Origin of the sequence: Paraburkholderia kirstenboschensis (assembly GCF_904848585.1) — a bacterium.
GTDB lineage: Bacteria > Pseudomonadota > Gammaproteobacteria > Burkholderiales > Burkholderiaceae > Paraburkholderia > Paraburkholderia kirstenboschensis.
This window is the reverse complement of the sequence record NZ_CAJHCR010000004.1, coordinates 513,465-606,131: the sequence shown is the minus strand read 5'-3', so window position 1 is coordinate 606,131 and position 92,667 is coordinate 513,465. Positions and strand designations below refer to the sequence as shown.

General features: G+C 60.6%; 78 protein-coding genes and 2 tRNA genes (1 of these 80 cut by a window edge). 42 read left to right on the top strand and 38 right to left on the bottom strand.

The annotated features are described in order from the left end of the window. Positions 1–1,192: 1,192 nt before the first annotated feature. The 3 genes from JMY24_RS15415 to JMY24_RS15405 all read left to right on the top strand — a co-directional run bounded on the left by JMY24_RS15415 (position 1,193) and on the right by JMY24_RS15405 (position 5,985). Complete coding sequence (locus JMY24_RS15415) at positions 1,193–2,521, top strand: hypothetical protein (RefSeq protein WP_128593994.1); 1,329 nt, start codon at positions 1,193–1,195, stop codon at positions 2,519–2,521. Between the two features lie 138 nt (positions 2,522–2,659). Beyond that, positions 2,660–5,206: an AAA family ATPase gene (locus JMY24_RS15410; protein WP_128593995.1), complete on the top strand. Its 2,547-nt coding sequence runs from the start codon at positions 2,660–2,662 to the stop codon at positions 5,204–5,206. Next, entirely contained in the window at positions 5,203–5,985 is a 783-nt protein-coding gene (locus JMY24_RS15405; RefSeq protein ID WP_128593996.1) for an HNH endonuclease, read from the top strand. The genes JMY24_RS15410 and JMY24_RS15405 overlap by 4 nt, the downstream gene beginning before the upstream one ends. Positions 5,986–6,228: 243 nt before the next feature. Here the strand turns inward: JMY24_RS15405 and JMY24_RS15400 are convergent, their stop codons facing one another. Then, the gene (locus tag JMY24_RS15400; RefSeq protein ID WP_201702345.1) at positions 6,229–6,672 is read right to left on the bottom strand and encodes a hypothetical protein; all 444 of its coding nucleotides are present in this window, start codon (positions 6,670–6,672) and stop codon (positions 6,229–6,231) included. A gap of 98 nt (positions 6,673–6,770) precedes the next feature. Between JMY24_RS15400 and JMY24_RS15395 the strand changes: the two genes are divergently transcribed. Further along, entirely contained in the window at positions 6,771–7,166 is a 396-nt protein-coding gene (locus JMY24_RS15395; RefSeq protein ID WP_128593997.1) for a helix-turn-helix domain-containing protein, read from the top strand. Here the strand turns inward: JMY24_RS15395 and JMY24_RS15390 are convergent. Then, positions 7,136–7,390: a hypothetical protein gene (locus tag JMY24_RS15390; protein WP_128593998.1), complete on the bottom strand. Its 255-nt coding sequence runs from the start codon at positions 7,388–7,390 to the stop codon at positions 7,136–7,138. The genes JMY24_RS15395 and JMY24_RS15390 overlap by 31 nt on opposite strands. Positions 7,391–8,049: 659 nt before the next feature. On the opposite strand from JMY24_RS15390, the gene JMY24_RS15385 reads away from it, so the two are divergent. Further along, the gene (locus JMY24_RS15385) at positions 8,050–10,794 is read left to right on the top strand and encodes an McrB family protein (protein ID WP_128593999.1); all 2,745 of its coding nucleotides are present in this window, start codon (positions 8,050–8,052) and stop codon (positions 10,792–10,794) included. 3 nt (positions 10,795–10,797) lie between these two features. Beyond that, positions 10,798–13,086 carry a DUF2357 domain-containing protein gene (locus JMY24_RS15380; protein ID WP_236597409.1) on the top strand — a complete coding sequence of 763 codons (2,289 nt, stop codon included), beginning with the start codon at positions 10,798–10,800 and terminating at the stop codon, positions 13,084–13,086. Between the two features lie 183 nt (positions 13,087–13,269). On the opposite strand, the gene JMY24_RS15375 is transcribed toward JMY24_RS15380, so the two are convergent. Beyond that, positions 13,270–13,431 (bottom strand): SymE family type I addiction module toxin, encoded by a 162-nt coding sequence (locus JMY24_RS15375; protein ID WP_128594034.1) that lies wholly within the window; start codon positions 13,429–13,431, stop codon positions 13,270–13,272. Positions 13,432–13,888: 457 nt separating this feature from the next. Between JMY24_RS15375 and JMY24_RS15370 the strand changes: the two genes are divergently transcribed. Further along, positions 13,889–14,530: a contractile injection system protein, VgrG/Pvc8 family gene (locus tag JMY24_RS15370; protein WP_236597408.1), complete on the top strand. Its 642-nt coding sequence runs from the start codon at positions 13,889–13,891 to the stop codon at positions 14,528–14,530. 176 nt (positions 14,531–14,706) lie between these two features. On the opposite strand, the gene JMY24_RS15365 is transcribed toward JMY24_RS15370, so the two are convergent. Genes JMY24_RS15365 through JMY24_RS15320 form a run of 10 tightly spaced genes read right to left on the bottom strand, consistent with a single transcriptional unit; the run spans position 14,707 to position 24,995 of the window. Continuing rightward, on the bottom strand, positions 14,707–15,426 hold the full coding sequence (locus JMY24_RS15365; protein WP_128594000.1) for an immunity 52 family protein: 720 nt from the start codon (positions 15,424–15,426) through the stop codon (positions 14,707–14,709). 36 nt (positions 15,427–15,462) lie between these two features. Further along, on the bottom strand, positions 15,463–16,179 hold the full coding sequence (locus JMY24_RS15360; protein WP_128594001.1) for an Imm52 family immunity protein: 717 nt from the start codon (positions 16,177–16,179) through the stop codon (positions 15,463–15,465). An 18-nt stretch (positions 16,180–16,197) separates the two neighbouring features. Further along, positions 16,198–16,785, bottom strand: a complete 588-nt coding sequence (locus tag JMY24_RS15355) for a restriction endonuclease fold toxin 5 domain-containing protein (RefSeq protein ID WP_128594002.1) — start codon at positions 16,783–16,785, stop codon at positions 16,198–16,200. Further along, positions 16,785–17,135: a hypothetical protein gene (locus tag JMY24_RS15350; protein WP_128594003.1), complete on the bottom strand. Its 351-nt coding sequence runs from the start codon at positions 17,133–17,135 to the stop codon at positions 16,785–16,787. Before JMY24_RS15350 ends, JMY24_RS15355 begins: the two co-directional genes overlap by 1 nt. After that, positions 17,128–17,628, bottom strand: a complete 501-nt coding sequence (locus JMY24_RS15345; RefSeq protein ID WP_164853364.1) for a DUF4123 domain-containing protein — start codon at positions 17,626–17,628, stop codon at positions 17,128–17,130. Before JMY24_RS15345 ends, JMY24_RS15350 begins: the two co-directional genes overlap by 8 nt. Next, the gene (locus tag JMY24_RS15340; RefSeq protein WP_128594004.1) at positions 17,625–18,014 is read right to left on the bottom strand and encodes a PAAR domain-containing protein; all 390 of its coding nucleotides are present in this window, start codon (positions 18,012–18,014) and stop codon (positions 17,625–17,627) included. Before JMY24_RS15340 ends, JMY24_RS15345 begins: the two co-directional genes overlap by 4 nt. 42 nt (positions 18,015–18,056) lie before the next feature. Then, positions 18,057–18,989: a DUF3592 domain-containing protein gene (locus JMY24_RS15335; protein ID WP_201702343.1), complete on the bottom strand. Its 933-nt coding sequence runs from the start codon at positions 18,987–18,989 to the stop codon at positions 18,057–18,059. Positions 18,990–19,039: 50 nt separating this feature from the next. After that, positions 19,040–20,119, bottom strand: a complete 1,080-nt coding sequence (locus JMY24_RS15330) for a formylglycine-generating enzyme family protein (protein WP_134138942.1) — start codon at positions 20,117–20,119, stop codon at positions 19,040–19,042. A 44-nt stretch (positions 20,120–20,163) separates the two neighbouring features. Beyond that, positions 20,164–22,254 (bottom strand): hypothetical protein, encoded by a 2,091-nt coding sequence (locus JMY24_RS15325; RefSeq protein ID WP_121306912.1) that lies wholly within the window; start codon positions 22,252–22,254, stop codon positions 20,164–20,166. A gap of 32 nt (positions 22,255–22,286) precedes the next feature. Then, positions 22,287–24,995, bottom strand: a complete 2,709-nt coding sequence (locus JMY24_RS15320) for a type VI secretion system Vgr family protein (protein ID WP_128594008.1) — start codon at positions 24,993–24,995, stop codon at positions 22,287–22,289. A gap of 1,327 nt (positions 24,996–26,322) precedes the next feature. On the opposite strand from JMY24_RS15320, the gene JMY24_RS15315 reads away from it, so the two are divergent. Beyond that, positions 26,323–26,589: an HNH endonuclease signature motif containing protein gene (locus JMY24_RS15315; RefSeq protein WP_164853366.1), complete on the top strand. Its 267-nt coding sequence runs from the start codon at positions 26,323–26,325 to the stop codon at positions 26,587–26,589. Between the two features lie 173 nt (positions 26,590–26,762). Here the strand turns inward: JMY24_RS15315 and JMY24_RS15310 are convergent, their stop codons facing one another. Together JMY24_RS15310 and JMY24_RS15305 are read right to left on the bottom strand one after the other, a co-directional pair. Next, positions 26,763–27,785 carry a reverse transcriptase family protein gene (locus JMY24_RS15310; protein ID WP_328809202.1) on the bottom strand — a complete coding sequence of 341 codons (1,023 nt, stop codon included), beginning with the start codon at positions 27,783–27,785 and terminating at the stop codon, positions 26,763–26,765. 966 nt (positions 27,786–28,751) lie between these two features. Further along, positions 28,752–29,618, bottom strand: a complete 867-nt coding sequence (locus JMY24_RS15305; RefSeq protein ID WP_128594010.1) for an AraC family transcriptional regulator — start codon at positions 29,616–29,618, stop codon at positions 28,752–28,754. A 266-nt stretch (positions 29,619–29,884) separates the two neighbouring features. Here JMY24_RS15305 and eat point away from each other — a divergent pair, with 266 nt between their 5' ends. From eat to eutC, 3 genes are read left to right on the top strand one after another with little or no spacing between them, the layout of a single operon-like run. Then, the gene (eat, locus tag JMY24_RS15300; protein ID WP_128594011.1) at positions 29,885–31,288 is read left to right on the top strand and encodes an ethanolamine permease; all 1,404 of its coding nucleotides are present in this window, start codon (positions 29,885–29,887) and stop codon (positions 31,286–31,288) included. 43 nt (positions 31,289–31,331) lie between these two features. After that, positions 31,332–32,726: an ethanolamine ammonia-lyase subunit EutB gene (locus JMY24_RS15295; RefSeq protein ID WP_128594012.1), complete on the top strand. Its 1,395-nt coding sequence runs from the start codon at positions 31,332–31,334 to the stop codon at positions 32,724–32,726. Then, positions 32,723–33,538 (top strand): ethanolamine ammonia-lyase subunit EutC, encoded by an 816-nt coding sequence (gene eutC, locus JMY24_RS15290; RefSeq protein WP_128594013.1) that lies wholly within the window; start codon positions 32,723–32,725, stop codon positions 33,536–33,538. Before JMY24_RS15295 ends, eutC begins: the two co-directional genes overlap by 4 nt. Position 33,539: 1 nt before the next feature. Here the strand turns inward: eutC and JMY24_RS15285 are convergent, their stop codons facing one another. Together JMY24_RS15285 and adh are read right to left on the bottom strand one after the other, a co-directional pair. Beyond that, positions 33,540–33,935, bottom strand: a complete 396-nt coding sequence (locus JMY24_RS15285; RefSeq protein WP_128594014.1) for a DUF779 domain-containing protein — start codon at positions 33,933–33,935, stop codon at positions 33,540–33,542. Between the two features lie 71 nt (positions 33,936–34,006). Beyond that, positions 34,007–35,527, bottom strand: a complete 1,521-nt coding sequence (adh, locus tag JMY24_RS15280; protein ID WP_201702339.1) for an aldehyde dehydrogenase — start codon at positions 35,525–35,527, stop codon at positions 34,007–34,009. Between the two features lie 344 nt (positions 35,528–35,871). Here adh and JMY24_RS15275 point away from each other — a divergent pair, with 344 nt between their 5' ends. Beyond that, positions 35,872–36,933 (top strand): helix-turn-helix domain-containing protein, encoded by a 1,062-nt coding sequence (locus JMY24_RS15275; protein ID WP_128594015.1) that lies wholly within the window; start codon positions 35,872–35,874, stop codon positions 36,931–36,933. Between the two features lie 29 nt (positions 36,934–36,962). On the opposite strand, the gene JMY24_RS15270 is transcribed toward JMY24_RS15275, so the two are convergent. Continuing rightward, positions 36,963–39,143: a heavy metal translocating P-type ATPase gene (locus JMY24_RS15270; protein ID WP_459564425.1), complete on the bottom strand. Its 2,181-nt coding sequence runs from the start codon at positions 39,141–39,143 to the stop codon at positions 36,963–36,965. Between the two features lie 24 nt (positions 39,144–39,167). Between JMY24_RS15270 and JMY24_RS38370 the strand changes: the two genes are divergently transcribed. The 7 genes from JMY24_RS38370 to JMY24_RS15240 all read left to right on the top strand — a co-directional run bounded on the left by JMY24_RS38370 (position 39,168) and on the right by JMY24_RS15240 (position 44,943). After that, positions 39,168–39,317, top strand: coding sequence for a hypothetical protein (locus JMY24_RS38370; protein WP_236597407.1), 150 nt, complete (start codon positions 39,168–39,170; stop codon positions 39,315–39,317). A 49-nt stretch (positions 39,318–39,366) separates the two neighbouring features. Then, a complete protein-coding gene (gene cadR / locus JMY24_RS15265) occupies positions 39,367–39,798 on the top strand; it encodes a Cd(II)/Pb(II)-responsive transcriptional regulator (RefSeq protein ID WP_128594017.1) in 432 nt (143 codons plus the stop codon). A gap of 44 nt (positions 39,799–39,842) precedes the next feature. Further along, positions 39,843–40,043: a hypothetical protein gene (locus tag JMY24_RS15260; RefSeq protein WP_128584204.1), complete on the top strand. Its 201-nt coding sequence runs from the start codon at positions 39,843–39,845 to the stop codon at positions 40,041–40,043. A gap of 35 nt (positions 40,044–40,078) precedes the next feature. Continuing rightward, the gene (dbpA, locus tag JMY24_RS15255; RefSeq protein ID WP_201702337.1) at positions 40,079–41,482 is read left to right on the top strand and encodes an ATP-dependent RNA helicase DbpA; all 1,404 of its coding nucleotides are present in this window, start codon (positions 40,079–40,081) and stop codon (positions 41,480–41,482) included. Positions 41,483–41,880: 398 nt separating this feature from the next. Further along, entirely contained in the window at positions 41,881–43,035 is a 1,155-nt protein-coding gene (locus JMY24_RS15250; protein WP_128594019.1) for a pyridoxal phosphate-dependent aminotransferase, read from the top strand. Positions 43,036–43,154: 119 nt separating this feature from the next. Then, complete coding sequence (locus tag JMY24_RS15245) at positions 43,155–43,949, top strand: ABC transporter substrate-binding protein (protein ID WP_128594020.1); 795 nt, start codon at positions 43,155–43,157, stop codon at positions 43,947–43,949. 148 nt (positions 43,950–44,097) lie between these two features. Beyond that, positions 44,098–44,943 (top strand): AraC family transcriptional regulator, encoded by an 846-nt coding sequence (locus JMY24_RS15240; RefSeq protein ID WP_128594021.1) that lies wholly within the window; start codon positions 44,098–44,100, stop codon positions 44,941–44,943. Between the two features lie 20 nt (positions 44,944–44,963). Here the strand turns inward: JMY24_RS15240 and JMY24_RS15235 are convergent, their stop codons facing one another. The 6 genes from JMY24_RS15235 to JMY24_RS15210 all read right to left on the bottom strand — a co-directional run bounded on the left by JMY24_RS15235 (position 44,964) and on the right by JMY24_RS15210 (position 51,205). After that, a complete protein-coding gene (locus JMY24_RS15235) occupies positions 44,964–45,551 on the bottom strand; it encodes a LysE family translocator (protein ID WP_128594022.1) in 588 nt (195 codons plus the stop codon). A 128-nt stretch (positions 45,552–45,679) separates the two neighbouring features. After that, positions 45,680–46,750: an MBL fold metallo-hydrolase gene (locus JMY24_RS15230; protein ID WP_201702358.1), complete on the bottom strand. Its 1,071-nt coding sequence runs from the start codon at positions 46,748–46,750 to the stop codon at positions 45,680–45,682. A gap of 75 nt (positions 46,751–46,825) precedes the next feature. After that, positions 46,826–47,479, bottom strand: coding sequence for a peroxiredoxin (locus tag JMY24_RS15225; protein ID WP_128594023.1), 654 nt, complete (start codon positions 47,477–47,479; stop codon positions 46,826–46,828). A 287-nt stretch (positions 47,480–47,766) separates the two neighbouring features. Continuing rightward, a complete protein-coding gene (locus tag JMY24_RS15220) occupies positions 47,767–48,453 on the bottom strand; it encodes a Fe2+-dependent dioxygenase (protein ID WP_128594024.1) in 687 nt (228 codons plus the stop codon). A gap of 100 nt (positions 48,454–48,553) precedes the next feature. Then, the gene (locus tag JMY24_RS15215; protein WP_128594025.1) at positions 48,554–50,767 is read right to left on the bottom strand and encodes a TonB-dependent receptor; all 2,214 of its coding nucleotides are present in this window, start codon (positions 50,765–50,767) and stop codon (positions 48,554–48,556) included. Between the two features lie 362 nt (positions 50,768–51,129). Beyond that, positions 51,130–51,205 (bottom strand) — tRNA-Lys (locus JMY24_RS15210). Positions 51,206–51,405: 200 nt separating this feature from the next. Here JMY24_RS15210 and JMY24_RS15205 point away from each other — a divergent pair. Continuing rightward, on the top strand, positions 51,406–51,810 hold the full coding sequence (locus JMY24_RS15205; RefSeq protein ID WP_128584210.1) for a PaaI family thioesterase: 405 nt from the start codon (positions 51,406–51,408) through the stop codon (positions 51,808–51,810). Between the two features lie 33 nt (positions 51,811–51,843). Continuing rightward, complete coding sequence (locus tag JMY24_RS15200; protein WP_128594026.1) at positions 51,844–52,707, top strand: patatin-like phospholipase family protein; 864 nt, start codon at positions 51,844–51,846, stop codon at positions 52,705–52,707. Here JMY24_RS15200 and JMY24_RS15195 read toward each other — a convergent pair. Then, complete coding sequence (locus tag JMY24_RS15195) at positions 52,704–53,717, bottom strand: D-2-hydroxyacid dehydrogenase family protein (protein WP_128594027.1); 1,014 nt, start codon at positions 53,715–53,717, stop codon at positions 52,704–52,706. The two genes, JMY24_RS15200 and JMY24_RS15195, sit on opposite strands and share 4 nt — an antisense overlap. Before the next feature lie 373 nt (positions 53,718–54,090). Here JMY24_RS15195 and JMY24_RS15190 point away from each other — a divergent pair, with 373 nt between their 5' ends. Further along, the gene (locus JMY24_RS15190; protein WP_128594028.1) at positions 54,091–55,959 is read left to right on the top strand and encodes a phosphoenolpyruvate carboxykinase (GTP); all 1,869 of its coding nucleotides are present in this window, start codon (positions 54,091–54,093) and stop codon (positions 55,957–55,959) included. Between the two features lie 355 nt (positions 55,960–56,314). After that, a complete protein-coding gene (locus JMY24_RS15185; protein ID WP_088176081.1) occupies positions 56,315–57,418 on the top strand; it encodes a LysR family transcriptional regulator in 1,104 nt (367 codons plus the stop codon). A gap of 156 nt (positions 57,419–57,574) precedes the next feature. Here the strand turns inward: JMY24_RS15185 and JMY24_RS15180 are convergent, their stop codons facing one another. The 3 genes from JMY24_RS15180 to dprA form a co-directional block, all read right to left on the bottom strand. Then, on the bottom strand, positions 57,575–60,244 hold the full coding sequence (locus JMY24_RS15180) for a DNA topoisomerase III (RefSeq protein WP_128594029.1): 2,670 nt from the start codon (positions 60,242–60,244) through the stop codon (positions 57,575–57,577). A 249-nt stretch (positions 60,245–60,493) separates the two neighbouring features. Continuing rightward, positions 60,494–60,871: a thioredoxin family protein gene (locus JMY24_RS15175; protein ID WP_128584214.1), complete on the bottom strand. Its 378-nt coding sequence runs from the start codon at positions 60,869–60,871 to the stop codon at positions 60,494–60,496. Positions 60,872–60,938: 67 nt separating this feature from the next. Further along, positions 60,939–62,201: a DNA-processing protein DprA gene (dprA, locus tag JMY24_RS15170; RefSeq protein WP_128594036.1), complete on the bottom strand. Its 1,263-nt coding sequence runs from the start codon at positions 62,199–62,201 to the stop codon at positions 60,939–60,941. A 242-nt stretch (positions 62,202–62,443) separates the two neighbouring features. On the opposite strand from dprA, the gene def reads away from it, so the two are divergent. From def to JMY24_RS15100, 14 genes are all read left to right on the top strand, one after another. Beyond that, on the top strand, positions 62,444–62,947 hold the full coding sequence (gene def / locus JMY24_RS15165; RefSeq protein ID WP_128594037.1) for a peptide deformylase: 504 nt from the start codon (positions 62,444–62,446) through the stop codon (positions 62,945–62,947). Between the two features lie 37 nt (positions 62,948–62,984). Next, complete coding sequence (gene fmt / locus JMY24_RS15160) at positions 62,985–63,971, top strand: methionyl-tRNA formyltransferase (RefSeq protein ID WP_201702335.1); 987 nt, start codon at positions 62,985–62,987, stop codon at positions 63,969–63,971. Between the two features lie 113 nt (positions 63,972–64,084). Next, positions 64,085–64,726 (top strand): LysE family translocator, encoded by a 642-nt coding sequence (locus tag JMY24_RS15155; RefSeq protein WP_128594030.1) that lies wholly within the window; start codon positions 64,085–64,087, stop codon positions 64,724–64,726. Positions 64,727–64,830: 104 nt separating this feature from the next. Beyond that, positions 64,831–65,688, top strand: a complete 858-nt coding sequence (htpX, locus tag JMY24_RS15150) for a zinc metalloprotease HtpX (protein WP_128594031.1) — start codon at positions 64,831–64,833, stop codon at positions 65,686–65,688. Positions 65,689–65,856: 168 nt separating this feature from the next. Next, positions 65,857–67,296, top strand: coding sequence for a 16S rRNA (cytosine(967)-C(5))-methyltransferase RsmB (rsmB, locus tag JMY24_RS15145; RefSeq protein WP_128594032.1), 1,440 nt, complete (start codon positions 65,857–65,859; stop codon positions 67,294–67,296). Next, positions 67,293–67,892, top strand: a complete 600-nt coding sequence (locus tag JMY24_RS15140; RefSeq protein ID WP_020067272.1) for a DUF4390 domain-containing protein — start codon at positions 67,293–67,295, stop codon at positions 67,890–67,892. The genes rsmB and JMY24_RS15140 overlap by 4 nt, the downstream gene beginning before the upstream one ends. Beyond that, the gene (locus JMY24_RS15135) at positions 67,882–70,296 is read left to right on the top strand and encodes a sensor histidine kinase (RefSeq protein ID WP_128584219.1); all 2,415 of its coding nucleotides are present in this window, start codon (positions 67,882–67,884) and stop codon (positions 70,294–70,296) included. Before JMY24_RS15140 ends, JMY24_RS15135 begins: the two co-directional genes overlap by 11 nt. After that, the gene (gene esaR / locus JMY24_RS15130) at positions 70,297–70,989 is read left to right on the top strand and encodes a response regulator transcription factor EsaR (protein WP_128584220.1); all 693 of its coding nucleotides are present in this window, start codon (positions 70,297–70,299) and stop codon (positions 70,987–70,989) included. 95 nt (positions 70,990–71,084) lie between these two features. After that, positions 71,085–71,160: transfer RNA gene (locus JMY24_RS15125), tRNA-Phe, on the top strand. A gap of 379 nt (positions 71,161–71,539) precedes the next feature. Further along, positions 71,540–72,271, top strand: coding sequence for a 7-cyano-7-deazaguanine synthase QueC (gene queC / locus JMY24_RS15120; protein ID WP_128594039.1), 732 nt, complete (start codon positions 71,540–71,542; stop codon positions 72,269–72,271). 72 nt (positions 72,272–72,343) lie between these two features. Then, positions 72,344–72,976, top strand: coding sequence for a 7-carboxy-7-deazaguanine synthase (queE, locus tag JMY24_RS15115; protein WP_128594040.1), 633 nt, complete (start codon positions 72,344–72,346; stop codon positions 72,974–72,976). 9 nt (positions 72,977–72,985) lie between these two features. Next, the gene (gene queD / locus JMY24_RS15110) at positions 72,986–73,429 is read left to right on the top strand and encodes a 6-carboxytetrahydropterin synthase QueD (protein ID WP_128584225.1); all 444 of its coding nucleotides are present in this window, start codon (positions 72,986–72,988) and stop codon (positions 73,427–73,429) included. Positions 73,430–73,656: 227 nt separating this feature from the next. After that, positions 73,657–74,439 carry an HpcH/HpaI aldolase family protein gene (locus JMY24_RS15105; protein WP_128594041.1) on the top strand — a complete coding sequence of 261 codons (783 nt, stop codon included), beginning with the start codon at positions 73,657–73,659 and terminating at the stop codon, positions 74,437–74,439. Next, positions 74,436–75,137 (top strand): tetratricopeptide repeat protein, encoded by a 702-nt coding sequence (locus JMY24_RS15100; protein WP_128594042.1) that lies wholly within the window; start codon positions 74,436–74,438, stop codon positions 75,135–75,137. The genes JMY24_RS15105 and JMY24_RS15100 overlap by 4 nt, the downstream gene beginning before the upstream one ends. A 159-nt stretch (positions 75,138–75,296) precedes the next feature. On the opposite strand, the gene rodA is transcribed toward JMY24_RS15100, so the two are convergent. From rodA to JMY24_RS15075, 5 genes are all read right to left on the bottom strand, one after another. Beyond that, positions 75,297–76,445, bottom strand: coding sequence for a rod shape-determining protein RodA (gene rodA, locus JMY24_RS15095; RefSeq protein ID WP_128584223.1), 1,149 nt, complete (start codon positions 76,443–76,445; stop codon positions 75,297–75,299). A 10-nt stretch (positions 76,446–76,455) separates the two neighbouring features. Continuing rightward, on the bottom strand, positions 76,456–78,864 hold the full coding sequence (gene mrdA, locus JMY24_RS15090; protein WP_201702333.1) for a penicillin-binding protein 2: 2,409 nt from the start codon (positions 78,862–78,864) through the stop codon (positions 76,456–76,458). A gap of 141 nt (positions 78,865–79,005) precedes the next feature. Further along, on the bottom strand, positions 79,006–79,518 hold the full coding sequence (mreD, locus tag JMY24_RS15085) for a rod shape-determining protein MreD (RefSeq protein WP_020067261.1): 513 nt from the start codon (positions 79,516–79,518) through the stop codon (positions 79,006–79,008). After that, positions 79,515–80,633: a rod shape-determining protein MreC gene (mreC, locus tag JMY24_RS15080; RefSeq protein ID WP_201702331.1), complete on the bottom strand. Its 1,119-nt coding sequence runs from the start codon at positions 80,631–80,633 to the stop codon at positions 79,515–79,517. The genes mreD and mreC overlap by 4 nt, the downstream gene beginning before the upstream one ends. A gap of 152 nt (positions 80,634–80,785) precedes the next feature. Further along, positions 80,786–81,829, bottom strand: a complete 1,044-nt coding sequence (locus JMY24_RS15075; protein WP_004189550.1) for a rod shape-determining protein — start codon at positions 81,827–81,829, stop codon at positions 80,786–80,788. A gap of 376 nt (positions 81,830–82,205) precedes the next feature. Here JMY24_RS15075 and gatC point away from each other — a divergent pair, with 376 nt between their 5' ends. From gatC to JMY24_RS15050, 5 genes are all read left to right on the top strand, one after another. Next, the gene (gene gatC, locus JMY24_RS15070; protein ID WP_128592152.1) at positions 82,206–82,505 is read left to right on the top strand and encodes an Asp-tRNA(Asn)/Glu-tRNA(Gln) amidotransferase subunit GatC; all 300 of its coding nucleotides are present in this window, start codon (positions 82,206–82,208) and stop codon (positions 82,503–82,505) included. Positions 82,506–82,684: 179 nt separating this feature from the next. Then, positions 82,685–84,172, top strand: a complete 1,488-nt coding sequence (gene gatA / locus JMY24_RS15065; RefSeq protein WP_201702329.1) for an Asp-tRNA(Asn)/Glu-tRNA(Gln) amidotransferase subunit GatA — start codon at positions 82,685–82,687, stop codon at positions 84,170–84,172. Positions 84,173–84,177: 5 nt separating this feature from the next. Then, positions 84,178–85,653 carry an Asp-tRNA(Asn)/Glu-tRNA(Gln) amidotransferase subunit GatB gene (gatB, locus tag JMY24_RS15060; protein ID WP_201702327.1) on the top strand — a complete coding sequence of 492 codons (1,476 nt, stop codon included), beginning with the start codon at positions 84,178–84,180 and terminating at the stop codon, positions 85,651–85,653. 185 nt (positions 85,654–85,838) lie between these two features. Beyond that, positions 85,839–86,675 (top strand): PPK2 family polyphosphate kinase, encoded by an 837-nt coding sequence (locus JMY24_RS15055; protein ID WP_128594046.1) that lies wholly within the window; start codon positions 85,839–85,841, stop codon positions 86,673–86,675. Positions 86,676–86,731: 56 nt separating this feature from the next. After that, a complete protein-coding gene (locus JMY24_RS15050; RefSeq protein WP_128594047.1) occupies positions 86,732–87,511 on the top strand; it encodes an exodeoxyribonuclease III in 780 nt (259 codons plus the stop codon). 88 nt (positions 87,512–87,599) lie between these two features. Here the strand turns inward: JMY24_RS15050 and JMY24_RS38365 are convergent, their stop codons facing one another. The 5 genes from JMY24_RS38365 to slmA all read right to left on the bottom strand — a co-directional run. Next, positions 87,600–88,892 (bottom strand): M48 family metallopeptidase, encoded by a 1,293-nt coding sequence (locus JMY24_RS38365; protein ID WP_236597406.1) that lies wholly within the window; start codon positions 88,890–88,892, stop codon positions 87,600–87,602. After that, positions 88,889–90,283 (bottom strand): AmpG family muropeptide MFS transporter, encoded by a 1,395-nt coding sequence (locus JMY24_RS15040; RefSeq protein WP_201702325.1) that lies wholly within the window; start codon positions 90,281–90,283, stop codon positions 88,889–88,891. The genes JMY24_RS38365 and JMY24_RS15040 overlap by 4 nt, the downstream gene beginning before the upstream one ends. A 14-nt stretch (positions 90,284–90,297) precedes the next feature. After that, the gene (gene metW / locus JMY24_RS15035; protein WP_020067251.1) at positions 90,298–90,906 is read right to left on the bottom strand and encodes a methionine biosynthesis protein MetW; all 609 of its coding nucleotides are present in this window, start codon (positions 90,904–90,906) and stop codon (positions 90,298–90,300) included. Further along, the gene (gene metX / locus JMY24_RS15030; protein ID WP_201702324.1) at positions 90,903–92,048 is read right to left on the bottom strand and encodes a homoserine O-succinyltransferase MetX; all 1,146 of its coding nucleotides are present in this window, start codon (positions 92,046–92,048) and stop codon (positions 90,903–90,905) included. Before metX ends, metW begins: the two co-directional genes overlap by 4 nt. Positions 92,049–92,384: 336 nt before the next feature. Further along, on the bottom strand, positions 92,385–92,667 hold the 3' portion of the coding sequence (gene slmA, locus JMY24_RS15025; protein WP_128594050.1) for a nucleoid occlusion factor SlmA. It continues 398 nt past the right edge of the window; the window shows 283 of its 681 coding nt (coding positions 399–681); its start codon lies beyond the right edge, outside the window; its stop codon occupies positions 92,385–92,387.

The window sequence follows — 92,667 nt, the reverse complement described above, 5'->3', positions numbered from 1 at the left end:
GTTATCACTCCGTTCTCCTGCTTGGCGTCCAAGCAGGCAGTTGAACATGTGGGTCAATTTTCGATGCAAATTTCTAGCGGAAGTGGGTCAGTTCTATGCGCGTATCAACAGTTCACATCAACGACGACCGCGACCGGTCGAATACCTGTCCAGCACGCAGGCTCCAGCCGAACTCCGGAAGCTTGCGCCAAACGATAGCCCGGCCCGACGAGGTACCGCTCGCCTCGATGAGAGACTCCAGCCGCTCTCTCGATTCAGCGACCGCTCCTCGACGTCCATCAACAAGGCCGAATCTGTACTCGTCGTTCGCGGCCGCGTTACCGCGCGCATCCGAAGCTGTCAGATACCTCCATCTTCTTTGGGCGGCTTCACGACCGTATGGCAAGCAGCTTGATGAAGTTGCGCTTCGCTCGATATGCCGCCCAAATCTCCTCCAGTTTACTGGCGAACTCTGGACGTTCAGCCAGCCGCGCCCGCAACATGCCCAAAGCCCGCACGAGTTCGAACGCCTCGTCCTATTTCGCAGCTACCGGCAGTAGCCGGTGATACAGGGCGATGGCGTCGAGTGGATGAGCTTGCCACGGACGCCATAGCTGCGAGGCGACCAGGCCGCCGGCAAACGTTTCCTATGCGACGTCGTTTTCCTTGCCAGTGAGAAACATCCTGACCAGCGCCGTTTGCACGCCGCGTTGCCGGACGGTGCGCTTCCATTTTGCGGTCGCTTCCTCGTCACTGACCGGCGCCCAGAGATGTTTGGGTGAACGCGCTCCCGGGTTTCGGCATTTCTGCTGGTGACAACAGCGACCTCCATCAAAGCCGGAAATGCTTCTGCCGTCAGGCACGTCTCAAAACTGCTCTCATCTCACAGCGCGACTTCTCGCGATGTTAAAGGCGACCACGCAAGGGCTCGGCTATCGTATGGACGCCTCAATCGAATCGCACATCGCTGTACGGTATGCCTATCGATTCATTTCGCGTAATTTCTCGCAATTCAACAAAATATCGACTGAACTCTCCACCTCGACAAAAGCGCAACGGCGATGTTATTGAGCGAAAAGTTTGAAAGAAACCTTAAGTATCGTCACTTTTCCTCCGTTATACGACGTTGTGCCGTCGGCCGCACAGAGTCCATCTGCGACCCTGTTTTGAATTGCCCCACTATTTGACGAGAAGGGCGCTCGATAGGAACCGTATGACAACAGGTAAGGGTGGTTTTCTCATTTACTTTGAACCCGAGCGTTCGGTGCTATTCGAGGAAAGGGTGAGAAAGAACAGCCACTTCTCAGTAGAGCTATCGCAACTCGACAACTCGGCGAAGACACGAGAGCTATTTCTTGTTTGCTTTGATGGTAAGGGCGAGAGCATCTCGGCAGCCGCAATGGTTTCTCACAAGCGCGGGCAAAGAAATACGGGCGCGCGCAACTACAGATTCTCCGACTTCGTGCTCTTTTCGCCAATCGACGTCGAGCAAATGCGCAATGGCTTGTCCTCTGAGGCCAAGGAAGCGCTCATCATAAGCAACGGGGGCGTTGCGAGACGAATATTTCCCGACGTTTGGGGCGAGGTGCGGCGAGCGCTGGCTAGCCTGCGACCGGCGCAAGCGAAAAGCCTTGAGGCACTGTGGAGCAAGGTTTGTCAGCCGGAGCAAGTAGAAACCGAGCTACAGCTGCAAAACCTTGCATTCGAGCGCGATGCGATAGGCCTGGCATTCGATTGCGCAGGCAGTGGACGAATTCGACGGGAGTTGTTGCGGAAAGCCGCGCCTGTCGACCCCGCAGCCCCGGAAGACTCGTTCATTAGGTACATCAAGGAAGCTGCACCAGTCCAGGAGCGGGAGCTCATCGAGCATGACAAAGCGGTATTTGAGCGTATGGAACTACCTGACTTCCGGGTAACCGGGGAGCTTTCTGTCGGAGATGGTTCTCGAAGGCTATATGTCCGCACTTTGGACAAAGGACCGCTCGAACCTTCAATCGGCGTCGACCTTCTTATATACCTGCGCGAACTGGCCTCGCTCGTAATGGTCCAGTACAAGTGCTGCGACAAGAAACGCTCTCACTGGACGTATCGACCCGACAGCAAGTTTGACGAGCAAATGGAGAGCATGCGTCGGGTCGAGGCTGCGTTTGAAGAACTACGCCTGACGAAACTTCAACAGAAGCATTCTCTTTCGGAGCAGTTACGTTACAGCAGACTGTGTACAGCACCGTTCTACGTAAAGTTCTGCAAGCGAACCGTGTTAGAAAGACAAGACGGAGAACTGTGTGATGGCCGTCTGCTGCGTCGAGCCGATTTGGAAAAACTCCTGCTAACGGAGCACGGCCGTGGACCGCGAGACGGACGAATGGTCAACTATGCGGAAATCCCTCGCTATCTCTCGAACAGCGATTTCACGGGCCTTGTTAGCGGAGGCTGGATTGGTACGAGTCATCTTGATGACCGTGACCTTACCGCTGCAATCCGTGAACTGACCGAAAATTCATCGCGCGTTGTTCTCGCCGAGGTTCAGAAGAGACGATGACTCGCCGAGAAGTAAGCGAGGACAAATCATTCAGTGATTCTTCGCAACGGTGGCGGGTACGCTCACTCGCGCGTGGTGCTCATAACTAGTTGAGCGCGGCGCATTTGCGCAAAGACTACAGTCTCAATCAAGAAAAAAATGAAAGCACAGATTAGCGAAAGTAACGTGGTGGCATCGAGACTCTGGAAGTATCTTCTCGCTCAAGCGCCAAATACGCAAGCCTCAATCGAATTGTCCTACAAGCACGCGTTGTTCATCATGTATCTATACGCGATGAGAAACACTCGTGCGTTTAACGAAGCCATCACGCGACAAATATGGACTCGCGACACGCCAGGAGGGTCCCATGTAAAGTCGGATGAGTCTCTTAGAACGCACGACGTCTACTCCTGGCTAGTAAACGAACTCCCAGATTCCTACCCTGAACGTCTCGAACGTGCGTATCTCGCCACGCTCGACTGGTTGCGCAGACAAACGCGGCTCGGACCCAGATTTGAGCCATCCGCCAGAATCTGGTTAGCGAACCAAGCGCGAGTTTTGCGGGATTGGTTGGAGAATGTCAACGAACGACAGCTGCTCTACGCTTTCGACCAAGGCATTGCAAAGCTCGTACCCACCGATATTGATGTCGCGAGAGAAAGCTTCTCGGCCGAGCTAGCTGCTAGCTGTCTCCCTGAGAATACTCGGAATATATGCGACCTTCACGGAGCGACCGGCCACCTTGCTTTGGAAGTCTTTGAAAGCGTCGGCGCCTTTGGTAGTTGTCTGTTAGGGAAAGAAGTGTCCATTCCCGAGGCTGTCGATATGCGATTGAAGATGCTAGGTATTGACATTTCATACGTTAACACGACCATACCCGACGAATGGGGAACGGTGTCATGGCCGCTCAATGTCGATATGTTGCTCGTGAATCCTACGCCGCGCGGAGCGAGGCAGAGAGCCACGACTGACCCTTACGTTCACGAAGATAAGCTTGCGGCAGTCAACTGGGCGCACAGGCTCTGTCGGGGAACGCGCTTCCGATTCGCATTAGTGATTGTGCCGCAGATTGATGGAGTATCTCCGAAATGGAGCAGAGAAGTCAGAGAGGAACTGATTGAGACTGGTCGTGTCGCTGCAGTCGTTGATTTTCCGCGCGAAGCCTCTGATACGCGAAACTCCAAATTCTCGGCGTGGCTTTTGAAGGGAGACGAGGCCGTACCCGGGAATACGCGCCAGGATATTCTGTTCATCGATGCGCGAGCGCTTTCGCTCCTGACTCCAAATAAGCAGATGAAAGCGTCCGCCCGTTTCATTGGCACGATGCTCGCGGACCTCATTGGGGGACACGACGCATCATCCCGGGCTCTACTGCGCCTTGAGGGAGAGAACCCATTTCTCGCCGGAATTTTCTCGCGGGAATTCACGCCGGGCATGTTTGATTCCCCCGGGTTGTCTCGGCACGTCTCAGTCAAAGAAGTCAAAGAGAATGGCTATGTCTTGACCGCATCGACCTATGTTAGACCTGCTGTTGAAGGCACTTGGGTTCACGGCCTTGACAGGCGCGCATTGGATAGGTTGTTGCGCGGAGCCAATTCGTTTGGCAAACGAATGTACGTCATTGGAAACAATGGAGAAGGCAAGAGCATCCTGCTTCGCGATGTGGCGAAAATGTCTGTCGACAATAAGAGGCTCACTATCGCCGTAGCGGCAGGCTCGTCTGACAGATTTCCAAGAGAAGTACGAGGTGAGAACGCAACATTCTATAAATATCGTGGTGCGAAAACTAGCGCGCGAGGTGTCAACTCTATTCAGACAGCCGTAGACGCCGCCAGACTGATGCTGACCATTCATTCCGACTCAGAGAAGCTGAGTGTCTTCGAAGATATTGTTAGTCTCATTGGATTTTCGGCCGAGCAGTTCCTTATTCCTAAGAACGTGCAGCAAAACACGAACGTTAGCGATAGTGCCATCGGTGGCATTGCACGATTGGCGTCGCAATCGCACGACGACAGTCTCATTATTGACAATCTTCGTCAACATCCCGAGGAGCAGAGAAAATACAAACTTGGTCTGCGCCGTCAACATAACGGGGATGGAATCGTTCCTTTCGATGAACTCAGCTCGGGGGAGCAGCAGATAGTTATGCTCGTTGCCAAAATGGTGAAGGAGGCTGAAGTGGGCTGTCTGTTTCTGGTCGATGAGCCGGAAATCAGTTTACACGTAAGCTGGCAACGCGCGCTTCCTAAGCTTTTCCAACTAATTGCGCAGAGATTTAACGTTGATATTCTGGTCGCTACTCATTCACCGGTCGTTGTCGCGAGTGCTGACAATGAAGGGGACCACTGCTTCACTATCAAGAATCGTGCACTTAAAACGTTGGAGCGCATGAATCGGCGCTCGGTTGAAACCGCTCTTTTTGAGGGATTTCGCACTCATACCCCGAACAATCGCGAGGTGCACGAGAGATGCGCTTCGTTGGTTGCGGATTTCATCGACAAGGCAAATCAGCACACCGTCAATGACAACCCAGAAGAGGATGTCTTGCAACAACTTGAAGAGATGAAGCAAATAATTTCGGAACAGGGTAGGTTCGACCAAGAGGAAAGCGTTGCGTTTGATATGCGGCTCATCGAGAGAGCGCAAGCGGCAATTCAGGAGATTGTCAGGAACGCCTCATCAACTACCGCGGGCGACGCAGAATGAGCACAACTATGCGGTCAGTAAAACAGCTTGACGAGGAAGAGGCCGCTTTTCTTGCTCGCCCGCACAAGTACCAATATCTACAGGATGACGCACGAAAGATTTGGGCTGAGGCGCAAAAGGCCTCAGGAGCAAATCGCGAGGACCGGTGGGCACAGCTTGCACAGCAGACGGTTTTGAAGCCGGACCCCAATCCAAAAGGCGAGACGCGCCCGATTGGAGCGGAGATAATTGCGGCACTTCGACGACACCTTGCGAATCTCCAAGGGACGAGGTGCTGCTATTGTCGTCGGTGGCTTCAGAATATTGCCCATGCGCGGCCGGTAGAGCACATCCTGTCGCGGGACGATTACCCCCAGTTTTCGTTGCACTACCGGAATCTCGCGTTGGCATGCAGAGATTGCAATCAGCAGAAGACGAATAAAAACTGGACGACATTGGACAAGACGGCGGCGGCGTACCCCCTTCCAGCGGAAGCGGGAGACTACTTCCATCCGCGTCTTCCCGTTTTCGACGGCCACATTCGCTACGTCCGTGTGGAAACGAACGATGCAGCTATCGCCATATATCAAGGTCTGACAGCGCAAGGGCGTCAATTGTGTCGGGACCATTTGAAGAAAATATCGCAGGTGGACGCATTGTTCAAAAACAATCGACAGCTTTCTGGGGCAATCGAACGTTTGCAAGCGGCCGGCGATAACCCGGAAGAGGCGGAAATGGTAAAACTAAACGAGTTCGTTGGCGCACTTCATGAGGCAATCTACCGTATTGCGGGAGGCTGAGTGGTGAGGGGTACTCCACTGCGCGCCCGGCAGACAAACTGGCGACGACCGGTGCATTCGCGTTTTTTAATGACATGCTCCACCCCGCAAATCAGACACGGAAACGCGGCAGGCACCAGACGCAAGTGAGCGTCGTAGGCGAGCTTCGCGGCTTCACATCAGAAGGTCGCGTTCGAAAGCGAACGGTGACAAGGCAAAGGTAGCAGGCCCAACACCAATGCGTATCAGGTCATCTCTTTGCAATCAGGTTGGCGGCGCTGTCGGTCCAGACAGCACAGCGATGTGAACGGTCCACGCGTCCATTTTTCCAACGCCGGCATCATCCGCGTGGGACAGCAGGTAGAAGCCAGAGTCCAGCGGCCGGGGAAGCCTGATGACGTTCATCTTTGCAATTGGCCGGGAGTCCCGCCGCGCATTGCGCGACCGCTGCATACTGCGGTTGCGTTCGCGATACGCGGGATGCGCGGCTCGATATTCGCGCCAGTAGCTCGAGTGGTCCGCGCGCCATTTCGCCTGTGCGCGCGCCTGGTTGTCGCGATAGTCGCTGTCGTTACAGAGCCTGTTGCTCTGCCAGTCGCGTCGACGGGCCCGCTGGCACGCCTTCGCGGAGCAATATTGCTGACGGGGAACGTGCCGCAGCGGCACGAACGCGTTGCCACAGGCAAGACAAAGACGGGTCGATTTCATGGGCCCCTCCAGTTCGGATTGCAACGGGCGCAGCTGGGGCGTTTCGGTGTCTTCGCAAAGGGGCTACACTCAATTTCTACCCCCGCCCGGGAGCCAATATGTCGACAGACGGGAAAAGTTCGCCATCAATTGCCGACGCGGTGCTGCTCGCGCGCGTACGTATGGACGAGATGTTCACGCGTGTTGGGGCCAGTCTGCCTTCCGACGTTCGGCGCGAGCTCTCCGCCGGCGTGGAGGCAATACTCGTTGACGTTCTGAGCCGGCATCCCGCATGGCGGCATGATACCGACGACTTCCTGTCCATCGCCGAGGCGGCGACCCTGCTATTCGTGTCCCGCCCGCACGTCTCGAAGCTGCTGGAGCAAGGGAAACTGGAGTTCCATGATAAAAAGGGGGGCGACCGATTCGTCACGAAGGCATCGGTGCTGGAGTATTGGGCGACCCGCGAGGCTGCAATAGAGGCCTATAACGCATCGACGTCCGGCGAAGAATGACCTGGCCAGCGCGCGCTACGAATCACTTTGAGCCAGACACCGACACCGGAATCATCACATGCATGGTTCTCGCGATAGCCGCTGTCGTTACAGAGCCGGTTGTTCTGCGAGTCGCGTCGAAGGGTGCGCTGGCACGCCTTCGAGGAGCAATATCGCCGAGGGGGAACATGCAGCAGCGCCACGAACGCGTTGCCGCAGGCAAGACAAAGGCGGGTCGATTTCATGGGGCCCCTCCACGTCGGGTCGAGACGGGCGCGAGCGGCCGTCTTGACCCACCAGCGAAATCGCTGGCCTGAGGAGGGAGAGTGAAGGGTCGTCGGCGCACATCCAGCAGATTCCCATCACCCGCGAAAATCGCTAAAATCTCCTTACTTTAAGCGCAGTTTTTCGAAAACCGCGCGCGTGCGCGACCGCCGTCCGCTGACGGGAGAGCTCATTTCGGGGCCTTCAACCACACCGCATTTGACGTGGCCTTGGTCGGAATTTCTCGGCTTATGGGTGCGTTTTTCTTAGGTTATGCATCCGCCCCGGCTGGGAAGCCTTATCTGGCAAGGGCCAGTTTCTCGGGATATGCGACCATCTACAACCGCTGCTTAGATAAATGCATGACGTAAGAATAGAGGACCCGTAAGTTGAGAGACTTACGGGTCTTTTTTATGGTTCGGACTGTCCGCGCCCCGCGGCATCTCAGGGGCACGGCACAGATATCTCTGTTGCAGATTTTTACCGATCCATTTTCCTCCGCACCGGGGATTACGCACTAGAGCTGCCACCGAGTTTCATTCCGCCGATATCATATTTAAAGTATTCTCCCGCTTGCCGTCGCGACTGTGGCAATTGTCGCCCGTCTGTGTCGGCGCGTCTAATAATCTGAGAGCATGATATGAGCAGATACTGCGGGGACGACGACTCGAAATGGATCCTAGAGGCGGCCGCGCATTGGCGTGATGCCGCACTGCTGGGCGGCGGTTCCGTCCTCACGAGCAAGCAGCTTTGGACGTCGTCGGCACTGGAACTACTCGACGAGTACTTTGTAAGAAGGCCGGACCTTGGCGACGGTAAATACCTGGAAAAGCTGAAACAGCAGCTCTCCCCCGTTGAAGGCCCCGCGAAGCAACTGGTCGCGGAGATGATGTGGCTGCTGTACCTTTGCCCGAGCAGCCTGACCGCAGCCCACAAGCGCAAGACTATCGAAGCGATCTGGGACTGGTCGGGTGAGCCATCGCCCACCGATTCGCGCTGGCTGGATGATGACGTGCTCGCTGGTATCGGTAGTGCAGGCCCGGGCTTTAATCAGAATCAGTGGCGAGAACTCGTTTTCCTGATCAACTTTCTCCGCCGCTTTCGTGCGCTAAGCGCAGACGACCAAGTTGCGTTAACGGAAGACGGCTGGAAGTTCGATGAATGGCTGCGCCAGATTCAGGATTGGGAAGCGAGGCAGTTTCGTCACATGCTCCTCTTCCTACTATTTCCAGACGACTTCGAGCGCATCTTCGGGAAGAACGACCGCAAGACCATCGTTCGACACTACTCGAAGCGCGAGCGGCGCGAAGTCAATCGAATGGATGCGGTCCAACTCGATCGAGAACTGCATACCATCCGAAAACGCCTTGAGGTGGAGCGCGGAACGACGCAATTGGATTACTACGTACCTCCGTTAAAAGGTGAATGGCGTAGTGAAACGTTCGCCGCTGCAACGGAGGGCGTAACGGATGAGCACATCCTGCAAGCATTGAGTGAGATTGATCAAGAAGGCGTGTCGGAGGATGCAGAGTCTACTGGCTACGATCTCTTCTTCGAAGGCAAGCGCTATCCGCCCAAGTTAGTTGTGTCGCTGGCAGTCAAATACGCCACGGGTGAGCCACTAGATCGCGCTACATTTTCCGGAGGCGAAACGTCCTCAGCTTTTCGTCTATTGCGGCGTTTGGGTTTTGAGGTCGGTGCGAAAGATGACCCTGTCGGCGGTATTCCCGAACTGCTAGATCGTTTCCTGAAGCAAGCCAACAATGGAACGGAGCTTCAAACCCAAGGCTACCTCAAAGAGTATCGCGGCCTCAGGGTTCGCCTAAGCTTTGGCAAGGGCGGCATTGCTCGGACCCCGTGGATTGCCTTTCTCGGCGGAGAACAGTCAGTCACCGACGGCATCTATCCCTCGCTCTTGTTCTTCAGAGAGCAGCAACAACTCGTATTGTGTTATGGGGTAAGCGACGAGGAGACACCACGTCTGACTTGGGGCGAGCTTGGGGGAGTAGAGACCGTAAGAGACTGGTTCAAGGGGAGATTTGGGCGCACGCCGGAACGTTATGGATCATCCTTCGTCCGGGCCGCCTACGACGTCACGCAGCCTCTTCCCATGGCGGAGCTGCAACAAGATTTGGACGATGCTATCGACATCTACAATCGAGCGCTCAGCGCCGATGACGAGAATCCACAGTTAGAAACGGATGAGCCGCAACCGGTCCACACGCCTCTTCCTCTCCGAGCCGATCTTCGCGAAGCGGTCGAATCATTCGGCGCTGCTCTGCGCGCTAGTGGCGTGCAATTCGGAGTTCAGCATGATGAACTTGTTTCAGCCTTCGTCGCCAGTCTGGTTGCTAAGCCGCTAGTCATCCTTACGGGTTTGTCCGGCTCTGGTAAAACACAAATTGCTATACGTTTCGGCGAATGGCTGGGAAAGGATCGGCTACACGTCGCGGCCGTACGTCCAGACTGGACAGGCGCAGAGGTACTGTTCGGCTACGAAGATGCGCTCAAGCGGGAGCTCGACGGGCGACCTGCGTGGGCGGTTCCTGCTCCGCTGGAATTTATCTTGAAGGCCATCGCTGACCCACAGCATCCCTATTTGCTGTTGCTCGACGAAATGAACTTGGCGCACGTTGAGCGCTATTTCGCAGACGTACTGTCGGGCATGGAGTCCGGTCAACCATGCCTCCCGAACCTGCATAAGGGCGCAGATGGCTGTTGGCGACTGCGTGTTGGCGCGGAGCCGAGAGTCGCCTTCCCAAGAAACCTATGGATTGTTGGTACGGTCAACGTCGACGAGACGACATATATGTTTTCGCCGAAAGTACTTGATCGTGCTAACACTTTCGAGTTTCGCGTGAATTCGAACGATCTGTCGATTGAAGTCGCTAAGCCTCTGCCGTGTGAACCCGGAGATCAGGAACTGGTAAGAGGGCTTCTGAGCATCGCTAGAGACGATGGCTGGCATCGAGAGCACCCAAACGCGGCGGCCGACGAGCTCTCCGTCCGTCTGCGACAGCTGCATGAACTGCTGAGCCGATACAACCTCGAGTTTGGGCACCGATTGTTCTATGAAGCAATGCGATTTGCCTCACTCTCGGAAGAGGCAGGAATTGGAGGGCTGGGAGCGATCATGGACCGAATTGTCATCCAAAAGATATTGCCGAGATTGCATGGTTCGCGCCGACGTTTGGAGCTGCCTCTGCTGGCGCTTGCGCAGTTGGCCAGAGACCTACCCAACGCAGTCGCGAGCGACGACTTGCTGCCAACGGCAATGGTGGAGGAGGCACCGGAGCTGGGTGCAGCTCTCCCTGCTGCCTACGCCAAGACGATTCGAATGCTTCGAAGCTTGCGTGCCAATCAGTTCGCCAGCTTTACGGAATAATTCGTGCGTGCCGTTTCAGAAGCTTCCGTTCCTCTTCACGGCCCGGCCGGGGAGGTCGTCGCACGGCTGCGCATCGCGGTGTTGCCGCGGAAGGGGTCGTCTTCCGGCGCGACGCTTTGGTCTCCCGATAGTACAGCCGCATCGATTGACTTATCGAGCAGTGTCGAGCTGTTGGAAGGCATGGAGTATCGATATGCTTGGGAAGATATTCAACAAGACATCGACAGTCTGATTGCCGATCCCGAAGAGATCTTCCAAGCAGATACCTTCGAGGGAAAGACCGGACGTCTACGTCCTAGATTGTCAACAGGCACCATACGCGTCGTCCTACGCGCTGGCATCCGCACCTTGGGCGAGTTGGAGCTCGAGGTTCGATCCCGCAAGCTCTCGTACCCATCCGAATACCGCTGGATGCTGCGCGACATCGCGGAACAGATGACGGAGTTAGTGATGGAGCGGTTCGCGGTTAGCGAAGCACGCTTTGACCTCGACGACACACGCGATGCAGTTACCCTCTATCAGCGTTTCACCTTCCTGCGTGCTTTGTTTGAAAGCGAAAGGTTCCAAGGCGCGTTTCGCGAGATCATCCGCCGCCCACACACCGCGTGGAAAAGCTCGCACGAAATAGTGCGACCGGGCGCGGGGGTGCGGGCGGACTCGCACGTACTCCGGCAGTTTGCGAGGAGTGGATCGCGATCGGCTTGGCCGGGAGGGCCAATCGCATCCGTCCCGTCTCGCCTAGCGCGTACGCGGACCGAGGCAACTCGCGATACCGCGCCCAACCGCTTCGTTAAGTTTGCCTTGGAGTACTGGCGCCAGATGCTGGGGGATATCGATCGAGGACTTGCTGAGGCGCGGGCCACGCCCGCTACGACACGGGGGCGCAGAGAAATTGCAGCGGTGACGTCGCAGTTGGAAGAGTTACTTCATCAAGAACTGTTTGCTGAAGTTGGCTGGCTCTCACGATTTCCTGCCGACGACCAAGTCCTTCAAAAACGTGAAGGCTATCGAGACATTTTCAGAGCCTATGTAGAGACTGAGTTTGCGGCCCGTCTCTCCTGGCAGTCGTCACCTGAGGACTATGGCGCGGGGCAGCGCGATGTTGCAACGCTCTATGAGTATTGGGCATTCATTCAGCTTTCGCAGTTGGTGGCCTCGCTGGTTGGACAAACGTTTGATATGAGCCCACTGGTGCAGTCGCGGTCGAGTAGTCTTACAGTCGGCATCCGTACCGGAGTGGAGACCGTTCTATCCGGGGTCGTAGAACGCTTTGATCGGCGTATGAAGGTAGAGCTCTGCTTTAATCGGACTTATCGACGCAGCACGGCAAATAATTCCTCATGGACCAAGCCAATGCGTCCGGACTACTCATTGCTGGTCAGTCCAGGCGAGGGAGAGCCAGCAACCTTCGAACCAATCGCTGTTCATTTCGATGCCAAGTACCGAGTTGAATTCGTCAAAGAAGTTTTCGGTTTGGATGACGAGGAGGAGGGAGCAGGGACCTTGCAGGCGCCCGCAGGTGTGGAGCGCGGCCGTGCCTTGCGGGCAGACTTGCTCAAGATGCATGCCTACCGTGATGCGATCCGTCGGACGGCGGGCGCTTACGTGCTCTATCCCGGTGGTGACGCTGAAGAGGTTGGTCTCCGGTATCCGGAATACCACGAACTTTTACCCGGGTTAGGGGCCTTCGTGTTGCGGCCAACTGACACCGGAAACGCGTGCGGTGTGCCGGCGCTAAGGCAATTCATCAGCGAAGTGCTGGATCACGTGGCAACCCGCCTCACTATGCATGAGCGCGGCCGGCACTGGCTGGAGGATGCTTATGGTCAGCAAAAGCAAGACCGGCTAACTCGAGTGCTCGCACCACCGCTGCCAGATACAGGCGTGCTCTTGGGATTCGTGAAGAGCCGTGAGCACTGGAGTTGGATTAGGGCACGTAAGGCATATAACGTGAGAGCCGAGGGAAGGCGCGGCGGTGTTCATGCCGGTGCGGCACTTCTGCAGAGCCAACTGTTGCTCCTCTACTGTCCATCGACGGACGAGATCGAGCTCGCCCGTATTGTTTCTGATGCGGAAAGGGTTTCGACAACCAGCATGGCTGCAGCGGGCTATCCGAATCCGAATGGGGATTACTGGTGCGTGCAGTTACAGTGGCTGCAGCAAGCGCAGTGGATCGTTGGCCTCTCGTCTTCCTCAATTGACATGTATGTCCGTGGGCTAGGGCTGGTCTATGGCGAACCAGCTTGCGCCATATGGAGCAAGGTTCGCTCACTCACTCGCGCCGCGGAGTAGTGCGTTATCAGGATGGTAAGGACCATTTTGCCGCCATCGGGAAAATGGTCCTGCATAGCTGTAAGTTGCACGAGAGCTCAGCGCGCGGTGAGAGCTGTCAATTAGTGGCGAACGACAACGCAAATTCAAACCTAGAAATCGCGATTGCGCTGTGAGCGCGGTCGAATCTCAAGTTCTGTTATTTCAAGCGGGCGTGATAGTCAGCCTGCCTTGCTCTACTTCTACCCGAATCCTCCCGCTAATCTCAAACCCTGCCGCCTCCAGCCACCGCCCAGAAAGTCGAATCCAAGGCGCCGGCGGCAAATCGGGAAAGAATTCGATATGAGCCGGCGCATACGTTTTCATCGGCCGCGGGCGTCTTTGTGACGAAATGGTCAAGATGCGTTGGGTAACAGGCGCAACTGCTTTATGATTGGCGTCAGCCTTGATCAACTCCTATTAACGTAGGGTTGTTTTTGGTCAGCGGGTCGTTTGGGTGGCAGCCCATGCGTCCCGCGCTTCATCTCCTTCCTCGTTCTCCTTTGCTTGGTTCCGCGCTTTCGCGTCCTCTTCTACGCTACAAACGAGCCAATCAATCATGCTATATAAGCACAACGTATTTTGATTTTTTCTGACCATGTCGTTAGGTATCCGATGTATTTTCTCCCATTGTCAGAAGTTGTGCAACAACGTCGAAGCGGCACCTAAAGAGACCACCGAGCGCCCCTCCGACCTGCTCCACGCCTTCGCCTCCCCGTCCCTGACGCAAAACAACCGCGCCTTCCGCCTGCACTGGGGCTCGGCCCGGTCGAGCCTCGAGTAGGTGCTGATCGCGCATCGCATCGGCATCAGGGAGGGCCTGTGCTCAGGCATCGTGGGTCACGTGACGTGTCTGTCGACGCGCGCGGACTTGCCGCTCAATGCGTTCATCGGCTTGCCGCTGTCGGTGCAAATGGTCACCCATCGTGGCGCCTTGCACCCGATCTGCGCGATCGTCACCGACGCGCGCGCGGGCCAGTCGGGCGGGTCGCTGGCGACCTACCAGTTGACCCTGCGCGATGCGTTATCGGTGCTGGAGGGGCGGACCAATACGCGCATCTGCCGCACGCTGAGTGTGCCCGATGTGATCGAGAAGCTGCTGGGCGAATGGCAGAAAAAGAGTCCGGCGCTCGCGCGCGCGTTCGATTTCGACCTGTCGTCGCTGGATCGCGCGAACTTTCCGGTGCGCGAGACGCCGTTGCAGTTTCACGAGTCGGACTGGGATTTCATCCGGCGACTGTGCCGTCGCGTGTGGCTGCGTGGTTCACGGCGGCGGGCAAGCGGGGCGCGGTCCCATCGGCCGACGACGCCGGTGAATCGCCGGTGCACACGCGGGTGCTCGGACCGCCCGATGAAACTGCCACAGTCGTCGGCCGGTAACGCGTGGCGCTGCATGGGCAGCATACCGGGTGGGGCTGCACATTAATAGGCAGTATGTCTGCCCAGCCATCGATCGAAAGATGAGTGCGTTGCAAAGCCATTGCAAATCGCCACAGTGATTCATACTCGGTTTCATTGGCATGCAGCTCTACCAACGACAGGCAGGACGTCATTACGAAGCTCGGGCTGCCATCGATGCCGTCGGTCAACTAAACTTTGACCTTAGAGTTCAGTGAATAAAGGCAGCAAATCCTGATCGACCAATCGCTCTTCAATAGCATTGGCGACCTTTACATGTTCCCGATTTGAAGCAGAGAAAGGCTCATCGACAACGCTGACGATGAGGGTGCCTATCCGCTGCTTACCATCCGAGACCGGAATCAGGTCGCGAGCCTCTGGCACTTGTTGCGCGGTGAGAACTCTCGGCAAATAAAGCATCCAACCGGCGCCGGGCCGTTTTTCGAAGACCTGCTGCCGCGAAAAATACTTGAATGGCCCGACCTGAACGCTCGACGCGGACCAGATGCGCGCCGCTTCCGAAACAACGTCCGTCACCAGTGTTGCGTGCTGAAATCCGACAATGCCTTTCATCTGGAAGGTCACCGAGCACACACTATCAATGCCTTGGGAGTCAGAAAAAGCAACGCCACCGTCTCCCTCTAAGCCATTCCATACCCCGAGCGACCAGACGCTAGTGCCGTTGGATAGAGCGGAACTCTTCGCCATGGTAATCGCCGCGCTGGTCGGTCCCTTGGCATCGAAAGCAGCGTTTAACCGAGACGCTTTTTCGGAATCCGCAGCTGGATACCATTTGTCGACGGGTAAGCCGGCTCGCGTCAGGACGTTCGCAAACTGCCAAAGTCGGTTGTATTCCGACTCGATGGTCGGCAATTGCGGGTCAGCTACGCGATAGGTGACATCAATGTTCAAATGAAAGCCCATTCGACAGAGGCTTCCCAAGTCCGCAAATGGTCTCGCTTAAAGTTCCGTATACAGCGGAAGCAGATCCTGATCGACAAGTCTCTTTTCGATAGCGTTCGCGACGGCCACGTGTTCCTTGTTCGTCGCAGAGAACGGCTCATCAATCACACTGACAATGATGGTGCCCCTCTGCCGCTTGCCGTCCATCACAGGAATAAGATCACGCGCCTCCGGAATTTGCGCGGCGGTGAGGACGCGCGGCAAATAGAGCATCCATCCAGCGCCCGGGCGCTTTTCAAAAACTCTGTATTCCGATGAATATCGGAACGATCCGACTTCAACACTCAGCGCCGGCCAGATATGGGTCGCTTCAGTCACGATATCTGCCACGACATCACATTTTGCAAGAGACATGACACCTTTAGTCTGCAGGCTTAAGACGCACAAACCATTCACAGAGAGTTGGTCCGTGAAAGCCGCGCCCCCATTGCCCTCGATCCCGTTCCACGCGCCAAACGAGCGTACGTGCGGATACGCCTGCCTTTCGGCCTTTGCCATCGCTATGGCAGCTGTCGTCGGTCCGGTGGAATCGAAAGCCCGGTTGAGAAGTGACGCTTTCACGTTGTCCGCTGGCGGAAACCAGCCATCGATCGGAAAACCCGCGACTTGCAATGCGCTCGCAAATTGCCACAACCGGTGATACTCGGATTCGATCGTCGGCAATTCGGGCGCAGACAGACGGGAAGTCAATTCGAGGTTCAGACTGTAATTCATGATGTCGTCAATTCCAGTTCACAGAAGCGGGCGCAGCTCAGTTCGAATAAGTGGAGCGGCGAGCGTGAAAGCTCGCGTGAAATACCGGTAACTCAATCGCTGCATGAAATACCAGTGAAGCTGGGCGGGTGGATTGCCAACCACGATATCGTTCTGGGTAGACGCCTGGTCGACTATTTTTCGGACCCCGGATACTCTGAAAAAGAATTTCGGCTCCCCTGTCTCTGGATCAAAAAACTGATCATAATTCGCCTTGGCCTCTTCCAACTGACACAACGAAGCACGGAACCCATCGAAGTCGAGCCCGCTGAAATTCCACTCGGTATTCGGCGCGAAGCCCGTCACCTGCGCCTGATACGTGCGCGAGGTATCTGACATATTCCAGTTCCGCGTCACGAGGTTACCCGCGTCCGGTGGACACTTCTTGCACGCTTCGTCCGTCTTCGGCATGGTTCGCGCGACAGGTTGGGTCTTGCTCTTGTCTTGCGCCTGATCGCCGGGTAGCGACAGGATTCCCGCCACCGCGGTCCCGCCTAGCAAAGCGGGGAATGCTTCGGCGAGCAGCGCGCCCGCTCCTTCGACGAGCGGAATTGCCAACACAGCCATCAACGCTTCTCCCTATCCAGATCAATCAACTTCCGCCGGGTCACCGCCAGCAGATCCTCGAACCGCTCCTCGACCGGTCGTCCCGGCTTCGCGAGCCAGGCCGCGATCCCCGGCTTGCGATAAAACTCCGGAACGTCCGCCTCGATATAAAGGAACTCCACCAACTCTTTGTCCTGCCGAAACCCCATGCGCTTCGCGTCTCCATACGCCCGCACCAGGCGGTCGAGCAAGGTCGGATCGTTGGCATAGCGCGGGGCGTCGCGCACGATATCGTCACGAATCGTCGCGACAAAATTGCGTTCGTCGCTTGCGCACAAGGCGGCCCATTGGTCTGCGGTCAGTTCAAGCATGGTGAGAGACGTGAAAGCGTTTGCCTTCCGCAAGGCCGTGCCACTCGTCCACATCGCCGAAATAAGCGCGACGTCTTTCGGTGTCGAGCGCATTGAAGAGCGGCACGAAAACACGCGGATCCCAAAACCGGAGCAACGCAATCTTGCCATTGGGCAGTTTGCTGTTGAGCTTGCGTTGAAGTGTCCGCACGAGCGACTCGATATCCTGCGTGCTGAATAACCACATCACACCAGGCCGCGCTGTTTCCAGTTCATCGAGTGAAGCCACCACGTCGGCATCGGGTTGCGCGATGTCCACAAGCCATGGTCCAGCGGATGCCAATGGCTCATCTTCTGTGCCGGCGAAAAGCGTGTGCACAGTGCCCCAGCGGCGCCGCAAGCCGTGGCCGAAATGCTGTTCGTACTGAAGGCCATCGACCAGCGCATACGCACGCAGCCCCGGCGTATCCGCGCGCAAACGCTCCAGCCGTTCAGCGAGAGTCGCCGGGATCATGAGCGCACGACAGTGGAAGCGCCCGTTTCTGCGGCATGAGCGAGGCACTCGCGACACAACGTCGGCGCGACTGTGGACTCCGCCGCCGCGGCCGTCGTGCCCTCCATCGACGCAGGCACATTGCCGGTGGTCTCGGATTGCGCGGCGATCAACACCGCACCGCACGAGGTCTTGTCGCCATGAAAAGCGAGCGGCACGCCTTCCACGGTCATCGCCGGATTCTGCGATGTCACGATCGGAAACGTACCGTCGCATTTTGGGCAGTGGACGAGATCGCCGAGTCGGGCGGCGCGCCGACCGCTGTCGCCGACGGCGATGGTCGCCGAAGCGGAAACGATCTTGCCGCCGTGCGACGTGCTATCGCCTTCACATGCGATCGAAGTCATAAGTCGCCTGCCATCAATTTCGAATGTCGAATCACGTTCAAACTAGGTCCGTTTGCTGTGGCGCCCACCGCTGAAGTCGACGGTGCTGATGAAGAACACACCCACGGCGAAGAACGGTAAGCCGATCGCAAAGAGAATGGCCGGCAGTCCCCAGTGTTCCCAGAAACTATCGATCATCGCGCGGTCGGGCGTGTTCGCGTCGTAGAGAACATTAACCTCGTCACCACTTTCGAGATCGTTATGCGATGACGACGACCCCTGCGCAAAAGAGACCTCTTTCCCTGTCTCCGTCTTGAACACGACGATCGCCGAATACATATGCGCGCGCGGCTGATAAGGCCGTTGGGCCTCCTGTACTTCGACAACTCGCCCGGTCGTACGCTTATAACTCCCAATGATCTGCCGCTCGCGCATCGCGGAAGCGGCAGCCCCCAGCAGAAACCCAGCTCCGATCACAATCGGGATCAGGCAGACCAACAGATTCTGCCGACCGCGTTTGCGTCTCGCCTGCGAGTACGACAAAGGCGTGGCCTGTTTAACTTTCCCGCGCTCGATCACGAACATCACCGCGCCAATCGCCGAAAACACAACACTGAGCAACATCACCACGCCGATCGGAAACCAGCGCTGCCCAAAGTCGTCGATGATCGCCGAGTGTGCGGGGTCCGTCGGGTCGTAGAACACGCGCAGGGTTTGGCCGATGTCGTAAGCCGGCCGCGTCGACGACGTCTGGCCGGTGATCTGCTCCCGATCACCATGTGCGGTCGTGAAGACGATCACCGGCTGATACGAACGCCAGCTTCGGCCGCCTTGGTCGTAACTCACCACGGTCCCTTCGGCGACCGCCATGCGATGGGTGGTCATCAGCGAAGACACTAGCCAGAACAGCGAAAAAAGTAGGGCGCCGAGACTGAGCGTCAGGATGACGAGCGTGCTTCGACTATACGGCGACTGGACGACGGTTGAGTTCATCATTAGCGGGCGGTCGGAGCGTGCAGGCGTATCTCATTGTTGTCGGGGATCAGTCATTGCATAACCGGCTCGCTCCGGTTAAGTACGCAGCGAAAGCCCACGTCGGATTTCGCGCTGTCAGGCGCCACGCCGACCCGGTCGATCACGAGATGAATTCGACTATCGGTTGCATAACGAACGCTGCGGAGGGTACCCGTCGTGGGACCGTGCGGATTGCGCGATGGACTGTGACTGTAATAGTTCGCATCGAACCAGTCATAGGTCCACTCCTTGCCGTAGCCGAACACGTCCGACATGCCTAGTTTGTTGTCGCCGTAAGTCCCCACGGGTCGGCTGAATTCCGGCGCCGGGCTAGTTCCTTTGCCCTTCGCCGTGATCAGCTCGTCCATCTGGGTCACGTCATATTTGCCGTCAACGACCGGCACTTCCGTGCTCGGAATCACCCACTTCTCGCCACGTGAGCGCGCCGCGTATTCCCATTGCGCTTCCGTGGGGAGATCCAGCGGCAAGCCGGCGACATCGCCCGCCCATTTGCAGAAGTCGCGCGACTGCTGCCACGTCACGAACGCCGCGGGGAAGTCCGGAAAGCGATACTGCAGATCGAAGGCCTCGCGAATTCCAACCGGCGGCAAATGTTTGGCGCGTGTATAGAGATCGAAATCGGCGAACGTCACGCGATGTTTCAGGATCGAGTAACTATCGAGATCCACGTCGTGTGCTGGTCCGGCACCGTCATTGGCGGAGTAGGGGAGTTTTTCGGGAGAAGACTGAGGGCCGAAGTCGCCCATCACGAACTCCCCCCCCTTCACATAGAGGAGTTCCTTGCGAAGGCGGTCCTTCAAGGCGGCCAGTTCGTCGGCGTTGGGTGGCGGCAAGGTTTTGAAATAGTCCTGCAGGATGCGCACCGTGTCGTCGTACGGTTTTCCATGAGCCCAGCTCAACACGGCATTGATATGTTCCCATACGCTTTTGGGCGGCGATGGCGTCGTGATTTCGCGAATCAGGCGGGTCCTGTCGGCCGGCGCATTCGCGTCGATCTTGTCTGCAAGAGCGGCGCGTGACAGAAGTAGCACGGCCACGGCCGCCACTACTTTCAATGGCTTCACCGACACGCGGTAAGACAGATGACTCATGAAACGCAACTCCTCTTGTTCGTTATTTGAACTGCCACTGACTGTCAAGCTATCTGGGTATCAGTGCCCGCGGTGCGAGTCGGATCGAGCCATGCGACATTCGTTCCTTCCTGCATGGCATACCTGGGCGTGTCGTTGAATGCAAAGCGAAAGCCGGGGGCGGGTGCGTCGCGAGGCTGGCTCTCGAGCATCGCCAACTGATCCATGCCGATGAATCGACCGATCTCGGCACGCGCAAACTGCGCATCGCCCTGTTGACTGAAGTCAGGCGAGGTCGATTGATAAACATTCTTGACTTCGTTCTTCACCTGCGCGGCCGCGATGATACGGCTGATCGCCGACGCGGCTTCGAGGCGAAGATCTTCGAATTCATCGCCGATCGCCTTTAGTGCGTAAACCAGATAGCCCTTCACTTCCGCGAGACTGTTGAGCAACGCATCGTTCGCGTTGTGAATGGCCTCGATAAACTGCCTCGGCTTGGTTCGGACGAATTCCTGCAAGGCCGACATGAGTTCGCGCTCCTGCTGGCCGACGTAGTTGCCGATTTCACGGCCGGTGACGATGGCCAGCGTGCACATGGCACAGAACGTCTTGAACGCGGTGTCGGCAAAGTACTTGAGATTCCGGTCCCCGGCGTAAGCAATCTGCGTCTTGGCCCACCACACGAATTCGCCCATATAGACGACATCGACCACCGCTTCGATATCGCCTTTCAAGCCGACGCCGGCGCATAGTCCCGCTTTCATCAGGATGCGGAACTTGCCGTCGTATGTGATATGGAACGCGGCCTGCGCGCCCGCGCCGGCTTGTGCGCTGGCGCCGGGCTTGATGGACGCGAAGGCGGTCCATTTATCCCTTTTCTCCTCGGGGCGCCGCCACTGAAACGCGCCTTCGATCGATGCTTCGGCCTCGACGCCTACAAACGCCTTGAGGTCTCCCCCGGCGTCTGTTTTATCCTCGACCTTCGTGACGTCGACCTTGGCGGTCTTCATTTGCGCCAGGTCTCGCTTGGCACGCGTGCCTCGCACTTGCTGGGTCTTGCCGTCACGACCCAGCTTGAATTCAATGCCGCCCTCAGCAAGCAGACTGGCGCCGCACGAAGCGCCGGCCTTCAGCGTGGCGGCGAGACGAAAGAAGCCCAGATCGGTATCCGGCGTGTGGGCCCACGAGTATGCGCCGGAAGCCTCTTGCGTCGGCGCGGGAATCCAGAGTTGCAGGCCCGCTTTCGATGGCAGGAAGAACTTGGCCTGAAGATTGCCGTCGGCGAGGACCGCGCCAATTTCGCCTTTTCCTTTGGCAGACACGGCAATTTCGCCGCGCAGGTGCAATGCGTCGTCGAACGATTTGACTGTGCTCTCGACCTTCGCGCTCGCACCGGCTCCCGCGAAAAGCCGCAACATTTGCGCACCACCGGAAAACTCGCTCATCGCGTCGGGATCGTCCGGCGACTTGAAATTGGCGTTCTTATTGAACGCAGCCGTCATTTGCAATGTCCAGTCGCATCCTAACGGATCCGTCTTCCACTCGTGATACTTGGTCTTCTTCAACGCCGAGTTGAGCTTGTCATTCATCTTGTCGTGGTCGAGTTCGTACTTTCCGGTCGACGGGTCTTTCTTCAGAAATGACTTGAGCTGCGGCTTATCCGAATCCAGCTTGTAGCGGCGGAAATGATTCGCGACCTTCGACGAACGAACATAAGTCAAGCGTTGACCAACATAGGCTTCAGTGCCGGATTTGAATTTCTTGAGCGGCATGAGCTCCCATACGCCATCCTTATTGAATGCCGGCGTATCGGTCAATTCCTTGTGGACGGCCTGGGTTGCGGCTTCTTCCTTCTGTATCGCGGCCTTGAGGCTCGCTTCGAGTTGCGGCCGGAGGGCGACGTTGCCTTGCTGATCGAGCCAGTTGGCATGGGCCGCGCCAAGTTGCTGACGGGCTTCGATGAGGTCCTCGGACAATTTGCTCATCAACGCGATTTCGTTCGCGACGGGCTCGATCGATTCGACCGGACATTCGAAAAGCTCGGCCGTCTCGGGATAGAAGAAGTAAAGCGGTACCTGTTGCGCTTTGGCATCCGCAACGCTTCCCGTTTGGTCGTTGGTGCAACTCTGCCCCGCGACTTTCTGTTCGCTCATGGTCTCAACTCGCCCGTTATGTGGTTGTGTTCCTAGACCCAGTCGTCCTCATGGAACATCTTCAACTCCTGTTCCTTAGTACCGGTGAAGACCCGCACGGTTTTGCCCTCGGCGTCGGTAATGCCGCGGGCCAGCACCTGACCATCGCCGCTTTCAATGCGGTAAGGCGCGAGCGGCATCACGTTGCCGGTGGTCTCGTCCTTCAGGATGAATTGCTGGTCGTTGACCACACTCTTGGGCAATGCCGCGGGTTGCCCGTCGTAGCGCGTCGGGCCGGTGAACGAATGTTCGGAGCCTTTGATATCCACCTGGCCCGGCGCGTGAACCTGAATGTTTCCGCCGCTGATGCGGATATAGGCACCGCCCGACGTGAGCAGAATTTCTTTTTCCGCACTCAACTGGATGGCATCGGTGGAGGATGAAATCTTGATGCCTTTGCTCGCAAGCACGTCAATGCCGCCTGTCTGCGCCTGAATCTCGAGCTTGCCGCGCGCGGCGATCAGTTTCATGCCGAGCTTGTATGCGAACAGGCTGATCTTATCGACCGCATTTGCGACGAGGCTCTTGCCGATCGCAACATTGATATCGGTGTTCGCGGATATCGTCGCGTTCTCGCCCGCATGGATATGGACGCTCTCCGGCGTGGTGATTCCTACGCCTTTGGGTGAAGCGAGCAACAGCACGGGATCGCTGAAGCCGTTGGCTTGCCCAGTGCCGCCTGACGTCTCCTGTCCTTGCGCGGAGGAAGCCGGCAAGGCAGGCGAAGCGCTTCCGCCGTAGCTCGACTGGGTGGCATTTGTGAAGGTCTTCAGCGAGTCGATCGCTTGCATCTCGGCTGCACCGTGTTGTTGCGCAGTGTCCGCCGTTGCGCTCAACAACTGCTGACCTGCGGTCAACTGACCGCGCGCTTCGGTGGCGTCGAGTTGTTCACCGCTCGCGGCCGGACGGCCAAACGTGCTGATATAGAGACCTTTCTGCGAGCGGATCGCGCCGTATGCGTCGGTGGCAAGTTCGAAGCCGGTGCCGCGGAATGCGCCACGCGTGTTGTCGGTTTGCGAGACCAGATAGCCGAGATTTAACTGTGCTGCAGTTTGCGTGCTGTAAAGCTGCACGCGATTCTGGCCGGTGGAATCGTCGAGCACTAGCTGGTTATACCCCGAGCCTTTATGTTCCTTCGACTTATAGCCGGACAACTGGCCTTGGGTGTGCCACTGCGGCGAGCTTGCGGAGTTATAGACGCGGCCTGTGATGAGCGGCCGGTCAGGATCGCCGTCAATATACGTGATGATGACTTCCTGACCGATGCGCGGCACGAACACGCCGCCCCAGTTGCTGCCGGCATTCGGGTATGACACGCGCACCCAGCAGGATGCCTTTTCGTCGCCGCTATTGATCCGGTCCCAGTGCATGCGGATCTTCACGCGATTCAACGAGTCCGTAAAGACTTCTTCGCCCGGGGGACCGACAACCGTTGCGGTCTGCGTCGGCATGACGGGTTTGTGATGCTCCAACGGACTGCGAAAGGGAATGCTGCGCCGCTGAGCCTCAATGGTCGCCATGAAGAACCCCGTGCTGCCGTCGCCGCTCGGAATCAGCGCGGACGGCTGCGCAGGGCCGAAATTGGCGCGCGTAGTTTTGACCTTGGTCTGGAGACTATGCGGGAAATCGGCACCGCTGCGTGATACCGGCAGATTGTTCTCGATCACCCACTCCACTGCGAGCACGGCGAATTGCCGCTCCTGCTCGTTGCCGCCTGAATGATCCGGATGATCGACGAGTTCAAACCACTGCCCTGCATCGAGCCGCCGCACTGCGCCTACGCCATAGAAACGCTTTGCGCGCGACTCCCACTCTTCCATGCGGATCTTCGAAAGCGCGTCGCCACGGTCCTGCTCGCGATAAGTGTACGCACCGGAATATTCATAGACTTCCGCCTGCGAAGGCAATGAACCTTGATTGCCGACCGTCGGGATATTGGTGCCTTTTGCATATTGCGGCGATTTATAGTCGAATGTACTCGTGACAAGCGAGGTGCTTTGCAGCGTTCGGGTGCCGGACCATTGAACGAGCGCGTCGGTTTCGCTGTTTGTGCCCGCCCGATAGAACGCCACGCTTTGCGGTGAAGCAGGTTTGAACGAATCCAGATTGTCCGTCACCACCAACTTGTGCGACTGTCCGTCTTTGGCCTGTTCAAAATAGCTGTACCAGCCTTCAGCTTCCATCAAACGATTGACGAAATTCCAGTCGTCTTCGTACTGAACGCAGAATGACCGCGGCTGAAGCGGCTTATTCAGCGCAAAGCGAAAAGCGCCTTGGGCTTGAGGATGCTGATTGAATACGTTGGTAATAATTTCATCAACCGTCACGTCCTGCCAGATGCGCGCATCACGCCTGAAGCGCAGAAAATGCAACCAGCATGCAAATGCGATTTGATAGCTGGTCAGCCCGCCATCCGAGCCGAGCCGGCGAGCGGTGTGAACGAAGCCGTGCACTGGCCGATACGATTTGTCGGTTTGCTGGATCCATAGCGTAACGGGCTGCGCGATAAGCCGTTTGAGCTCGATGTTTTCGTCTGTAGACGCGACGTCGACGGTAAATGCGTAATCGCGACCTATGCGACTCGTTCCCACTGCCCGCTGGACGAGCAACGCATTTGCACCGATAGGTGTATCCAGTTTAAGCAAACGCTCATTCTGGAAGATTCCCGAACGAATTTGTTCGATCAGGTCAGCTGCGCCCATTTTTAGCACCCCGTCTTGTCACGTACTGTTTCCCGCCGCAGATTCTAAGTCTGATGATAGAGGATAGTAAACATTCTTTATTCGTTTCTGGTAAAGGCGGCGGCGACGAGAAATACGTCCCGATCAAATTGTTAAATTCCACAAATCGGAAATATTTTCCTTGACATCTGCGCGTTACGGTAATCGGCCCCAATGGGAAAAATGGGACTCGCGACAATGAGTTGCCTTAAAAACGAATCCCTTGCCGAGCGGAGAAACACAAGCCAGGGAGCAGAAGATAACCGCTCGACTTATAAGTGCTTACGGGTGGCACTTGCGATGCGACTTATGGAGTTGTGCTGGCTGGCAGTTGCGAACGCGATAGCCTACCGTGTGCGAATATGTACCGTCTCGCGTTCGCGCGCAGGAAAACAACGTCATCCGACCAACAAACATCATCGACATGTAGCCTGTCGCTCACCGATAAACCAGGGCGGATGGTTCCGAAAGTCATACATTGACACCGATGCGGGTTCGGAAAAACCGCCATTAAAGTTCCCACTAATGATTCGGTCGACAGGTTGACCCGTCACGGTGGAATCAGCGTGGTAAGCGTTGCGGGAGCCATAGCATTGATCACAATGCAAGCCGTTCAACGCAACTCAACGCAACGTTAAACGTGACGCCGTCTGTTTGCACCCGCCCACATTGAACATCGATAGCGCGCCGGCGAGAATTTGAACAACTGCGCGACCTGCTCCGGACGTCTGCGCCCAAGAATGCACAGCAGCGCATGCCCCAAGAACTAGAAAGATAGATTGAACAAACGAATTCCTCAATGGTCATGATGCCAATCGCATGCAATCCGACGTCCCCGCAATTTTGCGAGCCGGCGGGATCGCTAGTAGAGTGCTCGACTAGACGTGGAGACATTCAAAGTACGATGACCAACCCTAATGCGACGTTGATGATAAGGTATGTTGTTAGAGTTGGCGCTGGATGAATTCGCAGCGTTAGCGAACTGAAAATTGTTGCGAATGGGGAATCTTTGCCTCTCGACGGAGCCAAGCCATTCCATGCTGCCCGGATCAGGACGGTGTCCCTGCCCATCCGAGATATCGAAATAATGTTGTTTCAAGTATGACAGCCATTCATCCCTGCCGGGACTCGATTCGGTAGTTTCGCAATATTCGTATTAATGGCCAGCCATGCAGCTACGATAAACGCAAACGTAAAAGGTCTTCTTCATTGAAAATCGGTCTCTACAAGGATATTAACAGACCACCTGACATCGAGGAAGGTAATACCGAGACAGCCGACGAGGAAGACGCCGACAGCGACGAACGCCTTGCTCGGTTTCTACTTGTGGAAACACGTCCCGAACAGCCTGCGTTCCGAAAGGCAATGTTTGCTGCTTACGGTTGGTCAATGTGCCATCTCTGGTTGCGACATTCCGGAGGCGCTTGAAGCGGCGCACCTTCGTGGTCGCAAATGGCGCGAAGGCCATAACGCGGCTGAGGACGGTATCTTGCTTCGCCGCGACCTGCACATGTTATACGACCGAGAGCTTCTTGATTTTGGTGAAGGGGTGGCCCTTTTCAGCGACCGCAGCTAATTTTCCCGCTCTGGCTTACGTCGGAAGCAGACGCATCTTGTTCATAGGCGTCAGTCCGCGTTGGAGCTTGATAATTTTCCGCAACAAGTGATGTGGCGAACGGTGTATTGCCCAGATAAACCAGCATCCATTACCCGCACCACCGTCTCGCCCATCTAACCCCACGCACCGCCTCAGCCTGATCGTCCCCACACGATCCGCCCAAAAATCCTCCTCAACTTCGCCCCTCTCGCCGCATTCACCATCTCGACATGCGCTAGCCGCCCAGCCAGGTGCGAGCGGAAATCTGGATGCCCATCCCGGTTCTGCGACTCCACGCCCAACTTCGCACAATTTGTAAGAACCGCCTTTAAAGCATCGAACTCCGAGCGCGCAACATTCACATGCTGATTCACGACCACACTAGCAAGCTGCTGCCGTGCGCCGCGTTGCATCACGCGCGTCTTCCTCAAATTGACCGCGAACCCTTCCTCGATAGCAATCGCCGCCACCCGAATCGAGAGACGCGTCGCCATTCGCGCCAAATCGTCACCACCGGAAAACGCGAGATCGTCCGCATATCGCGTGTAACTTGCTCCCACAGACCGCGCCAAGCCGGCAAGCCGCATGTCCATCCGATAAGCGCATAAGTTCGCGAGCGCAGGCGAAGTCGGCGCCCCTTGCGGCAGATGCCGATTCCGATACCGTTGGCGCTCCTGCCAGTCGGTTTTTTCGCGCAGATCCGGCGCGAGTAAACGGCCACTCGGCACCCGATTGGTACACAGGCCCGTCAAAGACCGCGCAACGCCCTTCGGAAAACCCAAACTCCGCCAGACTGAGTAAACTCGCCCGGCATGTATGGATGCAAAAAAATCCGTGAGATCGAAGCGAATCACAACCGCTTTCCCCACATGAGGAGCGGCAAAGCTCACCGTGCTCCGACCGCGTCGAAAACCGTGCACCGCGTCGTGAGGAGGAATCTTGTCCAGCAGGCCGCGCAGCACTTTACGCTGCAAGCCCCGCAAACGCGACTTGGGAATCTCGATGATCCGGCATCGACCGTCACGCTTATCGGCCACCATGTACGAGTAGTGATGTAGTGGCGTGGCCGCCTGCTGCGCCGGGACGCGCCAGTGGTCGGCAAACCAGTCGAGCTCATCGGGTTCGACTTCCAGCCACGCAGCCAGCTCGGCAAGCGTCGCCAGTTGCGGCAACACCGCGTCTTGTAACCATGGCGGCGCGGGTCGCTGTGAAGGCGGGCGAATCAGAGTGCGAACGACGCGAGGCGGCGTCTCGCTTCTCCATGCGGAGACAAAGCCCGTCGTCTCCGCAACGACCTTTGATATCGCCGACGGATCGACGCTATCCCAACGCGCGGCAAAACGTTGCGCAACCCTGGACGCCAGACCTTTCATCCAGTCCGCTGGCTCCCCCAGCGCACACGTCATCCGCTCCACAATCGCAGCGGGTTCGGGCGGTCCCGCCAGCATGGCATTGGCTATCGCATTAGTGACGGTTTGCAGCGTGGATAACGACATGGGGCAAGAGAGCGGGGCGACCAGTCAACGCGTCTTGTGCTGCGTGAGCTGCATTGCGCAACGCGCAAATCAGGCTCATGCGACGAACTGCGGAGGTCATTCATATCCACGGGGTAACCCCGTAGTGCCCGGAACGTAAGCTGCCCGCACCTGAGCAAGCTTGACCAGCCGTCCCGCGACGGAAAGATATGCGATGCCGCCAAACCTTGTCAATGCCTTGGTACTCCGAAACAATCTTGCAACACACCGCCGCTTCCGAAATGCGGGAATTACCGCATGAGTCCGACAACGACTCCGCTGCTTCCGTAGTCACCGAGTGGCGTGCAAGTTATCCACACCCGCCTTTGGACAACTCGTGTAAAAGCATCCTCACACCTTGTGAGCGAAACCTTGATAAATACCGCAGGCAGCGAGACCTGCCAAAACTTCTCCCTGGCTCCCAGGCGCTGTTCACGTTTACCGCGCAGGGTTATGGACTCGGCAAGCCCTTGATCCATAAACGAGGTTCGAGGTTATCCACAGCCAGGTGCACTGCTTGTTAACTATTACTACGTATACATATACAAGGACTATAAAAACCAGAGAGGCATCCGCCAAGCCCGCTGCGCAAACATGCACGCAGGTAACGAAGGTCACGGAAGGCGATCAAACCAGCGGCAAACAGATCTCCGTAAGCAACTCGGTAGGCGCGGTCTCCTTGGGACTATTCAAATACTCCTCGAACACGGGCGCATCGGCGGCTTCACGCCCTGACTGCACAAGCCACGTCCCGTATAGCCACTCATAAGCCGCACGCATATCGCTGTACGGGCCTTTGTGCCGCAACACTGCATATTCGCCGCCGCGCACCTGCGCGACCGACACAGGCGGACTCGCCGTCACCGCCATCCGAACCGGACGAGGCAACAGCACCCCGGCCTTCGAACGCAGCTCGTCCTGCTCCACGACGCCCGGATCGTCGTAGTAAATGCCGATCATGCGCATATCCGCCGCGAGCAGATTGTGTCTGGCCAGCCAGCCGAACAGCGCATCGAACGCTTTGCCGATTTGCATATACGGCCCGACATGATCGACCGACAAAATCTCCATCGGCTCGACTTGACGGATCACCACTTCATGCATCGTCATTTGCGTGTCTCCTGAGAGCGCCGGCCGAAACCGGCTATGCGTGCCTTCGTTGCGATATTGCGCGGGCGGCACGCCGAATGTCGCGCGAAACGTGCGGGAAAAGGATTGCAGGCTGCTATATCCGGAGCGCGAAGCGATTTCTGTGATCGGCATCGTTCCATTCGCCAGATAGCCGGCCGCGCGATGCAGGCGTAAGCGTCGAACGGTCGTAGCCACCGTTTCGCCATACATCGCCTGATAAATCCGGTGCCAGTGATACGGCGACAAGCACGCGATTTCCGCAAGTCGATCGATGTCCAACGGCTCGTCGAGATGATCGTAGATATGGTCGAGCACGCGGCCAAGCCGTGTTTCGTAGCGGGCGCGATTAGCTGATTCGTTCATGTTATTGCCGGCGTACAGGTCGTCAATGGGGTGCAAGCAGAGGAATTGAAACGAAAGTACCACGCACTCGTTTACCAAATCCTGCGAATCTGAAGCGCATTTTCACGCTCAACGAGTTAAGCGCCCGTTGACATACGCCGCGCAAAACTTTGCCGAATTTCGATAACACCTCGAATAATGGCTCACTACCATCGGCGAAAGCCTGCCCGCCCACGCACCGCAAAGCCTTGCGGCATCGAGCAAGCGGCAAACTCACGGAGCGCCCGATGAAATCAGAATCCAACGGTCAGCACGTCGGTAAAGTCACGCATCACGAGTTGAAGCAGACGCTCGGCACGTGGCAGCTATGGGGGATCGCGGTTGGACTCGTGATCTCCGGCGAATATTTTGGCTGGAGCTATGGATGGGCGAGCGCGGGTACGCTCGGCTTCGTCATCACGGCGATTTTTATTGCCGCGATGTACACGACCTTCATCTTCAGCTTCACCGAACTCACCACGTCGATTCCACACGCGGGCGGCCCGTTCGCTTATGCGCGTCACGCGTTCGGTCCGACTGGCGGCTATCTGGCCGGCGCGGCGACGCTCGTCGAATTCGTGTTCGCGCCACCGGCCATTGCGCTCGCAATCGGCGCTTATCTGCACGTGCAGTTTCCAGGCCTCGAGCCGAAACACGCGGCGATGGGCGCGTATCTCGTCTTCATGGCGTTGAATATCGTTGGCGTGCAGATCGCGGCGGCGTTCGAGTTGTGCGTGACGTTGCTCGCGATTTTCGAACTGCTTGTCTTCATGGGCGTCGTATCGCCCGGCTTCCAGTGGTCTAACTTCACGAAAGGCGGCTGGGCCGGCGCGGATACCTTCAGCATGGGCTCGTTCAACGGCATGTTCGCGGCCATCCCGTTCGCGATCTGGTTCTTCCTCGCAATCGAAGGCGTTGCAATGGCCGCGGAAGAAGCGAAAAACCCGAAGCGCTCAATCCCGATTGCCTACGTCGCCGGCATCCTGACGCTCGTGGTGCTGGCCATCGGTGTGATGGTGTTCGCAGGCGCGGCCGGCGACTGGACCAAGCTATCGAACATCAACGATCCGTTGCCTCAAGCGATGAAGTTCATCGTCGGCGAAAATAGCGGCTGGATGCATATGCTCGTGTGGCTCGGCCTGTTCGGTCTGGTCGCGTCGTTTCACGGCATCATCCTCGGCTATTCGCGGCAGATTTTCGCGCTGGCACGCGCGGGGTATCTGCCGGAGTGGCTTTCCAAAGTGCATCCGCGCTTCAAGACGCCGCATCGCGCGATTCTGGCTGGCGGTGTGATCGGCATCGCAGCGATCTACAGTGACGAGCTGATCCAGTTCGGCGGCCAGACACTCACGGCGAACATCGTGACGATGTCCGTGTTTGGCGCTATCGTGATGTATATCATCAGTATGTTGTCGCTATTCAAGCTGCGCCGCACGGAGCCGAACATGGAGCGTCCGTTCCGCGCGCCGCTGTTTCCGCTGTTCCCCGCGTTCGCGCTGGTGGCCGCGGTGATCTGTCTGGCGACCATGGTGTACTTCAACTTTCTGGTGGCAGTGGTGTTCGCAATCTTCCTCGCGCTAGGCTACGTCTATTTTCTGTTGACGCGCCATCAACGCGAGGCCGCGCCGGCGGACGCGTTGCTCGAAGAATGACGGACGAAGCCGCTGCCCGTGTAGCGGCGCTGGAGTCGTAAAAATGAGCTATACGGAGACAATCGGCAGCCGTACCTATCGCTTTGCCGATCTGAAGACACTCATGGCGAAGGCGAGCCCGCAACGCTCGGGCGATCAACTCGCAGGCGTCGCGGCGGCGAGCGAAGAGGAGCGCGTGGCCGCAAAGATGGCCCTCGCCCAGGTGCCGCTACGCACGTTCCTCAACGAAGCGCTGATTCCGTATGAAAGCGACGAAGTGACGCGTCTCGTCATCGACGATCATTCGCCGCAATCGTTCGCCGAGATTTCGCATCTGACGGTCGGCGACTTTCGCAACTGGCTCTTGAGCACCACGACGAATGCCGATGCGCTCACGCGCATCGCCGCCGGCCTCACGCCCGAAATGGTCGCGGCTGTATCAAAGCTCATGCGCAATCAGGATCTGATCGCAGCGGCGCGCAAGCGTCCGGTGATCACGCGCTTTCGCAACACGGTCGGTTTGCCGGGGCACATGTCGGTGCGTTTGCAACCTAATCATCCAACGGATGACGTCAAGGGCATCGCGGCCTCGATGCTCGACGGCCTCATGTACGGCTGTGGTGACGCGATGATCGGCATCAATCCGGCCAGCGACAATCTTGCCGCGATCACCAGACTGCTGCTGATGGTCGATGAATTCCGGCAGCGCTATCAGGTGCCGACACAATCGTGCGTGCTGACGCACGTCACCAACACGATCGCCGCAATCGAAAAAGGGGCGCCGGTGGACCTTGTGTTTCAGTCGATTGCAGGCACGGAGAAAGCGAACGCTGGTTTCGGAATCTCTCTCTCGCTGCTGCAGGAAGCGTATGAAGCTGGGCTATCGCTCAAGCGCGGCACGGTGGGCAACAACCTGATGTACTTTGAAACGGGGCAGGGCAGCGCGTTGTCGGCGGATGCGCATTTCGGCGTCGATCAACAGACTTGCGAAGTGCGCGCCTATGCGGTCGCGCGTAAGTTCAATCCGTTTCTCGTGAATACCGTGGTGGGTTTTATCGGCCCCGAGTATCTGTACGACGGCAAGCAGATCACGCGCGCGGGTCTCGAAGATCACTTCTGCGGCAAGCTGCTGGGCGTCCCGATGGGTTGCGACATCTGCTACACGAATCATGCGGAAGCCGACCAGGACGACATGGACAACCTGCTCACGTTGCTAGGCGTGGCGGGCATCAACTTCATCATGGGCATTCCGGGCGCAGACGATGTGATGCTCAACTATCAGAGCACGTCTTTCCACGATGCGCTCTATGTGCGCGATGTTCTCGGCTTGCGCCGCGCACCGGAGTTCGAAGAATGGCTCGAGTCGATGCAGATCGCCGACGCGCGCGGCGCATTGCTGAGCGCGTCGACACAGCAACCGCTGCTGGAAGGCGTGCGCGACTGGATGGGTATCGAATGAGCGACTTTGTCGACAAGAACCCGTGGAACGCGCTGCGCCAGTTCACCAACGCGCGCATTGCATTGGGCCGAGCGGGCAACAGCCTGCCGACTGCGCCGTTACTCGCGTTCAATCTTTCGCATGCGCAAGCGCGCGACGCCGTGCATCATCCGCTCGATACCGACGCATTGCACGAGCAACTGCGTGCGCAGAACTTCAGAACACTGGATGTGCACAGCGCCGCGCCCGATCGCGAACACTACTTGCGGCGTCCCGACCTTGGACGACGCTTATCCGAAGAGAGTCGCGCAGCGCTCGCGCAATTACCCGACGAATCGCCCGATGTAGCGTTCGTGATCGGCGACGGTTTGTCGGCCTTTGCCGCGTCGAAGCAAGCCATTCCGTTGCTGCACGCAGTCACTCCGCTGCTCGTGGATTGGACGATCGGTCCAGTCGTCGTCGCGCGGCAGGCACGCGTTGCACTCGGCGACGAGATCGGCGAATTGCTGAATGCGAAGATCGTCGTGATGCTGATCGGCGAGCGGCCGGGTCTCAGCTCGCCCGATAGTCTCGGCATCTATATTACCTACGCGCCGAAAGTGGGCTGCAGCGACGCACAACGCAATTGCATTTCAAACGTGCGTCCTGAAGGACTCGACTATCCGTTAGCGGCGCACAAACTGCATTATCTGCTTACCCATGCACGGCGCCTCGGTCTCACCGGCGTGGGCCTGAAAGACGATAGCGACACATCGCTGCCTGGCACGCCGGCAGCGCCTGCCATCAGCGCAGAGCCAAATGCAAGCGCAAAGCCGAACTCAAATCCAGGCTAACTCACGCATCGGCCCGCTGGACCGGATGCGCTTTGAGCCATGCATTCTCGTCGTCGTCGAACAAACGGGAACGCGTTAGAAAACGCAGACCACTAGGCCGTTCCAGCGAAAACATGCCGCCGTTGCCCGGCACCACGTCGATAACCAACTGCGTGTGCTGCCAGTACTCGAACTGCGAATCGCTCATGTAAAACGGCACGCCTGCCAGGGTGCCGAGCTTCACGTCGGACGAGCCGACCATGAATTCGCTCCGGGGAAACAGCATTGGTGCGCTGCCGTCGCAGCATCCGCCGGATTGATGAAACAGCACCTCGCCATGTTCCGCGCGCAACGTGTCGATCAACTCCGTAGCGGCAGGAGTCGCAATCACGCGCGCTACTTCTTTTATGTCGGCCATTGTGCCCTCGCTGAAACACAGCGAGCCGCACAATGCGGCCCGCTCTGCAATTAACGCTACGCCGCTAACGCTTAGAAGAAGCCGAGCGGTTTCTCGCTATAGCTGACGAGAAGGTTCTTGGTTTGCTGGTAGTGGTCGAGCATCATCTTGTGATTTTCCCGGCCGATGCCCGACTGCTTGTAGCCGCCAAACGCTGCATGCGCCGGATACGCGTGATAGCAATTGGTCCACACGCGGCCCGCCTGGATCTGCCGGCCGAAGCGATAAGCGCGCGTGCCGTCGCGAGTCCACACGCCGGCGCCCAAACCGTAGAGCGTATCGTTGGCGATCTCGAGCGCTTCGTCTTCGGTCTTGAACGTGGTCACTGACACAACCGGCCCAAAGATCTCTTCCTGGAAGATGCGCATTTTGTTGTGGCCGCGAAACACGGTCGGCTTTACGTAATAGCCTTTGCTCAACTCACCGCTCAACGTGTTGCGCTCGCCGCCAATCAGACACTCGGCGCCCTCCTGCTTGCCAAGGTCGACATACGACAGGATCTTCTCCAACTGTTCCTGCGAAGCCTGCGCACCGATCATCGTCCTCGTGTCGAGCGGGTGACCTTGCGTGATGGCCGCGACGCGCTTCAATGCTCGCTCCATGAAACGGTCGTAGATCTTTTCGTCGATTAGCACACGCGACGGGCACGTACATACTTCGCCCTGATTCAGCGCAAACATCCCGAAGCCTTCGAGTGCCTTGTCGAAGTAGCTGTCGTCCTGATTCATCACGTCGGCGAAAAAGATGTTGGGACTCTTGCCGCCGAGTTCGAGCGTGACAGGAATGATGTTCTGACTCGCGTATTGCATGATGAGGCGGCCGGTCGTGGTCTCACCGGTAAACGCGATTTTCGCGATGCGCTTGCTCGATGCCAGCGGCTTGCCCGCTTCAAGCCCGAAGCCGTTCACCACATTCAGCACGCCGGCAGGCAGCAGATCCTGAATCAGCTCCACGAGTACGAGAATCGACGCAGGCGTTTGCTCCGCCGGCTTAAGCACGACACAGTTGCCGGCCGCGAGCGCGGGCGCAAGCTTCCACACGGCCATCAGGATCGGGAAATTCCACGGGATGATCTGGCCCACCACGCCGAGCGGTTCGTGGAAGTGATATGCAACGGTGTCGTCGTCGATCTCGGAGATCGAGCCTTCCTGAGCGCGCACTGCGCCGGCGAAATAGCGGAAATGGTCGATGGCAAGCGGAATATCGGCGGCCATCGTTTCGCGCAGCGGCTTGCCGTTGTCGATCGTTTCAGCAACTGCGAGACGCTGCAGGTTCGCTTCCATCCGGTCGGCTATGCGGTTCAAAATGTTCGCGCGATCGGTCGTCGAGGTTTTGCCCCACGCTGCTTTAGCACGGTGCGCCGCGTCGAGCGCGAGTTCGACATCCGCTTCACGCGAACGTGGGATCGAGGTGAACGGCTCGCCTGTGATCGGCGATACGTTGTCGAAGTACTCGCCCCCCGCGGGCTTTACCCATTCGCCGCCGATAAAGTTCGCATATTGCTTCTTGAAGGGGAATTCGGTCGTCAGAAACTGCATCTCCGCGTGATTCATCTGTGTGCTCCTCACATGTCTGAATGGGCAATAGCCGGCGCGATGTTACGCTCGGTTGCAATCCGTTGAAGCCGGCCGCGTCACCGTAGAGCCAGATCTATGCCAATGCACCTGGCTGGTGAGTCATGCACGCACGGCAGGCACCGGCGCACCGGGGCGCGTGTTTTTACTTCGAATCGAAGGCGGCGTGGCGCGTCGTTTCGGATCAATGCGGTTGTTGCTGTTCACGAATTGAACAGCGGCGCGGCGCGTGCGGAGGCAATCAGTGCGGTAAGCAGGCGCGCGCGATCGGCATGGGACTTGCCTTGTTTTTTCTCTTCGATACTCCATCGCGCGGATTCGCCATGACGATCGGAACCCTCAACAGCAACGCGGCGAGCGCTGTGTGCACAAGCTCCACGCTCGCGCCGCAGCCAAGCTTCTGCGTGCAGACGCATGTCGCTCACGACGCAGACGAACAGGCGCGCAATCTTCACGGCTGGCACCAGACCTACGATCAGTTGACGGCGGGAAGCTTTGTCGGCGGCTTGACGGAGTTGTGCCTCGATTACATGCAGGTGTTTGTCGAAACGACGAGCCACACCTTGAGGCAAACGTGCGAAGTGCAGAAGGACGCGTACTGGTTCGGCATTCCGACGTGCCGCGCGGGCTCGGGCCGCATCGACGCGCAAGTCATCGGTGGCGACGCGCTCGCCTTTCGTCCGGGTGGCATCGAGTTCGAACTGCTGACGTCGGCGGGCTACGAGATTTTCGGCGTGGTCGTGAAAGGAGAGGTGTTGCGTCGCTACGCAGCGGAAGTGGAGCGCGCGAGTCTTATGGAGCCATTGCCGGACACCGAGGTCGTGACGGTCGGCATGGCCCGCAAGGAGCGTGTGTGTGCTTTGCTGCGTGAACTTCTAGAGCACGGCGCGGCGAGCGCTGCGCCGTTGTCGTCGACCGCGCGCGAGAACTTGCAGGCGTCGGTGCTGGCGTCGCTGTTCGACGCTGGCGCATTGCCCGCTTCTTCTGAACCGATGGCAATGCCGGCGCGCGCGCGCCGTCAGTCGATCGTCTCTGAAGCGCGCGATTATGTGCTCGCCAATCGCGATCGCGCGGTCGGTGTGCCGGAGCTTTGCGAACGTCTGCATGTGAGCCGGCGCACGCTGCAATACTGCTTTCAGGATGTGCTCGGCATGGCGCCGGCAACGTATGTGCGGGCGATCCGCCTGAACGGCGCGCGCCGCGATCTGTGCAACGCATCGCGCGACTCCCGCTCGGTGCAGGACGTGGCGGCCGCTTGGGGCTTCTGGCATATGAGCCAGTTTGCAACCGATTACCGTAAGCTCTTCGGCATGCGGCCCTCGGATACCTTGAAGGCCACGATTGGCGTCAAATCCGTCACGAGCAGCCGCTTATCTGCGCACTAGTTGCCTCATTGCGTGACGCGTTGCGCTTTCTATTTGCGCAGCAAGCGCAAGCCGTTGGCCACTACCAGCAAGCTCGCGCCAACATCGGCGAAGACAGCCATCCACATGGTGCCGAGACCCATCACGGTCAACACCAGGAACACGCTCTTGATGCCGAGCGCGAGCGCGATGTTTTGCACCAGCACGGCATGCGTCGCTTTCGAGAGGCGGATGAAGAGCGGGATCTTGCGCAAGTCGTCGTCCATCAACGCGACGTCGGCAGTTTCAATGGCCGTGCCGGTTCCCATCGCGCCCATCGCGAAGCCGATGTCGGCGCGTGCAAGCGCGGGCGCGTCGTTGATGCCGTCGCCCACCATGCCTATCTTCGCGCCCTCGGCCGACCACTGCGCGATGGCGTCCAGCTTGTCTTGCGGCAACTGATTGCCGCGCGCTTCGTCGATACCCACTTGCTGTGCGATTGCGGCAGCCGTATGCGGATTGTCGCCGGTGAGCATGGCCGTGGCGACGCCCACGCGGTGCAATTCGGCGATAGCGGTGGAACTCGTCTCCTTCACCGTATCCGCGACGGCGAACAGCGCGAGGACGCGCCGGGCGTCGCTTAACACGACCACTGTCTTGCCTTGCCGTTCGAGTGCGTCGAGCCGCGCTTCGAGTGACGGCGAGCATCGCCCGAGTTCTTCAGCGAGCCGATGATTGCCCAGCCAGTACGTCAAGCCGTTTATCTCGCCGCGCACGCCGCGTCCCGCGAGCGCTTCGAACGAATCGACAGTGACGTTGCCCACACCGTCGTTCTTTGCTGCCGCCGCAATTGCCATTGACACAGGATGATCCGAGCGCGCCGCAAGACTCGCGGCAAGCGTCCGGCACCGCGCGGTGTGGGCGTCGGCATGGGCATCGGCATCGGCATCGGCATCGCCGAGCATCGCAAAATCGGTTTGCACCGGTTTGCCGTGCGTGATCGTGCCGGTTTTATCGAACGCCAGGCGGCTCAGCTTGCGGCCTTGTTCCAGGAAAGCGCCGCCCTTGATGAGAATGCCCTTGCGCGCGGCTGCGGCAAGACCGCTGACGATAGTCACCGGCGTCGAAATCACGAGCGCGCACGGACACGCGATCACCAGCATCACCAGCGCCTTGTAGATCCACGCTTGCCACATCCCGCCGAAGAAGAGCGGCGGCACGAGTGCCACCGCGAGCGCAACGGCGAACACGAGCGGCGTGTAGAAGCGCGCGAACTGGTCGACGAAACGTTGTGTGGGCGCTTTGGTGCCTTGCGCTTCCTCGACGGCGTGAATGATGCGCGCAAGCGTCGTGTTGCTGGCCACCGCCGTCACGCGGTAGTCGAACGAGCCGGTCTGGTTGACGGTGCCTGCGAACACGGCATCGCCGACGGCCTTGTCGACCGGCAGACTTTCTCCCGTGATGGGCGCCTGGTCCACGCTCGAACGCCCTGCGACGAGCTCTCCGTCGAGTGCAATCCGCTCGCCCGGCCTCACGCGAACCAGCGCGCCGACCGCGATCGCGTTGAGATCTATAAGCCGCCAGGTGCCGTCGGGCTGCTGCACGCTCGCCTGTTCGGGCGTGAGTTGCATCAGCCCCTGGATTGCACTGCGGGCGCGGTCGAGCGACTTTGCTTCGATCAGTTCGGCGATGGTGAAGAGCACCATCACCATCGCCGCTTCGGGCCATTGACGCAGGATCAACGCACCGGTCACCGCAATGCTCATCAGCGCGTTGATGTTCAGGTTTCCGTGGCGAATGGCGAGCCAGCCCTTGCGGTACGTTGTCAGGCCGCAGGAAGCGATCGCGATGATCGCGAGACCCGCTGCCATCCAGACGGGTGCGCCGAGCCAGCCTGCAGCCTCTGAGGCTCCCGCAGCAACGCCGGCGAAAGCAAGCGGCCACCAAGGCCTCGGCTGACGAGGCGCGACCGGTTGAGTGGGCTGTTCAGCGGCCTGTTGCGAAGACTGTGAATCCGGGCGCGCGATTTCTGGCGTGAAGTCGAGCGAACGAAGCGCGGCGAGAATGGAGTCGAGCGCGTCGGGCGCGTGCGCAACGGTCAGCACGCGCTGCATGAGATTGAATTCGATGCCGCGCACGTCCGGCATGCGGCTGAACTTCTTGCGGATCAGCGCTTCTTCGGTCGGGCAATCCATTTGCATGATGCGGATCGCGGTGCGCACATCACCGCTAATCGCTTTGAACGGCAGCAATTGCGCCTCCAATCGCGCGGGGGCATGAGCCGAGGCGCCGCAACAGTCGCCACCCGCATGGTCATGTGCATGGTTTTCATGCTTGTGGGCGCAGGCGTCGGGCTGTTCGGCACGGTCGGCATTTGCCTCGTGAGCGTGCGGCATGGTGGCTTCCTCGTTCGATTTGTGGTCTAGTAAACACCTTGAAGCCACTACAAGGTCAAGGCCGGTATCGGGAGGGCCCATGAAAATCGGCGAATTGGCGAAAATCGCCCATTGCACGACCGAAACCATCCGTTTCTACGAGAAAGAAGGGCTGTTGCCCGAAGCGGAGCGCACCGAGGCCAATTACCGCAGCTACACCGCGACGCATGTGGAGCGGCTGCGCTTCATTCGCAATTGCCGCGCGCTCGACATGACCCACGACGAAATCCGCGCGCTGCTGCGTCTCACCGACGCGCCGGCTAACGGCTGCGGCGGTATCAATGATCTGATCGACGAGCATATTGCGCACGTCGATACGCGCATCGACGAACTGCAGCAACTCAAGGCGCAACTGCGCACGCTGCGTGAGCAATGCCACGGCGAACAGGCCGTCGAAGACTGCGGCATCGTGCAGGGTCTCAGCGAAATGGACGTGAGCGCGCCGCGTGCGCGGCATACGCATCTCGGTTGATGCGTCCAGTCGAATCAATAATCGGATCCAGTTGGAGAAGCAACGTGTTCACATGTAGAAATCAGTCCTGCGGCGCACAGTGGGAGCAGTCAGACGTCGTCATCAAGAACGAGGGACAGGGTCTGCTATTCCGTTGTCCGATGTGCGGCGCGCGCAATTATGTCGAGCGCTTTGAAGGGGACGACGGCTCGGTGCTGTACGAGCAGATGGAAGGCCGCCCCTTTCCCGGCCCCGTGGCCGAATAGTCTCTCGCCTTCAGCCGACAACGAGTCATCATCTTATGAACAGTCCCACCACCGCCGGCGCTCCGTTTAGTCAGTTGCCGCTGCCGCCCGCCGCGCTGGCGAATCTCACGCAACTCGGCTATGTCGAGATGACGCCGATCCAGGCTGCGAGCTTGCCCATCGCGCTCGCCGGCCACGATCTGATCGCGCAGGCGAAAACCGGCAGCGGCAAGACCGCTGCGTTTTCGCTGGCGCTGCTCGCGCGTCTCGACGTGCGCAACTTCGCCGTGCAGGCCATGGTGCTATGTCCGACGCGCGAACTCGCCGATCAGGTCACGCAGGAGATCCGCCGTCTCGCGCGCGCGGAAGAAAACATCAAGGTTCTGACCTTGTGCGGCGGCACGCCGATGCGTCCGCAAACCGCGAGCCTCGAACACGGCACGCATATCGTCGTCGGCACGCCGGGCCGCATCATGGATCACCTCGAGCGCGGCAGCCTGCCTCTGCAGTCGCTGAACACCCTCGTGCTGGACGAAGCGGACCGCATGCTCGACATGGGTTTCTTCGACGACATCGCGACGGTCGTCAAGCAATGCCCGAAGGAGCGGCAGACGCTGCTTTTCTCGGCCACCTACCCTGAAGGCATCGTCAAGCTCAGTCAGCAATTCCTGCGGAATCCGAAGGAAGTGAAGCTCGCCGAACGGCACGACAATACGAAGATCCGCCAACGCTTCTATGAAGTGACCGAGGACGAACGTCTGCATGCCGTCGGCCTGTTGCTGAACCACTATCGCCCGGTGAGCACGCTGGCTTTTTGCAATACCAAGCAGCAATGCCGAGATCTGCTGGACGTTTTGCGCGCCCAGAGTTTTCATGCGCTCGCGCTGCATGGCGAACTCGATCAACGCGAACGCGATCAGGTGCTCATCCAGTTTGCAAACCGCAGCTGCTCGGTGCTGGTCGCGACCGACGTCGCGGCGCGTGGCCTCGACATCGCGCAACTGGAAGCAGTGATCAACGTCGACGTAACGCCCGATCCGGAAGTGCATGTGCATCGTATCGGCCGCACCGGGCGTGCCGATCAGGAGGGCTGGGCGTTGAGCCTCGCGAGCATGAACGAGATGGGGCGCGTCGGCAGTCTGGAGCAGGCGCAAAAGCGCGAAGTCGAATGGCACAAGCTCTCCGAACTGACGGCGGCCAGCAATGAGCCGCTATTGCCGCCGATGGAAACGCTGCAGATTCTCGGCGGCCGCAAGGAAAAAATCCGTCCCGGCGACGTGCTCGGCGCGCTGACTGGCGAGGCGGGTTTCGCCGGCTCCCAGATCGGCAAGATCAACGTGACCGAGATGTCGACATATGTGGCGATCGAACGCAGCGTTGCGCGAGACGCGGTGCGCAAGCTGAGCGCGGGCAAGGTGAAGGGCAAGAAGGTCAAAGTCCGCTTGATGGACGACGCCTGATCCGGCGGCAAAGTGGCGGGGGCGGCGCGTCGGCATAGGTATGCCGACCGCTCCTGCCGCGACTATTGCTGCGGCGCATCGGCTCGGCCCCGCGTCGCGCGGGCCGCTTACTCCGCGTGCACTGCGCCCGCAGCCGCATCACCTCCGGTCATACCTCGAAGATTTTCATCTTCAGCCATGGGTGCTTCTTTCTCCCGTCGAATTCCGCCTGCGGCCGCTTCCAAGGGCGGGCGCGGTCTTGCGGGTCATGACATAAACGCATGCCGCGCATGACAAAGTTTCGATTGTGACGGTTCTTTGGCTGATGCCTAATCACTCAACCGGCACTCGACCGGAATGTACGGCCGCGCGATCCGCGGCCGCCAATCCGCCGCCGGATGGAGATAGGGAGAAGCCTTATGCAGAGCGCTACGCAAGCCCGCTCAAAATTGCCTGACGTTGGCACGACGATCTTCACAGTGATCGGTCAACTGGCCGCACAACACGATGCGCTGAACCTGTCGCAAGGCGCGCCGAACTTCGCGCCGGACGCGAAGCTGGTCGACGGCGTCGCGCAGGCTATGCGCGCCGGCCACAACCAGTACGCGCCGATGGCCGGCATCGCGGCGCTGCGTGAAGCGCTCGCCGACAAAGTGCAAACCCTCTACGGCGTGCGCTACGACCCGGCGAGCGAAGTGACGGTGATCGCGAGCGCGAGCGAAGGCCTTTATTCGACGATCAGTGCGCTGGTGCACCCAGGCGACGAAGTGATTTACTTCGAGCCTTCGTTCGACAGCTATGGGCCGATCGTTCGGCTGCAAGGCGCGACGCCCGTGCCGATCAAGTTGTCGCTGAGCGATTTTCGTGTGAACTGGGACGAGGTCGCCGCCGCGATCACGCCGAAAACTCGCATGATCATCATCAACACGCCGCACAATCCGACTGCGACCGTATTCAGCGAAGCCGACGTCGCGCGATTGAAAGCAATCACGCGCAACACGGACATTGTGATTCTCGCCGACGAGGTCTACGAACACGTGGTGTTCGACGGCGCGAAACATCAGAGCATGGCGTGCCATAGCGAACTGGCGGAACGCAGCGTCATCGTGTCGTCGTTTGGTAAGTCGTATCACGTCACCGGCTGGCGCGTCGGCTATTGCCTCGCCCCCGCCGAGCTGATGAACGAGATCCGCAAAGTTCATCAGTTCATGGTGTTTTCCGCCGATACACCGATGCAGTATGCGTTCGTCGACGCATTGTCCAATCGCGAAAGTTACCTCGGCCTGTCCGCGTTCTATGAGCAAAAGCGCGATCTGCTCGCGCATGCGCTTTCCGAATCGCGCTTCGAGCTGTTGCCGAGCGAGGGCAGCTTCTTTATGCTCGCGCGTTTCCGAGGATTCTCCGACGAGGGCGATAGCGATTTCGTGTTACGCCTGATTCGGGATGCGCGCGTCGCGACGATTCCGCTGTCCGCGTTTTACAGTGACGGCACCGATTCGGGCCTGATTCGCCTGAGTTTTTCGAAGGACGACGCAACGCTGATCGAAGGCGCGCGCCGTTTATGCGAGATCTGAAATTGACTGCACGTCGGCGCGACGGCGGTGTATTTTGAACGCAGTATGATCGTCGCGCGGTTTCACATCCACACGATGCGTGCTCGCACTACAACGAAACCAAAGAGAAGGGACCTGCTATGAAACTGCTCAAGCCTCTATTGGCGCTGGCCTGCGCATTCGCATCGGTGGCGGCCTCGTCTGCTGCCGTTGCGGCCGATACATCGACGCTGCGTTTCGGGCTCGAAGCGCAGTATCCGCCGTTCGAATCCAAGGGTCCTAACGGCGAATTGCAAGGTCTCGACATCGACGTCGGCAACGCCGTGTGCGTCGCCGCGCATATGACGTGCAAGTGGGTCGAGACGTCGTTCGACGGTTTGATACCGGCGCTGCAAGGCCGCAAATTCGACGCGATCAATTCGGCCATGAACGCAACGGAACAGCGCCGACAGACGATCGACTTCACCACGGTTGTCTATCGCGTGCCGACGCAACTGATCGCAAAGCGCGACAGCGGTCTGCTGCCGACGCCCGAATCGTTGAAAGGCAAACGCGTGGGGGTGTTGCAGGCGTCGATTCAGGAGACGTTCGCGAAGACGCACTGGGAACCGGCTGGCGTCACCGTCGTGCCGTATCAGGATCAGAACCAGGTGTACACGGACCTCGTCGCGGGGCGTCTCGACGCAACGCTCGTGCTCGCGCCGGCGGGACAAACCGGTTTTCTTTCGAAGCCCAATGGCAAGGACTACGCGTTCGTCGGACAGCCGGTGCGTGACGACAAGATTCTGGGCAGCGGTATCGCATACGGCATCCGCAAGGGCGACACGGCGCTGCGCGAGCGGCTGAACGCGGCGATTGCAAAGGTGCAGGCCGACGGCACCGTGAAAACGCTCGCGGCGAAGTACCTGGGCAATATCGACATCTCGGCGAAGTAACGCTTTCGGCTCACGGTTCCTGGCTCGCGGCTAGCGCTTCGAGTCCCGCCTGAGTCCGCTTGTTGACTGAGCGTTTGGCGGCTACGATAAGTGGCCTCGTTGCGGCTGCTGCTTCTGCGAGGTCCACGTAAAAGCCGGAGGCGCGGGAATGAGCGGAACGACAGAGGCGATAACTCACGCGAAGCGCGCCAGCGAGCCGCGTTTCTGGCGTTGCGAGGCATTGCCGTACATCGAGGCGCGTTCCATCGAGGACGGCCGCGAGATCTGCTACGCCAGGCACTCTCATGAAACGTTCTCCATCGGCGCGATCACCGGTGGACGCAGCGTGTACGTGAATCGCCACGAGCGCGAATGGACCGGCGCGGGTGCGGTTGTCCTGATGAATCCCGACGATGTTCACGCGTGCAATCCCGTTGCGGACGAGTGCTGGTCGTATCGCATGCTTCACGTCGACGTTGCATGGCTCACCGGCCTGCAGCACGAACTGGGCTTCAGCGAAAACCACGCGTTTCGTGCGTTCTCGCAAATCATGACGACAGACTCGGCACTGTTCAATGGTCTGAACCGGCTGCATGCGATTCTCGTCGACACAGAGGCGGATCTGCTGCGCAAGCAAAGCGCGGCGATTGCGTTTTTCTGCGAAGTACAGCAGCGCTTAAACCCCGCACCTCTTTCCGACGACGACGCGAGCCGGCAGCTTGCGCGAGCGGCGGAATTCATCGCTGAAAATTGTACGCGTCCGCTGAAACTCGAGGACATCTGCAATGCGGCCGGCTTGTCCGCATCGCATCTGATTCGCGCATTCAAGCAGCGCTACGGCATGACGCCGCACGCGTATCTGATCAATCGCCGGATTCAATACAGCCGCGTGCAGCTGAGGCGCGGCCGTCTGATTGCAGACGTGGCGCTCGATGCGGGCTTCGCCGATCAGGCGCATTTGCAGCGCACCTTCAAGCGGCTCGTCGCGGCGACGCCGGGGCAATATCGCAGTTGAGGCTACGCGTGCCCGGCGCGTTACGTCGTAAGCAGGTAAAGCGCGCTCGCGGCGAGCAACGCGGCGAGGATCCGATTGAATAGCCTGACGCGCTCCGGCGCCTGCAAGTACTGGCGCAAGAACGTTCCGGCATAAGCCCAGCTTGCAATCGACAGATAGCAGATCACGAAATAGATCACGGTGAACTGCCAGACGAGTGCACCGTCGCCGTCGGCTGCGTACACACCCATGCCGGCCAGCGACGCGAGCCATGCTTTCGGATTGAGCCATTGCAGCGCCGCGCCATAGGCGAACGACGGCCCGCGTGAGGGCTTATCGGCGCCGAGCTGGCCGTCGTCGAGCGCGAGTTTGTAGGCCATGTACAGCAGAAACGCGACCCCGGCCCATTTGACGATGCTGATGAGATTGGGGAAATGCACGAGCAGTTCGTGCAGACCCAGGCCGATGAGCAGAAGCAGCAAAGTGAAGCCGACGGTCGCGCCGCTGACGTGACGCAGACTCGCGGCGAATCCGTGCTGTGCGCCGGCGCTCAGCGCGACGACATTGACCGGGCCAGGCGAAATCGACGAAGCCAGCGCGAACGCGGCCATGGAAAGCAAAGCGGACATCGGGTGCCTCGATACGTGAATGCGCGGGATTGACGCGGCTCAACGGTATCGGCGGCGAGGCAAGGTGTATTGAACGAAATTGCTTTCGAGGCGGCGCTCGGCGCCCCGGTTCGCGATCATTCTGCCGTCTACATCCCGGCGTTTTCGACGACGCGGCCTTCCGCGCGCCAACGCAGCATGCCGCCCGCGAGATTCGCAACGTCGTTGAATCCCGCTTGCCGCAGTATCACCGTGGCTTGCGCCGAACGGCCGCCCGCGCGGCACACGGCAACGATCGGGCGCTCTTTCCCGAGCTCAGTCGCACGCGCGGCCAGATCGCCGAGTGAAATAAGCCGCGCTGCGGGAATGCGGCCGAGTGGTCCGTCGAATTCATCCGGCTCGCGCACGTCGACGATCTGCACAGCGCGGAGATTGTCCTCGAGCCATTGCGGGCTGATTTCCCAGATGCCTGCAAAGGTGTACGCGAGTGGCGCCCAATCCGGTTCGGCAGCCTGCGTCGGGTCGCTCGCGGCGACGCCGCACTTGAGGTTCGCCGGCACCGCGATGTCAATCTGCTTCGGATGCGGCAGACGCAGGTTCGTCACGTATCCGACAAAATCGTCTTCGCATAGCTCACCACCCAGGCGCGGATTGAAACGCCTCTCTTCGCCGACACTCGTGACAGTTAAGCCGCGATAGTCGTGGGCCGGGTAAAGCAGACATGTATCCGGCTGACTGAATATCTGGTTCTGGACTGCGCGGAACATCGCGCGCGCGTCGCCGTGCTGGAAATCGGTGCGGCCCGTGCCTCTTATCAGCAGGCAATCGCCGGTGAACATCATGCTGCCGTCGTCGAGCGCGAGGCTGATGCAGCCGTCTGTGTGGCCGGGCGTCGCGCGAACTTCCAGGTGGCGTGAGCCGAACGCGCAGTGCTCGCCGTCGCTCAGATAGCGGTCGGCGCCTTGGGCGCCGCTCGCAGCCGATATCGCAATCTGGCTACCTGTGCGGCGTTTGAGCATCCACGCGCCCGTTACATGATCGGCGTGCACGTGCGTGTCGATCGTATATAGCAGGCGCAGCCCGAGTTCCTCGATGAGCGCGGTATCGCGGCGCACCTGCTCGAAAACCGGATCGATGAGAATCGCCTCCTGCGTTGTGCTGTCGGCGAGAAGATAGGTGTACGTCGACGATTGCTGGTCGAATAGCTGCCGGAAGATCAACACGATTTTGCTCCGTGGCCTGCATCGTCGAAAAAACCGGGCGCATGCAATGCGCCCGGTTCACTGCACCGCAATTTACTGCGGCTGTGTGACGAACCGCAGATAAGGCTTCACGGTCTTGAATCCTTCGGGGTATTTCTTCATCGCGTCATCGTTCGAAACGGATGTCGGAATAATGACATCGTCTCCGGGCTTCCAGTTCACGGGCGTCGCCACCGTATGCTTTGCGTTCAGCTGCAGCGAATCGAGCAGACGCAGTACTTCGTCGAAGTTGCGCCCTGCGCTCATTGGATACACCAGCATTGCCTTGACCTTCTTGTCCGGCCCGATGAGGAACACCGAGCGTACCGTTGCGTTGTCGGCCGCGGTGCGCGTGCCGCCGCTCGCGTTCGGGTGGATCATGTCGTAGAGCTTCGCGACATTCAGGTCCGCATCGCCGATGAGCGGGTAGTTGACCGCGTGGCCCTGCGTCTCTTCGATATCCTTCACCCAGTTCTGGTGATCGCTGACGGGGTCGACACTCAGGCCGATGATCTTCGTATTGCGCTTGTCGAATTCCGGCTTGAGCCCGGCCATATAGCCAAGCTCAGTGGTGCATACAGGCGTGAAATCCTTCGGATGCGAAAACAGAATCACCCAGTGGTCGCCGATCCATTCGTGAAAATGAATCGTGCCTTCGGTGGTTTCGGCAGTGAAATCGGGGGCTTCTTCTCCAAGTCGAATCGACATCGTCATCCTCCATGAGAGTGCGCCGGGCACTGGCGCCGCTTGTCGAAGAGGCGGTCCCCGGGCTGCCTGACTGTTCGATCAGGCGATTGCTTGACTCACGATCAGCCTCCTGCCGGTTGGACTGTATTTGCGCGGGAGGACCATGCGAACGCAGCGAATGCAGAACTTTTCGCTGGATGCTGTGAAGCCGAAAATACCGATGCGCTACGCGTCGCGCTTAAAGCGTAGGACAAAAATGCGCATCGCTCTAGCCAGCTTGCAGGGCAAATCCGCCGTTTCTTACGAATTTACGTATCGCTCCACATGCGCAGCAGGTTGTGATAACAGCCGACGAGCGTGCGGCGCGCGGCATCGTCCGCGTTCGACGCATTCAGACGCTGGATCGCGCCGTCCATGTCGAACAGCATCGCACGCTGTGTATCGTCGCGCACGAGGCTTTGCACCCAGAAGAAACTCGACACGCGCGCACCGCGCGTTACGGGCCGCACCTGGTGCAGACTGGTGCCGGGGTAAACGATTGCATGGCCGGCGGGCAGCTTCACTTCCTGTACGCCGAAAGTATCTTCTATGAGCAGTTCGCCGCCGTCGTATTCGTCGGGAGGCGTGAGGAAGAGCGTGACCGATACGTCCGTGCGCACGCGCGCGCCGCTCCCAGGCACGAGGCGAATGGCGCCGTCCACATGGCTGCCGAAATGCATGCCGCCTTCATAGCGGTTGAACAGCGGCGGATAAACCTTGTTGGGCAGCACCGCGCTGATAAAGAGCGGATGCCGCTCGAGCGCCGCGATGATCCGGTCGCCCATTTCCAGCGCAATCGGCGAGCCTTCCGCGATCTGCTGGTTACGCTTGACTGGCGCGCCCTGATAGCCGGCCGTCGCGCGGCCGTCCACCCATGCGTCCGTCGACGCTTCGAGATGCGCGCGCATTGCGGCGGCGTCGGCGGGGCTGAATACGTCGGGGATCGAGACAATCATGGTCGGACTTTCCTGCGAAACCGCGCGCTTTTCCGCTGCGTGACAGAGCGGCATCAGCAAAGCGCGCGGCGTGCGTGACGTTGGTCGCCGGTTCCGGCGATCAGAAGAACCGGTAGTTTAACGTCGCGAGGAACGTGCGGCCGTTGCCTGGCACCGCGCGTCCGCCGTCCGACGGAATTAGCGCGTCGTAGTAGTTCTTGTCCGTCAAGTTCAGCACGTTGAACTGGACGTCATACTTTTTCGCGTGATACGCGGCCATTGCATCCCACCGCGTGTAGCCGCCGACCTTCACGAAATTGTTGTTCGCGGCATAACGCGACGATGTGTAGATCGGACCGCCGCCGATTTCCCAATGCGGCGTGAACGCATACGTCGTCCACAGCGTAAGCATGTTGCGCGGCGTGTTCGCAGGCGTCTTGCCGGTCGTGCCGTCTAGCGCCTTCAGGATCGTCGCGTCCATGTACGTGTAGCCGCCGAACACTTGCCACTTGTCGGTGATGTGGCCCGCGAGGCCAAGCTGATAGCCACGTACGCGGACGTCACCGTCGAGCGTGTAGCTGCCGTCCGCATTGAGCGTGCGCGCGTTCGTCTTCTCGATGTTGAAGAGCGATTGGGTGACGGACAGGCCGCCGCCCAGCAGATCCCACTTAGCGCCCACCTCATACGACTTGTTGTGCTCGGGCGGCAGGCTCTGCGTGTTGTTCGTGAGTGTGAGCGCTTCGAGCGACGGATTGAACGACGTACCGTACGACACGTAGTAAGACTGCCAGTCGGCTGGCTGCCAGATCACGCCGCCGCGAACGCTCGTGAAGTAGTTCGTCTGGGTGGCGTACGAAGGCAAATTGATCGAGTTATGAATCGACGCTTCGTAGCGGTCCCAGCGAAGGCCGCCCACGATCTTCCAATGTTCGCCGATCGAAACGGTGTCGTTCGCGTAGATGCCGACGCCGTTCGCGCTCGACTCCGCAAGGTTCGTCGCCACGGTTTTCGCATTCGACGGGCGCGTCGTATAAGTCGGATCGACCAGCGGCACGATGGCGATCGTGTTCGACGGCAGGCCCGGCGTGGTGGTGGCGAAACTCTGGTTACTGTACGTCTCGTGGCTCAGATCGACGCCCGCGACGACATCGTGCTTGATGAAGCCGGTGTTGAACTTCGCCTCGACGTCTGTCGAGTTGTAGACCGAGTGGTCGTTGATGTTGCGGTCCTTGCCCTGCAGCTTCACGAACAGTCGCGACGGATCGATAGTCGTGTAGTTGCCGTTGGTCAATGCCGTGGACGTCGGCAGCGGACCGGTGAGCACCGACGCCGCGTTCGTCGCGCGCGCTTCCGTGCTGTAGTGGCTGAACTGGGTCTGGTTGCGCAGCTTGAGGTTGTCGTTGAAGCGATGTTCGATGCGCGCGTTCAGCGTCTGCACGTCCTGGATCGTGCGGTCGTCGGTGAAGCCGTAGAACGTGCCGCGATTCACTGGCGCGGGATGACCGTTGAGCGCCGGAATGCCGTAGTCGGGCTGATCGCGGTTGTGCTGGATCAGCGCGGACAGTGTGATTTCCGTCGGCGTGCCGATGCCGAATTTCACTTCGGGCGCGACGCCGTAGTCCTTGCTCTTCATCACGTCGCGCGACGAGCCCAGGCTTTGGCCGAACGCGTTGATCCGGAATGCGGAGGTCGACGTGATCGGCGTGTTCAGGTCGAGCGTGGTGCGGTAGCGGTCATGCGTGCCGGCCTGCACCGACACATCGGCGCGGGGCTTGAGCGTCGGTTGCTTGCTGACCTGATTGATGACGCCGCCCGTGGAGCCTCGGCCGAAGTAGAGGGACGACGGGCCGTACAGCACGTCGATCGATTCGAGGTTGAACGTGTCGCGATAGTACTGGCCACGATCGCGAAAACTGTCGAGGTAGATGTCGGTGCGCGCCGAGAAGCCGCGCAGGTTGATGTTGTTGCCGATTTGCCCGCCTTCAGCGGCACCGATCGTGATGCCCGGCACGTTGCGCAGCGCGTCGGTGAAGGAACTCGCGGCTTGCGATTGCAGCACCGCCTTCGGCACCACTACCGCGGCTTGCGGAATGTCGCGCAACGCGGTCGGCACTTTTGCGCCGACGCTCGACACGTCAGGCGCGAAATCCGCGGACGGGCTGTTTTGACCCGTCACCTTGACGGTGGGCAATGTGGCGCTTTCCGCGCTCGCGCTCGAAGCGGAAGCGGGTGACGTCGGCTGGGCGCCGGTCGCGGGCGTTGCGGTCGATTGAGCGTAGAGCGGCGTCGCGAACGCGACCAGAACGGCCGCCGCGAGAGGCGTGTTTCGGAACATCGATAACCCTGTCGTTGTCGCTATTTTTCTGATTCGACGGATGCCGACGCCCCCGCGGCACCGACAGGCGGACTGTCTGCCCAAGAGGTTACGGACCCATCGTCTTATTCTCAAATGAGAATCAGTATCATTACACGGATGATAATAGTTCGCAATAATTCGTTACGCATGGGAAATTTTTCTGCGGGCGAATTGGGGTTGCGGCTTTGGGGCGACGGTGGGCGGCGGGGACGTGGGTTGGAAGGCTTGTGCTTTTCCGCGGGCTAGACAGAGTGGCGAGGCGCAACTGCGATTCAATTTGGCGCGCATCGGCAAACGAAAAAGGCCGGTTAGCTTTCGCTAAACCGGCCTTTCAAATTCTTTGGTGGGGCGTGAGTGACTCGAACACTCGACCTACGGATTAAGAGTCCGCTGCTCTACCAACTGAGCTAACGCCCCAACAGAAGCGAAATTATGCAGCATGTTCGAACCATTGCCAAGCCCCCTTTAGCAGATTTCTTAAAAATACGGTGTCGTTCCGGTAGAGCCATCGCTCGCGAAAACCGGCGCCGCCGGGAACGCGCCGCGTTCGACGTCCCGGTATGATGTCGCGGACACTCGCCGCTCATGCGTCGCGCGGCTTTCAACGGGGAATTGCCATGGATGACAAAGAGATCACCGAATTGCTCGACCGCGTCCTCGCGCCCTGGGTCCGAGCGCTGGCGCTGACCCCCGTGAAGGTCGACGCGGACAGCGCGACGCTTCGCCTGCCCTTTTCGGGCGAACTGCGCCATTCAGGTGGCGTCATCTGCGGACAGGTGTTCATGGCGGCGGCCGACACCGCGATGATCGTCGCCATATCGGCCGCGCTCGGCGGCTTCAAGCCGATGACAACAGTGTCGCTCAACATCAGCTTCATGCGTGCTGTGCGCAACGGCGATGTGCTGATCACTGCCCGCGTACTGCGGCTCGGCCGCAATCTCGTGTTCGGCGAAGTCGAGCTGCTGGACGAGTCCGGCAACATGGCGGTTCACGCAACCACTACTTACGCGTTGCTCGCATAAACCGCTCGCCAGACAGCATTAGAGGATATCGAGATGTTCGACCAGGTTGTGTTCGCGGGCGGCGGCAATCGCTGCTGGTGGCAGGCGGGTTTCTGGGACGTCGTGCAACCGGAGTTGCGCATCCGCCCGCGCGTGATCGCCGGCATTTCGGCCGGCGCCGCGACCGCGTGCATGCTTTACACGCGCGATTCACAATGGGTCATGCGCTATTACGAAGAGGCGCTACGTCACAATTCGCGCAACGCCTATTGGGGCAATCTGCTGCGCGGCGAGTCCGTGTTTCCGCACTACCGCATCTATCGTCAGGCGCTGCTCGACATTTACGGTGAGAAGTTTTCGTCACTCGCCGATGCGCCGGAAATCCGCATCGGCGTTTCGCATCTGCCGCGCTGGTTGGGCGCGCGCAGCGCAGTGGCGGCCGGCCTGATCGCTTACAACATCGAAAAATACGTGCGTAAGACGCTGCACCCTACGTTGGGTCAGACGCTCGGTTTTCATCCGGAATTCGTGCGTGCGCAAGATTGCGCGACCGTCGAAGATCTTGCGGACCTGATCCTGCAGTCGTCGAGCACGCCGCCTTTCACGCCGGTCTTGCGGCGCAACGGCCGCCCGGTGCTCGACGGCGGAATGGTCGACAACGTGCCCGTCGGTGCGCTCGACGCCGACGCGCCCGGCAACGTACTCGTGATGGTCACGCGCCTCTATCCGCGGCCGCAGATGTTCGTCGTGCCGCACGGCGTGCAGCAACGGCTTTACGTGCAGCCGTCGCGCAAAGTGCCGATTTCGAGCTGGGACTACACGAGTCCTTCGCAGATGGTGCATGCATACAACCTCGGCCGCGCTGACGGCGAGACGTTCCTCGAACGCATGCCCGATCTGCTGGAAATCGCCGCTTAACGTCGGCGTCCGCCCTGCAATGCTTCGGGATTTGCCACGCTGGCGGTGTCGCCGGCGTCGAAAGCGAGGATGTTCCGGAACGCCGCGCTGAAGTAAAGCTCGTAGCTCTCGCGCTCGACATAGCCGATGTGCGGCGTGCAGATCACGTTCTCCATGCGCAGCAGGCTGTAGCCTTGCAGAATCGGCTCGCTTTCATACACGTCGATCGCGACCATGCCCGGACGGTTGTGCGAGAGCGCATTGACCAGCGCATTTTCGTCGAGCAGTTCGGCGCGGCTCGTGTTCACGAGCAACGCGGTCGGCTTCATCCGCATCAGGTCTTCCTGCTTGACGATGCCGCGCGTGTCGTCATGCAAACGAAGATGCAGCGACAGCACGTCGCTCTGCTCGAACAGCGCTTCGCGGCTCTCGGCCACGCCATACCCATCCTCGCGAGCGGCTTCGCGCGAATGCTCGCGGCCCCAGATGAGTACGTTCATGCCGAACGCCTTGCCATAGCCGGCAACGAGCCGCCCGATCTTGCCGTAGCCCCAGATGCCGAGCGTCTGACCGCGCAACACCTGGCCCAAACCAAAATTCGGCGGCAGTGCTGAGGTCTTCAGCCCCGACTGCTGCCAGGCTCCCTGCTTAAGGTTTGCTACGTATTGCGGAATGCGCCGCTGCGCCGCCATGATGAGAGCCCACGTGAGTTCGGCGGGCGCGATCGGTGAGCCGCTGCCTTCCAGCACGGCGATGCCGCGCTCGGTACAAGCGGCCAGATCGATATGATTGGACACCTTGCCCGTCTGGCTGATCATGCGCAAACGAGGCAGTTTATCGAGGAGTTGCGAGCTGATGCGAGTGCGTTCCCGAATCAGAACAAGCGCGTCGACCTCCGAGAGACGGCTCGCCAGTTGGCCGAGTCCGCGGACGGTGTTGTTGAAAACTTTGACTTCATGGTCGGCCAGCAATTGAAAGCAGTCGAGCTTGCGAACGGCGTCCTGATAATCGTCGAGGATGGCAATCTTCATGGTATGTGTCTTGCGCCGCACCATGGTGGTGCGGAACGGAATGTTATGCTGACTGTCCCATCATGTGACCCAGGTCACATGGCGGTCTGGCTGATTGACTTACCGTAGAAGCTGCCGCAGAGAACGACAGCCTGACGGCAACGCCGATTGACATCGTTTTTAACAGTTTGTTGCGTGTTGAGGCAAGCCGCTTTACAGACGGTTGCAACGCCTGTCCAGCGCGTATCGGCCCAACAGACTGTGTTGAAGCCCGTGATGACCTGCGCAATTGCGCGTCGGTTTGTAGAACTGGCGCAACCAATTAAATGCCTCTCGCATGCAGCATCGCCGGGCTTGTACCGTTTTCCTATTCCCCACAAACGGAGACAAGTCGATGAATCATCCATCATTCGAAGGAAAGCCCACAGTCAAAGCGTCAGTAGAAGCGCCCCCGTGGGTCAAACATCGAAAACTGATCGACTGGGTCCAGCGCGTTGCCGCTATGACCAAGCCGGACAACATCGTCTGGTGCGACGGCTCGCAGGAAGAGTATGACCGGCTGTGTGCACAGATGGTCGAAGCCGGCACGCTCAGAAAGCTCAATCCCGCCAAACGCCCGAACTCGTATCTCGCATGGTCCGATCCGTCCGACGTCGCGCGTGTCGAGGATCGCACGTTCATTTGCGCGCAACGCCCGGAAGACGCAGGCCCGACCAACAACTGGGTTGCGCCGCAAGAAATGCGCGAAACGCTCGACGGGCTGTTCGACGGTGCGATGCGTGGCCGCACGATGTACGTTGTCCCGTTCTCCATGGGCCCGCTCGGTTCGCCGATCGCGCATATCGGCGTCGAACTGAGTGACAGCCCGTATGTAGTCACCAACATGCGCATCATGACGCGCATGGGCCGCAAGGTGTACGACGTGCTCGGCGAAGACGGCGAGTTCGTGCCGTGCGTGCATTCGGTGGGCGCGCCGCTCGAGGCAGGCGCGAAAGACGTGCCCTGGCCGTGCAACCCGACCAAGTACATCGTTCATTTTCCTGAGACGCGCGAAATCTGGAGCTATGGCTCCGGCTACGGCGGCAACGCGTTGCTCGGCAAGAAATGCTTCGCGCTGCGCATTGCATCGACGATGGGCCGCGACGAAGGCTGGCTTGCCGAGCATATGCTGATTCTCGGCGTGACCTCACCCGAGGGACGCAAACATCATGTGGCGGCGGCGTTTCCGTCGGCGTGCGGCAAGACCAACTTCGCGATGCTGATTCCGCCAGAAGGGTTGAACGGCTGGAAGATTTCCACCATCGGCGACGATATCGCGTGGATCAAACCGGGCACGGACGGTCGCCTGTACGCGATCAATCCGGAGGCGGGCTACTTCGGCGTGGCCCCCGGCACGAGTGAAAAGACCAACTTCAACGCAATGGCCACGTTGAAGGAAAACGTGATTTTCACCAACGTGGCGCTCACCGACGAAGGCGACGTCTGGTGGGAAGGCATGACCGACGAACCGCCCGCGCACCTGATCGACTGGCAGGGCAAAGACTGGACACCGACAAGCGCGAAGGAGAGCGGGCGCAAGGCGGCACATCCGAATGCGCGCTTCACGGCGCCGGCGTCGCAATGTCCGTCTATCGACGCGGACTGGGAAAACCCGGCGGGCGTGCCGATCGACGCGTTCATCTTCGGTGGCCGCCGTTCGACGACCGTGCCGCTCGTCACGGAGGCGCGCAACTGGGTCGAGGGCGTCTATATGGCGGCGACCATGGGCTCTGAGACGACCGCCGCGGCCGCCGGCCAGCAGGGCGTCGTGCGGCGCGATCCGTTCGCGATGCTGCCGTTCTGCGGCTACAACATGAGCGAATACTTCGGCCATTGGCTGAAAACCGGGGAGCGCTTGCAGCAGTTGAACGCGAAGCTGCCGAAAATTTTCTGCGTCAACTGGTTCCGCAAGGGCGCCGACGGCAAGTTCGTCTGGCCGGGCTTCGGCGAAAACATGCGTGTGCTCGGCTGGATGGTCGGCCGCATCGAAGGCACCGCGCAGGGCGAAGAGCATGCATTTGGCATGTCGCCGCGGTACGAGGACGTCGACTGGAGCGGTCTGGATTTTAGCCGCGAGCAATTCGAGCAAGTCATTTCCGTCGACGACGCAGCCTGGCGCGCTGAGCTCGCGCTACACGCGGAACTCTTTGACACGTTGCAGCAAGGCTTGCCGCCCGCGCTGACGCAAGCAAAGAGCCAGTTGGAAAGCAAACTGGCCGCCTAGCCATGTGAGTGTTCACTCCGGATGTGAAAGCCGCCTTCGGGCGGCTTTTTGCTTTTCAGCCGCGTTGGGTGCGAGGCGCTTCGCGCGCCAGACCACGCCAAAGCGGCCCATAAGCCGACCCGTGTCTATTCGGGCAACCGCACGTCCCAAGCTGCACCGCAGCACATTGTTTCCGTTCGCGGAACAATCGGTCACCGCGCCCCACATTAGGGCGCACAGTCGCACGAAAATTGACGAAATTTCCGTTTTTGCGGGCAACTTCTGCACGATTGCGCGAGTCGTAGGAGAATCCCTAGTTCGCTTCCACTGGTTATCACCAATTGTCAGGAAGCCGTAACACGGCAGGAGTTGTCATATGGACCATTTGCAGTCGATGCGAGTTTTCGTCAAGGTGGCGGATCTCGGCAGTTTTGCCCGCGCCGCGAGCGCGATGGATATTTCCAACGCAGTTGCCACCCGTCACGTTGCCGACCTAGAGGGGCGTCTAGGCACGCGGCTGCTCAACAGAACAACTCGCAGCTTGTCCCTGACCGAGTCCGGTCAGGTTTATCTCGAGCGAGCGCGTCAGATTCTCGACGAACTCGAAGACGTCGAGCAGATGGTGGTCGCGCGAAATCACGAGCCCGTCGGCACTTTACGAATCGTCGCGCCGGTCGTGTTCGGCTTACACAACCTGGCACCGGTGCTGCAGACGTACGCGGAGCGTTATCCGAAGGTCATTCCCGACGTGACGCTGGTCGACCGTCAGGTCGATCTGGTCGAAGAAGGCTTCGACGTAGGCGTCGTCATTGCCCGGCAAATGCGCAGCGCGAGCATTGTCACGCGGCGTTTGACCACGGGTTGCATGACCGTATGTGCAACGCCCGCGTATCTGGAGAAGCACGGCACGCCCACGCGTCCCGAGCATTTGCTGGAGCATCCGTGCCTGAGCCTGCCGTCGGAATATTGGGGCGATGAGCGCGTATTTACGGGCCCGGAAGGCGAAGTGCGTGTGCGTCCGTCGAACGTGATCGTGGCAAACAATACGGAGATGCTGCGTCAGTTTGCGCTGCTCGGCATGGGCATCGCGATTCTGCCGAGTTATCTGATCGGCCGCGACATGACGCGCGGCAGGCTGGTGCGCTTGCTCGGCGATTACCGTTTGCCGCAAGTCGAGATCAATATCGCGTATCCGAGCCGCCGTCACTTGCCCGCGAAGGTGCGCACGTTCATCGATCACCTGGTCGAGCATTTCAGCCAGACACCGAACAGCCTGCTCGGTGAACAGTGGATCAAAGACGGCGTCGGGCGGCCGGCGTCGCAGGCGTCGTTTGAAGCGGCAGATTCGTCCATGCCACCGGAAGCTTTTGACGGCGCCGAGCCGCTATCGCGACTGCTGGACAGCGAGCTGTCACCGGTGCCGAAGACGTTGGCGAAGACTTCGAACCGTACGCGGCTCTCGGCGTTGACGCCACTGTAAAAGACGTTGTTCCAGAGTGCAGGCCGCGCAGTACAAGCGCGTTCCGCAAGGCGTTAAAAAAGCGCGGTCACCTTAGGTGATCGCGCTTTTTTATCATCAGCTTCAGACCAGGCGGGCAGCGGCGCAAAGGCCGTACACGCCTGCCTCGCCGCTCGATCAGGAGCCCGTCTTACGAGCCGCCGTCTTTTTGGCTGGCGCCTTCTTTGCCGCAGCGGTTTTGGTCGCCGGCGCTTTCTTTGCCGCGGCCTTTTTCGCGGCCGGGGCGGCCTTCACCGCGACCGGCGCTTCGTCTTCGTCCGACTCGAACTCTGCTCCAGCCTTTGCGGCTGACTTTGCCGCGGCGGTCTTCGCCGCCGTCTTGGCCGAGGGCTCTTTCTTCTCGAATTCGAAGCCGATCTTGCCGTCGTTTTGCTTGACGAGGAATGCCTTGAAGTTACGGCCGGTGCGCGACGACTTGAAGTTTGTCAGCAGGTCGGTGCGGCCTTCTTCGAGCAGCTTTGCCATCTGCTCACGCGTGATCTCCTGCTGCAGGATCACCTTGCCGGAGCGGAAGTCGCAAGTCTTCGGGTTCGCGACCGAGTTTTCGCAGACATAGCTCATGCCGTGTTCGAACACGCGGCCCTTGCACTTCGGACATGCGCCTACCGGTTCCTGGTCGGAGAAGTCAGGCGGTTCGCCGTCTTCACCGCCCGCGTCCTGACCGAAGTCGAACTCGAGCTTGTAGTTCTTGATTTCGTCGTCGAGCGAAAGCTTGAGGATCGCCGAGAACGGACGGCCCATCTTGCTGCGAAAACCCGACAGCGGACCGATCGTCTTGTTCTTCAGCAGTTCCTCGACTTCCTCGATCTCGAACTGGCGCCCGCCCGGAATCTTCGAAATTGAGAACTCGCACTTCGAACACGCGAAGCGGCGGTAATTCTCCTTCACCTGGCCGCCGCAGTTCGGACACGGCGTTTGCAACGTCGCGTAATCGCCGGGGATCGTATCCGAATCGTATTCTTTTGCGCGCTTGACGATGGTCTGCGTCATGCGGGCAATTTCCTGCATGAACGCGTCGCGCGGCAGGTTGCCGCGTTCCATTTGCGACAGCTTGTATTCCCACTCGCCGGTGAGCTCCGGCGCGGTCAATTCCTTTACACCGAGCCCGCGCAGCAGCGTCATCAACTGGAATGCCTTCGCGGTCGGAATCAGATCGCGGCCTTCGCGAATCAGATACTTCTCACCGAGCAGACCTTCGATGATGGCGGCGCGCGTGGCCGGCGTACCGAGCCCCTTTGCGGCCATCGCCTCGCGCAACTCGTCGTCTTCCACAAGCTTGCCCGCGCCTTCCATTGCGGACAGCAACGTGGCTTCGTTGTAGCGCGCAGGCGGTTTCGTCACGAGTTGCTGGGCGGCGATCTTGTCGGTCTTGACCTTCTCGTCCTTCTGCACCGGCACGAGGTTGGCATCTTCGCCGCTGATTTCGCGACCGTACACCTGCAACCAGCCCGGCTCGACCAGCACCTTGCCTTCGGTCTTGAAGTGATGACCGACCACTTCGGTGATGCGGGTCGTCACTTTGAATTCCGCTGCCGGGAAGAACACCGACAGGAAGCGCTTCACCACCAGATCGTAGAGCTTCTGTTCCGGCTCCGACAGATTCTTCGGCGCCTGCAGCGTGGGGATGATTGCGAAGTGGTCGCTGATCTTCGAGTTATCGAAGATGCGCTTGTTCGGCTTCACCCAGCCCTTATCGAGCACCTGCTTGGCAAACGGGAGATAGTTGTTGCTCTCCTTGAGCATGCCGAGCGTCTGCTTGACCGTATCCATATAGTCTTCGGGCAGCGCGCGCGCGTCGGTCCGCGGATAGGTCAGCACCTTGTGCTTTTCGTACAGCGCCTGCGCGAGGCCCAACGTGTTCTTGGCCGAGAAGCCGAAGCGGCCATTCGCTTCGCGCTGCAAGCTGGTCAGGTCGAAGAGCGCCGGCGACAGCTGCGTGGACGGCTTCGATTCCTCGCTCACCGTACCGATCTGGCCGCGACATGCGGCGACGATCGTCTCGGCCGCGGGCAGCGCCCACAGACGCGAGTCGCGCTTCTCCGGATCGAACTCGTCGCGCTTGAACTTCGGGTCGAACCAGCGGCCCTCGTAGAAACCGGCGGCACAGACGAACTCCGCTTTCACTTCCCAGTAGTCACGCGGCACGAAGCGGCGAATTTTCTCTTCGCGTTCGACGACGATAGACAGCGTTGGCGTTTGTACTCGTCCAACCGTGGTCAGGAAGAAGCCGCCGCCCTTGCTGTTGAACGCGGTCATCGCACGGGTGCCGTTGATGCCGACGAGCCAGTCCGCTTCCGAGCGGCAGCGTGCGGCGTCGGCGAGCGGCTGCATTTCCTCGTCGCTGCGCAGACGCGCGAAGCCGTCGCGGATTGCGGCCGGCGTCATGGATTGCAGCCACAGACGCTGGACTGGCTGCTTTGCTTTGGCGTGCTGCGCGATGAGGCGGAAAATCAGTTCGCCCTCGCGCCCCGCGTCGCATGCGTTGATGAGGCGGTCGATATCCTTGCGCTTGAGCAGCTTGGTCAGCACCTTGAGGCGCGACTCGCTCTTGGCGATCGGATTCAGATCGAAATGCGGCGGAATGACGGGCAGGTTGGCGAAACTCCACTTGCCGCGTTTGACCTCGTACTCGTCGGGCGCGGCGATTTCCAGCAGGTGACCCACTGCGGAAGAGAGAACGTACTCGTCGCTCTCGTAGTATTCGTCATGCTTGGTAAAACCGCCCAAAGCGCGCGCGATGTCGTTCGCGACGGAAGGCTTTTCGGCGATGATCAGTGCTTTGGACATGACTCGATGTGAGGTTGGTATATCCGGGTTGGTGGCCTTGAGCGCGCCCATCTGGCGCGACCCTCGTTTGCGACCTTGCGACCCATTAACGACCGCTTTATAGCACACGGCGCGAACGCGGCGTGTCGAGTGCCATAAAAGCGCGCGATCCAGATTGCGCGCCTGGCAACCGACCAGGCCGCGCCAAACAAGCTATGCGCCGGCCGCAACGCCCCTGCCGTAACGGCCTGTGCAGGCGGCCGGTCGCGCTTAGGCGGCCGTCAGCGCGGGCCGCAATTTCGGCGCGCCGCTTACGCCGGGCAAAGCGGTCAGATCTAACAACATCCGCTCCACGATCGCTGCCTGCGGCAAAACGGTGCCGAAGAATCGTGTCGTTACCGAGTCTTCGATCAGGATGGTGGGAAAATTCTCGACATCGAGATCGTCGAAGCGATCAGCATGGGTTTCGATGTCGATCCATGCGAAACAGATTTCCGGATGCCGCTCGGCCAGCTTGTCGAACGCCTCCTGATACTCGCGACAGGTCCCGCACCATTGCGCACACAGGCAGGCAACGAACAGCGTGTCGGGTTCGTTGACGCGCTCGGCGATCCGGTCTTGGTCGGTGTCGAGATTCAGCGCGGGCATGGTGGTTCCTCAGGTACTTTGTCGGATGCTTTGGCGCGAATGTAGCATGGCCGATCCCGGAGAGTGGTCAAGCTGGGTCAAAGCAGTTCGCGGCGGCCCGACCGTGGCTCGCACGGGTGTAGCGCCCGCCGGGCAGCGCGCAGACCTCGCCCGCGAGCTCCAGCTGGAGCAGCGTCGTTTGCAGAAGCGCATGATCCATCTCGGTGCGCGTGGCCAATATTTCAAGGGGCGTTGGGGCGTAGCCGAGGGCGGCGAGCAGTCGCTGGGCATCCGGGTTCGAAGAGCCGGTCATGTTCGATGCCCGCACTTGCGCGACTGTCTGGGCCGACTCTTCACCCGGCGCACGAGCCATTGCCGCACGGTCGGCTGCAGCGGAGCAAACCGCCCGCGTCGCCGACTTTTCCCGCCGGGCGCTTGCGGGCACGGGCGCGGCTTTCGCGAAGCCCAATTCCTCCAGCACCTCGTCGGGCGTCTCCACGAGCTTCGCGCCCTGCTTGATCATGCGATGGCATCCGCGCGACAGCGGCGCGTGGATCGAGCCCGGCAACGCGAAGATATCGCGGCCCATCTCGTTCGCGAGGCGCGCCGTGATGAGCGAGCCAGAACGCATGGCCGCCTCCACGATCAACACACCGCTGACGAGCCCGGCAATCAACCGGTTGCGCTGCGGAAAGTTGGCGGCGCGCGCGGGCGTGCCGAGCGGCCATTCCGAAAGAATGGCGCCTTGCACCGCGATTTGCCGTGCCAGAGCGTGGTGCGCGGCCGGATAGACGAGATCGGCGCCGGTGCCGATCACAGCGACTGTGCTGCCGACGCCCTCGAGCCCGCCCCGATGAGCCGCGCCGTCAATGCCCTGCGCGAGCCCCGACACGACAGTGACGCCTGCAGCCGAAAACGTCCGCGCAAACCGTTCGGCGTCATCCATGCCTTGCGGCGTCGCGCTGCGGCTGCCCACCAGCGCGACGGCTCGTGTATGCAGCAGCTCCAGCCGGCCCTTTATATATAGCAGTGGCGGCGGATCCGGCATGGTGAGGAGCGCCGGCGGATAGGCCGGGTCGTCGAGCGTCACCAGATGATTGCCCGGCAGTTCGCGCCATGCGATTACCGCGTCGAGTTGAGCATCGAATTCGGGACCCGTGGGAGCCAGGGCGGCGCGTGCCGCAGCCTCGCCGGCGATCGCGGCGAGCGTTTCATGGTCGTGCTGGAGGATTGCTTCGGGCAGCCCGAAAGCGGTCAGCAGCAGGCGCAGCGCCGCAGGTTTCAGCCCCGTGGCGAGAGAGAGCCGCAGCCACGCGGCGAGTTCGATATGGGTTGCAGGCAAGGTGTGCATTGCGGGGCGATCCTCGTGCAGGGCCAGCGGGCAGGCGGGCGCCATGCTAAAATTTTCATCATCCGAAATAACTGCAGCGCCGCGCCCACCCGCGCGGGCTCGTCGTTTGGCGCATCTGGCGCGTTGAATCGAACCGGTTCGACCCCATCTATCGTGTGCGTATTGCGACGGGCCGACAACCTGGCCAAATGGCCAACGTGAGCCCTCCCACGGTTAGCGGCGCCGAAATCACACTCGAAATCATGGCTTTACTGAACATCCTCAATTACCCGGACAAACGGCTGCACAAGGTCGCTAAGCCGGTCGAACAGGTCAACGACCGCATCCGCCGTCTCGTCGCGGACATGGCCGAGACCATGTATGCCGCGCCCGGCGTTGGCCTTGCGGCCACCCAGGTGGACGTGCACGAGCGCGTGATCGTGATCGACGTGTCGGACGCGCACGATCAACTGCTCGCCTTCATCAATCCGGAAATCGTCTGGTCCAGCAACGAGAGAAAGCTGTCGGAAGAAGGCTGCCTGTCCGTGCCGGGCATTTACGACAACGTCGAGCGCGCCGAGAAAGTGCGCGTGCGGGCACTGAACGAAAAGGGCGAAACCTTCGAAATGGATTGCGAGGGTTTGCTCGCCGTGTGCATCCAGCACGAAATGGATCACCTGATGGGCCGCGTGTTCGTCGAGTATCTGTCGCCGCTGAAGCAGACGCGCATCAAGAGCAAGATGAAGAAGCTCGCCCACGCAATGTAATGCGCGTCCGTTCCGCTCCCTGCTTCCGCCCCTGCTCATGAGCCATTCGTTGCGCGTTGTCTTTGCCGGTACGCCGGAATTTGCGTCGGCCGCGCTGGCCGCGATCCACGGTGCCGGTTTTCCGGTGCCGCTCGTGCTGACGCAACCCGACCGCCCGGCCGGGCGCGGCATGAAACTGCAGGCGAGCCCGGTCAAGCGCTACGCCGAAGAACATGGGCTTGCCGTCGCGCAGCCGCCTTCGCTGCGCCGGGCGGGGAAGTACCCGGCCGAGGCCGAGGCCGCCATCAACCTCCTGCGCGCCACGCCGCACGACGTGATGGTGGTTGCAGCCTACGGCCTGATCCTGCCGCAGGAAGTGCTCGATATCGCGCCGCTCGGCTGCATCAATATTCACGCGTCGCTGTTGCCGCGTTGGCGCGGCGCGGCGCCGATCCATCGTGCAATCGAAGCGGGCGACGCTCAAACCGGCATCACGCTGATGCAAATGGATGCCGGTCTAGACACCGGCGCGATGATCTCCGAGATACGCACGCCCATTTCCGCGAACGACACCACGGCCACCTTGCATGACCGCCTCGCCAAGGAAGGCGCGAAGCTGATAGTGGAGGCGCTCGTGGAACTCGAGCGCAACGGCAAGCTGGCCTCGACGCCGCAACCCGCGGAGGGCGTCACTTACGCCGAAAAGATCGGCAAGCACGAGGCCGCGCTCGACTGGCGCCGCCCGGCTTCGGTGCTCGCCCGCCAGGTGCGCGCGTTCGATCCCTTTCCGGGCAGTGTGGCTACGCTCGAAGACGGCACGTCGATCAAGATCTGGGCGGCGACGCCGGAACTCGCGCAAGGCGGGGATGCGCCCGGCACGATCACCAGCGTTTCGCCAGAAGGAGTCGTCGTAACCTGCGGCGAAGGCGCGCTGCGTCTCACGCAATTGCAGAAACCCGGCGGCAAACGTCTGCCGGTACGCGAATTCCTGGCCGGTTTTGCGCTGGCTACGGGGCAGCGTTTCCAGCTTCCCGAAGCAAAGTAGGACCAGTCGGCGGCGTCTGAACATCGTCCGTTTGGCCGATGCTCAACGGCCCCGCTTGACAGTCGCCGCGCGTTAAAATCCTCCATGCACACGCTCATGTTCCGAGGATTCTCATGTTCGGCATCACTCATTTCGAGTTTTTCGTCGTCGCAGTCTTTTTGCTGAACGTGACGCCCGGGCCGGATACGGCTTATATCGTCGGGCGTAGCGTCGCGCAGGGCCGCGGCGCGGGGCTTATGTCCGCACTCGGAATTTCGGCCGGGTGCTGCGTTCATTCGCTAGCTTGCGCGTTCGGCTTGACCGCGCTGCTCGCCGCGTCGGCCACGGCGTTCACCGTCATCAAGTTTGTCGGCGCGATTTATCTGATCTATCTCGGGGTGCGCCTCATTTTCGCCAAACCTGCCGACGACGAAGCCCGCGGCGAAGCACGCGCGGCCGGTGCGCCAAAGTCGCTGCGCCAACTGTTCCTGCAAGGCTTCTGGACAAACGTACTGAACCCCAAGGTCGTGCTTTTCTTCGTCTCGTTCTTTCCGCAGTTCGTTACCGCCGGCACGGATCACAAGGCGCTCGCTTTTCTCACGCTCGGCGCCGTATTCGTCGTGATGAGCATGCTGTGGAACAGCTTTGTCGCGTGGATCGCCGGCAGCGTGACGCGGCGTTTCTCCGGCAAGCCGTCAGTGAAGAAGTGGCTGGACCGCGGCGTCGGCAGCGCCTTTGTCGGGCTGGGAATCAAGCTCGCTACCGCGTCGAGATGATTGAATTTTCCGCGTGCGCCCATATCTAACATTTAGCTTACAATCAGGCGCCGCGACGATGCGGCATGGAAATGAACCCCGAGTTAGGGCAAGGAGTTGCAGACATGTTCAATTGGGTCAAAACCGCGATGTTGATGGCCGCGATCACGGCCCTTTTCATCGTGATCGGCGGAGTGATAGGCGGCTCGCGCGGCATGACGATCGCGTTCGTCATTGCTCTCGGCATGAATTTCTTTTCGTACTGGTTCTCGGACAAGATGGTGCTGCGCATGTACAACGCGCAGGAAGTGGACGAAACCAGCGCGCCGCAGTTCTACCGCATGGTGCGCGAGCTCTCCACGCGCGCCGGCTTGCCGATGCCGCGCGTGTATCTGATCAACGAAGACGCGCCGAACGCATTCGCCACCGGCCGCAATCCGGAGCATGCAGCCATTGCCGCGACCACGGGCATTCTGCGCGTGCTGTCCGAGCGCGAAATGCGCGGCGTGATGGCGCACGAGCTGGCGCACGTGAAGCACCGCGACATTCTGATTTCGACGATTTCGGCCACCATGGCCGGCGCGATTTCCGCGCTCGCGAACTTTGCTATGTTCTTCGGCGGCCGCGACGAAAACGGGCGTCCCACGAACCCGATCGCCAGCATTGCGGTCGCGCTGCTCGCGCCTATCGCCGGTGCGCTGATCCAGATGGCGATCTCGCGTGCGCGCGAATTCGAAGCGGATCGTGGCGGCGCGCAGATTTCCGGCGACCCGCAAGCGCTCGCTTCGGCGCTCGACAAGATTCATCGTTATGCGAGCGGCATTCCGTTTCCGGCAGCCGAGCAGCATCCGGCCACTGCGCAGATGATGATCATGAATCCGCTGGCGAGCGGCGGCATCGCGAATCTGTTTTCAACGCACCCGTCCACAGAAGAACGCATCGCGCGTTTGATGGAAATGGCCCGAACCGGGCGCTTCGAATAACGCCGATGCACAGTGCATAACCAAAGGCGAGTCTTCTGACTCGCCTTTTTTATTTCGTGACAGCGCACGCTCCCGCTGCCGCCGCCCGTGCGGGGCCCGTTAGCCGCGCCACGCTACAATGTGTGTTCATTGTGTCGCGCGTACCGCGCGGCCTGCCTTTGCCTTCCCATGATCCCAAAGCCTTCTTCGCGTTCTGCTTCTTCGTCGGCGCGTCCGCGCGAATCCCGCTTGTCCGTGTTGCATCTCGCGCCGGAATCGCTCGGCTTTGCGCTCGACTGTGCAGCGCAAGCGGTAGGCGCCGTCCGCCTTGGGGCGGCTTTGCCGGCCGCGCTGCAGTCCGTTTTCGTGTCTGCGCCAGAGGGCAGTGCCGCTGCTGCGCGCGGCGCAGTACAGGACATCGCCTATCGCACGATGCGGCGTCTCGCGACTGCCGAATGGTTGATCGCGAGGCTCGTCAAGAAGGCGCCGCCGCCGCACGTCGGTCATGTGCTTGCCTGCTCGCTCGCGCTCCTGATCGACGACGAAGCCAGCGCAGCCTACACGCCGTTCACGGTAGTCGACCAGGCAGTCAGCGCGATCTCGGCGCGTCGCGAATTCTCATTCGCTAAGGGGCTCGTCAACGCCGTGCTGCGCAGCTTTCTGCGCGAACGCGAGGCGCTGCTCGAAGCGGCGCAGACCGATGAAGTCGCGCGCTGGAACTACCCGGCATGGTGGATCGACGCGGTAAGGCGCGCATGGCCCGACGCATGGCAAGACGTGCTCGCGGCCGGCAACACGCAAGGTCCGTTGACGCTGCGTGTGAACGTCCGACATTCGACGGTCGATGCGTATCTACAGGTTCTCGAGCAGCATCACATCGCCGCGAGCAAAGCTGGCGAGTTCGCGGTGAAGCTCGCTACGCCCATGCCTGTCGATCGCATTCCCGGCTTTAGCGAAGGCGTGGTCTCGGTGCAGGACGCAGGCGCTCAGCTCGCCGCGCAACTGCTCGGCGTGCGTGACGGCATGCGCGTGCTCGACGCGTGCGCGGCGCCCGGCGGCAAGACTGGGCATCTACTGGAACTGGCGAACCTGCAACTGGTTGCGCTCGAAAGCGATGCGACGCGCGCGCGGCGCATCGGCGAAAACTTGCAGCGCCTGAAGCTCCAGGCGGAAGTGCGTATCGGTGACGCGGGCACGCCGTCCCAATGGCACGACGACATCGATCAACCGTTCGACCGCATTCTCGCCGATGTGCCGTGCTCGGCGTCGGGCATCGTGCGGCGTCATCCGGATATTCGCTGGTTGCGCCGCGCGTCCGATATTCCCGCGCTCGTCGACGAACAGCGGCGCATTCTCGGCGCGCTCTGGCCGCTCGTGAAGCCAGGCGGCGAATTGCTCTACGTTACGTGCTCGATCTTTCCCGAAGAAGGCGAGTTGCAGGCGCAGTGGTTTGGAGACAAGCACCAGGATGCGGTACGATTGGACGCGCCGGGGCAACTTTTACCTTCGGTCGCCCGCGCGCCCGCCGACACATCGGCCGGTTCCCATGCCGGAGAATTCGCTGACCTCAGCGCCGGCGCGAACTCAGACCACGACGGATTTTTCTACGCGCGCTTTCAGAAACGGTGACCATCAAACGCTTCTTCCCGCTTCGGCTCGCTGCCGTGCTTTGGGTCGCGCTGGCCGTCTGGCTCGTCGCGCCCGGCGCGGCGTACGCCGACTCGATCGCCGTGCAGCGCGCTTCGCTGCAAGCCGACAATACCGGTTGGAGCCTCGACGCGCGTTTCGACTTCGAGTTGAACAGCAATCTCGAAGACGCCGTGAATAAAGGCATTCCGCTGTACTTCACAACCGACTTCGAGTTGAGCCGACCGCGCTGGTACTGGTTCGACGAGCAGCCGGTGAACGTGTCGCAAAGCCTTCGCCTGTCGTTTCAGCCGCTCACGCGCGAATATCGCGTGTCCAGTGTGTCGTCCGGCGGTTTGCAACTCGGCTTTACAACGCTTAAAGATGCGCTCGCGGTCATCAAGCACGTGACGTCGTGGCATGTGATCGACCGCAACGAAGTGCATGCCGGCGAGACGTACAACGCGTCCGTGCGCATGCAACTCGACATCGCGTTGATGCCCAAGCCGTTCCAGATCGACGCGGTCAACAACCGCGACTGGAACCTCGCTTCCGAATGGAAGCGCTTTACTTTTACGGTGACCGAACGTGCTAAATAAAGTGCGCTCCGCCACCAGTGTCAGCAGCATCGTCGTGCGCGTGCTGGTTTCCACGGTCGCAGTGACCGCCGTGTTGCTGCTCGTGCTGCTCGCCGCGGCAAGCGCGAACACTGAATTCTTCGACCGCTATTACCAGTGGCTCTACGCCGCGAATCTCGTGGTCGCGATGATCTTTCTGCTGGTGGTGGCGACGCTCGTCATCATCATCATTGCGCGCTTGCGAAAGGGTAAGTTCGGCACGCGGCTTCTCGCGAAGCTCGCGTTCTTCATGGCGCTGGTCGGCGTGGTGCCGGGCGGCATCATTTATGTGGTCTCGTATCAGTTCGTGTCGCGCAGTATCGAGTCGTGGTTCGACGTGAATGTCGAAACCGCGCTCACGTCGGGTCTGAACCTCGGGCGCGGCATGCTCGACGCGTCGCTGTCCGATCTGCAAACCAAGGGCCGCCTGATGTCCGAGCAGCTCGCGAGCGCGGACGCCGCCGGCACGACGCTCACGCTGCTGCGTCTGCGTGACCAGTTCGGCGTGCAGGACGCGACGATCCTCGAGCCCACGCGCAGCATGTCCGGCGCAACACCCGACATGCACGTGGTCGCGCAGGCATCGAGCAATTACGCGTCGCTCGTGCCGAACGACCTGCCTACGCCGCTGATGCTCGACCAGGCGCGCGGGCGCGGCTACGCGGCAATAGAGGGCGAAGTCGACGGCGATCCCCGCGCGCACGGCAGCAAGGGCGCGCTGCGGCTGCGTGTCGTGCAGCGCATTCCCGACACGAACGCGGCGCTGTTGCAGCCCACTGAGCGCTTCCTGCAACTCACGCAGCCAGTGTCGCAATCGCTCGCCCGCAATGCCGACGCTGTGCAGCGCGCGTATCGTGAGTATCAGGAGAAAGCGCTCGGACGTACCGGCTTGCGCAAGATGTATATCGGCACGCTGACGCTCGCGCTCTTTCTCGCCACGTTCATCGCGATGATGCTCGCGCTCGCGCTTGGCAACCAGCTCGCGCGGCCGCTGTTTCTGCTCGCGCAGGGCACGAAGGAAATCACCGAGGGTGACTACACGCCGAAGCGTGAGATCAAATCTCGCGACGAACTCGGCTTTCTCACGCAGTCGTTCAATGCAATGACGCGGCAGTTATCCGAGGCACGCGCGGCCGTCGAGAACAATCGCATCGCACTGGAGCATTCGAAGGCGTATCTGGAAAGTATTCTCGCTAACCTCACGGCCGGCGTGTTCGTGTTCGACCGCCAGTTCCGGCTCACTACCGCGAATCGCGGCGCCGAGCGCATCTTCCGTCAGCAGTTCCAGGAGGTGCTGGGCTCGGCGCTCGAACAGATCGGCGTGCTGAGCGAATTCGGCGGCATGGTGCGCAAGGCGTTTGCCGATCGCGAAGCGGCAAGCGGCGACGGTCACGACGACGGCGGCCACTGGCAGCAGCAGTTCTCGGTTCAGGTGGCGGGCGAAAGCGAGCCGCTCACTTTACTCGTGCGCGGTGCGCGCCTTGTGTCGGCGACCGATCGCGACGCTCAGGACATGCAGACGTCGGGCTATGTCGTGGTGTTCGACGACATCTCGGACGTCATTTCCGCGCAGCGTTCGATCGCATGGGGCGAGGTCGCGCGGCGGCTCGCGCATGAGATCAAGAATCCGCTCACGCCGATCCAGCTCTCGGCCGAACGTCTGCAGATGAAGCTCTCCGACAAGCTGTCGCCGTCGGACGCCGATGTGCTCAAGCGCGGCGCGACCACAATCGTGAACCAGGTCGCCGCGATGAAGCAGATGGTCGACAATTTCCGCGACTACGCGCGCACGCCTCCCGCCGTGCTCGCGCACTTGCAGTTGAACGATCTCGTGAGCGAAGTGCTGACGCTGTATGGCATCGAGGAAGGCAAGGGTGCGATTCATGTCGAACTCTCCGAGCTGCCCGCGATTCGTGGCGACGCAACGCAATTGCGCCAGGTGATTCACAACCTGCTGCAGAATGCGCAGGACGCGGTGGCCGAAGTCGAGCACCCGCGTGTGGTGCTCGAGACGAGGACAGTAGAATACGGAGACCCCGACGCGGAAGGCAAGGCACGCGTCGCGGTACGTCTGACAGTGTCGGATAACGGACCGGGTTTCCCAACGCGTATCCTCACCCGTGCATTCGAGCCTTACGTTACGACCAAGGCGAAAGGCACGGGCCTGGGTCTTGCGATGGTCAAGAAGATCGTCGACGAACATGGCGCGCGCATCGACATTCGAAACCGCATGAAAGCGGGCGATGTCGTCGAGGGCGCGCAAATTTCGATTCTCTTCCTTCAACTGGCAGACGACGCCGCGGCTCCCGAAGCGGGACCGCGTCCTGCGCACGGCGGTACGTCGCAGGGAAAGACAAAAGCAACAGTGCAGACAAAGGCAGCGTAAATGGCAACCATCCTGGTGGTAGATGATGAAATGGGCATCCGGGAATTGCTCTCGGAGATCCTGAGCGACGAGGGGCATGTCGTGGAGGCGGCGGAAAACGCGCAACAGGCGCGCGAATTCCGTTTGCGTCAGGCGCCGGACCTGGTGCTGCTCGACATCTGGATGCCCGATACCGACGGCGTGACGCTGCTCAAGGAATGGGCTGCGCAAGGGCAGCTCACGATGCCGGTGATCATGATGTCAGGTCACGCGACGATCGACACCGCAGTTGAAGCGACGAAGATCGGCGCGCTGAATTTTCTTGAGAAGCCGATCGCGCTACAGAAGCTGCTAAAGGCCGTGGAGCAAGGCCTCGCGCGCGGCACTGCGGCAGTTGCGCCGGGCGGCGCGGCGGTGAAATCGGCGTCGCCAATGAATTCTTCAGCTGTGGCTTCGGCGGCTGCATTGCCGATGCTGTCCTCAGCCGACGGCTTGGGCAGCGGCGTGCTCGCTGCGCAAACGGCATCCATTTCGTTCGACATTCCGCTGCGCGATGCGCGCGATGCATTCGAGCGCGCGTACTTCGAGTATCACCTCGCGCGCGAGAACGGCAGCATGACGCGCGTCGCGGAAAAGACCGGCTTGGAGCGCACGCACTTGTATCGCAAGCTCAAACAGCTCGGCGTCGATCTCGGGAAGAACAAAGGCGAGTGAGCACCGCGTTACGCGGGCGGATTTCACCGCCACAGATTTTTTCGGGAAGGGGCTTGCCCAGCGAATGACCCTTTGATATCATTTCGTTCTTCGTTGGCCCGGTAGCTCAGTTGGTAGAGCAGCGGATTGAAAATCCGCGTGTCGATGGTTCGATTCCGTCCCAGGCCACCAGGATTCAGCCCCAGGAAATCGCAAGATTCCTGGGGCTTTTCCTTTTGCGGTGGGCTTTCGCTGTTTGGTGCTCGCCGGTAGTACGTCGGGGCGCGCCGGGCGAGTTTCGGCATCGCGTGATAAAATCGCGCCAGTTCAAGCACTTGCATGCGAGTGCGTCGCCCGTCGAATTCGTTCAAGGGCCCGCGGTCGAGCCGCGATCCGCACCGAACCCCTCGCCCGACGATTAACGGTATGAGCGCCCAGCGACTTTGCAGGCCGAAGGCGCGGCCTATACTGCTTTGGGCCGGCAGCAGTGCCGGCTCGCGTCGCGCCGCGTTGCTTGCATGGCGCACCTCGCGCAGCGCGACGCGGCACTCATCATTCACGGAGTTTCACGGTGATCCGCAAAGACGCTAAACGTAGCGCTCTGGTGCTGTTTTCCGGCGGCCAGGATTCCGCCACGTGCCTCGCATGGGCACTTGAACGTTATGAAACGGTTGAGACGCTCGGCTTCGATTATGGTCAGCGGCACCGCGTCGAACTCGAATGCCGCGAAGGCTTTCGCAATGCAGTAGTGCGTACGTTCCCGGCGTGGGGCGAGCGCCTCGGCGACGATCACATGATCGATCTGTCCGTGCTCGGCGCGATCAGCGAAACGGCCATGACACGCGAGATCGAAATCGAGGCCACGGCCAACGGTTTGCCGAATACGTTCGTGCCGGGCCGCAATCTGATGTTCATGACGATCGCGGCGGCCATCGCTTATCGGCGTGGTTTGCAGGTGTTGGTCGGCGGAATGTGCGAGACGGATTTTTCGGGCTATCCCGATTGTCGCGACGACACCATGAAGGCTTTGCAGGTCGCGCTGAATCTCGGCATGGACTCGCGCTTCCTGCTCGAAACTCCGCTGATGTGGCTCGACAAGGCGGACACGTGGCGCCTCGCGCATGAGCTAGGCGGCGACGCGCTGGTGGAACTGGTGCGCATAGAGACGCATACCTGCTATGTCGGTGAACGCGCGGAATTGCACGCATGGGGCTTCGGCTGTGGCGAATGCCCGGCCTGCCGCTTGCGCAAGCGAGGTTACGAAGCCTATCTCGCCGGTGAAAAGGTAACCGAGCCGGTTTGAGACGGCCCTGCAGCAGCGGGGCTCGGGCAGTTGTTTGTAGGTACACAAGTACAAATCCAGGCAGAGAGCAGCATGACGTACGCGGTCAAGGAAATCTTCTACACGTTGCAAGGCGAGGGCGCGAATGCCGGACGCCCGGCTGTGTTTTGCCGCTTCGCCGGCTGCAATCTGTGGTCGGGCCGCGAGGAAGACCGCGCCGAAGCCGTATGCCGGTTCTGCGACACGGACTTTGTAGGCACGGACGGCGAGAACGGCGGCAAGTACCGCACAGCCGCAGACCTCGTGCAAATGATCGCGTCGCAATGGCCCGAAGGCGAGGGCCAACGCTTTGTCGTGTGCACGGGCGGCGAGCCGATGTTGCAAATCGACCAGCCACTGGTCGACGCGCTGCATGCGGCCGGCTTTGAAATTGCAATTGAAACGAATGGCTCGTTGCCGGTGCTCGAGACCATCGACTGGATTTGTGTGAGCCCGAAGGCCGACGCGCCTCTCGTCGTCACGAAGGGCAACGAACTGAAGGTCGTGATCCCGCAGGACAACCAGCGCCTGTCCGACTATGCGAAGCTCGACTTCGAGTATTTCCTCGTCCAGCCAATGGACGGCCCGTCGCGCGACCTCAACACCAAGCTCGCGATCGACTGGTGCAAACGCCATCCGCAATGGCGCCTGTCGATGCAGACCCACAAGTATCTGAATATTCCCTGATTTGCCGTGCTGACGATTACACGAAAACTCGAATTCGACGCGGGTCACCGCATTCCCGATCACCGCAGCCAGTGCCGTAATCTGCACGGCCATCGCTATGTGATCGAAATCACGCTGCAAGGCGATCTCGTCGACACGGAAGGCGCGCCCGACCGCGGCATGGTGATGGACTTCGCCGACGTGAAGTCGCTCGCCGTCGAACATCTCGTCGACAAATGGGATCACGCGTTCCTCGTCTACGAAGGCGACACGCAAGTGCGTGGCTTCCTCGAAACGATGGCGGGCCACAAGACCGTGGTGCTCGACCGCATTCCGACCGTGGAGAACCTGGCGGCTGTCGCGTTCGACATTCTCGCGAACGTGTATGACGCGCACTATGGCGTGAACCTGCGCCTCTACAAGCTGCGTCTGTACGAGACGCCGAATTGTTGGGCCGACGTGGTTCGCGACTAACCACCACACACGTTACGCGGGCCAACCGCCGCGTTATTGTCACGGTATGATCGCTCCGATAACCACACGGAGCGAGACATGCCGGTCACCGCAATGCGTCGCAGCAGCCAAACGGGCCATCAGCGTTCGAGCCTGGCTCGTTGCCGGGCTCGCCTCACGAGCACGCGTCCAACCACGCTTCCCCTCGTGTCTTGCAATGAAGCCGGTCATCGCCAGGGAGTGTGGCGATGAGCACCTTCACCAATCCCCTCAAGCAACGTCTTAAAGAAGCCGATCCGCTGTTCGGTCTATGGCTGTCGCTCGGCAGCGATACCGCCGCCGAGGCGCTCGCTCACGCCGGCTTCGACTGGCTGCTGATCGACATGGAGCACGCGCCCAACGACAGTGGCGACGTGACCTCGCAATTGCGTGCGATTGCCGCCGCGCATCTGCCGAGCGAACCGGTGGTGCGCGTACCGGCGAGCGAGGGCTGGCTCGTCAAGCGCGTGATGGACGCTGGCGCACGCACGCTGATGTTCCCCAATATCGAGTCCGCCGAAGAAGCTGCCCACGCGGTGCGCCTCACGCAATATCCGAGCGCCGAGGCGCTCGATGGTCTGCGCGGCGTCGCTGGCGTCGTGCGGGCCGCGGCCTACGGCATGCGACGCGACTACGTGCAAACGGCCAACGCGCAAATCGCGACCATCGTGCAGATCGAGTCGGCGCGCGCCCTCGACGAAGTCGACAAGATCGCAGCGACGCCGGGCGTCGATTGCCTGTTCGTCGGACCCGCGGATCTCGCCGCGAGCCTTGGTCATCTCGGCGATTCGAAGCACGCCGACGTGCAAGCGGCCATGGCGCGCATCGTCAGCGCCGCGGACAAAGCGGGCATTGCCGCCGGCATTTTTTCGATGGACGTCGCGAGCGCAAGGCAGCATCGCGATGCCGGTTTTCGTTTTATCGCTCTGGCCGCCGACGTCATGTGGATGTTGCGCGCAACCCGCCAGGCGCTGCAGGAGGTGAGGTCATGAAGTGGATGGTGCAACGCGTTGTCGCGCGCATGGTGGTTACGGCGGCATTGACCACGGGCGTCGCAGCGCATGCGCAGGATCGTCTCGCGAAGCCGAACGATCCGGAGACGCAAACCGCGGTCGCCGACTACAACGCCGGCAATTTCGGTGCGGCGCTTGCAGAATTCCGCAAGGCCGCCGAGCGCGGCAGCCGGCTTGCGCAGTTCAATTACGCGATGATGCTGCTCAACGGTGAAGGCACCGCGGTGAACGTCGACGAAGGCAAGAAGTGGCTGCGCAAGGCCGCCGACGCGAACATGTCGCACGCGCAATATGTGTACGGCAAGATGTATGACGATGGCGAGTTCGTCGGCCGCGATCCGGCCGAAGCGCACCGCTGGTTTCTGAAAGCCGCGCAGCAAGGGCACGTGCAGGCCGAGCTTGCGCTCGCTAATCAGTTCCTCGATGGCCGAGGCACCGATCGGGACAACAAGCAGGCGTTCGTCTGGTACAAGAAGGCTGCGGAGGGCGGCGATATGACCGCACAGTACGTGACAGGCTCCTTCTATGAACGCGGCGGCGATGGCGTCGACAAGAACCTGAACGTGGCGCGGGCTTATTACGCGGCTGCGGCCGCGCAGGGCGATCCGGCGGCGCGCTTGAAGTATCAGCAACTGAGCGCGCAGCTGCGGGATCACAAAGAGGTGAAACCGCAATAAGCAGAAGGGGCGCATCTGGCGATACGCCCCTTCTGTTTTACAGCTTGCGGTGCGGCGTGCTTGCGGTCCGCTTTGCAGCCCGCTTCACTGCCCGCTTCACAGTCCGATTCGCAGCGTGTCTCGCTGCCAACAAAGCAGCATTCTTCATCAGCCCACCTGCTAGCTCTGCATCAACCGCTTCTGTCGTGCGACGCTCATGATCAGCCCGATTGCCACGCCAAGCGTGGTCAGCGCGGTGCCGCCATAACTCATGAATGGCAGCGGCACGCCGACCACCGGCAAGATGCCGCTCACCATACCGATATTGACGAACGCGTAGGTGAAGAATGCCATCGTCAGAGATCCGGCCAGCAGGCGTCCGAATAGCGTCGCGCCGTTGGCGGCGATATACAGCCCGCGCGCGATCAGCAACATGTAAAGCGTGAGCAGTACGACGCCGCCCGCGAGCCCGAATTCCTCTGAGAACACTGCGAAGATGAAGTCAGTGTGTTTCTCGGGGATGAACTCCAGGTGCGCCTGTGTGCCCTTCAGCCAGCCCTTGCCGAGCGGGCCGCCGGAGCCGATCGCGATCACCGCCTGAATGGTGTGGAAGCCCTTGCCGAGCGGATCGGAAGTCGGGTCGAGCAGCGTGCAGATGCGATGCTTCTGATAGTCGTGCATGAGCGGCCACTGCACTTCCGGCTGGCAGATCTTGTCCTGAAACGCCGCAATCGAGCCGACCGCGATCACTCCGGCAATCAGCACCGGCACGATCAGTTTGAAGCTCAAACCCGCAAAGTAAATGACGAAGAAGCCAGCTGCGAAAACCAGCACGGCGGTGCCCAGGTCGGGCTGTTTGGCGATCAGTCCCACCGGCAGGGCAAGAATCACCAGCCCGACCAGAAAGTCGTACCAGCGCATCACGCCTTCGCGCCGCTGATAGTACCAGGCGAGCATCAACGGCGTCGCGATCTTCATGATCTCCGACGGCTGAATCACCACGCCCACGTTGATCCAGCGCTTCGCGCCCTTGCGCGTGAGGCCGAACATCGCCACCGCAACGAGTAGCGCGATCCCGAATGTATAAAGCGGGACCGCGAAGCGCATCAGCGTGGTGGGTGGAACATTCGCGAGCGCCCACATCAGCACGAACGTCAGCATGATGTTGCGCAACTGGTCTTCCACGCGGCCGGGTACATCGAGACTCGCGCTGTACAAGGTGACGATGCCCACGCACAGCAGCAGAAACACCACCAGTGCGAGCGGGCGGTCGAAGCCTGCGAACATCCGCTTGATGCGGTCGATCCAGGCGCGCTTGTCGAATTGCATGCCTTTCTCCTTACTCGTCGATGCCGCCGGTAACCGGCTGGCGTGGCGAGGTGGCTTGAGTGCCGTTATCGCGCGATGGATCGCGCAGCGCAGTGGTTCCGGAGCGCGCGGCGGCTGGTGCCGGCTCGCTCGCCGGTCGCGGTTGGCGCGGGGTGCCTGATTTGCGCGGCGCCGGGTTCTTTGCTGCTGACGCGGGTGTGGCCGGTGTGGCCGAGGCCGGCAGTTTTGACGTCGTCCCTGCGCCCCCCGCTGATGCGGACGACTTCGAACTCGCCGCAGGGGCAGACGCCGCAGCCGCTCCAGACGCGGCACCTGCGCCCGAAGCCCCGTTCGCCGCAGCCGCCGCGGCGGCAGCCGACGCCGCAGCCGCAGCGGACGCCGCTCCCGGCATCGGCAGCGCGGTGAAGCCCGCAGCGATCTTGACCGGCTGCCCGGTTTCCTGCGGCGCCGGCGCACCGCCGACTTCCGGCGCGGATGCGTCCTCGGTCGCCGACGCCGCTGCCGCAACTGCCGCCGCTTCCGCGCCCGGTTTGTTCTTGCCGACGAGGTAGTAGTCGAGCACCTTGCGCGCGATCGGGCCGGCCGATTCGGCGCCCCAGCCGCCGTTCTCCACGATCAGCGCGAGCGCGATCTTGGGTTGCTCCGCCGGTGCGAAAGCGATGAAAAGCGCGTGATCGCGCAAGTGCTCCGCGATCGCATGGCCCTTGTAGTTCGCGCCTTGCAGCGAGTACACCTGCGCCGTGCCCGTCTTGCCCGCGGCCACATACGGCGCGCCAATGAACAGCTTCGACGCCGTGCCGTTCGTTACGACGCCTTCCATCGCACGCTTGATGATGTCGATGTCGGACTGCTTCACCGCGATCTTGTCGCTCGGATCGCGCACGACCGGGCGCGTGTCTTTGGTGATCGGATTTTCAATGTCGCGCACGAGGTGCGGCTTCATCACCACGCCGTTGTTGGCGAGCGTGGCCGTGGCGTGCGCGAGTTGCAGGATCGTGAACGAGTTGTAGCCCTGGCCGATGCCGAGACTGATTGTTTCGCCTTCGTACCAGCGCTGCTGCTCGGGCTTGCGGTAGGCCTTGCGCTTCCATTCCGTGGAAGGCAGGATGCCGCGCGCTTCGCCGGAAATATCAATACCCGTGATCTGGCCGAAACCCCACGGTTTCATGAAACCGGCAATGGCGTTCACGCCCAGATCGTGCGCGAGCATGTAGAAGTACGTGTCGTTCGACACGACGATGGCGCGGTTCATGTCGACCCAACCCTGACCCGAGCGCACGTCGTTGCGGAACGTGTGACCGCCGAAAGTGTAGGAGCCGGGGTCCTGAAAGCCCCAACCCGGAGTGCGCTTGTGCAGCGATAGCGCGGCGAGCGCCATGAACGGCTTATACGTCGAACCTGGCGGATAAGTGCCGTGCAGCGGCCGGTTCAGAAGCGGATGGTCGGGCGAGTTGTTGAGTTCGTCCCAGGTCTGCTGGTCGATGCCGTCGACGAACGAATTCGGATCGAAGCTCGGCGCGGAGACGAATGCCAGCACGTCGCCGGTGGCCGGCTCGATAGCGACGAGCGCGCCGCGGCGGCCCGCGAACGCCTGCTCGGCAACCTGCTGCAAGCCGATGTCGAGCGACAACACGAGGTTGTTGCCCGGCGTTGCCTGCGTGCGCGACATCGTCCGCACGGGCCGGCCGCCGGCGGTGACTTCGACTTCCTCGAAACCGGTCTGGCCGTGCAACTCGGTCTCGTAGCTTTGCTCGACACCGATCTTGCCGATGTAGTCGGTGCCCTTGTAGTTATTTGCGTCCAGACGCGGATCGTAGTGTTCCGGATCGCTGTCGTTCTGATCGCTGGCGTCGTCGATACGATCTTGGTCGCGCTGCGAAATGCGGCCAATGTAGCCGATCACGTGCGCCGCCGTCGGCCCGAGCGGATATTGGCGGAACAGGCGGGCGCGCACTTCCACGCCCGGAAAACGGAAGCGCTGCGCGGTGAAGCGCGCGACTTCGTCGTCGGTCAGACGGGTGCGGATGGGCAGGCTCTCGAAGTTTTTCGAGTCTTCCTGCAGCTTCTTGAAGCGGCGTCGGTCACGTGCGTCGATTGACACGACCGAGGCCAGATCGTCGATCACTGTTTCGAGCGGCGCGCCTAGCTTTGACGGCGTGATTTCGAGTGTGTAGGCCGAGTAGTTCTTGGCCAGCACCACGCCGTTACGGTCAGTGATGATGCCGCGGTTCGGCACGATCGGCGCGACGGAAATGCGGTTTTCGTCGGCCTGCAGCGAGTATTTGCTGTAGTGCCACACCTGCAGGAACAGGAAACGAAAGCCGATCAGCCCGAAGCAGACGAACACGAACAGGCCCGCCGCCGCGACCCGCAGGCGGAACTTCGAGAGCTGTTGCTGAGTGTCCTTGAATTCGGTCATGCGATTCTGCAAAAGGCCGGGCGACGGCCATCATGAGTGTGCGCCTGATCCGGCCTGAACCGGAAGGCATGAACAGCGATGGGCGTCGAGCGGGCAGAAAAGGTGAGTTCCATGAGGACCGCCTGCGCGCTCGACGCCTCGTTAAATCGGCCGCGTGTCGTCGGGGTCGGCCGGCCGGCGTTGCGGCATCAACAGCAGCAGGCTGGCGACGGGCCACAGCGCAGCTTCGACGAATCCGTCGATCAGATAACCCCATCCGGGAAAGGCCGCGCCCGTCAGCAGACGGATGACGAACGGCACCAGTTGGGCGATCACCAGCAGCGGCATGACGGCGAAAGTCTGCACGCCAAGCGACATCCACAGGACGCGGCGATGAATCGTGATCGCGCCATACGACAGCAGCGTGTACGCGAGCGCGTGCTCGCCGAGCAGGCTGGCGTTGTGCACGTCCATTAGCAGACCGAGGAAAAACGCGATGCCCATGCCGACCTTGCGCGGCTGATGCACGTTCCAGAACAGCAGCACGAGCGCGACGAAGTCAGGCACGCCGATCAGGCGCCCCCACGGCATCAGGTTCAGCAGAAACGCTGCAGCGAGGCTGAACGCGATGAAGTACGGATTGACCGGCTGCAGGATGTATTGCGGACGGTTCATGGCTTTGCCCCCGGCGCGGCTTGTGGCTTGGCTTTTTCGACGGCGGCGGGTTTCTTCGGCGCAGCGGGCTTCTGGTCGGCGGCGGCCGCTTTACCGGCCGCGCCGGCTTGGCCAGGCGCGCTTGCCGCGGGCTTGGGCGCGGCGTTCTTGTCAGCGGTCGGCTTTTCCGCTGGTTTGGCGGATTTCTCGGCGGCGGCCTTGCTGTCGGCGGCTTTCGCGCCCTTCTTGCCCTTCGCGTCTTTGGCGGACGGTTCCGGCTCTTCTGCCGGTCGCGGCGGCACGTCGGCCACGTAGTGCAGCACCAGCAACTGACGTGCACCGCGCACCGGCGCGATCGGCAGGCAGATCACACGCGCAAATGCCGTGTCCGCCTGTCTATCCACGCGGACCACTTTGGCGACCGGCAGTCCCGGCGGATAGACGCCGTCGAGCCCGCTCGTAACGAGTTCGTCGCCCGTCTGGACGTCGCCGCTGATCGGCACGAAGCGCAGATCGAGCGTGTCGCCCTTCGGCGTGCCGTAGATCACGCTGCGCAAGCCAGTGCGAACGATCTGCACGGGCACAGCCTGGTCCTTGTCGGTGAGCAGCGTTACTTCGGCTTGTAGCGGGAACACGCGGGTAACCTGGCCGATCACGCCGTCTTCGTTGACAACCGGCGAACCGTTCTGGATGCCTTGCTGCGCGCCACGGTTGATGACGACCTTCTGCGTGAACGGATCGCGAGTGTCGTACTGGATTTCAGCAGGCAGCGATTGCGTGGTCGCACGCTGCGACAGTTGCAGCAACGCGCGCAAATGGGCGTTTTCCGCAGATAGCTCAGCGGCCGTATTCGCCTGCTGTGCGAGCTGGAGGTTCCTGGTGTGCAACTTTTCGTTGTCGCTGCGCAGCGTGGCGCTGGTCACGGCCAGATCGGCGGCGCCCATGAAGACGTCGCGCGGCACGAGCGCCGCGCGTTGTAACGGATAAAGACCCGCGCCGAGCACGCCGCGAACGATTTCGAGCGTTTTGAAGCGTGCGTCGGAGATCAGCAGGGCCAGCGCGAGCACGACGAAAAACAGCAGTCGGGCGAGAGCGGATGGGCCTTGCTTGAACAGGGGCGGCGGACTGTATTCCATGGTCGGCGCCGGGGGCGTAAGCGGTTGGGTGAGGCGGCGGCGCGCTGGAAACGCGGGTTCAGCGTACGGAGGCTGGTTGGCCCAGCCAACGGCAAACCGGCCCGCAGGGGGCCGTTTGCCAGATCCGCGCTACTGACATCGATCTCGCTCGCTTACTCGTACGAGAAGATGCTGCCGAGCTTGTCCATGCGTTCGAGCGCCATGCCCGAACCGCGCACGACGCACGTCAGCGGGTCTTCAGCGACGAGCACCGGCAGACCGGTTTCTTCGGCGAGCAGGCGGTCCAGATCGCGCAACAGCGCACCACCGCCCGTCAGCATCATGCCGCGCTCGGCGATGTCAGCGCCCAGTTCCGGCGGCGTTTGTTCGAGCGCAATCTTCACCGACGAGACGATCTGGTTGAGCGGATCGGTCAGTGCTTCGAGAATTTCGTTGCTGGAGATGGTGAAGCTGCGCGGAATGCCTTCCGACAGATTGCGGCCCTTCACTTCCATTTCCTTCACTTCGGAACCCGGGAAGGCCGAGCCGATTTCCTTCTTGATGGCTTCGGCGGTTTGCTCGCCGATCAGCATGCCGTAGTTGCGGCGGATGTAGTTGACGATAGCTTCGTCGAACTTGTCGCCGCCCACGCGCACGGAGCCCTTGTACACGATGCCGCCGAGCGAGATCACGCCGACTTCCGTCGTGCCGCCGCCGATGTCCACAACCATCGAGCCGGTTGCTTCCGACACGGGCAGGCCGGCGCCGATTGCGGCGGCCATGGGTTCTTCGATGAGATATACCTGCGAGGCGCCCGCGCCGTGAGCAGCTTCCTTGATGGCGCGGCGCTCGACCTGGGTCGAACCGCACGGCACGCAAATGATGATGCGCGGCGACGGCGAGAACATGCGCGACTCGTGAGCAGTTTTGATGAACTGCTTGATCATCTGCTCGGTCACCGTGAAGTCGGCGATCACGCCGTCTTTCATGGGGCGGATCGCCTCGATATTGCCCGGCACCTTGCCAAGCATCTGCTTGGCTTCCTTGCCGACTGCCTGAATGGTTTTCTTGCCGTTGGGACCGCCTTCCTGGCGGATCGAAACCACCGACGGTTCATCAAGAACGATGCCCTTGCCACGCATGTAGATGAGCGTGTTGGCGGTGCCTAGATCAATCGCCAGATCGTTGGAGAAGTAGCTGCGCAAAAAACCGAACATTCAAAATCCTGTCTCGCTTGGGGCCGGCCCTCGCAACGATGCGCAGGGCGGCAGCGGAAAAAAATAACAGCTTCAACCGGGCGAAGCGGCGCCACCGGAACTTGAAGCTGCGAGGGAGTCTACCGGAGGCCGATGCAAGTCCAAGTCAGAAATATCCGAACTATCTTTACGAATTGTCCAGAAAGGCCTTGGTAAGTCGGTCCGGGTTTGGGTCGAACGCGTAATGATACCTTATAATTTTGGATGTTTTGAAGGAAACGGACGGCACTTTTTGCCGCCGCTGGCCCCTTTTTCGAGGTCATCCTCCCGCGTCGTAACTCGCTGTCGCAGCGCTCTTTTCCTGCTGCGGCGGTCTGCCACTTTTTCCGGTGACTGCATGGCTTTGACCCTGACCGATGTTAAGCGCATCGCGCATCTTGCGCGGCTCGAACTGGCCGACGCCGACGCCGAGCACACGCTTGCCCAGCTCAACGACTTTTTCGGCCTCGTCGAGCAGATGCAGGCGGTCGACACCACGGGCATCGCACCGCTTGCCCATCCGATCGAACAGATCGAAGACGTCGCGCTGCGCCTGCGCGACGACGCGGTGACCGAAACGATCGACCGCGAAGCTTTTCAGCGTCCCGCGCCGGCCGTGCAGGACGGTCTGTATCTCGTGCCGAAGGTGATCGAGTAAGGCCGCATGGCGAGCCCCGCGCGGCCCGCGAGCAGCGAGTCGTGAAACGGCATGCCGTTTCACGACCGGCGCTCGTGCCGTTGCCTGTAGCCGATACCCCGGCGGGGCTTGTCAGCGCGCAATCGAACGCCTCCACGGCAGCGTGATCCGCGCTGCCGCGCTTTCCAGGACAAAACGCAATGCATGAAAAAAGTCTGACCGAACTGCGCGCCGCACTGGCGGCCAAGGAATGCTCCGCCGTCGAACTGGCGCAGCTTTATCTCAAGCGCATCGACGCGGCCAATAGCCTGAACGCTTTCATCCAGGTCGACGCCGACTTGACGCTCGCGCAGGCGAAAGCCGCGGACGCGCTGCTTCACGCGGGCCACGGCGGTCCGCTGACCGGCCTGCCGATCGCGCACAAAGACGTGTTCGTTACCAAGGGCTGGCGTTCCACTGCCGGCTCGAAAATGTTGTCGAATTACGAAAGCCCATTCGACGCCACGGTGGTCGAGCGTCTGCAGAAGGCTGGCATGGTTTGCCTGGGCAAGACCAACATGGACGAGTTCGCCATGGGCTCGTCCAACGAAAATTCGTACTTTGGTCCGGTGCAGAACCCGTGGGATCGTCAGGCCGTGCCGGGCGGATCGTCGGGTGGTTCCGCGGCTGCAGTTGCTGCGCGCCTCGCGCCCGCCGCGACCGGCACCGACACCGGCGGCTCCATCCGTCAGCCGGCGTCGTTCTCGGGCATCACCGGCATCAAGCCTACGTACGGCCGCGTATCTCGCTACGGCATGATCGCGTTTGCGTCGTCGCTGGATCAGGGCGGCCCGATGGCGCAAAGCGCCGCCGATTGCGCCACGCTGCTCAACGCCATGGCCGGCTTCGACGAGCGCGATTCGACGAGCCTCGTGCGCGACGACGAAGACTACACGCGCTATCTCGGCCAGCCGTGGAAACAGGACGGCGCGGGCAAGCCGCTCGCCGGCCTGCGCATCGGCTTGCCGAAAGAGTATTTCGGCGCGGGTCTCGCCGACGACGTGCGTGCGTCCATCGACGCCGCGTTGAAGCAATACGAAGCGTTGGGTGCAACGCTCGTCGAAGTGTCGCTGCCTAAAACCGAGCTGTCGATCCCGGTCTACTACGTGATCGCGCCAGCGGAGGCGTCGTCGAACCTGTCGCGTTTCGACGGCGTGCGCTTTGGCCATCGCGCCGCGGAATATCGCGATCTGCTCGACATGTACAAGAAGTCGCGGGCCGAAGGTTTCGGTCCGGAAGTGAAGCGTCGCATCATGGTCGGCGCTTACGTGCTGTCGCACGGGTATTACGACGCGTACTACCTGCAGGCGCAGAAGATCCGCCGCATCATCGCGCAGGACTTCCAGGAAGCGTTCAAGCAGTGCGACGTGATCATGGGACCGGTCGCACCGTCGGTGGCGTGGGATTTGGGCGCGAAGGGCGACGACCCGGTGCAGATGTATCTCGCCGACGTCTACACGCTGTCGGTGAGCCTCGCCGGTTTGCCCGGCATGAGCGTGCCGTGCGGCTTCGGCGCGGGCGCAAACGCGCAGCGCCCTGTGGGATTGCAGATCATCGGCAACTATTTCAATGAAGCCCGGATGCTCCAGGTGGCCGATGCGTTCCAGCGCGCGACCGACTGGCACCGTAAAGCACCGGCAGGAGTGTGAGCACCATGACCAAGCAATGGGAAGTCGTGATCGGTCTGGAGACCCACGCGCAGCTGTCCACGCAATCGAAGATTTTCTCGGGCTCCCCGACGCAATTCGGCGCCGAGCCCAACACGCAGGCGAGCCCCGTCGACCTAGCCTTGCCGGGCACCTTGCCGGTAATGAACCGCGGCGCTGTAGAACGCGCAATCCAGTTCGGTCTCGCAATCGGTGCAACGGTCGCGCCGCGCAGCATCTTCGCGCGCAAAAATTATTTCTATCCCGATCTGCCGAAGGGCTATCAGATCAGCCAGTACGAAATTCCCGTCGTGCAGGGCGGCCAGGTGACGATTCAGGTGCCGGCCAACGAGAAGGGGGGCAAGGAAGCGTATTCAAAAGTCGTCAATCTCACCCGGGCGCACCTGGAGGAAGACGCAGGCAAGTCGCTGCACGAAGACTTCGCGGGCATGACGGGCATCGACCTGAACCGCGCGGGCACGCCGCTGCTCGAAATCGTCACCGAGCCTGAAATGCGCAGCGCGGCGGAAGCCGTTGCTTACGCAAAAACACTGCATACGCTCGTCACCTGGCTCGGCATTTGCGACGGCAACATGCAGGAAGGATCGTTCCGTTGCGATGCGAACGTGTCGGTGCGTCCGGTCGGTCAGGCGGAGTTCGGCACGCGCGCCGAGATCAAGAATCTGAACTCGTTCCGCTTTCTCGAGGAAGCGATCCAGTACGAGGTGCGCCGTCAGATCGAACTGATCGAAGACGGCGGGACGGTGGTGCAGGAAACGCGTCTTTACGATCCGGATAAGCGTGAAACGCGTTCCATGCGCAGCAAGGAAGACGCGCACGATTACCGCTACTTCCCCGATCCCGATCTGATGCCGCTCGTGGTCGACGCGGCGTGGGTGGCGCGCGTGAAGAGCGAAATGCCGGAGTTGCCCGAAGCGATCCAGCAGCGCTTCGTGTCGCAATACGGCTTGACGCCGTACGACGCCAACGTGCTCACGTCGAGCAAGGCGATGGCCGCGTACTACGAAGCGGTAGTCGCGAAGGTCGGCGCGGGCAATGCCAAGGTCGCGGCGAACTGGCTGATGGGCGAGGTGTCGTCGCAGCTGAATCGCGAGGGTCTCGATATGGCCGACTGCCCAGTGTCGTCCGCGCAACTCGCGTTGCTGCTGCAGCGTATTGCCGACGGCACGATCTCGAACAAGATCGCAAAGGAAATTTTCCTTGCGATCTGGGAAGAGAAGGCCACCGACGAAGCCGCCGCCGACCGCATCATCGAAGCGAAGGGCTTGAAGCAGATTTCCGACACGGGCGCGCTTGAAGCGATCATCGACGAAGTGCTCGCCGCGAACCAGAAGTCGGTTGAGGAGTTCCGCGCGGGCAAGGAGAAGGCGTTCAACGCGCTGATCGGTCAGGCAATGAAAGCGACGAAGGGCAAGGCAAATCCGGCGCAGGTCAACGAACTGCTGAAGAAAAAGCTGTCGTGAGCTGGAACCTGGCTGACGCTGAACTGAAGTGCGGTTAAAGAGAAGATACGGAGACAATACGGCTGAAGCGCTCGCGCTTTGACGACAGCGGGCTGTTGCCAGAAACGAAAGTTGGGGGCAACGGCCCGTTTCATTTTGCGGCCGCGCTTTTGCGAGCCGCTGAACGCAGATCACGGAGTGTGTGGATGGCGAAGCAACCCGAGCTCGACGATTTCCGCGTGCCTTATTTCGAAAGCAAGAAGAACGGCAAGTTTTCGCTCGACGATTTCGATCCCGCTGCAAAGCCTTTTTCGACGGGATCGAAAGACGCCGACCGCGCGCGTCTGTCAGAAATTGGCGCGAAGCTCGACAGCTTGCAGGAATGCCTGCATGCGCAGCAGAAGCGGCGCGTATTGCTGGTCCTTCAAGGCATGGACACGAGCGGCAAAGACGGCACGATTCGCGCGGTGTTTCACGAGGTCGATCCGCTCGGTTTGCGCATTGTGCCGTTCAAGGCGCCGACGCCCACGGAACTCGCGCATGATTTCCTCTGGCGCGTGCATTCACAGGCGCCTGCGGCCGGCGAGCTAACCATTTTCAACCGCAGCCACTACGAAGATCTGCTGGTGCCAACCGTCCTCGGCGCGCTCGACGAAGACGCGTTCGACGTGCGTTGCCGACACATTCGCCACTTCGAGGAGTTGCTCGCCGACAGTTGCACGACAATCATCAAGTGCATGCTGCATATTTCGAAAGACGAACAACGCACGCGCCTGCAAGCGCGGATCGACGACCCGACCAAGCACTGGAAATTCGACGTCTCCGATCTCGACGCGCGCAAACACTGGGACCAGTACCAGGTCGCGTATCGCGACGCGCTGGCCGCGACTTCGACCGAATACGCGCCGTGGTACGTCATTCCCGCAGACTCGAAAACGCATCGCAACCTGATGGTCGCCGAATTGCTGTTGCGCACTTTTGAGGCGCTGAAGCTCGAATATCCGCCCGCGAAGGAATCGCTGAAGGGCGTCGTGGTCGAGTGACTTTCGCAGTTCGCCCCGAACGAATCTCACAAACGAATTGAAGATAAAGGAACGACATGTTGCGTGTGATTACCGCCAACCTGAACGGCATCCGCTCAGCGGCGAAGAAAGGCTTTTTCGACTGGTTCCGCGAGCAGAACGCCGACGTGCTCTGCGTGCAGGAAATCAAATGTTCGCAGGACGACATGACGCCGGAATTCCTCGCGCCGCACGGTTTTACCGGCTATTTCCAGCACGCCGTGAAGAAAGGCTATAGCGGCGCGGGTGTCTATACGCGTCATGAGCCGGACGAAGTAGTGATTGGGTTCGGCAGCGAAGAGTTCGATCCGGAAGGGCGCTACGTCGAACTGCGTTTCGGCAAGCTGTCCATCGTGTCGGTGTATGTGCCGTCAGGGTCGAGCGGTGACGAGCGCCAGCAGGCCAAATATCGTTTCATGGACGAGTTCATGCCGCATCTCACGGAACTTGCCCGCGAGCGCGAAGTGATCGTGTGCGGCGACGTGAACATCGTCCACAAGGAAATCGACATCAAGAACTGGAAGAGCAATCAGAAGAATTCGGGTTGCCTTCCGGAAGAGCGCGAGTGGCTCACCAAGCTGTTCGACGAAGTCGGTTACGTCGACGTATTCCGCACGCTCGACCAGCGGCCGGAGCAATACACATGGTGGAGCAATCGCGGCCAGGCGTATGCGAAGAACGTGGGGTGGCGGATCGACTACCAGATCGCGACGCCGGGCATCGCGAGCAAGGCGAAGCGCACGGACGTGTTTCGCGACATCAAGTTCAGCGACCACGCGCCGCTGACGGTCGACTACGACCACGACGTGAAGAAGTGAGCTTCGCGTTTGTCGTCAGGCGGCTTGAACACCGGAGCCGATCCTGAACAACCTCTGACGAGACGCGTGCGGACCTGTTCGAGTCGTCTTAATCGCGCGCGAGCTTGCGACGCGGGCGGCCAATGCCGGCGTAGTCCGGGAGCGCATCCACGGTCTTGCCGATGGCCTTCGCATAGAGCGGCAGCATATCGGGCAAGCGCTTGATGATGTCCTCGCGGCGCGCCGGCGTGTACGGGTGCACGTAGATGAAACCCTGCTCCCGATTGCTGCGCGTGGCCTGAGCGAGTTTGTCCCAAAGCGTGACTGCCGCGCGCGGATCGAAGCCCGCGCGAGAGGCGATGTCGCTGCCGATCACGTCGGCTTCCGTCTCATCAGTGTTCTCGTACTTCATTTCGAGCAGGCGCGAGCCGATGCCGAGCGGCGCCATGCCCAGATCCGCAAGACCGAAAAGCTGTGGAATCGTGCCGGACGAATTGAGCTGGCTCGCCTGCAACTGACCGAGCCGCTCCCGCGCATGTTCACGCAGCGCATGCGCGATCTCGTGGCCGATCAGCATGCCGAGTTCGTTGTCGTTCAGATGCGCGCGGTCGAGCAGCCCGCCGTACACGACAATCTTGCCGCCCGGGAGGCAGTACATACGAACGTCGGGCGAGCGCACCACGGCTACATCCCACTTCCAGCCCTTCGCCCGCTCGTTCCATTTGAGCGAGTACGGCACCATCTTGTCGACGATAGAGCGCACGTGTGTCACGTGCGCGTCGGTGTCGCCGTAGAGGCGGTTTGCATGCTCCGCGCCGTACGCAATCTGGCTGAACTCGTCTGCGGCTTGCGCTTCGAGCACCGGCGACGGGACCAGGTTACGGAACACCAGGTAGCCGCCAAAGCGCAACTGGTTGTTCGGACTGTACGGTGCCGACGCGGGCACGCCCGCTGGGGGTTTCGCCACACCAGTGGGCGACGATGTTGCCGTCGGGGTTCGCGCCATAGCGGGCGATTGCGCCGATGCGCCTGGCGGCGTGCCCGCGGCCTGCCCGCTGCCGGAGCCGGTTGCGTTGGCGGCACTGCTCGCGGCGGGTGTGGCGGAGGTGGCGCTTTCCGTACCGGCGGCTGCCGCTGCGGGTTTTGCGACCGGTGCCGGCGGTGTCGGCGATGTCGCCGTCGTTGCATTAGCGGTCGTGCCGGCGGTGGCACTGTTACCGGCAGCCGGGGCCGCGGCCGGGGGGGCCGCAGCCGCCGCCGCATAGGCGCCGGAGGACGCGCCGGCGCTCATCAGGCTCAGACAGCCAAGGCGTAACGCGGCATGCAACGCGCAGCGGCCGGCCTTGCCCCACGCAGCGCGCGGGATCGGCGACAACAACCGCTTCGGCAGAAGCACCTTCACGACCTGACTCTCCACGGCGCAATGCGCAACAGAAGCAGCATGCCCGGCACGGCCAGCGCCGTGCAGACAATGAAGTAGTCGAACCAGCCGATCTTTGCCACCACGTAGCCGCTCGCCGCCGATGCCAGCGTGCGCGGCACCGAAGCGAGGCTCGTGAAGAGCGCGAACTGGGTGGCCGTGTAACGCGGGTCCGTGGTGCTGGCGATGTATGCGGTGAAGGCCGCCATCGTCAGACCAGTGGAGAAGGTTTCGAAACCATAGACGAGCGCGAGCGCGACCGAGCGCGGCTCGAGTTGCACCGACCAGTCGATGCCGATCGCGGCGAGCAGCCTCGTCGTGCCTTCGCTTATCCACACGGCGATGTCATAAACCGCCGTCAAACCGGGCGAAGCGGGCCCGAGATGCGCGAGCCATGCGAAGCCGAGCGTCGACACCATTTGCAGGATGCCGAAGATCCACAAGCCCCGTCCGATGCCGATTTTCATCAGCCAGATACCGCCGACGATTCCGCCCGCGAGACTCGCGCCGAACGCCGTGGTTTTCGCGATCACGCCGATCTGAGTGCGCGAGAAGCCGATGTCGAGGAAGAACGACGTGGACAACGTCGTTGCCATCGTGTCGCCGAGCTTGTAGAGAAAGATGAAGCCGAGCACGAACAGCGCGCCGCGCCAGCCGTCGCGCTCGAGGAATTCGCGGAACGGCTGCACGATCGCTTCGCGCAGATTCTTGGGCGGCGTGCCGTGCACTTCGGGTTCGCGCACGACGAGTGTCATCACCATACCGGGCACCATGAACGCAGCGGTCACCATGAACACGGTAGTCCACGGCAAATGATCTGACAGAATCAGCGCGAGAGACCCGGGTACTAGTGCGGCGATCTTGTAGGCGTTCACGTGCACCGCGTTGCCAAGGCCTTGTTGTGTGTCGCTTAACAACTCACGCCGGTATGCGTCGATCGAAATGTCCTGGCTTGCGCCGAAGAATGCGACCAGCGCCGTCAATGCTGCGACCGTCCAGATCGAGTCGCGCGGCGAAACGAAGCCCAACATTGCGATGGCGCCCGCGACCAGAATCTGCGTGACGAGCATCCAGCCGCGCCGTCTGCCGGGACGCCAGCCCGGAAAGCGCGGGACGTAGCGGTCCATCAACGGAGCCCAGATGAATTTCCAGGTATACGGAAACTGGATCAGCGCAAAGAGGCCGATTTCCTTCAGATTGACGCCTTCGGAGCGTAGCCACGCCTGCACCAGATAGACGAGCGTGAACAGCGGCAATCCCGACGTAAAGCCGAGAAAGACGCAGATCAGCATGCGCGTATTAAAAAACGCGCGCCAGCCGGGATGTTCTTCGTGAGCGGTAAGTGCAGGCGCCTCGTGCGGCGGGTTCGACATGTGGATAATTTGCGTTAGCTTTTCTTGACGCGATAGACCGCAAGACTACCACGCCAGTTCACCCCCCATCGCACGGTCTGACCGTCATGCAGCACTACACGGTCGAGAATTTCGATGCCGACTTCGGGTGCGAGCGCCTCGAAATCCTTGATGGTCAGCACCCGCACGTTCGGCGTGTTGTGCCATTGATAAGGCAGCGACTTCGACACCGGCATGCGTCCCTGCAGCACGGAAAGACGGTGCGCCCAGTAGCCGAAGTTCGGGAACGACACGATACATTCCCGGCCGACCCGCACGGTCTCGCGCAAAATCGCTGCGGTCTGGTGAATGGTTTGCAGTGTCTGCGACAGAACCGCGAAGTCGAAGCTGCCGTCTTCGAAAAGGCGCAGGCCGTCTTCCAGATTCTGCTGGATCACGTTGACACCGTTTTGCGTCGCGGCCAGCACGCCGGCGTCGTTGATCTCGATGCCGTAGCCTTGCACGTCCAGTTCCTCGGTGAGCAGCGACAACAGCGAGCCGTCGCCGCAACCGAGATCCAGCACGGTGGCGCGCGGTTCGACCCAGCGGGCGATCGCGCGAAAGTCCGGGCGCAGCGCCAGATAGTCCAGGGCTCGCTGGTTCATGCGTTCACCTCGTTCGCAATGCGTTCGTAGTAGGCGCGCATCAGGTTGTGATAGCGCGCGTCGTCGAGCAGGAAGGCGTCGTGACCGTGCGGCGCGTCGATTTCCGCGTAGGTGACGGTGCGCTTGTGGTCGAGCAGCGCCTTCACGAGTTCGCGCGAACGGGCCGGTGCGAAACGCCAGTCGGTCGTGAAGCTCGCGATCAGATATTTCGCCGTTGTATGCGCGACGGCCGCTGTCAGATCTCCTTCGAAGGCTTTAGCCGGATCGAAGTAATCGAGCGCGCGTGTGATCAGTAGATAGGTGTTGGCGTCGAAGTAATCGGCGAACTTGTCGCCCTGATAGCGCAGATACGACTCCACCTCGAACTCCACGTCGAAGTTGAAGTTGTATGCGTCGAGCGCGCCCTCTGCGCGGCGCAGCGACCGGCCGAATTTCTCGGCCATGTCGTCGTCCGACAGATACGTGATGTGGCCGATCATCCGTGCGACACGCAAGCCGCGCTTCGGCTTGACGTTATGCGCGTAGTAGTTGCCGCCGTGGAAGTCGGGGTCCGACAGAATCGCCGAGCGCGCCACCTCGTTGAACGCGATGTTTTGCGCCGACAACTTGGGCGTCGACGCCACCACGATGCAATGCGCGACGCGCTCCGGGTACATCATGCTCCACGCGAGCGCCTGCATGCCGCCGAGGCTGCCGCCCATGACAGCGGCAAAGCGTGTGATGCCGAATTGATCCGCGACGCGCGCCTGGGCGTTGACCCAGTCTTCTACCGTGACCACGGGGAACGTCGCGCCGTACGGATTGCCGGTGGCAGGGTCGATGCTCATCGGGCCGGTCGAGCCGAAGCACGAGCCCAGGTTGTTCACGCCGATCACGAAAAATTTGTTGGTGTCGAGCGGCTTGCCGGGGCCGACCATGTTGTCCCACCAGCCGATGTCCTTGGGATTGTCCGCATAAACACCTGCAACGTGATGCGACGCGTTCAGCGCATGACACACGAGTACCGCATTGCTGCGCGCGGCGTTGAGCGTGCCGTAGGTCTCGACCATCAGGTCGTAGTCGGCAAGCGAGCTGCCGTTCTGCAGACGCAACGGCTCGGTGAAATGCATTTTTTTTGGAGCGACGATACCGATCGATTCCATTCATTCCGCCATTTGACAAAGACAGGGCGGCTAGACGGCGTCGGCAAAGCACGGAGGAACGACTTGTGCGCGGCTGACGACCTCTTTAGCCGCATTTGTAGTGAACCGCGGAAATTTTCCACTGGTTCGCGCGCCCGCAATCGAGTCAGCAAATCGGCGCGTACTAAGGTTTCACAACAGGAATTCGCCCACGTATTCAGACGTGTTCTGAAGCGCGGCATTAGAAGCTGGGAAGCTGTTTCCGAAGACATTCAGGGCCGCAGTCAGGCGCAAAGTATAGCGGAAAATTCCGCGCGGCAGCGTCTTACGGCCCGCTGGCGCGCCTTCCCCGGCGGACTACTGAAGGATCACCCGCAATTGGGAATCCGCGTCGGCGGCCGGCATACGCACGAAGCCGCTGCGAACGAAGCGATGCCAGCGGCCGATGATGTAGCTGAGCAGCAGGCTTGCCCTCACGGCCGGATCGTAGTCGGCCGGAACGGGCACCGGCGACGGCGCGTCTTGAGCGGATGTATCGGCGTTCGTTGCGGCTAAGCGCAGACATTGCTTCAGCGAAGCTTCCACGCGCTCGAGCATCTGATTGACGCGCACAGTCAGCCGCTCATGCTCACCGACCAGC

Coding starts and splice junctions, on each gene's coding strand:
- JMY24_RS15415 (WP_128593994.1), top strand. CDS start 1,193: ATGACAACAGGTAAGGGTGGTTTTCTCATTTACTTTGAACCCGAGCGT.
- JMY24_RS15410 (WP_128593995.1), top strand. CDS start 2,660: ATGAAAGCACAGATTAGCGAAAGTAACGTGGTGGCATCGAGACTCTGG.
- JMY24_RS15405 (WP_128593996.1), top strand. CDS start 5,203: ATGAGCACAACTATGCGGTCAGTAAAACAGCTTGACGAGGAAGAGGCC.
- JMY24_RS15400 (WP_201702345.1), bottom strand. CDS start 6,672: ATGAAATCGACCCGTCTTTGTCTTGCCTGTGGCAACGCGTTCGTGCCG.
- JMY24_RS15395 (WP_128593997.1), top strand. CDS start 6,771: ATGTCGACAGACGGGAAAAGTTCGCCATCAATTGCCGACGCGGTGCTG.
- JMY24_RS15390 (WP_128593998.1), bottom strand. CDS start 7,390: ATGAAATCGACCCGCCTTTGTCTTGCCTGCGGCAACGCGTTCGTGGCG.
- JMY24_RS15385 (WP_128593999.1), top strand. CDS start 8,050: ATGAGCAGATACTGCGGGGACGACGACTCGAAATGGATCCTAGAGGCG.
- JMY24_RS15375 (WP_128594034.1), bottom strand. CDS start 13,431: ATGAAAACGTATGCGCCGGCTCATATCGAATTCTTTCCCGATTTGCCG.
- JMY24_RS15365 (WP_128594000.1), bottom strand. CDS start 15,426: ATGGGCTTTCATTTGAACATTGATGTCACCTATCGCGTAGCTGACCCG.
- JMY24_RS15360 (WP_128594001.1), bottom strand. CDS start 16,179: ATGAATTACAGTCTGAACCTCGAATTGACTTCCCGTCTGTCTGCGCCC.
- JMY24_RS15355 (WP_128594002.1), bottom strand. CDS start 16,785: ATGGCTGTGTTGGCAATTCCGCTCGTCGAAGGAGCGGGCGCGCTGCTC.
- JMY24_RS15350 (WP_128594003.1), bottom strand. CDS start 17,135: ATGCTTGAACTGACCGCAGACCAATGGGCCGCCTTGTGCGCAAGCGAC.
- JMY24_RS15345 (WP_164853364.1), bottom strand. CDS start 17,628: ATGATCCCGGCGACTCTCGCTGAACGGCTGGAGCGTTTGCGCGCGGAT.
- JMY24_RS15340 (WP_128594004.1), bottom strand. CDS start 18,014: ATGACTTCGATCGCATGTGAAGGCGATAGCACGTCGCACGGCGGCAAG.
- JMY24_RS15335 (WP_201702343.1), bottom strand. CDS start 18,989: ATGATGAACTCAACCGTCGTCCAGTCGCCGTATAGTCGAAGCACGCTC.
- JMY24_RS15330 (WP_134138942.1), bottom strand. CDS start 20,119: ATGAGTCATCTGTCTTACCGCGTGTCGGTGAAGCCATTGAAAGTAGTG.
- JMY24_RS15325 (WP_121306912.1), bottom strand. CDS start 22,254: ATGAGCGAACAGAAAGTCGCGGGGCAGAGTTGCACCAACGACCAAACG.
- JMY24_RS15320 (WP_128594008.1), bottom strand. CDS start 24,995: ATGGGCGCAGCTGACCTGATCGAACAAATTCGTTCGGGAATCTTCCAG.
- JMY24_RS15305 (WP_128594010.1), bottom strand. CDS start 29,618: ATGAACGAATCAGCTAATCGCGCCCGCTACGAAACACGGCTTGGCCGC.
- eat (WP_128594011.1), top strand. CDS start 29,885: ATGAAATCAGAATCCAACGGTCAGCACGTCGGTAAAGTCACGCATCAC.
- JMY24_RS15295 (WP_128594012.1), top strand. CDS start 31,332: ATGAGCTATACGGAGACAATCGGCAGCCGTACCTATCGCTTTGCCGAT.
- eutC (WP_128594013.1), top strand. CDS start 32,723: ATGAGCGACTTTGTCGACAAGAACCCGTGGAACGCGCTGCGCCAGTTC.
- JMY24_RS15285 (WP_128594014.1), bottom strand. CDS start 33,935: ATGGCCGACATAAAAGAAGTAGCGCGCGTGATTGCGACTCCTGCCGCT.
- adh (WP_201702339.1), bottom strand. CDS start 35,527: ATGAATCACGCGGAGATGCAGTTTCTGACGACCGAATTCCCCTTCAAG.
- JMY24_RS15275 (WP_128594015.1), top strand. CDS start 35,872: ATGACGATCGGAACCCTCAACAGCAACGCGGCGAGCGCTGTGTGCACA.
- JMY24_RS38370 (WP_236597407.1), top strand. CDS start 39,168: ATGAGCCGAGGCGCCGCAACAGTCGCCACCCGCATGGTCATGTGCATG.
- cadR (WP_128594017.1), top strand. CDS start 39,367: ATGAAAATCGGCGAATTGGCGAAAATCGCCCATTGCACGACCGAAACC.
- dbpA (WP_201702337.1), top strand. CDS start 40,079: ATGAACAGTCCCACCACCGCCGGCGCTCCGTTTAGTCAGTTGCCGCTG.
- JMY24_RS15250 (WP_128594019.1), top strand. CDS start 41,881: ATGCAGAGCGCTACGCAAGCCCGCTCAAAATTGCCTGACGTTGGCACG.
- JMY24_RS15245 (WP_128594020.1), top strand. CDS start 43,155: ATGAAACTGCTCAAGCCTCTATTGGCGCTGGCCTGCGCATTCGCATCG.
- JMY24_RS15240 (WP_128594021.1), top strand. CDS start 44,098: ATGAGCGGAACGACAGAGGCGATAACTCACGCGAAGCGCGCCAGCGAG.
- JMY24_RS15235 (WP_128594022.1), bottom strand. CDS start 45,551: ATGTCCGCTTTGCTTTCCATGGCCGCGTTCGCGCTGGCTTCGTCGATT.
- JMY24_RS15225 (WP_128594023.1), bottom strand. CDS start 47,479: ATGTCGATTCGACTTGGAGAAGAAGCCCCCGATTTCACTGCCGAAACC.
- JMY24_RS15220 (WP_128594024.1), bottom strand. CDS start 48,453: ATGATTGTCTCGATCCCCGACGTATTCAGCCCCGCCGACGCCGCCGCA.
- JMY24_RS15215 (WP_128594025.1), bottom strand. CDS start 50,767: ATGTTCCGAAACACGCCTCTCGCGGCGGCCGTTCTGGTCGCGTTCGCG.
- JMY24_RS15205 (WP_128584210.1), top strand. CDS start 51,406: ATGGATGACAAAGAGATCACCGAATTGCTCGACCGCGTCCTCGCGCCC.
- JMY24_RS15200 (WP_128594026.1), top strand. CDS start 51,844: ATGTTCGACCAGGTTGTGTTCGCGGGCGGCGGCAATCGCTGCTGGTGG.
- JMY24_RS15195 (WP_128594027.1), bottom strand. CDS start 53,717: ATGAAGATTGCCATCCTCGACGATTATCAGGACGCCGTTCGCAAGCTC.
- JMY24_RS15190 (WP_128594028.1), top strand. CDS start 54,091: ATGAATCATCCATCATTCGAAGGAAAGCCCACAGTCAAAGCGTCAGTA.
- JMY24_RS15185 (WP_088176081.1), top strand. CDS start 56,315: ATGGACCATTTGCAGTCGATGCGAGTTTTCGTCAAGGTGGCGGATCTC.
- JMY24_RS15180 (WP_128594029.1), bottom strand. CDS start 60,244: ATGTCCAAAGCACTGATCATCGCCGAAAAGCCTTCCGTCGCGAACGAC.
- JMY24_RS15175 (WP_128584214.1), bottom strand. CDS start 60,871: ATGCCCGCGCTGAATCTCGACACCGACCAAGACCGGATCGCCGAGCGC.
- dprA (WP_128594036.1), bottom strand. CDS start 62,201: ATGCACACCTTGCCTGCAACCCATATCGAACTCGCCGCGTGGCTGCGG.
- def (WP_128594037.1), top strand. CDS start 62,444: ATGGCTTTACTGAACATCCTCAATTACCCGGACAAACGGCTGCACAAG.
- fmt (WP_201702335.1), top strand. CDS start 62,985: ATGAGCCATTCGTTGCGCGTTGTCTTTGCCGGTACGCCGGAATTTGCG.
- JMY24_RS15155 (WP_128594030.1), top strand. CDS start 64,085: ATGTTCGGCATCACTCATTTCGAGTTTTTCGTCGTCGCAGTCTTTTTG.
- htpX (WP_128594031.1), top strand. CDS start 64,831: ATGTTCAATTGGGTCAAAACCGCGATGTTGATGGCCGCGATCACGGCC.
- rsmB (WP_128594032.1), top strand. CDS start 65,857: ATGATCCCAAAGCCTTCTTCGCGTTCTGCTTCTTCGTCGGCGCGTCCG.
- esaR (WP_128584220.1), top strand. CDS start 70,297: ATGGCAACCATCCTGGTGGTAGATGATGAAATGGGCATCCGGGAATTG.
- queE (WP_128594040.1), top strand. CDS start 72,344: ATGACGTACGCGGTCAAGGAAATCTTCTACACGTTGCAAGGCGAGGGC.
- JMY24_RS15105 (WP_128594041.1), top strand. CDS start 73,657: ATGAGCACCTTCACCAATCCCCTCAAGCAACGTCTTAAAGAAGCCGAT.
- JMY24_RS15100 (WP_128594042.1), top strand. CDS start 74,436: ATGAAGTGGATGGTGCAACGCGTTGTCGCGCGCATGGTGGTTACGGCG.
- rodA (WP_128584223.1), bottom strand. CDS start 76,445: ATGCAATTCGACAAGCGCGCCTGGATCGACCGCATCAAGCGGATGTTC.
- mrdA (WP_201702333.1), bottom strand. CDS start 78,864: ATGACCGAATTCAAGGACACTCAGCAACAGCTCTCGAAGTTCCGCCTG.
- mreD (WP_020067261.1), bottom strand. CDS start 79,518: ATGAACCGTCCGCAATACATCCTGCAGCCGGTCAATCCGTACTTCATC.
- mreC (WP_201702331.1), bottom strand. CDS start 80,633: ATGGAATACAGTCCGCCGCCCCTGTTCAAGCAAGGCCCATCCGCTCTC.
- JMY24_RS15075 (WP_004189550.1), bottom strand. CDS start 81,829: ATGTTCGGTTTTTTGCGCAGCTACTTCTCCAACGATCTGGCGATTGAT.
- gatC (WP_128592152.1), top strand. CDS start 82,206: ATGGCTTTGACCCTGACCGATGTTAAGCGCATCGCGCATCTTGCGCGG.
- gatA (WP_201702329.1), top strand. CDS start 82,685: ATGCATGAAAAAAGTCTGACCGAACTGCGCGCCGCACTGGCGGCCAAG.
- gatB (WP_201702327.1), top strand. CDS start 84,178: ATGACCAAGCAATGGGAAGTCGTGATCGGTCTGGAGACCCACGCGCAG.
- JMY24_RS15055 (WP_128594046.1), top strand. CDS start 85,839: ATGGCGAAGCAACCCGAGCTCGACGATTTCCGCGTGCCTTATTTCGAA.
- JMY24_RS15050 (WP_128594047.1), top strand. CDS start 86,732: ATGTTGCGTGTGATTACCGCCAACCTGAACGGCATCCGCTCAGCGGCG.
- JMY24_RS15040 (WP_201702325.1), bottom strand. CDS start 90,283: ATGTCGAACCCGCCGCACGAGGCGCCTGCACTTACCGCTCACGAAGAA.
- metW (WP_020067251.1), bottom strand. CDS start 90,906: ATGAACCAGCGAGCCCTGGACTATCTGGCGCTGCGCCCGGACTTTCGC.
- metX (WP_201702324.1), bottom strand. CDS start 92,048: ATGGAATCGATCGGTATCGTCGCTCCAAAAAAAATGCATTTCACCGAG.